Annotated in this window: 92 protein-coding genes, 2 tRNA genes and 1 pseudogene (1 of these 95 running past the window's edge); 68 read left to right on the forward strand and 27 right to left on the reverse strand. The window is 62.1% G+C overall.

Annotated features, from left to right (window positions below; all coding sequences use genetic code 11):
• The first annotated feature begins 965 nt into the window (after positions 1-965).
• Complete coding sequence (gene tmk, locus EK16_RS02225) at positions 966-1694, forward strand: dTMP kinase (RefSeq protein WP_038034330.1); 729 nt, start codon at positions 966-968, stop codon at positions 1692-1694.
• 27 nt (positions 1695-1721) lie between these two features.
• Positions 1722-2780 (forward strand): DNA polymerase III subunit delta', encoded by a 1059-nt coding sequence (locus EK16_RS02230; protein ID WP_038034331.1) that lies wholly within the window; start codon positions 1722-1724, stop codon positions 2778-2780.
• 793 nt (positions 2781-3573) lie between these two features.
• On the opposite strand, the gene EK16_RS02235 is transcribed toward EK16_RS02230, so the two are convergent.
• Complete coding sequence (locus tag EK16_RS02235; RefSeq protein WP_231573579.1) at positions 3574-4083, reverse strand: phosphate-starvation-inducible protein PsiE; 510 nt, start codon at positions 4081-4083, stop codon at positions 3574-3576.
• Between the two features lie 438 nt (positions 4084-4521).
• Here EK16_RS02235 and EK16_RS02240 point away from each other — a divergent pair.
• The 22 genes and pseudogenes from EK16_RS02240 (at position 4522) to EK16_RS12120 (ending at position 25301) form a co-directional block, all read left to right on the forward strand.
• A tRNA-Asp gene (locus EK16_RS02240) sits at positions 4522-4598 on the forward strand.
• A gap of 615 nt (positions 4599-5213) precedes the next feature.
• Positions 5214-5474 (forward strand): hypothetical protein, encoded by a 261-nt coding sequence (locus EK16_RS12115; RefSeq protein WP_156098435.1) that lies wholly within the window; start codon positions 5214-5216, stop codon positions 5472-5474.
• A 162-nt stretch (positions 5475-5636) separates the two neighbouring features.
• Positions 5637-6002 carry an NADH-quinone oxidoreductase subunit A gene (locus EK16_RS02245; protein ID WP_038034333.1) on the forward strand — a complete coding sequence of 122 codons (366 nt, stop codon included), beginning with the start codon at positions 5637-5639 and terminating at the stop codon, positions 6000-6002.
• Entirely contained in the window at positions 5993-6571 is a 579-nt protein-coding gene (locus tag EK16_RS02250) for a NuoB/complex I 20 kDa subunit family protein (protein WP_038034335.1), read from the forward strand. The genes EK16_RS02245 and EK16_RS02250 overlap by 10 nt, the downstream gene beginning before the upstream one ends.
• A 128-nt stretch (positions 6572-6699) precedes the next feature.
• A complete protein-coding gene (locus EK16_RS02255) occupies positions 6700-7386 on the forward strand; it encodes an NADH-quinone oxidoreductase subunit C (RefSeq protein WP_231573570.1) in 687 nt (228 codons plus the stop codon).
• A gap of 53 nt (positions 7387-7439) precedes the next feature.
• Positions 7440-8636, forward strand: coding sequence for an NADH-quinone oxidoreductase subunit D (locus EK16_RS02260; RefSeq protein WP_038034337.1), 1197 nt, complete (start codon positions 7440-7442; stop codon positions 8634-8636).
• 125 nt (positions 8637-8761) lie between these two features.
• Positions 8762-9199 (forward strand): endonuclease domain-containing protein, encoded by a 438-nt coding sequence (locus EK16_RS02265; RefSeq protein ID WP_038034494.1) that lies wholly within the window; start codon positions 8762-8764, stop codon positions 9197-9199.
• The gene (locus tag EK16_RS02270) at positions 9196-10425 is read left to right on the forward strand and encodes an NADH-quinone oxidoreductase subunit E (protein ID WP_038034338.1); all 1230 of its coding nucleotides are present in this window, start codon (positions 9196-9198) and stop codon (positions 10423-10425) included. The genes EK16_RS02265 and EK16_RS02270 overlap by 4 nt, the downstream gene beginning before the upstream one ends.
• Positions 10426-10490: 65 nt before the next feature.
• Complete coding sequence (locus EK16_RS02275) at positions 10491-10724, forward strand: hypothetical protein (protein WP_038034496.1); 234 nt, start codon at positions 10491-10493, stop codon at positions 10722-10724.
• 4 nt (positions 10725-10728) lie between these two features.
• Entirely contained in the window at positions 10729-12048 is a 1320-nt protein-coding gene (nuoF, locus tag EK16_RS02280) for an NADH-quinone oxidoreductase subunit NuoF (RefSeq protein ID WP_038034340.1), read from the forward strand.
• Between the two features lie 138 nt (positions 12049-12186).
• Positions 12187-14247, forward strand: a pseudogene (gene nuoG / locus EK16_RS02285) (NADH-quinone oxidoreductase subunit NuoG); the annotation flags it as partial.
• A 103-nt stretch (positions 14248-14350) separates the two neighbouring features.
• On the forward strand, positions 14351-15397 hold the full coding sequence (gene nuoH / locus EK16_RS02290; protein WP_051928803.1) for an NADH-quinone oxidoreductase subunit NuoH: 1047 nt from the start codon (positions 14351-14353) through the stop codon (positions 15395-15397).
• Positions 15398-15412: 15 nt separating this feature from the next.
• Positions 15413-15700, forward strand: a complete 288-nt coding sequence (locus EK16_RS02295; protein WP_038034343.1) for a hypothetical protein — start codon at positions 15413-15415, stop codon at positions 15698-15700.
• Positions 15701-15740: 40 nt separating this feature from the next.
• Positions 15741-16229, forward strand: a complete 489-nt coding sequence (nuoI, locus tag EK16_RS02300; RefSeq protein ID WP_038034344.1) for an NADH-quinone oxidoreductase subunit NuoI — start codon at positions 15741-15743, stop codon at positions 16227-16229.
• Positions 16230-16302: 73 nt separating this feature from the next.
• Entirely contained in the window at positions 16303-16914 is a 612-nt protein-coding gene (locus tag EK16_RS02305; RefSeq protein WP_038034346.1) for an NADH-quinone oxidoreductase subunit J, read from the forward strand.
• Between the two features lie 98 nt (positions 16915-17012).
• Complete coding sequence (gene nuoK / locus EK16_RS02310; protein ID WP_038034347.1) at positions 17013-17321, forward strand: NADH-quinone oxidoreductase subunit NuoK; 309 nt, start codon at positions 17013-17015, stop codon at positions 17319-17321.
• A 5-nt stretch (positions 17322-17326) separates the two neighbouring features.
• Complete coding sequence (gene nuoL / locus EK16_RS02315; protein WP_369793069.1) at positions 17327-19345, forward strand: NADH-quinone oxidoreductase subunit L; 2019 nt, start codon at positions 17327-17329, stop codon at positions 19343-19345.
• Positions 19346-19349: 4 nt separating this feature from the next.
• A complete protein-coding gene (locus tag EK16_RS02320) occupies positions 19350-20864 on the forward strand; it encodes an NADH-quinone oxidoreductase subunit M (protein ID WP_038034348.1) in 1515 nt (504 codons plus the stop codon).
• A 22-nt stretch (positions 20865-20886) separates the two neighbouring features.
• On the forward strand, positions 20887-22323 hold the full coding sequence (gene nuoN / locus EK16_RS02325; RefSeq protein WP_038034349.1) for an NADH-quinone oxidoreductase subunit NuoN: 1437 nt from the start codon (positions 20887-20889) through the stop codon (positions 22321-22323).
• 28 nt (positions 22324-22351) lie between these two features.
• Positions 22352-23152 (forward strand): biotin--[acetyl-CoA-carboxylase] ligase, encoded by an 801-nt coding sequence (locus EK16_RS02330; RefSeq protein ID WP_038034350.1) that lies wholly within the window; start codon positions 22352-22354, stop codon positions 23150-23152.
• A gap of 134 nt (positions 23153-23286) precedes the next feature.
• Positions 23287-24984, forward strand: a complete 1698-nt coding sequence (locus tag EK16_RS02335; RefSeq protein WP_051928804.1) for a ribonuclease J — start codon at positions 23287-23289, stop codon at positions 24982-24984.
• Between the two features lie 155 nt (positions 24985-25139).
• Positions 25140-25301: a hypothetical protein gene (locus EK16_RS12120; RefSeq protein ID WP_156098437.1), complete on the forward strand. Its 162-nt coding sequence runs from the start codon at positions 25140-25142 to the stop codon at positions 25299-25301.
• 176 nt (positions 25302-25477) lie between these two features.
• On the opposite strand, the gene EK16_RS02340 is transcribed toward EK16_RS12120, so the two are convergent.
• The 4 genes from EK16_RS02340 to EK16_RS02355 all read right to left on the reverse strand — a co-directional run bounded on the left by EK16_RS02340 (position 25478) and on the right by EK16_RS02355 (position 30435).
• On the reverse strand, positions 25478-25795 hold the full coding sequence (locus tag EK16_RS02340; RefSeq protein WP_081910178.1) for a type II toxin-antitoxin system HicB family antitoxin: 318 nt from the start codon (positions 25793-25795) through the stop codon (positions 25478-25480).
• A 28-nt stretch (positions 25796-25823) separates the two neighbouring features.
• The gene (purB, locus tag EK16_RS02345) at positions 25824-27131 is read right to left on the reverse strand and encodes an adenylosuccinate lyase (RefSeq protein ID WP_038034354.1); all 1308 of its coding nucleotides are present in this window, start codon (positions 27129-27131) and stop codon (positions 25824-25826) included.
• A gap of 179 nt (positions 27132-27310) precedes the next feature.
• Positions 27311-28567 carry a cation:proton antiporter gene (locus tag EK16_RS02350; protein ID WP_051928805.1) on the reverse strand — a complete coding sequence of 419 codons (1257 nt, stop codon included), beginning with the start codon at positions 28565-28567 and terminating at the stop codon, positions 27311-27313.
• Positions 28568-28965: 398 nt separating this feature from the next.
• Entirely contained in the window at positions 28966-30435 is a 1470-nt protein-coding gene (locus EK16_RS02355; protein ID WP_304413563.1) for an NAD-dependent succinate-semialdehyde dehydrogenase, read from the reverse strand.
• A 224-nt stretch (positions 30436-30659) separates the two neighbouring features.
• On the opposite strand from EK16_RS02355, the gene gph reads away from it, so the two are divergent.
• The gene (gph, locus tag EK16_RS02360) at positions 30660-31343 is read left to right on the forward strand and encodes a phosphoglycolate phosphatase (protein ID WP_038034356.1); all 684 of its coding nucleotides are present in this window, start codon (positions 30660-30662) and stop codon (positions 31341-31343) included.
• Positions 31344-31467: 124 nt separating this feature from the next.
• Here the strand turns inward: gph and EK16_RS02365 are convergent, their stop codons facing one another.
• Both EK16_RS02365 and EK16_RS02370 read right to left on the reverse strand, forming a co-directional pair.
• A complete protein-coding gene (locus tag EK16_RS02365) occupies positions 31468-32520 on the reverse strand; it encodes a hypothetical protein (RefSeq protein ID WP_038034357.1) in 1053 nt (350 codons plus the stop codon).
• Between the two features lie 277 nt (positions 32521-32797).
• Complete coding sequence (locus EK16_RS02370; RefSeq protein WP_038034512.1) at positions 32798-33859, reverse strand: HpcH/HpaI aldolase/citrate lyase family protein; 1062 nt, start codon at positions 33857-33859, stop codon at positions 32798-32800.
• A 345-nt stretch (positions 33860-34204) separates the two neighbouring features.
• Here EK16_RS02370 and EK16_RS02375 point away from each other — a divergent pair.
• Positions 34205-34281: transfer RNA gene (locus tag EK16_RS02375), tRNA-Arg, on the forward strand.
• An 86-nt stretch (positions 34282-34367) separates the two neighbouring features.
• On the opposite strand, the gene EK16_RS02380 is transcribed toward EK16_RS02375, so the two are convergent.
• Positions 34368-34976, reverse strand: a complete 609-nt coding sequence (locus EK16_RS02380; protein ID WP_051928806.1) for an LOG family protein — start codon at positions 34974-34976, stop codon at positions 34368-34370.
• 247 nt (positions 34977-35223) lie between these two features.
• Here EK16_RS02380 and EK16_RS12125 point away from each other — a divergent pair, with 247 nt between their 5' ends.
• From EK16_RS12125 to EK16_RS02420, 8 genes are all read left to right on the forward strand, one after another.
• Positions 35224-36975, forward strand: coding sequence for a LysM peptidoglycan-binding domain-containing protein (locus tag EK16_RS12125; protein ID WP_231573572.1), 1752 nt, complete (start codon positions 35224-35226; stop codon positions 36973-36975).
• A 373-nt stretch (positions 36976-37348) separates the two neighbouring features.
• On the forward strand, positions 37349-37627 hold the full coding sequence (locus EK16_RS02390; RefSeq protein ID WP_038034361.1) for an HU family DNA-binding protein: 279 nt from the start codon (positions 37349-37351) through the stop codon (positions 37625-37627).
• A 385-nt stretch (positions 37628-38012) separates the two neighbouring features.
• On the forward strand, positions 38013-40415 hold the full coding sequence (locus EK16_RS02395; RefSeq protein ID WP_197059581.1) for a sensor histidine kinase NtrY-like: 2403 nt from the start codon (positions 38013-38015) through the stop codon (positions 40413-40415).
• Between the two features lie 4 nt (positions 40416-40419).
• Positions 40420-41784 carry a nitrogen assimilation response regulator NtrX gene (locus EK16_RS02400; protein ID WP_038034363.1) on the forward strand — a complete coding sequence of 455 codons (1365 nt, stop codon included), beginning with the start codon at positions 40420-40422 and terminating at the stop codon, positions 41782-41784.
• Between the two features lie 266 nt (positions 41785-42050).
• Complete coding sequence (speD, locus tag EK16_RS02405; RefSeq protein ID WP_038034366.1) at positions 42051-42530, forward strand: adenosylmethionine decarboxylase; 480 nt, start codon at positions 42051-42053, stop codon at positions 42528-42530.
• The gene (speE, locus tag EK16_RS02410) at positions 42527-43456 is read left to right on the forward strand and encodes a polyamine aminopropyltransferase (RefSeq protein ID WP_081910179.1); all 930 of its coding nucleotides are present in this window, start codon (positions 42527-42529) and stop codon (positions 43454-43456) included. The genes speD and speE overlap by 4 nt, the downstream gene beginning before the upstream one ends.
• A gap of 418 nt (positions 43457-43874) precedes the next feature.
• Entirely contained in the window at positions 43875-45602 is a 1728-nt protein-coding gene (ilvD, locus tag EK16_RS02415) for a dihydroxy-acid dehydratase (protein ID WP_038034368.1), read from the forward strand.
• A gap of 16 nt (positions 45603-45618) precedes the next feature.
• On the forward strand, positions 45619-46635 hold the full coding sequence (locus EK16_RS02420; RefSeq protein WP_038034369.1) for a tetratricopeptide repeat protein: 1017 nt from the start codon (positions 45619-45621) through the stop codon (positions 46633-46635).
• A gap of 45 nt (positions 46636-46680) precedes the next feature.
• On the opposite strand, the gene EK16_RS02425 is transcribed toward EK16_RS02420, so the two are convergent.
• Complete coding sequence (locus tag EK16_RS02425) at positions 46681-47520, reverse strand: 3-keto-5-aminohexanoate cleavage protein (RefSeq protein WP_197059582.1); 840 nt, start codon at positions 47518-47520, stop codon at positions 46681-46683.
• A 257-nt stretch (positions 47521-47777) separates the two neighbouring features.
• Between EK16_RS02425 and trkA the strand changes: the two genes are divergently transcribed.
• A complete protein-coding gene (trkA, locus tag EK16_RS02430; RefSeq protein WP_038034372.1) occupies positions 47778-49154 on the forward strand; it encodes a Trk system potassium transporter TrkA in 1377 nt (458 codons plus the stop codon).
• Between the two features lie 82 nt (positions 49155-49236).
• On the opposite strand, the gene mazG is transcribed toward trkA, so the two are convergent.
• Complete coding sequence (gene mazG, locus EK16_RS02435; RefSeq protein WP_038034518.1) at positions 49237-50088, reverse strand: nucleoside triphosphate pyrophosphohydrolase; 852 nt, start codon at positions 50086-50088, stop codon at positions 49237-49239.
• A gap of 221 nt (positions 50089-50309) precedes the next feature.
• Here mazG and EK16_RS02440 point away from each other — a divergent pair, with 221 nt between their 5' ends.
• The 4 genes from EK16_RS02440 to EK16_RS02455 are packed head-to-tail and all read left to right on the forward strand — an operon-like array spanning position 50310 to position 55978.
• Entirely contained in the window at positions 50310-50672 is a 363-nt protein-coding gene (locus EK16_RS02440) for a DUF805 domain-containing protein (RefSeq protein WP_038034374.1), read from the forward strand.
• A 37-nt stretch (positions 50673-50709) separates the two neighbouring features.
• A complete protein-coding gene (locus tag EK16_RS02445) occupies positions 50710-52821 on the forward strand; it encodes a capsular polysaccharide biosynthesis protein (protein WP_081910182.1) in 2112 nt (703 codons plus the stop codon).
• Between the two features lie 29 nt (positions 52822-52850).
• Positions 52851-54542 carry a type I secretion system permease/ATPase gene (locus EK16_RS02450; protein WP_051928809.1) on the forward strand — a complete coding sequence of 564 codons (1692 nt, stop codon included), beginning with the start codon at positions 52851-52853 and terminating at the stop codon, positions 54540-54542.
• Positions 54539-55978 (forward strand): HlyD family type I secretion periplasmic adaptor subunit, encoded by a 1440-nt coding sequence (locus EK16_RS02455; RefSeq protein WP_081910184.1) that lies wholly within the window; start codon positions 54539-54541, stop codon positions 55976-55978. Before EK16_RS02450 ends, EK16_RS02455 begins: the two co-directional genes overlap by 4 nt.
• A gap of 109 nt (positions 55979-56087) precedes the next feature.
• On the opposite strand, the gene EK16_RS02460 is transcribed toward EK16_RS02455, so the two are convergent.
• Both EK16_RS02460 and nhaA read right to left on the reverse strand, forming a co-directional pair.
• Positions 56088-57053: a calcium/sodium antiporter gene (locus tag EK16_RS02460; protein WP_038034376.1), complete on the reverse strand. Its 966-nt coding sequence runs from the start codon at positions 57051-57053 to the stop codon at positions 56088-56090.
• Entirely contained in the window at positions 57050-58249 is a 1200-nt protein-coding gene (nhaA, locus tag EK16_RS02465) for a Na+/H+ antiporter NhaA (protein WP_255353315.1), read from the reverse strand. The genes EK16_RS02460 and nhaA overlap by 4 nt, the downstream gene beginning before the upstream one ends.
• Before the next feature lie 276 nt (positions 58250-58525).
• On the opposite strand from nhaA, the gene EK16_RS02470 reads away from it, so the two are divergent.
• Positions 58526-58834 (forward strand): hypothetical protein, encoded by a 309-nt coding sequence (locus EK16_RS02470; RefSeq protein ID WP_231573574.1) that lies wholly within the window; start codon positions 58526-58528, stop codon positions 58832-58834.
• On the opposite strand, the gene rimO is transcribed toward EK16_RS02470, so the two are convergent.
• A complete protein-coding gene (rimO, locus tag EK16_RS02475; protein WP_038034380.1) occupies positions 58791-60137 on the reverse strand; it encodes a 30S ribosomal protein S12 methylthiotransferase RimO in 1347 nt (448 codons plus the stop codon). The genes EK16_RS02470 and rimO overlap by 44 nt on opposite strands.
• Before the next feature lie 210 nt (positions 60138-60347).
• Between rimO and accC the strand changes: the two genes are divergently transcribed.
• A complete protein-coding gene (gene accC / locus EK16_RS02480) occupies positions 60348-62393 on the forward strand; it encodes an acetyl-CoA carboxylase biotin carboxylase subunit (RefSeq protein ID WP_038034382.1) in 2046 nt (681 codons plus the stop codon).
• 123 nt (positions 62394-62516) lie between these two features.
• The gene (locus EK16_RS02485) at positions 62517-62813 is read left to right on the forward strand and encodes an acylphosphatase (RefSeq protein ID WP_038034383.1); all 297 of its coding nucleotides are present in this window, start codon (positions 62517-62519) and stop codon (positions 62811-62813) included.
• A gap of 317 nt (positions 62814-63130) precedes the next feature.
• On the opposite strand, the gene EK16_RS02490 is transcribed toward EK16_RS02485, so the two are convergent.
• On the reverse strand, positions 63131-63481 hold the full coding sequence (locus EK16_RS02490; protein WP_156098439.1) for a hypothetical protein: 351 nt from the start codon (positions 63479-63481) through the stop codon (positions 63131-63133).
• A gap of 284 nt (positions 63482-63765) precedes the next feature.
• Between EK16_RS02490 and recJ the strand changes: the two genes are divergently transcribed.
• On the forward strand, positions 63766-65583 hold the full coding sequence (recJ, locus tag EK16_RS02495) for a single-stranded-DNA-specific exonuclease RecJ (protein WP_051928812.1): 1818 nt from the start codon (positions 63766-63768) through the stop codon (positions 65581-65583).
• A gap of 135 nt (positions 65584-65718) precedes the next feature.
• Here recJ and EK16_RS12130 read toward each other — a convergent pair whose 3' ends face one another.
• A complete protein-coding gene (locus EK16_RS12130; RefSeq protein WP_156098440.1) occupies positions 65719-66249 on the reverse strand; it encodes a hypothetical protein in 531 nt (176 codons plus the stop codon).
• Positions 66250-66483: 234 nt separating this feature from the next.
• Complete coding sequence (locus EK16_RS02500) at positions 66484-68850, reverse strand: Rne/Rng family ribonuclease (protein WP_051928813.1); 2367 nt, start codon at positions 68848-68850, stop codon at positions 66484-66486.
• Positions 68851-69706: 856 nt separating this feature from the next.
• Between EK16_RS02500 and EK16_RS11295 the strand changes: the two genes are divergently transcribed.
• The gene (locus EK16_RS11295) at positions 69707-71224 is read left to right on the forward strand and encodes an N-acetylmuramoyl-L-alanine amidase (protein WP_051928814.1); all 1518 of its coding nucleotides are present in this window, start codon (positions 69707-69709) and stop codon (positions 71222-71224) included.
• 65 nt (positions 71225-71289) lie between these two features.
• Here the strand turns inward: EK16_RS11295 and hisI are convergent, their stop codons facing one another.
• Positions 71290-71745 carry a phosphoribosyl-AMP cyclohydrolase gene (gene hisI / locus EK16_RS02515; RefSeq protein WP_038034389.1) on the reverse strand — a complete coding sequence of 152 codons (456 nt, stop codon included), beginning with the start codon at positions 71743-71745 and terminating at the stop codon, positions 71290-71292.
• A 254-nt stretch (positions 71746-71999) separates the two neighbouring features.
• Between hisI and secG the strand changes: the two genes are divergently transcribed.
• From secG to EK16_RS02530, 3 genes are all read left to right on the forward strand, one after another.
• Positions 72000-72368, forward strand: coding sequence for a preprotein translocase subunit SecG (gene secG, locus EK16_RS02520; protein ID WP_038034531.1), 369 nt, complete (start codon positions 72000-72002; stop codon positions 72366-72368).
• Positions 72369-72698: 330 nt separating this feature from the next.
• Positions 72699-74327 (forward strand): CTP synthase, encoded by a 1629-nt coding sequence (locus EK16_RS02525; RefSeq protein WP_038034390.1) that lies wholly within the window; start codon positions 72699-72701, stop codon positions 74325-74327.
• A gap of 256 nt (positions 74328-74583) precedes the next feature.
• A complete protein-coding gene (locus EK16_RS02530; protein WP_081910186.1) occupies positions 74584-77271 on the forward strand; it encodes a DUF3772 domain-containing protein in 2688 nt (895 codons plus the stop codon).
• Between the two features lie 47 nt (positions 77272-77318).
• On the opposite strand, the gene EK16_RS02535 is transcribed toward EK16_RS02530, so the two are convergent.
• Together EK16_RS02535 and EK16_RS02540 are read right to left on the reverse strand one after the other, a co-directional pair.
• The gene (locus EK16_RS02535; protein ID WP_081910187.1) at positions 77319-78101 is read right to left on the reverse strand and encodes a DUF1638 domain-containing protein; all 783 of its coding nucleotides are present in this window, start codon (positions 78099-78101) and stop codon (positions 77319-77321) included.
• Between the two features lie 47 nt (positions 78102-78148).
• Complete coding sequence (locus tag EK16_RS02540) at positions 78149-78856, reverse strand: corrinoid protein (protein ID WP_038034393.1); 708 nt, start codon at positions 78854-78856, stop codon at positions 78149-78151.
• Positions 78857-78985: 129 nt separating this feature from the next.
• Here EK16_RS02540 and EK16_RS02545 point away from each other — a divergent pair, with 129 nt between their 5' ends.
• Positions 78986-79378, forward strand: a complete 393-nt coding sequence (locus tag EK16_RS02545) for a hypothetical protein (protein ID WP_038034396.1) — start codon at positions 78986-78988, stop codon at positions 79376-79378.
• Between the two features lie 27 nt (positions 79379-79405).
• Here EK16_RS02545 and EK16_RS02550 read toward each other — a convergent pair whose 3' ends face one another.
• Positions 79406-81211: a hypothetical protein gene (locus EK16_RS02550; RefSeq protein WP_156098441.1), complete on the reverse strand. Its 1806-nt coding sequence runs from the start codon at positions 81209-81211 to the stop codon at positions 79406-79408.
• Between the two features lie 316 nt (positions 81212-81527).
• Here EK16_RS02550 and EK16_RS02555 point away from each other — a divergent pair, with 316 nt between their 5' ends.
• The 4 genes from EK16_RS02555 (at position 81528) to EK16_RS02570 (ending at position 85746) form a co-directional block, all read left to right on the forward strand.
• Positions 81528-82169, forward strand: coding sequence for a CvpA family protein (locus EK16_RS02555; protein ID WP_038034399.1), 642 nt, complete (start codon positions 81528-81530; stop codon positions 82167-82169).
• Positions 82170-82254: 85 nt separating this feature from the next.
• On the forward strand, positions 82255-83721 hold the full coding sequence (purF, locus tag EK16_RS02560; protein WP_038034400.1) for an amidophosphoribosyltransferase: 1467 nt from the start codon (positions 82255-82257) through the stop codon (positions 83719-83721).
• A gap of 275 nt (positions 83722-83996) precedes the next feature.
• Positions 83997-84737: an SDR family NAD(P)-dependent oxidoreductase gene (locus EK16_RS02565; protein ID WP_038034401.1), complete on the forward strand. Its 741-nt coding sequence runs from the start codon at positions 83997-83999 to the stop codon at positions 84735-84737.
• A 139-nt stretch (positions 84738-84876) separates the two neighbouring features.
• The gene (locus tag EK16_RS02570; RefSeq protein ID WP_038034402.1) at positions 84877-85746 is read left to right on the forward strand and encodes a beta-keto acid cleavage family enzyme; all 870 of its coding nucleotides are present in this window, start codon (positions 84877-84879) and stop codon (positions 85744-85746) included.
• Positions 85747-86062: 316 nt separating this feature from the next.
• Here the strand turns inward: EK16_RS02570 and EK16_RS02575 are convergent, their stop codons facing one another.
• The 3 genes from EK16_RS02575 to metC all read right to left on the reverse strand — a co-directional run bounded on the left by EK16_RS02575 (position 86063) and on the right by metC (position 88289).
• Entirely contained in the window at positions 86063-86320 is a 258-nt protein-coding gene (locus EK16_RS02575) for a zinc-finger domain-containing protein (RefSeq protein ID WP_038034404.1), read from the reverse strand.
• Positions 86321-86432: 112 nt separating this feature from the next.
• Complete coding sequence (locus EK16_RS02580) at positions 86433-86960, reverse strand: CreA family protein (RefSeq protein WP_231573575.1); 528 nt, start codon at positions 86958-86960, stop codon at positions 86433-86435.
• Positions 86961-87065: 105 nt separating this feature from the next.
• The gene (gene metC / locus EK16_RS02585; RefSeq protein ID WP_081910188.1) at positions 87066-88289 is read right to left on the reverse strand and encodes a cystathionine beta-lyase; all 1224 of its coding nucleotides are present in this window, start codon (positions 88287-88289) and stop codon (positions 87066-87068) included.
• 496 nt (positions 88290-88785) lie between these two features.
• On the opposite strand from metC, the gene EK16_RS02590 reads away from it, so the two are divergent.
• From EK16_RS02590 to EK16_RS02605, 4 genes are all read left to right on the forward strand, one after another.
• A complete protein-coding gene (locus EK16_RS02590; RefSeq protein WP_038034407.1) occupies positions 88786-89805 on the forward strand; it encodes an amino acid ABC transporter substrate-binding protein in 1020 nt (339 codons plus the stop codon).
• Positions 89806-90555: 750 nt separating this feature from the next.
• On the forward strand, positions 90556-91734 hold the full coding sequence (locus tag EK16_RS02595) for an amino acid ABC transporter permease (protein ID WP_369793071.1): 1179 nt from the start codon (positions 90556-90558) through the stop codon (positions 91732-91734).
• A gap of 3 nt (positions 91735-91737) precedes the next feature.
• Positions 91738-92892: an amino acid ABC transporter permease gene (locus tag EK16_RS02600; RefSeq protein WP_038034410.1), complete on the forward strand. Its 1155-nt coding sequence runs from the start codon at positions 91738-91740 to the stop codon at positions 92890-92892.
• A 17-nt stretch (positions 92893-92909) separates the two neighbouring features.
• Positions 92910-93686, forward strand: a complete 777-nt coding sequence (locus tag EK16_RS02605; RefSeq protein ID WP_038034412.1) for an amino acid ABC transporter ATP-binding protein — start codon at positions 92910-92912, stop codon at positions 93684-93686.
• A 52-nt stretch (positions 93687-93738) separates the two neighbouring features.
• Here the strand turns inward: EK16_RS02605 and trmFO are convergent, their stop codons facing one another.
• Entirely contained in the window at positions 93739-95148 is a 1410-nt protein-coding gene (gene trmFO / locus EK16_RS02610) for a methylenetetrahydrofolate--tRNA-(uracil(54)-C(5))-methyltransferase (FADH(2)-oxidizing) TrmFO (RefSeq protein WP_038034415.1), read from the reverse strand.
• Between the two features lie 135 nt (positions 95149-95283).
• Here trmFO and EK16_RS02615 point away from each other — a divergent pair, with 135 nt between their 5' ends.
• A complete protein-coding gene (locus EK16_RS02615) occupies positions 95284-95730 on the forward strand; it encodes a lysozyme inhibitor LprI family protein (RefSeq protein ID WP_156098442.1) in 447 nt (148 codons plus the stop codon).
• A gap of 74 nt (positions 95731-95804) precedes the next feature.
• Here EK16_RS02615 and EK16_RS11300 read toward each other — a convergent pair whose 3' ends face one another.
• Both EK16_RS11300 and EK16_RS02625 read right to left on the reverse strand, forming a co-directional pair.
• A complete protein-coding gene (locus EK16_RS11300; protein WP_197059583.1) occupies positions 95805-97967 on the reverse strand; it encodes a D-alanyl-D-alanine carboxypeptidase in 2163 nt (720 codons plus the stop codon).
• A 168-nt stretch (positions 97968-98135) separates the two neighbouring features.
• The gene (locus EK16_RS02625; RefSeq protein ID WP_156098443.1) at positions 98136-98303 is read right to left on the reverse strand and encodes a hypothetical protein; all 168 of its coding nucleotides are present in this window, start codon (positions 98301-98303) and stop codon (positions 98136-98138) included.
• Positions 98304-98889: 586 nt separating this feature from the next.
• On the opposite strand from EK16_RS02625, the gene clpS reads away from it, so the two are divergent.
• From clpS to EK16_RS02685, 11 genes are all read left to right on the forward strand, one after another.
• A complete protein-coding gene (clpS, locus tag EK16_RS02630; protein ID WP_038034421.1) occupies positions 98890-99207 on the forward strand; it encodes an ATP-dependent Clp protease adapter ClpS in 318 nt (105 codons plus the stop codon).
• Between the two features lie 9 nt (positions 99208-99216).
• Complete coding sequence (gene clpA, locus EK16_RS02635; RefSeq protein WP_038034425.1) at positions 99217-101646, forward strand: ATP-dependent Clp protease ATP-binding subunit ClpA; 2430 nt, start codon at positions 99217-99219, stop codon at positions 101644-101646.
• 727 nt (positions 101647-102373) lie between these two features.
• Positions 102374-103951: a methionine--tRNA ligase gene (gene metG / locus EK16_RS02640; RefSeq protein WP_038034554.1), complete on the forward strand. Its 1578-nt coding sequence runs from the start codon at positions 102374-102376 to the stop codon at positions 103949-103951.
• On the forward strand, positions 103948-104805 hold the full coding sequence (locus tag EK16_RS02645; protein WP_051928817.1) for a TatD family hydrolase: 858 nt from the start codon (positions 103948-103950) through the stop codon (positions 104803-104805). The genes metG and EK16_RS02645 overlap by 4 nt, the downstream gene beginning before the upstream one ends.
• A 63-nt stretch (positions 104806-104868) precedes the next feature.
• Positions 104869-105846, forward strand: coding sequence for an MBL fold metallo-hydrolase (locus EK16_RS02650; RefSeq protein WP_038034426.1), 978 nt, complete (start codon positions 104869-104871; stop codon positions 105844-105846).
• A gap of 140 nt (positions 105847-105986) precedes the next feature.
• Positions 105987-106706 (forward strand): sulfite exporter TauE/SafE family protein, encoded by a 720-nt coding sequence (locus EK16_RS02655; protein ID WP_038034558.1) that lies wholly within the window; start codon positions 105987-105989, stop codon positions 106704-106706.
• Positions 106707-107191: 485 nt separating this feature from the next.
• On the forward strand, positions 107192-107800 hold the full coding sequence (locus EK16_RS02665) for a class I SAM-dependent methyltransferase (protein ID WP_038034433.1): 609 nt from the start codon (positions 107192-107194) through the stop codon (positions 107798-107800).
• Positions 107801-107996: 196 nt separating this feature from the next.
• The gene (locus EK16_RS02670) at positions 107997-108851 is read left to right on the forward strand and encodes a posphoenolpyruvate synthetase regulatory kinase/phosphorylase PpsR (RefSeq protein WP_051928832.1); all 855 of its coding nucleotides are present in this window, start codon (positions 107997-107999) and stop codon (positions 108849-108851) included.
• A gap of 24 nt (positions 108852-108875) precedes the next feature.
• The gene (gene ppsA, locus EK16_RS02675) at positions 108876-111254 is read left to right on the forward strand and encodes a phosphoenolpyruvate synthase (protein ID WP_038034437.1); all 2379 of its coding nucleotides are present in this window, start codon (positions 108876-108878) and stop codon (positions 111252-111254) included.
• Positions 111255-111379: 125 nt separating this feature from the next.
• Positions 111380-112231 carry a KaiC domain-containing protein gene (locus tag EK16_RS02680; RefSeq protein ID WP_051928818.1) on the forward strand — a complete coding sequence of 284 codons (852 nt, stop codon included), beginning with the start codon at positions 111380-111382 and terminating at the stop codon, positions 112229-112231.
• Positions 112228-112884: a hypothetical protein gene (locus tag EK16_RS02685; protein ID WP_038034443.1), complete on the forward strand. Its 657-nt coding sequence runs from the start codon at positions 112228-112230 to the stop codon at positions 112882-112884. The genes EK16_RS02680 and EK16_RS02685 overlap by 4 nt, the downstream gene beginning before the upstream one ends.
• A 749-nt stretch (positions 112885-113633) precedes the next feature.
• Here the strand turns inward: EK16_RS02685 and glmS are convergent.
• Positions 113634-115343, reverse strand: the 3' portion of a protein-coding gene (gene glmS, locus EK16_RS02690; protein WP_038034446.1) for a glutamine--fructose-6-phosphate transaminase (isomerizing). It continues 114 nt past the right edge of the window; the window shows 1710 of its 1824 coding nt (coding positions 115-1824); its start codon lies beyond the right edge, outside the window; the stop codon is at positions 113634-113636.

Consider the following 115343-nt stretch of genomic DNA (forward strand, 5'->3'; position numbering starts at 1 on the left):
AGGCCCACGGCCACCGACGGCCTCTTCGATGTCTGCTTCGGCAGCGTCAAGATCACCGAAATCGACCTGCGAACGGGCAAAACGCGCTCTTGAGGGCGACGGACGCCGCTCCTGTGGTGACTTTTTGCGCCTCCCTTCGAGTTTGCAAGGACACGCCAATGGCGAAGTCTTCGCCATTGGCGTCTCTCAAAGCATTCTTTCACAGGCCCTTGCCTGTCAAGGACGGCCCTAAAGGGCCGCCGCGCAAGCGGTTTCATCCTTGACAGGCAAGGCCCTGTGAAACACCCCCCTCTCGCTCTCCATCACCGGTCCACCCGGACCTTGAACCCACCCCGCCTTTGCGCCCTATAATGTGTCAACCATGTCTCCGAACAGGTGTAAACCATGTCTCCGGGCTGAACAACAAGGCCGGCAATGACGTTTTGTTGTGGAAATTCAATGGGTTGTAACTATCTCTTTCCTTGTTGCAAGGCAGGAGATTGCCGTGTTTCATCTCGTTCTCCTCACCGCGTCACAGCCGGGCTTGTCCCGGCTGTCCAGGGGCGGATAAGCAGGAAAGGTGCATACTCTTCACCTCCCCCTGATAGGGGGAGGTCGGCCCCGCCAGGGGCCGGGTGGGGGTCGGGCCATACGCGCATGAAGGCATTGCCCTATCTTGCAGGTTTCCTACTGCCGAAAGGATATTTCATATCCTTCCAGAACAATTCGGCGGGTTTTTAACCCCCGCCTAAACGTTTAAGGAACGGGATAAAATCCCCTCCTGGCGATTTAGCAACGGCCGCCACTCCAGTTTGCTTTACACCGGAGGTGATATGCCCCTTGTCCGCCCGGGTGATTTTTGCGTTTGTGGCCTTGTTTTTTCTCAGGTACAGGCGGCAAAGTGCGCAAGGTGTGTGGTTTCGGCAATAGGGGCTTGTGTTGTCATCCGGCCGGGTGTTGGTTGGGATTGAGAGCGGATTTCGGGCATGGCGGGCGAAGGATCGGGCTTTTTCATCACCTTCGAGGGCGGGGAGGGCAGCGGCAAGAGCACGCAGGCCCGCCTGCTCAAGGATCTCCTGGAAGAATCGGGCCTGTCCGTGCTCCTCACCCGGGAGCCGGGCGGCACCGACATGGCCGAGCGCATCCGCGCGCTGCTCGTACGCGGCGATCCTGATGCGCTGTCTTCCACCGCCGAGGCCCTGCTCAATTACGCCGCCCGCGATGATCACCTGCGCCGGCGCATCCGCCCGGCCTTGCGGCAGGGCAGGGTGGTGATCTCCGATCGCTTCATGGATTCCACACGCGCCTATCAGGTGCTTGCCGGCGACTGTCCGGCGCGCCTTGTCGATGCGCTGGAGCGCGACGTGGTGGGCGAGACCGTGCCCGATCTCACCTTCATCATGGACATCGATCCCGAAATGGGTCTCACCCGGGCCGGCAGGCGCCTGGCGCAAGATGCCACCAACAACAAAAAGCAGCCTGCGGCACAGGCAGACGCGGCCTTAAGCCATGATTCCGGAAGCGAGGACCGCTTCGAGCGTTTCGGGCTTGCCTTTCACAAGCGCCTGCGGGAGGCTTATCTGACGATCGCCCGCGCCCAGCCGCAACGCTGTGTGGTGATCGATGCCAGCCGGCCGCCTGAACAGGTGGCGGCGGAGATCGCCCGCATCACCACCGCGCGTTTGCGCAAGGCCGGCCTGTTGCCCGGCGCCTGAACCGGGGATGTGACAAGGAGCCCGTCCATGGCCCGTGCCGCTCAGGAAAAGACGGCTGTGCCGGATATTCCGCATCCTGCCGAGATGACCGTTCTTGTCGGTCATTTGAAGGCGGAGGCGCGCATGCTGTCCGCCCTGCGTTCCGGCCGGCTGCATCATGCCTGGCTGTTGAGCGGCCCGGAGGGTATCGGCAAGGCCACGCTCGCCTGGCGCTTCGCCCGCTATCTGCTCGCCCATGGCGATGCGCCGCCGCCGGAGGACGGCGATCTGCAGCTTGATCCCGCCCATCCCGTTTTTCGCCGGGTGGCCGCCCGTGCGCATCCGGATCTTGTCTCTGTGGAGCGCATCATCGATGAAAAGACCGGCCGGCCGAAACGCGCCATCGGCGTGGATGAAGCGCGCCGCATCCTGCATTTTCTCACCCTGACCCCGGCCGAAGGCGGCTGGCGGGTGGTGATTGTGGATCCCGTTGACGATCTCAATCTCGCCGCCGCCAACGCCCTGCTCAAGACGCTGGAGGAGCCGCCGCAGCGCACGCTCTTTCTGCTCATCTCCCATGCGCCGGGGCGGCTCCTTCCCACCATCCGCTCCCGCTGTCTGCATCTGCCCCTGCGCCCGCTTACGCCTGCCCAGGTGCGCGAGACGCTGGCGCTTCTCGATGTAACGGAACGGACTGATGCTGAGGTGCTGGAGGAGGCCATTGCCCATTGCCAGGGCGCGCCGGGGCTGGCCCTGAAACTGGTTACATCCAGCGCCGGGCGCCTGTTCTCCCGGCTGCGAGCGACGCTTGATGCGGGCGGAGTCCCTGACCGGGCTGAAACGACGGCCATCGTGCAGGAGCTGGCTGCCGCCCGTGATCCGCACGCGCTGGCGCTGTTTGTGGATCTGCTGCGGTCCTGGCTGCAGGAGCGGGCGCGAGAGGCCGCGCTGCACGGGAACGCACAGACTGCCCAGCGCCTGGCCCGGGCCGAGGCCGAAATCGCGCATCTCCTGACCCGGGCCGAGAGCCTCAATCTCGACACCGGCCTTGTGCTCACCGCCATTTTTCAGGACTTAACCCGGGCCCTGCAGGCCAGCCCTGCATGATCACGGCATTCATTTTTCACGATGCGTGACATGAGTTTTATTATTTGGATTGTGAGAATATGTTTATGTTTCTGCCTGTTTGCCGTGGACATGCAACATTTCCTGATAAACCGGATGAGCACAACACATAGTATCGTCATACCGGCGAAAGCCGGTATGTCAGCCCATAATCGCCTGCGTTTGTGACTCGAGACCCCGGCTTTCGTCCACGCCTGGCCAAGTAAATTCAGGAAGCATGCTGTTGACGCCAAATCGACCAAGGAAAAAAGACTCTCCATGAGTTAGGAGTTGGTTGTTTAACTAATTGATAAACCACAAAAAAACGTCATTGCCGGACTTGTTCCGGCAATCCAGGGCCAGGGATGAGGCGGTTTTGGTGGGCGATAGTGCTCACCAGCAGGCTTGATCTGAGCCGTATGCTTTTTGATGGGAGGTCCCTTTTGAAGGACAGAGCCTGGAAGAAGCGTTCCTGCCTGCCATAACCGCATGATTAAACCGCCCCTGGATGCCCGGGACAAGTGTTCAGCCCGGGCATGACGTAACTTCTTGAAAATCCAGATAAAAATAACACACTCCGAGTTTGGGCGATGGTGGGAGAATGCCTTGGTAAAAGCATCTATGGTGCATGTGAGTGATTACACTCTTAATAACGAGAATTATTCGCAGCGCATAGAGTAATTTATTTGGACACCACTGGGCTTTCGCCGGGGTGATGCGGAAGATGGCACTGCTGTGTCGTGTAGTATGATCCTGACGTCGTACCCAGCCCTGTGCTGTGCAGGATGATAGGCGTTCATTCACTGTCTTCCGGGCGCGGGCGCCGGGCGGAGAAGCGACCGGTGCGCAACTGGGACTGATAGTCACTCGGCGGTGAGGGGAAGCGCGAGGAACCATAACGCAGAAGCAGCAGTGCCACGGCGAGCACGAGGGCGGCGCCGGCGATCCACATCAGCTGCTGCGCATCGCCGCCTTTGCCAGCTTCCAGCTTGCCCACCTCGCCGATGAGCAGCCGCGTCAGCGCCGTGATCGCCACATAAACGAGGAAGCGCACAGGCATGCGGCTGGTGCGGAAATAGATGCCGACCATGGCGCCCACCTCGAGATAGATGAATAAAAGCAGCAGATCGCCCACCGAAACATGGCCGACCTCGATAAGGCGCACGAATTCGGCAAGTGTGGCCCAGACCGTGACCGCGCCGATGGCGAAAAGCGCCGCATAATGAAACAGATCGACAAGGAGATTGCCCAGGGGATCGATGAAACGGGCAATGCTGCGATCGATGCGCTGAAAGACGAATGGAATCTGCACCGGCACCTCATCGGGTGCCGATATCTGATTCTCTTTGCGTTCGCCGGCACGTGCGGGGGCTGTGGCGCCTGTGCGGCCTCCTTTCGCCTCACGCCCCGGCTGCGATCCCTCTTTGCGCGGTGAACTCTCTCTTGGCGCCATGGCGCCCCCCGAATTTCGCATCATCTCCCCGCCTAATCGGGCGGAGGGAGCAGACTCGTTTCCCCTTCCATCATGCAGAAAAGCGTCCTTGCAGAAAAGGGTGAATTCGCGCCCGCAACACCTGCCGGACAAAGACTGCCCCCCTCCCTTCAGCACTCCTGAGACGCTTTCCATGCAAAGGCCAACAAAAGCGCTTGACTTGCCCCGCCACAGCGCTTAAACGACAGCTCGTCACCAACACGGCGCCGGAACCGGGATTGCGGTGTCCGTGAACCACATCACAAGGCTCAAGCGGGCGTAGTTCAGTTGGTTAGAACGCCGGCCTGTCACGCCGGAGGTCGCGGGTTCGAGTCCCGTCGCTCGCGCCATTCCCTTTTCCTTAGCCTTTCCCGCCATTTCGTCCTGTCAGCCGTTGATTCCTCCTCCTTCACAGGGCAGCCATACCTGCGACCGCACATGTCTTTCCAAGAAAATTCATGAAACGTGCTGTTGACGCCAAATCGACCGAGGAAAAAAGACTTTCCATGAGCTAGGGGTTTGTTATTTAACTTGTTGATAAACCACAAGAAAACGTCATTGTCGGGCCTAGCCTGTCCCGGGCTTGAACCGGGATCCCGGCAATCCAGGGCCAAGGATGAGGCGGGTCTGGTAGGCGATGGTGCTCACCAGCAGGCTTGATCTGAGCCGTATGGATATAAAATGCCGGAACGGGATTTTATCCCGTTCCGGAACGTTTTGGCGGGGTATGTTACCCCGCCATCTGTGCCTAAAGGCGGGGTTGGAAACCCCGCCGAAACGTTCCAGAAGGATGTACAACATCCTTCCGGCGGTAAGCTTTCCAGCCCGGAAGAACCGTTCCTGATAGCCATCACCGCCTGCGTAAACCACCCCTGGATGCCCGGGACACGCCCAGGCATGACGTAACTTGTTGATAATTCAGATAAAAAACCTACTCCAAGTTTGGATGATGGTGGGAGAGTGCCTTGGTAAAAGCATCTATGCTGCATGTAAGTGCTTACATTCTTGATAACGTAAATCATTCGCAGCGCATGGGTAATTTATTTGGACACCAATGTACAACCGCAGGTGACATTCCTGCGCGCATGATCGCAGGCGTGTTCATGTTTCTGAAAGCACGTGAGAATTTCCCCAGGCCCGCGCATCCGTCTTTGGTGGTAGGCCCCAAGGCAGGGGCTTTTCGGAATGAAAAAATCTTGATCCTGATCAAAATTGCCGCACCGTGAAGTTGGTGAAATCGCTTGCGGCGGCGCCTGCGTTCGGCTACCAAATCCGGGCCGGCCAGGCTTTGTGTGCAAGGCGCCGCTGTGAGTCGCCATGATCGTCTCTGATCATGGCCGGCGCCGGGTTCAAGGAGGGGGCGTGGCCGGCCAGAGGGGAGCGGGAGCATGAGGGAGCTGCTGATCCAGTATCTGCCGGTGATCATCTTCATCGGCATTGCCGCGGTCATCGGGCTGGCGCTGCTCGTTTCGGCCATGGTTCTGGCCGTGCGCCGCCCGGACCGGGAGAAGAATTCCGCCTACGAATGCGGGTTTGATCCCTTCGATGATGCGCGCATGCGCTTCGATGTGCGCTTCTATCTCGTGTCCATCCTCTTCATCATCTTCGATCTTGAGGTGGCCTTTCTCTTTCCCTGGTCGATCACGCTGAAGGAGAATGGTCTGTTCGGCTTCTGGTCGATGATGGTGTTCCTGGGCGTGCTCACCATCGGCTTCATCTATGAATGGCGGAAGGGGGCGCTGGAATGGGATTGATCTCGGGCGGCAAACCGCTGATCGTCGATCCGGCCACGGCGGCCGCGGAAGCGGCGGCGACCGTGACGGAGGCGCATCGCGAGAGCATGGCCGGCATCAACGATGCCCTGGCCGACAAGGGCTTCATCACCACCACCACCGACGACATCATCAACTGGGCCCGCACCGGCTCGCTGATGTGGATGACCTTCGGGCTGGCCTGCTGCGCGGTGGAAATGATGCAGGCCTCCATGCCGCGCTATGATCTGGAGCGCTTCGGCTTCGCCCCGCGCGCCAGCCCCCGCCAGTCCGACGTCATCATCGTTGCCGGCACACTGACCAACAAGATGGCGCCGGCCATTCGCAAGGTCTATGACCAGATGCCGGAGCCGCGCTGGGTCATTTCCATGGGCTCCTGCGCCAATGGCGGCGGCTATTATCACTATTCCTATTCCGTGGTGCGCGGCTGCGATCGGGTGCTGCCGGTGGACATCTACGTGCCGGGCTGTCCGCCGACGGCGGAGGCGCTGGTTTACGGCGTGCTGCTTCTGCAGCGCAAGATCCGCCGCACCGGCACCATCGAGCGCTGAAGAGGAGATAGGGCGCGTCATAAAAGAGCAATGTCATAAGGCCGCCGCGGGCGGATATGAACGATGAGGAAACGGTCCGGGAAAGAGGCCGGAAAGGATCACGGTAAACGAGGGAGCGGGACGGGGTCATGAACAGCAAGCCGGCAGAGAGCGTCGATGCGGCCGATCTCGCCGTCATGGCCGATCATGTGCAGGCCCATCTCGGGGATGCCGTATCCGAGGTGAAGGTGGTTCATGGCCAGCTGCAGATCGTCACCGACAAGGATCACATCCTCGAAGTTCTGCGCTTTCTGCGGGATGATGCCAACTGCCGCTTCGTCTGCTTCACCGACATCTGCGGCGTGGACTGGCCGGAGCGGGAGAAGCGCTTCGAGGTCGTCTATCACCTGCTCTCGCCCTATCGCAACGCGCGCGTGCGCATCAAGGTGCCGGTGGCCGAGGGGGAATCGGTACCTTCCTGCATCGAGATCTTCCCCGGCGCGGACTGGTATGAGCGCGAGGTCTGGGACATGTATGGCGTCTTTTTCTCAGGCCATCCCGATCTCAGGCGAATCCTCACCGACTATGGCTTTCAGGGCCATCCCCTGCGCAAGGACTTTCCGGTCACCGGTTTTGTCGAGGTGCGCTACGACGAGGACAAGAAGCGCGTGGTCTATGAGCCTGTGAACCTGCAGCAGGCCTGGCGCGCTTTCGACAATCTTTCGCCGTGGCGGGGCGAACCGTGGCAGCCGCGGCAGGAGGAGGTCCTGCCCGGGGATGAGAAGGCGCAAGGGCAGGGGGATCAGGGGGCTGAAGCGCCCGGCAAGGATGCCTGAAACGAGACGGTGAGGCAGCGGGAGTTTCTCTCAAGGATTCGGGTGACAGGGCCATGGCCGAGACCGACGTCAGCGTACGCAATTTCACCATCAACTTCGGCCCGCAGCATCCGGCGGCCCATGGCGTTCTGCGCCTGGTGCTGGAGCTCAACGGCGAGGTGGTGGAGCGTGCCGATCCCCATATCGGGCTTTTGCATCGCGGCACGGAGAAGCTGATCGAGACCAAGACCTGGCATCAGGCGGTGCCCTATTTTGACCGGCTCGATTATGTGGCGCCGATGAATCAGGAGCACGCCTTCGTCCTCGCCGCCGAGAAGCTGCTTGGCATTGAGGTGCCCTATCGCGCCCAGGTCATCCGCGTGCTCTATTCCGAGATTGGCCGGCTGCTCAATCACCTGCTCAATGTCACCACCCAGGCCATGGACGTGGGCGCGCTCACCCCGCCGCTGTGGGGCTTTGAGGAGCGCGAGAAGCTGATGATCTTCTATGAGCGCGCCTCCGGTGCCCGCATGCATGCGGCCTATTTCCGCATCGGCGGCGTGCATCAGGATCTGCCGCCCGATCTCATCGACGACATCGGGGAATTCTGCGAGACCCATCCCAAGGTCCTGCAGGACATCGAGGGCCTGCTGACCGACAACCGCATTTTCAAGCAGCGCAATGTCGATATCGGCAAGGTGACGCTGGAGGAGGCCTTCGCCCGCGGCTTTTCCGGCGTGATGGTGCGCGGCTGCGGCGCGCCGTGGGATCTGCGCCGAGCGCAGCCCTATGAGTGCTACTCCGACCTCGATTTCAAGGTGGCCGTGGGCAAGAACGGCGACTGTTACGATCGCTATCTCGTGCGCATGGAGGAGATGTATCAGTCCGTGCACATCATGAAGCAGTGCGTGGAGATCCTCTCCTCCGCTAAGGGGCAGGGCGAGGTGCTTGTTGGCGATAGGCGCATCGCGCCGCCGCGGCGGGCGGAGATGAAAACCTCCATGGAGGCTCTCATTGAGCACTTCAAGCTGGTTACCGAGGGGCTGAAGGTGCCGGAGGGCGAGGTCTACGCCGCAGTGGAAGCGCCCAAGGGCGAATTTGGCGTCTATCTCGTCTCCGACGGGTCCAACCGTCCCTACCGCTGCAAGATCAGGGCGCCGGGCTTTGCCCATCTGGCGGCGCTGGATTTCCTCTCCCGGGGGCACATGCTGGCCGATGTTTCGGCCATCATCGGCTCCATCGACATCGTGTTCGGGGAGATCGACCGATGATCCGGCATGACCAGGAATATGTTGAACCGCGCCTTGGAAGATGCGGATCCTCCCCCTGGCAGGGGGAGGTCGGCGCGAAGCGCCGGGAGGGGGTCGGGCCCAGAACTCGGCGGCGCGGGAGCAATGTGCGGTTGGCGCGTTATCTGCGGCGCGAAATGACGAAAGCCGAGATGCGTCTCTGGCATTTCCTGAGGCGAAAGAGACTTCTGGGTCTTAAGTTCCGCCGCCAACATCCCTTTGGGCCTTATGTTCTGGATTTCTATTGTCCGGAGCTTGCCCTTGCCATCGAAGTGGATGGTTCTCAGCATGGAAAGATGCGCGGCCGGAAGCATGATCAAGAACGGGATGCCTATTTGGCAAGGCATGGCGTGATGGTTCTACGGTATTGGACTGCTGATGTGCTGCGGGATGTGGACGGGGTTGTGAACGACATCTGTGCGAAAATTCAACTTCTTCTAAATCGCCCGACCCCCTCCCTGACCCTCCCCCTACCAGGGGGAGGGAAGGGGGCGCGCATGGCATCGGGCAGGCTTCTTTCCACAGAGGGGAGGGCCGGGTCATGAGTTTTCGCAGGCTTCATCCCGAGCAGCCCGAGAGCTTCGCATTCACGCCGGAGAATCTGGCCTGGGCGAAGGAGGTGATCGCGCGCTATCCCGAAGGGCGTCAGGCTTCCGCCGTCATTCCGCTGCTTACCCGTGCGCAGGAGCAGAACGGCGGCTGGGTGACGGAGCCGATGATCCGCTATATCGCGGACATGCTGAAGATGCGCCCCATCCGCGTGCTGGAGATCGCCACCTTCTACACGCAGTTTCAGCTTCAGCCCGTTGGCCGCAAGGCGCACATCTGGGTCTGCGGCACCACACCCTGCCGCCTGCGCGGCGCGGAGGAGCTGATCAAGGTCTGCAAGCGGCGCATCGCCGAAAAGGCGCACACGCTCTCCGAGGACGGCGACTTTTCCTGGGAGGAGGTGGAATGCCTCGGCGCCTGCACCAACGCGCCCATGATCCAGATCGGCGAAAGGGTCTATGAGGATCTCACGCCGGAGCGCTTCGAGGAGATCCTCGATGAGATCGCCGCCGGGCGCTGGCCGGAGCCTGGGCCGCAGAACGGGCGCACGTCCTCTGAACCGCTGGGCGGACCAACGACGCTGACGGATGATTCCCTGTTCAACAAGGGATCGGACGCCGAGGCCTTAATCGCTGCCCGCAAGAGCAGTGCGGCGAAACATGCAGCCACGGCGCCGGAAACGCCGGCACACGCGCAAGACGAAACAGCCAGCGCAAAGAAAACCGAAGAAAAGGAGAGGGCCGCGGCCGAAACGGCAAAAGAAACTGCCAAGGAGCAGGCTGAGGCGAGCGCTCTTGCACAAGGTGAGGCGAAAGAGGCGAAAGAGGCAACAGAAAGCCCTGGCGCGGAAACGCCGAAAGATACCGCTCTGCAAGGCGCGGCCGCTCTTGCGGATCTGGCAGAAGCCCGCACGCCAAGCGAAGAGGAAGTGGAGGCCGCTAAAGCCACCCCGCCGCAGCTTTATGAGGCGCCGCCTGCGCAGGTTGATGATCTCAAGCTCATTTCCGGTGTCGGGCCAAAGCTTGAGAAGCTGCTCAACGATCTTGGCATCTACACCTTCGCCCAGATCGCCAGCTGGGGGCCGGGCGAGATCAAGTGGGTGGATGATCACCTCAAGTTCAAGGGCCGCATCGTGCGGGACAAGTGGGTGGAACAGGCCGCGGCACTCGCCGCCGGCGGCGAGGAGGAATACATCCGCCGCTTTGGCAAGAAACCGCGCTGAAGCGTTCAGGCATCCCGGCGCAACGCATAAGGCGCGCGGGGATGAGAGGGCCGGAGGAAGCCACAATGGCCGAGATAACGAACGAATTGATTTACGAAGTGCTTAAAAGCATGCAAGCGCGGCTCGGCAATATTGAGCAGAGTCAGAAGGAGATGACCACACGCATCTCTGCCCTGCAAACGCACATGCTGGCGGTGGAAAAGGACGTGGCCAACCTTTACGAAGCGCTTGCTGCGTTGGATACGCGCATCGAACGCATCGAAAAGCGCCTGGATATCGTGGGCGAACCGGAGCTGTGAGCCGATGCTGAGTGACAAGGATCGCATCTTCACCAACCTCTACGGCCTGCACGACTGGCGCCTGGCCGGCGCCTTGAAGCGCGGCGTCTATGACGGGGTGAAGGGCTTCATCGAGAAGGGCCGCGACTGGATCATCGAGGAGGTGAAGGCCTCAGGCCTGCGCGGTCGTGGCGGTGCCGGCTTTCCCACCGGGCTGAAATGGTCCTTCATGCCCAAGGAGGTGGGCGAGCGCCCGCATTATCTCGTGGTCAACGCCGACGAATCCGAGCCCGGCACCTGCAAGGACCGCGAAATCCTGCGCCATGATCCCCATCGCCTCATCGAGGGCATGATCCTCGCCGGCCGCGCCATGCTCGCCCACACGGCCTTCATCTACTTCCGCGGCGAGTTCATCCATGAGCGCAAGGTTTTCGAGGCGGCGGTTGAGGAAGCCTATGAGGCCGGCATCCTGGGGCGGGACACCATCTTCGGCTGGGATTTCGACATCATCGTCCATCATGGCGCCGGTGCCTACATCTGTGGTGAGGAAACGGCGCTGATCGAATCCATCGAGGGCAAGAAGGGCCAGCCGCGGCTGAAGCCGCCGTTTCCGGCCAACGCCGGCCTTTATGGCTGTCCCACCACGGTCAACAACGTGGAATCCATCGCCTCCGTCGGCGAGATCCTGCGCCGTGGCGGCAGCTGGTTTGCCAGCCTAGGCAAGCCCAACAACACCGGCACCAAGCTCTTCTGCATCTCCGGCCATGTGGAAAAGCCCTGCGTGGTGGAAGAGGAGATGGGCATCACCTTCCGTGAGCTCATCGAGACCCACGCCGGCGGCATCCGCGGCGGCTGGGACAATCTCAAGGCGGTCATTCCCGGCGGATCGTCTGTGCGCTGCGTGCCGGCGGAGCAGATCATCGACTGCCCCATGACCTTCGATGATCTCGCCAAGCTCGGCTCTGGCCTGGGCACCGCCGGCATCATCGTCATGGACAAGTCCACCGACATCATCCGCGCCATCGCCCGGCTTGCCTATTTCTACAAGCACGAATCCTGCGGCCAGTGCACACCCTGCCGCGAAGGCACGGGCTGGATGTGGCGCATGCTGGAGCGCATGGCCGAAGGCCGGGCGGAAAAGCGCGAGATCGACCTTCTCTTCGAGGTGTCCAAGGAGATCGAGGGCCATACCATCTGTGCGCTGGGCGATGCGGCGGCCTGGCCGGTGCAGGGGCTGATCAATCACTTCCGCGATGAGATCGAGGCCCGCATCGATGAATACACGGCGCGGGCGGATGCGGAGGGCTCGATGGTGAAGGAGATGGAGAAGGCGGCGGCGGGCTGAACGCTTCGCCACCCCGGCGAAAGCCTTAGGTCTCGTGCCGCGGACTCATGAGGGTGTGGTGCGAGATTCCGGCTTTCGCCGGAATGACGGGAAAGCGGAAACGGCGGCTTGAGGAACAAACGACAGGGATAGGGCGACATGCCGAAGATCGTCATAGACGGGCAGGAAATCGAGGTGCCGGACGGAACCACCGTCCTGCAGGCCTGCGAAATGGCCGGCAAGGAGATTCCGCGCTTCTGTTATCACGAGCGCCTTTCCGTGGCCGGCAACTGCCGCATGTGCCTGGTGGAGGTTTCGGGCATCCCCAAGCCCATGGCCTCCTGCGCCCTTTCAGTCAACGATCTCAGGCCCGGCCCCAATGGCGAGCCGCCGCAGGTGTTCACGGACTCGGAAGTCACCCGCAAGGCGCGGCAGGGGGTGATGGAGTTTCTTCTCATCAATCACCCGCTGGATTGTCCCATCTGCGATCAGGGTGGCGAGTGCGACCTGCAGGATCAGGCCATGGGCTATGGCCGCGGCGTTTCGCGCTTTCGCGAGCCCAAGCGCGCGGTGGAAAACCGCTATATCAGCCCCCTGATCAAGACGGTGATGACCCGCTGCATCAAATGCACCCGCTGCGTGCGCTTCATCGCCGATGTTGCGGGCTTGGGAGATCTCGGCGCCATCGGCCGCGGTGAGGATGTGGAGATTTCCACCTATCTCGATGCCGCACTGGATACCGAGCTGGCCGGCAATATCGTCGATCTCTGCCCCGTGGGCGCGCTCACCAACGCAACCTATGCCTTCCGCGCCCGCCCCTGGGAGCTGACCAAGACCGAAACCATCGACGCCATGGATGCCATGGGCTGCAACATCCGGGTGGACGCCAAGTTCGACCGGCTCATGCGCATCCTGCCGCGCCTGCATGAGGACATCAACGAGGAGTGGATTTCCGACAAGACCCGCCATGTCTGGGACGGCCTGCAAAAACGCCGTCTTGATACGCCCTGGGTGCGGGAAAACGGCCGGCTGCGCCCGGCCAGCTGGGAGGAGGCCTTTGATCGTATTGCCGAGGCCTTCCCGAAGGACGCGCCGGACAAGGCGGCCGCCATCGCCGGCGGTCTTGCCGCCGCGGAAGAGGCCTTTGCGCTTAAGCGGCTGATGCAGGCCCTGGGCGTGGCTTCCGTGGATTGCCGCCCGCCGCATGTGCCCCTGGGCACTGCCGGCGGCCGGGCGGGCTGGCTGTTCAACGCCACCATCGCCGGCATCGATCAGGCCGATGCCATCCTGTTCATCGGCACCAATCCGCGGTATGACGCCGCGGTGCTGAACACGCGGATTCATCGCGCCTGGTTTGATCGTGACGTGCCTGTCGCCCTGCTGGGAGAGAAGCCGGATCTCTTCTATGACTTCAATTGGTTGGGTGATAATCCTCAAGTATTGCTTGAGCTTGCGGAAGGCCGTCATGCCTTCGCCGAGGTTCTGCGCAAGGCCGAGCGGCCGCTCATCATCCTTGGCATGGGCGCGCTTAAGCGGCCGGATGCTGCCACCCTCTGGTCGGCGGCTGCGCGCCTTGCTCAATCCGTTGAGGCGGTGAAGGAGGGCTGGAACGGCTTTTCCGTCCTGCATGTGGAGGCAGGGCTGGTGGGCGCGCTGGAGGTGGGCTGCCTGCCGGATGACGGCGGGCGTGACACGGCCGCCATCCTTGATGCGGCGGAACAGGAGGAGCTCTCCTTCGTCTGGCTCTTGCATGCCGATGAGCTCGACATGACGCGCCTTGCCAGGCCTTTCGTCGTCTATCAGGGCAGCCATGGCGATGCCGGCGCGCAGATTGCCGATGTCATCCTGCCCGGCGCCACCTATGTGGAGAAGGATGTCACCTTCGTGAACATGGAAGGCCGCCCGCAAATGACGAGCCGGGCGATCCTGCCGCCGGGCGAGGCGCGGGAGGACTGGGCGATCTTACGCAAGGCGGCCGACGTGCTGGGCGTTGATGTCGGCTTTGACAGCCTTGAGGCATTGCGCAAGGCCATGTACGAAACGGCACCTCATCTGGCGGCCATCGATTCCATCACGCCGGCCGATCCTGCGGGGATCGGGGAGATCGCCCGGCTGGGCGGCGCAATTGACGAGGCGCCGCTGAAGGCGCCGATCGCCGATTTCTGGCTGACCAATCCGATCGCGCGCGCGTCTGACATCATGCAGCGGATGAGCGCGCTGCGTAAGGACCGCGCAAACGCGGGCGATGCGCCCGACGGCGGCAACGGCGGTAATGGCGGCACGGCGGCGGAGACGACAGGCAGGGAAGCGGCGGAGTAGGGCGATGCAGACGAGCCTTTGGGATACGCTCTGGTGGCTGTTCATCATCGCGTTGAAGAGCGCGGTGCTCCTGGTCATTCTGCTCGTGGCCCTGGCCTTTCTCATCTATGTGGACCGCAAGGTCTGGGCCGCGGTGCAGATGCGGCGCGGGCCGAACGTGGTCGGCCCCTTCGGCCTGCTGCAATCCTTCGCCGACCTTCTCAAGTTCGTGCTGAAGGAGGTCGTCATTCCCGATGCCACCAACAAGGGCGTCTACATCATTGCGCCGCTGGTGGTTTCTGTGCTGGCGCTTGCCGCCTGGGCGGTGGTGCCGGTGGCGGACGGCTGGGCCATCGGTGATATCAACGTCGGCATCCTCTACATCTTCGCCCTGTCCTCGCTGACGGTTTACGGCGTGATCATGGGCGGCTGGGCCTCCAACTCCAAATATCCCTTCATGGCCGCCCTGCGTTCCGCCGCGCAGATGGTCTCCTATGAGGTCTCCATCGGCTTTGTCATCGTCACCGTGCTCATGGTGGCGGGATCGCTCAATCTCTCCGAGATCGTGCGCGCCCAGACGGCGGGGCTTGGCACCTGGCTCGGCCTGCCCAGCTCCTTCCTCGACTGGTACTGGCTGCCGCTGTTTCCCATGTTCATCATCTTCTTCATCTCCGCCCTGGCGGAGACCAACCGCCCGCCCTTCGACATGGTGGAGGCGGAATCGGAGCTGGTGGCCGGGCACATGGTGGAATATTCCTCCACGCCCTATCTGCTGTTCATGCTGGGCGAATACGTGGCCATCACCCTGATGTGCGCGCTGACCACCACGCTGTTTCTCGGCGGCTGGCTGCCGATCATCGACGTGCCGCCCTTCAACTGGATTCCGGGCGTGATCTGGTTCACGCTCAAGGCGCTGTTCGTCTTCTTCTTCTTCGCGCTGGTGAAGGCCTTCGTGCCGCGCTATCGCTACGATCAGCTCATGCGTCTGGGCTGGAAGGTGTTCCTGCCCATCTCCCTGTTCTACGTGGCGGCGGTGGCCGGCGTGCTCGTTGCGTTCGATCTGGCGCCGTGACGGGGGAGGGCGTGCATGAACGATATCGTCGCCATAATCGATCAGCCGCTGGACAAGTGGAATTTGATCGGTGCCCTGTTTCTGCTGCTGGTGGGGGTGATCAACATGATCGCGGGCAATCATGCGCTGAACAGAAGTATTGCCGAGCGGCGCAAGGCCGGGGCGTCGGAAGAGGAGCTTGCGGCCATGCAGGAGCGGATGGGCCTTGTCAGGAAGATTTTGGTGGTGGGAAATTACGTCGTTTTCCCGTTGGCGGGATTCTTCCTGTTTGGCCCGGTGTTCAGGCAGACGTTCGGTCAATAAGGGCGGAAAGGCTGGGACGGATTGAAGAGGGCGCAAAGGCATGCGGATCGGCCAGGCAATAAAGTCGCTCTTCCTCATCGAGTTCGTGAAGGCGGTGGCGCTGTCCATGCGCTACTTCTTCGCGCCGAAGGCGACGATCAACTATCCCTTCGAGAAGGGATACCTCTCGCCGCGTTTCCGGGGCGAGCATGCCTTGCGGCGTTATCCCAACGGCGAGGAGCGCTGCATTGCCTGCAAGCTGTGCGAGGCCACCTGTCCGGCCCAGGCCATTCACATTGAGGCCGGCCCGCGCCGCGCCGACGGCTCGCGCCGCACCACCCGCTATGACATCGACATGACCAAGTGCATCTACTGCGGTTTCTGTCAGGAGGCCTGCCCGGTGGAGGCCATAGTCGAGGGGCCGAATTTCGAATTCGCCACGGAAACCCGCGAGGAGCTCTTCTATACCAAGGAGAGGCTGCTTGCGAACGGCGACCGCTGGGAGCGGGAGATCGCCGCCAACATCCGCGCCGATGCGCCATGGCGCTGACAGGCTGCGGAGAGGGAGATGGGGCTGTGATGAAGCGTGTGATGAGAAGTCCTGCGGGCTTGAGGGAGGAGAGATGATCGCCACCGTGTTCTTCTACATGTTTGCGGTGTTTCTGCTGGGCTCGGCGCTGCTGGTCATCACCGTGCGCAACCCCGTGCATGCGGTGCTGTTCCTCATTCTCGCCTTCTTCAATGCCGCCGGTCTCTTCCTCATCGCGGGGGCGGAATTCCTCGCCATGAACCTCATCATCGTCTATGTCGGCGCGGTCATGGTCCTGTTCCTGTTCATTGTCATGACGCTTGATGTGGACTTTGCCGAGCTGCGCGCCGGCATGGCCGAATATCTGCCCGTGGGGCTGTTCGTGGGCCTTGTTCTGGTGGTGGAGCTGATCATGGTCTTCTCCGCTTGGGCCCTGGCGCCGGAGGCGATGAAGCTGCGCATGGCGCCCATGCCGAAGGATGTGACCAACACCGAGGCCTTGGGGCGCGTCATCTACACCGATTATGTCCTCTACTTCCAGCTGGCGGGCGTCATCCTGCTAGTGGCCATGATCGGCGCCATCGTGCTCTCGCTGCATCACAGAAAGGATGTGCGGCGCCAGAACATCGCCGATCAGGTCTCGCGCCGGCGCAACGAGCAGGTGGCGCTTGTCGATGTTGAACCCGGCCAGGGGCTGGAGAGCTGAAGGAAAGGTTGCAAGAGGGGAAGGACGGGCCGTTTCCGGCCTCGCAAAACAGGCGGATGCCAGAGGCGGCCTAAAACGGATGGAAAGGGTCTTGGACCATGGCGGTCGGACTGGAGCATTACCTGGCGGTGGCGGCGATCCTGTTCACCATCGGCGTGTTCGGGATCTTCCTGAACCGCAAGAACGTCATCGTCATTCTCATGTCCATCGAGCTCATGCTGCTTGCGGTGAACATCAACCTGGTGGCCTTCTCCGCGCGCCTTGGCGATCTCATGGGGCAGGTGCTGGCGCTGCTCGTGCTCACCGTCGCCGCAGCGGAGGCGGCCATCGGTCTTGCCATTCTCGTGATCTACTACCGCAATCGCGGCACCATCGCGGTTGACGAGATCAACAAGCTGAAGGGCTAGGAACAGTGGATACGATCTTCTTAGCGATCGTCTTTTTGCCGCTCATCGGCGCCATGCTGGCCGGGCTGTTCGGCACGGCCGTGTTCCGCTATGCCGGATCGGCGCCGCCGCAGATCGCCGTGCACGAGGACGATGACGACGGCCACGGGCACCATCACGCCTATGACGGCCCGCGCTGGCCGATGATGCTCACCACGGGCATTCTCGTCTTCGTAGCGCTGCTGTCCTGGTATGCCTTCTTCGACGTCACCGCCGGCAATGTCTACAAGGTGACGGTGGCGGAATGGGTGCGCTCCGGCAAGCTCGTTGCCACCTGGGCACTGCGCATCGACACCCTCTCGGCGGTGATGCTGGTGGTGGTCACCACCGTCTCCGCGCTCGTGCACATCTACTCCCTGGGCTACATGGCCCATGATCCGCATCAGCCGCGCTTCTTTGCCTATCTGTCGCTGTTCACCTTCGCCATGCTCATGCTGGTGACCAGCGACAACCTCCTGCAGATGTTCTTCGGCTGGGAGGGCGTGGGCCTGGCCTCCTATCTGCTCATCGGCTTCTGGTATACCCGGCCGTCGGCCAATGCCGCCGCGATCAAGGCCTTCGTCGTCAACCGCGTGGGCGATTTCGGTTTTGCGCTCGGCATCTTTGCCACCTTCGCCCTTTTCGGCAGCATCGAGTTCGACACCCTTTTCGCCGCCGCGCCGGAGATGGCGGGCAAGACGGTGCCCTTCCTCTCCTGGCAGGTGGATGCGCTCACCTTAATCTGCCTGCTGCTGTTCATGGGCGCCATGGGCAAGTCCGCCCAGTTCCTGCTGCACACCTGGTTGCCCGACGCCATGGAGGGCCCGACACCGGTCTCCGCCCTCATTCACGCCGCCACCATGGTCACCGCCGGTGTCTTCCTCGTCACCCGCATGTCGCCGTTTTATGAACTGGCGCCGCTGGCGCAGCAGGCGGTGGTCTTCATCGGCGCGGTGACAGCCTTCTTCGCCGCCACCGTCGGCCTGGTGCAGAACGATATCAAGCGCGTGATCGCCTATTCCACCTGCTCGCAGCTTGGCTACATGTTCGCCGCGCTCGGCGTCGGCGCCTATGGCGCGGGCATGTTCCATCTCTTCACCCACGCCTATTTCAAGGCGCTGCTCTTCCTCGGCGCCGGCTCGGTGATCCATGCCATGAGCGACGAGCAGGACATCTGGCGCATGGGCGGGCTCTTCCCCTATCTCAAGAAGACCTGGGCGATGATGCTCATCGGCACCCTGGCGCTGACCGGCTTTCCGCTCACCGCCGGCTACTTCTCCAAGGATGCCATCATCGAGGCGGCCTTTGCCGCGCACACGCCCATGGGCACCTTTGCCTTCTGGCTGCTGGTCATCGCCGCCTTCTTCACCGCCTTCTACTCCTGGCGGCTGATGTTCGTGGTCTTTCATGGCAAGTCCCGCGCCTCGCGCGAGACACTGGCGCGGGTGCATGACAGCCCGCCGGTGATGCTGGTGCCGCTGTATGTGCTGGCGGCGGGCGCGCTGTTTGCCGGCTGGCTGTTCAAGGATGCCTTCATTGGCGAAAAGGCCGCCGAGTTCTGGGGCAAGGCCATCTATCTTGCCGCGGACAACGATGTGATGGAGGCCATGCATCATGTGCCCGGCTGGGTGAAGGCCGCGCCTTTCGTGATGATGGTCGGCGGGCTTGCGCTGGCTTTCCTCTTCTACATCGTTGCGCCGTCGCTGCCGGAGGCGCTGGCCCGTGCTTTCAGGCCCGTCTATCTGTTCCTGCTCAACAAGTGGTACTTCGACGAGCTTTATGACCGCATCTTCGTGCGTCCGGCCTTTGCCATCGGCCGCTTCCTGTGGCGCAAGGTGGATCAGAAGACCATCGACGGCCTCGGGCCGGACGGTGTCTCCGCCCGCGTGCTCGATGTCTCGACCTGGGCCTCGCGGATGCAGTCCGGCTACGTCTATCATTACGCCTTTGCCATGCTCCTCGGCGTGGCCGGGCTGGTGACCTATCTCATGGTGAGGGGAGGGTGAAGCGATGTCCGAGTGGCCGATCCTTTCCGCCATCGTCTTTCTGCCGCTGATCGGGGCGCTGTTCATTCTCGCCATTCGCGGCGAGGACGAAATCGCCCTGCGCAACATCCGCTGGACGGCGCTGTTCACCACCGTCTTCACCTTAATCCTCGCCCTCATTCTCTGGAGCGGCTTCGACCCCGCCGCGCCGGGCTTTCAGTTCGAGGAGAAGTACGCCTGGTTCGGCCTGATGAGCTATCACATGGGGGTGGACGGGCTTGGGCTGCCTTTCGTGCTGCTCACCGCCTTTCTCATGCCCGGCGTGATCATCGCCTCCTGGCATGTGAACCGGCGGGTGAAGGAATACATGATCGCCTTCCTCGTCCTCGAAACCCTGATGCTCGGCGTCTTCGTTTCGCTGGATCTCGTGCTCTTCTACATCTTCTTCGAGGGCGGGCTGATCCCCATGTTCCTCATCATCGGCGTCTGGGGCGGGCCGCGGCGCATCTACGCCACCTTCAAGTTCTTCCTCTATACGCTTGCCGGATCGGTGCTGATGCTGATCGCCATGATCGCCATCTATGTGCACACCGGCACCACTGACATCGCCGAGATTCTGGCCAAGCCCTCCACCATTCCCGCCTCCTTGCAATACTGGCTGTGGCTGGCCTTCTTCGCGTCCTTCGCTGTGAAGATGCCCATGTGGCCGGTGCACACCTGGCTGCCGGATGCGCACGTGGAGGCGCCCACGGCCGGGTCCGTGGTGCTGGCCGCCATCCTGCTCAAGATGGGCGGCTATGGCTTCTTGCGCTTCTCATTGCCCATGTTCCCGGTGGCCAGCGAGTTCTTCGCACCGCTTGTCTTCGTCCTTTCGGTGATCGCCATAGTCTACACCTCGCTTGTGGCGCTGGTGCAGGAGGACATCAAGAAGCTGATCGCCTATTCCTCCGTGGCCCATATGGGATACGTGACCATGGGCATTTTCGCCATGAACAAGCAGGGGTTGGACGGCGCCATGTTCCAGATGATCTCGCACGGGCTGGTCTCCGGCGCCTTGTTCCTGTGCGTGGGCGTCATCTATGACCGCATGCACACCCGCGAGATCGCCGCTTACGGCGGGTTGGTCAACCGCATGCCCATGTATGCCTTCATCTTCATGCTCTTCACCATGGCCAATGTGGGCCTGCCCGGCACCACCGGCTTCATCGGCGAGTTTCTCTCGCTCACCGGCGCCTATCTTGCCAATACCTGGGTGGCCCTTTTCGCCACCACCGGCGTGATCCTTTCCGCGGCCTATGCCTTGTGGCTCTATCGCAACGTTGTTTTCGGCCCGCTGGAAAAGGAGAAGCTGAAGAGCATCACCGACATGACCTGGCGCGAGGCCGCGGTGCTGCTGCCGCTTGCTTTGCTGACCGTCTGGTTCGGCGTGCAGCCCGGCATTGTGACCGAGATGTTCAATTCCTCCGTGAATGCCCTGCTGACGCAGGTGCAGGCGGGCCTGGATGCGGCCGCCGCCGTGCAGCAGGCCGCCGTGCAGTGATCGGGAGAGGGGAGACGCAAGGATGAGTCATCTGGACTTCACGGCAGCCCGGCCGGAGATCGCTCTGGCGCTGATGGCCATGGCGCTGTTGCTGTTCGGCGTCTTTCGCAAATCCCGCGTGGTCGATGCCGTCAATACCTTGGCGCTCATGGCCCTGGCGGCCACGGCCCTGCTTGTGCTGTTCGTGCCCGGCAGCGACCGCATCATCGCCTTTGGCGGCACTTTCATCGTCGATGCCATGGCGCGGGTGATGAAAATCCTCGTCATTTTCGCCGCCGGCATCGCGCTGGTCATGTCCGTGCATTACATGAAGTGGGAGCGCATGGAGCGCTTTGAATATGCCGTTCTCATGCTGCTCTCTGTGCTCGGCATGATGGTGATGATTTCCTCCGGCGGGCTCATCACCCTCTATCTCGGTCTGGAGCTGCAATCGCTCTCCCTTTATGTGCTTGCGGCCATGCACAGGGAATCGGCGCGCTCTGCGGAAGCGGGCCTGAAATATTTCGTTCTTGGTGCGCTGGCTTCCGGCCTGTTCCTTTATGGTGTGTCGCTGGTCTATGGCTTTGCCGGCACCACCACCTTCGCCGGGCTCACCCAGGCCCTGAAAAGCGGCATTTCCATCGGCCTGATCGCGGGGCTCGTGTTCATCCTTGCCGCGCTCGCCTTCAAGATCTCGGCCGTGCCCTTTCATATGTGGACGCCTGATGTCTACGAGGGCGCGCCCACGCCCGTGACCGCCTATTTCGCCGCCGCGCCCAAGCTTGCGGCCATTGCCGTGTTCGTCCGCGTGCTCTATGAGGCCTTTCCACATGCCGAGGAGGCCTGGCGGCAGGTGATCGTCTTCATGGCCATTGCCTCCATGCTGCTTGGCGCCTTTGCCGGCGTGGTGCAAAGCAATATCAAGCGCCTGCTTGCCTATTCCTCCATCGGCCATATGGGCTTTGTCCTCGTTGGCCTTGCCGCCGGCGGGCAGGAGGGCCTGCGCGGGGTGATGATCTATCTCATCATCTATCTGGTCATGACCCTGGGTGTTTTCGCCGCCGTGATCGGCATGCGCCGGGATGGCCGCCCGGTGGAGGAGATCGAGGACTTTGCCGGTCTGGCCCGCACCAACATGGGGCTGGCCTTCGCCATTGGCGCGCTGATGTTCTCGCTGGCCGGCATTCCCTGGCTTGCCGGGTTCTTCGCCAAGTATTTCGTGCTGCTCTCTGCGGTGAAGACAGGGCTTGTGGCTCTTGCCATCATCGGCGTGCTCGCTTCCGTTGTCTCCGCCTTCTATTATCTGCGCGTGGTCAAGGTGATGTTCTTTGACGAGCCGAAGGAGCCGGTGGATCCCGCCCCCTTTGAGCTGAAGCTGATCACGGCGCTTTCGGTCATCTTCGTGCTCTTCTATGTGGTCTGGCCTGGCCCGGTCACGGCGCTGGCGCAGGCGGCCATCCGGCCTTTCATCGTGCCGTGAGTGCGAGGGGGGCTTTTGCGCAAGGGTCATGGGCACCGCCGGGCTTGCCACAGCGCCTTTGATCGTTCTTGACGCCGTGGATTCCACTCAGGCGGAAGCGCGCCGCCGCCTGCAGGCCAGGGAGAGCGGCGCCTGCTGGCTGCTCGCCCGCCGGCAGACGGCCGGGCGCGGCCGCAAGGGCCGGCAGTGGATCTCGCCCCCTGGCAATCTGCACCTGTCCCTGCTCTTGCCTCTTGATGAGAGCGGGCAGGGGGATGCTCTGATCACGCAGGCCTTTTTGCCGCAGCTGTCCTTCGTTGCCGCTTTGGCGGCGCACAAGGCCCTGTGTGCCGCGGCCATGCGTCATGGCCTGCCGCAGCTTCAGGGGCTGCTCGCCCTGAAGTGGCCCAATGACGTGCTGCTGGCCGAACGCAAGCTGGGCGGCATCCTGCTGGAGGCGGAAACGGCTTCTGCCCATCATCCCCCCGCGGTGATCATCGGCTGGGGGGTGAACCTGGCTCAGGCGCCGGATGAGAAAGCCGTGCGCTGGCCGGCCGCTTCCTTGCAGGACGCCGGCCTTGCCCTGACGCCGGAAGCCTTGGCCCGCGGCATCGCCGATGCCTTTGCCCGCTGGTTCGATATCTGGCGCACGCGTGGCTTTGCGCTCGTGCGCGAGGCCTGGCAGGCCCGCGCCTGGGGCATGGGGCGCACGGTGCGTTTTGCCACGGAGCAGGCGATTGTCCACGGCCGCATGGAAGGGCTGGATGAAGACGGCGCCCTTCTGCTGCGCACCGATGAGGGCACAAGCATGCGTTTTCACGCCGGGGAGATCCTGCATCCCGGATTCTGATCCCGAAAAACCCCGGTACGGCTCCTCAAGGAGGAAAAACGCACGCGCCCTTGAAACCCTCTGCCAGAGAGGGCAAAAGGGCAGGCGGGTTCCGGGCGGCGCATGAGCCGGGGCAGGGGGCAGGATGAGACATCATGGCATCGTCACAACGACACGACATCGCGCATGACGGCGGAGATCTCGTGCTGCTGCCGCTGGGCGGCACGGGCGAGATCGGCATGAATCTCTATCTCTATGGCTATGGCCATGGTGATCGCCGCGAATGGATCATGGTGGACTGCGGCGTGATGTTCGGGGATGAGACCACCCCCGGCGTGGAGGTCATCGTTCCGGACATCCGCTTCATCGAGGAGCGTAAGGAAGATCTCCTCGGCATCTTCATCACCCACGCGCATGAGGATCACATCGGCGCCATTCCCTGGATCGCCCATCGGCTGGATGTGCCCGTTTATGCCACGAAGTTCGCCCTGCTTCTCATGGAGCACCGGCTGGAGGAAACCGGCTGGGCGGGGGATGTGGAGCTCATCGAGGTCAAGCCGGGCAGCCGCATCCGCGCCGGGCAGTTCGAGGTGGAATATGTGCCCGTCACCCATTCGCTGCCGGAGCCCAATGCCCTGGCCATCCGCACGCCGGCTGGCACCGTGGTGCATACCGGTGATTTCAAGGTCGATGAGCATCCGGTCATTCCGCCGCGCTTTTCCTTCGAGCGCCTGCGCGCCATCGGCGATGAGGGCGTGGAAGCGCTGATCTGTGATTCCACCAACGCCGGCAAGGAAGGGCGGAGCCCCTCCGAGACCGATGTGGCGAAAAGCCTGGAGGAGATCATCGCTCAGGCGCCCGGGCGTGTGGCGGTCACCACCTTTTCCTCCCATGTCGCGCGCATCAAGGTGGTGGCCGAGGCCGCGCGCCGGCACGGGCGCGATGTCGTGGTGGCCGGTTATGCCATGCGCCGCGTGATTGAGGCGGCGCAGAAATGCGGCCTGCTGGATGAGGGCCTGCAGTTTCTCGATGAAGAGGCCTTCGGCTTTCTGCCGCCGGAAAAGGTCGTTCTGCTCTGCACCGGCTCTCAGGGCGAGCCGCGCGCGGCGCTTTCCCGCATAGCCGATGACATCCATCCCCGCATCGCGCTTGAGAAGGGCGATATCGTCATTTTCTCTTCCTTCACCATTCCCGGCAACGAGAAGGCGGTGATCGGCGTGATGAACCGGCTGGCCCTGCTCGGGGTGGAAGTCATCGCCAACACACCGGAGCGGCTGGTGCACGCCTCCGGCCATCCGCGCCGCGAGGAACTGGCGATCATGTACGATCTGGTGCGGCCCAAGCGCTTAATCCCCATGCATGGCGAACCCTGGCACATGATGATGCATGCGGAATTCGCCCGCGCCCGCGGCATTCCGGAAGTGGCGCAGATGCTGGACGGGCAGATGCTGCGTATCGCCCCGGGACCGGCCGAGATTGTCGGCGAGGCCGTTTCTGGCCGTCAGTTCGTGGACGGACGGCTTCTTGTGCCCGGCGAGAAGGGGCCGGTGCAGAAACGGCGGCGGCTGTCTTTCGTGGGTATCGTCGTGGTCTCCGTGGCGCTGGATGGCAAGGGCAACATCCGCGGGCCGGCCCAGATTGTGGTTGAGGGCCTGCCGGAAAAAACCGCCGATGGCCAGCTCATGGAGGACGTGCTGCTCGATGCCGCCGATGAGGCGCTGGAGAACATGGGGCGCGCCCGCAGGCGCAATGACGAGATGGTCATCGAAACCCTGCGCATCGCCGTGCGCCGCGCCGCCGTGGCCGAATGGGGCAAGAAGCCGGTCGTGCACATCCTCGTGCAGCGGGTATGACCTCTCGCCCATGGCCCCGCTGCCCTTCGGCTTTTTTTTTTTTTAGCGAAGGGCATCATGTGCATATGACGGATCTATAATGGATCAGAGCGCTTTTTGACAGCGCACATGCCGCAGCGGTATTTTCAAGACCGGAACAGCCAGGGAGGAAGACCATGAAAAAACCGGAAGAGAACGGGAAGGAGAAAAGGAGCAGGGAAGAGGAAGAGCTTGAAAGGGCCCGCATCGAGCGCTGGACATCCTCGCCGCCTGCGGATGTGGTCAAGCATTTTGTCGAAGGCATCAAGAGCGGCAAGATCAAGATCGAGCGCAATTGATAGGCTGTTTTGGCACACAAGGGCGCCACTAACATCCCATCATGATGGAGGAATCAGGGCATCACGCATGACAATAGGAAGCGCCGGGCCCTTGTGCGCCATCACGCCGCGTGTTCAGCAACGAAGCGTGCCATCCATTCAATAAAGGCCTTGCGGGTCATGCCACGACGCTTCGCCTATGCATCGATAAAGGCGAGCACACCTTCGTCCAATGTAAGATTGGCGCGCCGCGCCTTGCCGGTAAGCTTCAATAGCGGCACGCTGGTGATGGCAAGGGCGCCTTCAGGCAGGCGGACCTTTTCCAGCGGTGTCGGCTCCGGCAATGCGCCGTTCATTTCCACGGCCGCATCCGCCAAAGCGTCCACGGCGTTGGACAAGGTCTCTTCCACGGTTTCGCCCATGGCAACAACGCCAGGCAGGTCCGGAAAAGTCACGCCATAAGCGCCCGCTTCCCCGTCCAAAACAGCGGGATAGCGTCGACAAAGGACAGCCATTTCTCAGCCCCCGGTAAAGACAAGCCTCTCATACCTCCCCGAACACGCGCTTGAAGATCGTGTCCACGTGCTTGGTGTGATAGGAGAGGTCGAAGAGGCTTTCCAGCTGCGCGTCCGTGAGATACTTCCGCACATCCTCGTCCTGTTTCAGGAGATCGAGGAAGTTGCCCTTGCCCTCCCAAACCGGCATGGCGTTGCGCTGCACCACGCGATAGGCCTCCTCGCGGCTCATGCCGGCCTGCGTCAGCGCCAGCAGCACCCGCTGCGAATGAATGAGCCCGCCCAGCAGGTTGAGGTTCTTCTTCATGCGCTCGGGATAGACCACCAGCTTCTCGATGACGCCTGCCAGACGGCGCAGCGCGAAATCCAAATGCACCGTGGTGTCGGGCCCGATGCCGCGCTCAACGGAAGAATGCGAGATATCCCGCTCATGCCACAGCGCCACGTTCTCCAGCGCCGGAATCACGCTCATGCGCACAAGGCGCGCAAGGCCTGTCAGGTTTTCGGTCAGGATGGGATTGCGCTTGTGCGGCATGGCGGAAGAGCCCTTCTGCCCGGGCGAGAAATATTCCTCCGCCTCCAGCACCTCCGTGCGCTGCAAATGCCGGATTTCCACCGCCAGCCGCTCAATGGAGGAGGCGATGACCGCCAGCGTGGCAAAGAACATGGCGTGCCGGTCGCGCGGGATCACCTGGGTGGAGATGGGCTCCGGCTTAAGCCCCAGCTTCTTCGCCACGTATTCCTCCACATAAGGGTCGATGTTGGCAAAGGTGCCCACCGCGCCGGAAATGGCGCAGGTGGCCACCTGATCGCGCGCAAACTGCAGCCGCTCCTTCGCCCGGGAGAATTCGGCATAGAAGGTGGCAAGCTTCAGGCCGAAGGTGGTGGGCTCGGCATGAATGCCATGGCTGCGGCCGATGCAGACGGTGTCCTTGTGCTCAAAGGCGCGTTTCTTCAAGGCTGCCAGCACCAGGTCGAGATCGTCCAGAAGGATATCCGCAGCGCGGGTGAGCTGCACGTTAAAGCAGGTGTCCAGAACATCCGAGGAGGTCATGCCCTGATGCACGAAGCGCGCTTCTGGCCCCACGATCTCGGCGAGATGGGTGAGAAAGGCAATGACGTCGTGCTTCACCTCGCGCTCGATTTCCTCGATGCGCTGAACATCAAACTGCGCCTTTGAGCCCTTCTCCCAGATGACCCTGGCCGCCTCTTTCGGAATGACGCCCAGCTCCGCCTGGGCTTCCGCCGCATAGGCCTCAATCTCGAACCAGATGCGAAACTTTGTCTCCTGCGACCAGATATCGGCCATTTCGGCCCGGGTATAGCGCGGTATCATGGATGACCCTCGTTTCAGGATGTTTTGCCGTCATGCCCGGATTCACCCGGTCAGGGCGAACAGGGCGCGGGCATGAGTGTTTTGCGTAACCTCAAGGCGGGGCTTAGCAAAGGTGCCGTTGCCCCGCAATGGAAGGCATGCGGCCAGGTGAAAAGAGACGCCGGGAATGTGGAAAGGCTTCAGCCATCTCCGTCATGGCCATGATGGGCATGCGCATGCGGGCTGCGGGCATGGATCGCATCAGAAAAGCGGGCATAGAAGCCTTTCAGGATCAGGGGGGAGAGCAGGGTGGTGAAGGCCACCACCAGCAGGATCGCGGCATAGGTTTCATCGCTCAGCATGCCGCTGGTTCGCCCCAGTTCGGCAAAGACAAGGCCCACCTCACCGCGCGGGATCATGGCAATGCCCACCGCGGTGCGCGAGGCCAGCGGCAGGGAAAGCACAATAAGCCCGCCCAGAAGCTTGCCCAGCACCGCCACAATCAGCAAGCCGCCTGTGAGCAGCCAGATGGTGGAGGAATGCCAGTCAACGGCATGCAGATTGAGCGATAAGCCGACGGTGACGAAGAAAATGGGCGTGAACAGGCGGATGATCGGCTCCATCTGATGCTCGATGCGGCGCGCCAGGTTCTCATCGGTGCGCAGGGAGAGGCCAAAGGGCAGAAAGAAGCGCCGGGACAGCGCAAGCCCCGCGGCAAACCCGCCCAGCATCTCCGGCGCGCCGACCTCCTTGGCCAGCCAGGCAAACAGCAGCACCAGCGAGACCATGGCGGTGGGAATGAGCCCGGGAAGCTCGGTTGAATGATCGAGGCGGCCAATGACAAGGGCCATGAACTTGGCCGCAATCGGCGCGATCAGGAAGAAGACGAGAATGAAGGCGCCAACCTTGCTGGCATTGTTGAGGCTGACAACACCGGCGGTGGCGAATTCATAGAGCAGGGCAAGCAGGATGACGCCGAAAATGTCATCAAGCACGGCCGCGCCCAGCACGATCTGTCCCTCGCGGGTATTCTGCACGTGAATGTCTCGCATCACCCGCACGGTGATGCCGATGCTGGTGGCCGTGAGCGCACCGCCGACAAAGAGGGATTCCAGGGTGCCCAGCGCAAAGACATGGCGGGTCAGCCCATAGCCGAAAACGAAGGGCAGCACGAACCCGGCGATGGCAACGATGGCCGAACGCCAGCCGGCCCGCGCCAGCTTCTGCACATCCACATCCAGCCCCACCTCGAAAAGAAGCAGGATGATTCCGATTTCCGCAAGCAGGCGCAGGGCCTCAACCGGCTCGATCCAGCCAAACAGGGACGGACCCAGAATGACCCCGGCAAGAAGCTCGCCAAGAACGGCGGGAATGCGCAGGCGTGTGGCCACTTCCGCAAACAGGCGGGCAAAGAGCAGGATCAGCAGCAGCGCGAGCAGGAATTGATGCGTGTCCATGAACGATGCCGTTGATGCGATTGCGGAATGATGAAGCTGTCTTTCGACAGACTACGCACATCCGCCGCCAAGGCAACGGCGAATGCCGGTTTTTACCCTTCGATCACACTACACGACACATATATCGTCATACCGGCGAAAGCCGGTATCTCAGGCCACAAACGCATGAGTTTGCGGCACAAGACCCCGGCTTTCGCCGGGGTGACGAGAAAGATGGCAACGGTGTGTCGTGTAGTGTGCCCTTCGATACCGAAAACAGAAGGAAAGGCTTTATGAAACACACAAAGGCGGGATGCGACCATCCCGCCCGCAAGGAGTCTTCATCGTGTCTTGATGCGCAAGGCCGCACACGATTGCAACATTCCGAAAGGATGTGCGTATGAACTGCGGTTTTGCGCTTACACACCGCCGACGAGCACGTATTTCAGCTCGGTGAATTCCTCCACGCCGTGGCGGGAGCCTTCCCGGCCCAGTCCGGATTCCTTCACCCCGCCAAAGGGGGCGACTTCGGTTGAGATAATCCCCTTGTTCACGCCGACGATACCGTATTCCAGCCCTTCCGAAACCCGCCAGATCCGTCCCAGATCGCGGGCATAGAAATAGGCGGCCAGGCCATAGCGGGTATCGTTGGCCAGGCGAATCGCCTCCTCCTCGGTGGAGAATCGATAAAGCGGTGCCACCGGGCCGAAGATCTCCTCGTTGGTTACCCGCATCTCCGAGGACACATCACACAGGATGGTGGGCTCATAGAAGGTACCGCCCAGAGCATGGCGCTTGCCGCCAGTGAGCACGCGCGCGCCCTTGGCCTTGGCGTCCGCCACCAGCTCCTCCACCTTTTTCAGTGCCGCCTCGTTGATCAGCGGTCCGGTGGTCACGCCCTCTTCCGTGCCCACCCCCACTTTCAGCCGGCGCACCCGTTCCGCCAGCTTTTCGGCAAAGGCGTCATAGACGGAATCCTGCACAAGGATGCGGTTAGCACACACGCAGGTCTGCCCGGCGTTGCGATATTTCGAGGCCAGGGCGCCGTCCGCCGCCGCATCGAGATCGGCATCGTCAAAGACGATGAACGGCGCATTGCCGCCCAGCTCCAGCCCCACCTTCTTCACCGTGCCCGCGCACTGCTGCATCAGAAGCTTGCCCACTTCGGTGGAGCCGGTGAAGGTGAGCATGCGCACCTTTTCCGAACCGGTGAATATCCGGCCGATCTCCTCGGCCCGGCCGGTGACCACGTTGAACACGCCCTTTGGAATGCCGGCGCGATCGGCAAGCTCGGCCAGCGCCAGGGCCGAAAGGGGCGTTTCCGCCGCCGGCTTGATCACGATGGTGCAGCCGGCTGCCAGGGCCGGGCCGGCCTTGCGCGTGATCATGGCGTTGGGAAAGTTCCAGGGCGTGATGGCGGCGACCACACCCACCGGCTGGCGCAGCACCATGATGCGCGCATCCGGAAACGGCGAGGGAATGATCTCGCCATAGAGCCGCTTGGCCTCTTCCGCCGCCCATTCAACGAAGGCGGCGCCATAGGTTACCTCGCCGCGTGCCTCCGCCAGCGGCTTGCCCTGTTCGCGGGTCATGATCAGGGCGAGATCATCGGCATGCTCGATGATCAGCTCATACCACCAGCGCAAGATGCGCGAACGCTCCTTGGCCGTCTTGGCCGCCCAGGCCTTCTGGGCCGCTTCCGCGGCATCGATGGCGGCAGAGACGGCATCGGCATCAAGCACCGGCACCGCGGCGATCTCCTCGCCCGTGGCCGGATCATGCACCGCCATGCGTTCCGATGCGGAGACCCAGGCGCCATCGATATAACAATCCTCCTTCAGCAGGGTGGGGTCGTTCAGCATCTCGCGCAGCGGCATGTCCTTGGTCATGGCGGCTTTCCTCACATCCCTGTGGCCTGTTGAATATCGTGCCCGATCCCTATCATGATCCGCCGGCTGGCACCACTGGCGAATGGCAGCATGGCCTTTATGAGTCTTGTCTCGGCAGCGGGCACATCCGGGGCCGCCTTGCTGGCGCTTGATGAGGGGCGGTGTTGGGATAATTTGCGGGGTGGGACAAGGAAAGGCCCGGCGCAGACTGAAAGGGCAGGGAGATGACCTTCACCATCGTTTTCGACCTTGACGGCACGCTCGTTGATACCGCACCCGATCTTGTGGCGGTGACCAATGCGATGCTGGCGGAGATGAACCTGCCGCCGCTTGATCTCGAAACGGGCCGGGTGCATGCGGGCCGGGGCGCGCGGGCGCTGCTGAGCGCCGGCATGCAGGCGGCGGGCCATCCCTTGCCGGACGAATCCGGCTGGCCTGAACTAATCGCCGCTTTCATCGCCCGCTATCAGGCCCGCATTGCGGACCATTCGCGCCCCTTTCCCGGCGTGGAGGAATTCCTGCCCCTGGCGCGGGCGCAGGGGTTCCGGCTGGCCGTATGCACCAACAAGAAGGCGCATCTCGCCGAGGCGCTGCTTGCCGCCCTGTCCTTGCGGGATCATTTCGATGCCGTCGTCGGCGGTGATACGACCGGAAAAGGCAAGCCCGATCCCGCGCCGCTGCATCATGCCCTGAAACAATGCGCCTCTTTGCCGCACCGCGCCGTGCTTATCGGCGATTCCATGGCCGATGTTCTGGCGGCGCGTGCTGCGGGCGTGCCCTCCATTCTCGCCACCTGGGGCTATCTGGACCGGCCCGCTCCCGCTTTCGGGGCGGATTTTACCATCGACAGCCTCGATGACGCCCTGCCGCTGCTTGCCGAACTCTCCGCCGGCGCGGCTCTTGCCTGAGAGAGATGTTCAGGAGCGAATATTTATACCAGTGTGTGAAGAAGTTTCTGTAAGTTACTGATAAAGCGAAAAAGCCGGACCATTGGTCCGGCCTTTCCCCTTCATGGGACAGGCACGCCTTCCTTCAGCGCCGCACAGGCAGAGGTATGATCCGCAGGGTGACGGTTGCGCGCAATCCATCACCGGCGATGGTCTCGACAATGCGTCCGCCGCGCTGCCACTGCCGGGGCGGCAGTGTGATGCGCAGCCGGGCAATATCATTGCGGCCGGACATCTCGCCGAAATCCTCCGCCGGGCAACGGCCGCTTCCCGTCGCCTCCTGCGCGGCGCGGAAGAGATCGCCGGCCTCGCCGGGCAGGCGCGCGCCGAAATCCAGAAGCGTGTCGGCATCACAGTCCATGGCGCGCACGGCGATATGGAGAGGATCGCCGGGGCGCAAGCCGCGCACGATCATGCTCTCGCCCACGCGGATGCGCTGGCCGTCCCGCACCTTGGCAATACCCCGCCGCGGCCAGCGCAAGGTGCGGGTGGTGCGATAGCGCCCGTCGGCGCGCGCCGCGGTGGTCACGATCCATTCACCGGGCGAGATGCGATCGCCATCGCGCCGGATGTGAATGCGCTCAAGGACGATACGCACGGCCCGCGGCGGAAACGGCGGCGTTTCCTCCCAGCCTGGGCGACCACCGCCGCCGAAGGGATCGCCAACCACGGAGCCCGCCGGCACGCGCAGCGCCGCCTCATAAATCCCGCGCCCGACACGCCGGGCGAGGAAACGGAAGGTGCGCCGGCGTTCATCGCGGCGCAAAAGCCTGTTCGCCGCCGGATTGCCGGGAATGAAAAAGCGGCTGCGGCCGCGGGCATGTTCGAAGACGGGCGTGCCGTCATAGCGCAGGCGGAACACAACACGCCCGCGCGGGGTCACCTCGCCGCGCCGGCGCATGCCCCGATCGAGCCAGACGCATTCGCCTGCGCGCGGCGCGGCGGCAATGGCGCCGGGGCGGGCAACTATGGTCATCATCCCCGGCCGCACGGTGATTTTCTCAACCGCGCCTTTGCACACCACGGGCCAGTAGGTGGCGGCCTGCACCGTTTCGGACAGGGCGGAAAGGCTCAATGCGCCAACAACGGCGCCAAAGGCAAGGGCGGAAAAGGCAGAAGAGCGGCAAGAGAGGGACATGGGCATTCTCCTTGGCTTCGCAAAAAGGCTTCCCTTGAGCTCGTTTTTCAAAAAGCGCTTCCAAAAGCCCGAGGGCCTGTTTTCGGGAAAGGGAAGCGCCCTGACCGGCACCGACAATGGCGCAGTGCGCCTGAAACGCCTCTGAATTGGCCATTCATCCCCCATTCAGGATGTCGGGGTGGTTGGAGACAAAGACTCCCGCAAATGCCCATGTGAAAAAAACAAAGGCCGCCTCAGGTTAAGGCGGCCCCTGGAATACCGTTGAAGTCAGAATGGTTCAGGCGTCTTCCTCCAGTCCGTAAAGCGCCTTTTTCTCCGGCTCCTTTTCAACAACCAGGCGCGCAAGATCGACCAGCACCTTCGCCTGTTTCCAGGTGGCATCGTCCTGCATCTTGCCATCCACCATCACCGCACCGGTGCCGTCCGGCATGGCCTTCAGAATCTTCAGGGCAAAGCGCACCTCTTCCGGATCCGGCGAGAAGACACGCCGGGCGATGTCGATCTGCGAGGGATGCAGCGTCCAGGCGCCGACGCAACCCAGCAGGAAGGCGTTGCGGAACTGGACTTCGCAGGCCTCCGGATCGGAAAAATCGCCGAAGGGGCCATAAAAGGGGCTGATGCCCGCCGCACGGCAGGCATCCACCATGCGCGCGATGGTGTAATGCCACAGATCCTGCTGCGCGCTGGCCCGCGGTGCCTGCGGATTGTCCGGATCGGGATCGGCGATAACGCGATACCCGGGATGTCCGCCGCCTACCCGGGTGGTCTTCATGCCACGGGAGGCGGCAAGGTCCGCCGGGCCCAGGCTGATGCCATGCATGCGCGGCGAGGCGGTGGCGATTTCCTCCACATTGCTCACACCGAGCGGCGTTTCGAGAATGGCATGGATCATCACCGGCTTATCGATACCGTGCCTGGCCTCGAGCTGCGCAAGCAGCCGGTCGAGATAATGGATATCCCAGGCGCCCTCCACCTTGGGCAGCATGATCACATCCAGTTTCTTGCCGCAGCCGGCCATGATCTCCATGACATCATCCAGAACCCACGGGCTGTTGAGCGCATTGATGCGCACCCACAGCCCCGTGTTGCCGAAGTCATTGTCCTGCGCCATGCGAATGAAGCCTTCGCGCGCCGCCTCCTTGGCATCGGCGGGAATGGCATCCTCGAGATTGCCCAGAATGACATCCACCTTGCCGATCAGCTGCGGCACCTTGGCGCGCACCTTCTCCACATGAGGCGGAATGAAATGAATCATCCGCTCAAGCCGCACCGGCGGCTGGCGATAGGGCTGCGGCGCCCCCGCGGCGAGGGGGGCATAGAAATGAGCTGGCGGGCGCATGGCTGGCCTGTCCTCTTTCTTTTGCTGACGTCTCACCATGGCGCGAAGACTTTGGGAAAAGGGCTCATGAGCCTTCGCGCCAGACCATGGCATAGTGCGTGTGGTGAAATATTGAGAGGCGGGCAGGGCGGCGCCGTCAACCGCCCCAAAAGGCGAAAAAGAAAGGATTACGGATCAGGATCAAGAAGGCTTGCCGTCGCTCCGGTCAGGCCAACGCTTGCACGCGCGCGCGCACTGGTCTATGCACGAAAGGGCGCCCGCGCCTTTGCAGGATGCCTTGCCGCCTGCTTGAAAGCGCGATCAGAATATGCGGCAAGCCAAAATTTAAGACGCAGCAGAAAGCGGGGTCCCGTAGCTCAGTTGGATAGAGCACCGGATTCCTAATCCGGGGGTCGCAGGTTCGAATCCTGCCGGGATCACCATTCTTTCATCACCCCCCATACCGGGCCTAAAAATCCGGCACGCAGCCAGCCAGGCCGCGCATCACGCCCTCATCGGCAGGAAAAGCTCAGAAGCGGCGCACCAGTTCATCCGGGGTCCATGTCGGCTGCCGCCTGATCTTCAGGCGCTTCTCGAACATGGGGATCACCTGATCGATGCGGGTGACGGCATCAAAACGCACCTCCTGCGAGGACTTGAAAAAGCCCTGGTCGCGCATGTGGCCGATGAGTTCGATCAGCGGATCCCAATATCCATTGATGTTGGCAAGGATAATGGGCTTGACGTGCTGGCCGAGCTGGGCCCAGGTGGAGACCTCCACCAGCTCTTCCAGTGTGCCGATGCCGCCGGGCAGGGCGCAGAACCCATCCGCCTTCTCGAACATGGTCATCTTGCGTTCGTGCATGTTGGCGGTCACCACCAGCTCGTTCACCCCCTCCAGCATGATCTCCTTGCGAATGAGAAACTCGGGGATGACGCCGGTGACATATCCACCATGCTCAAGACAGGCGCGTGCCACCTCGCCCATGAGGCCAAGCGATCCGCCGCCATAGACAAGCCCGATGCCGGCTTCTGCCAGCTGCCGGCCAAGCTTTCGCGCCGCTTCGGCATAGGCGGGATCATTGCCGGGCGAGGAGCCGCAATAGACGCACAAGCTTTTTTTCGGCCGCGTGCTCATGGGCGTCTCCAATGACACTGGGTTAAAGGGGTTACAAGCGCCATTCCCCGAAGGAGAAGGGCGCAATTCAAGGTGAGACGAGTTGCAAAAATTCCGGCATGGTGTCAAACAGGAAAGAAAAGACCGGGGGCTATAAAGGCGTTGACCTTGAGGTGACGGGCCGGGCATCCACCCGCGGAAGGGATGCTTATGGCCAAGTTGGACTTGCGTGCCGCGTTACACAAACCAGAAAAAACAAGGCGCCGTCATGAACAAACCGCTTGTCTGGATCCTGTCCCTGGTCTTTCTCATCCTCGGCATTCTTGCGGCCTATTTCGGCTATCAGGCCTACAGGCAGGGAAAACCCGCCGCCGTGACGGCGCTGATGCGCGAAGGCCCTGCCAAGGGCGAAAAGGCGACACAGGCCAAAGCCACCGCTGAAAGGAAAGGCGCAGAAGGGCAGGAAGAGAAGAAGGCCTCCGCCGCTTCCGCATCCAGGCCAGCCGGCGAGGCAAAGAATATAACCGCCGGTGAAAAGGGCGCAGAAGAAAAGACGGCAGCGCAGACGAAAGCATCCGCACCGGAACCGGGAAAGAAAACGCAGGAAACGGCCGAGGCCCAGACAGGCGAAGGCAAATCGGATAAACAGGCGGGTGCTGAACAGGCAGCCGGGGAATCGAAGCCTGCGCCGGCCTTCGATATCGTGCGCGTGGAGGAGGACGGTTCCGCCGTTGTGGCCGGCCGGGCCACGCCGGGCTCCTTTGTGGAAATCCTCCTTGATGGCAAGGTTCTCGGCCGCGTCACCGCCAATGAACGCGGTGAATGGGTCTTCGTGCCCGACACACCGCTGCCGGAAGGCGCCCACCAGCTGATGATCCGTGCCTATGCCGACAAGACAGGAAAGGAACAGGCCTTCTATTCACGCCAGAGCGTGGCCCTGACGGTGAAACGGGGTGAGAAGCCGCTCATTGTTCTTTCCGAGCCCTCCGCGCCTTCGCGCGTGTTGCAAAAGCCTGTGCGCATGGCCGAAGCCGGTCCTGAAGCTGCCGGAACCAAGCGTGAGCAAAAAGCGGCAGAGCCGGTCACCTCATCCGAAAACGCAGAAGAAACGGCCGGCACGAAGGAAAAGTCTGGCACGCCTCAAGGAGCCGGCACGTCCGAATCGGAAGCGAAAGCCGGGCAAGGCAGCCAGGTGGCAGAAACGCCAAAGGCCAAAAAGAACAAGGCCATGCCGCTGGCTCTTGATGTTGTGGATTATGACGAGAAGGGCGCCATTTTCTTCACCGGCCGCGCCCGGCCCGGTGCCTTGCTGCGGCTTTATGTGGACAACCGACATCTCGGCGATGCCCGCGCTGATTCGGAAGGGCGCTGGACCTGGCACGGCAGCACGCGCATCAGCCCCGGTGTGCACACGTTGCGCGTGGATCATATCGATGAGAACGCCAGGGTGATTTCCCGCATCGAGCTGCCGTTCATGCGGGCGAAGCCTGAAACCATTCTGGCCATGCGCGAAAAGGCAAAGGCTTCCGAACAGGGCACGGCGAAAAAGACTCCGGAAGAGGGGATGGCCAATACCGCCAAGCCATCGGATGAAAAAGCGTCCGGCGTGGGCAAAAGCGGCAGCGAAGAGACACATTTGAGCGATCAGCAGCTTGCCGAGGCGGCGGCGCGCGAAGCTGAAGCTGAAGCTGAAGCTGAAGCGACAGAAGCGGCCATGCCCGCTGCAAAGGCCACCGGCCAGGATCAGGCCAGCACCCCTGCGGTGCAGAAAGAGAAGAGCATGCGTGTGACCCGCGCCGGACAGGCGGAAAGGGTCGAGGGTGCGCCACAGGTTTTCATCGGCAAGGTGGTGATCCAGCCGGGAGACAATCTCTGGAACATCGCGCGGGCCATCTATGGCCGCGGCATCCGCTATACGGTCATTTACGAGGCCAACAAGGATCAGATTCGCGATCCGGACCTCATCTACCCCGGTCAGGTGTTCACAACGCCGCATCCGGATACCGTCAATGGCCGGTGAGTCGGCGATGCTCTTCTTCCATATTGTGAGAGAAAAAGCCGCATCCCGGGATTGCGCCCGAACCGGGCAGGTACAAGGCCATGATGCAACCACAGTTTGGCCACGATCTGTGCAAAATCATGAAAATTGAACAGGACAGGCCGGTTGAGACTTGCCAAGTGCGTCAAGCATTGGCATGGCAAAAGGTGTGAGTGCATGGGGGCTTTTGATTCGCCTGGCAGAGGCGGAAGGAAAGGCATTTGAAAGGCCGCCTCCTCTGGCCAGGGAAGAGCACATGCGTACACGGCATCACGTTTGAGGAATATGGAAAAGACCGTTCCTGCATCTTTCCGGAGCAGGGCCGGTCCGTTGCCATGACAAGGGAAAGAGAAATATGAACAAGCAGGAATTGATCGCCAAGGTGGCCGAGAAGGCCGGCCTGACCAAGACCCAGGCGGCCGCAGCGCTGGATGCGGCCATGGAGAGCGTCATGGAGGCGCTTAAAGCGGGTGATGAAGTGCGTCTGGTCGGTTTCGGCACCTTCATGGTCAGCCATCGGGCTGCCCGCAAGCAGAAGATTCCGGGCACGGGCGAAGTGCGCGAGATTCCGGCCATGAACGTGCCGCGCTTCAAGCCCGGCAAGGCCCTGAAGGACGCCGTCAACAAGAAGTAAGGTTCTCCAACAGGCTGCACGATGTGCTCGCGTATCCGCCCGACACATCGGTGTATGTCAGGGTGATGGTGTGAGTTTCACCGTGTTTTCGTGGCTTGAAAGGCCGCGAGCTTGCCAGCGTTGCGCCGTGAAGCATCGTGCAGCGAGGCGTTTTTGACAGGCTCTAGACACCAAGGCCGCCTTTTCAGGAAGGCGGCCTTTTCGTTTGATTGCATGGCGCATCTGTCGCACTTTTGCCACAGGCGTGTTGAATTTTTGCAACATGCGTTTAGAACGGTTGCCGGAGGCCACACCCTTGCCGGCATGAACTGGAAACAGGCGGATTTAAGAACGCATGAGCGAGCACGGCGACGGGGCCATAACAGAGCACAGGGATGAGCCCGGCATGAGTGCATCCAGGCCGGAACACGCCCGCGGCGAGCGTGCGCATTCCCGGGCCATTTCGCCCGGAACGCCGCCCGGCGGCCGGGGGGTGAAGGCCCAGCCATCCTATGACGCCGAGCGGGTCTATCGCCCGCAGACGGGGCCGATCGGGCTTCTTCTCGTTTTGCTCGCCGTCATTTCCGGTCTTGTCACCTACACCATCCTGACCGGGCTTACGCCCATCAAGCCCACCCGCACGGTGGTAACCACGCTTCTGTGGTTCAACGCCGCTCTTGTGCTGGCCATGGCCTCGCTCATCGGCTGGCAGGTATTCCGTCTGGTCATGGCCAAGCGCCGCGGGCAGGCGGGCGCCGGGCTGCACGGGCGCGTGGTGGCGCTGCTGTCTCTTTTCGCCGCCATACCCGCGGTCATTGTTGCCGTCTTCGCGTCCGTTACGCTCAATCGCGGCCTGGATGCCTGGTTCTCCCAGCGCATGCAGGATATCGTCGATCGTTCCGTGGCCGTGGCCCAGACCTATATTCAGGAACAGGCCGATCTCGCCCGGCTCGATGCCGCCGGCATTGCCGCCGACATCGAACACAACCGCGGCCTGTATGACAGTGACCGCATGCAGTTCATCCGGCGGGTGACGACTCTGGCCTCCCTGCGGGGCGTGCCGGCCATTTTCATATTCGATCGCAGCCTGCGTCAGTTCGATGTTGCCGCCCGCAAGCGCGCCGACATCTTCTTCCGCCCGCCGCCGCCGGATGCCCTGAACGTTGCGGACAAAGGGCGCATTGTCGTCATGGGGCCGGGGCCGGGAGACAATTTCATCCGTGCGCTTAAGAAACTGGAGGGCTATCCCGGCCGTTATCTCTACATCTACCGTCCGGTGAAGGAGGAGGTCCTGCGCCAGCTCGCCAAGGCGCGGGCAGAACGGGCCGAATACTATGCGCTGAAGTCCCAGCGCGTGGATCTGCAGATCACCTTTGCCCTCATGTATGCGGGCGTGACCTTCATTTTCCTGATGGCGGCGGTCTGGTTCGGCCTGTGGTTCGCCGACCGCCTCGTGCAGCCGGTTGTCGGGCTCATCCGCGCCGCCCGCCAGGTGGCGCGCGGCAATTTTGACGTGGAAGTCCCCGCAAGCCGCGGCACCGGCGACATTGGCACGCTCATTCGCGTCTTCAACCAGATGACGCGCCAGCTCAAGTCGCAACGTGAAGAACTGCTGGCCGCCTATCACAAGCTCGATGAACGCCGCCGCTTCACCGAGGCGGTTCTGAAGGGCGCTTCCGCCGGTGTTCTCGGGCTGGACCGGCACGGGCGCATCACGCTGGCCAACCGTTCCGCCCAGGAGCTGCTTGGCCTGCGTGAGAAGGATCTGGTTGGCCGTGCCTTAGGCGAGGTGCTGCCCGAATTTGTTCCCGTCTTCGAGACCGCGCGCAAAAAGCGTTCCGGCTTCGCCGAGGATCAGGTGAACCGCAGCGTGGAAAGCACCACACGCACCTTCGTTGTGCGGGTGACCACGGAAAAGGGTGAGCGCGACGTTTTCGGCTATGTGCTCACCTTCGATGACATCACCGATCTTCTTGCCGCGCAGCGCAATGCCGCCTGGGCCGATGTCGCCCGCCGCATCGCCCATGAGATCAAGAACCCGCTCACGCCGATTCAGCTTTCCGCGGAGCGTCTGAAGCGGCGTTATGCAAAGGAAATCACCTCGCGCCCCGATATCTTCACCCAGTGCACCGACACCATCATCCGCCAGGTGGAGGACATCGGCCGCATGGTGGACGAGTTCTCCTCCTTCGCCCGCATGCCCTCCGCACGGCCGGAGCCGGACGATCTGGTGCGCGTGGTCAAGGAGGCGCTGCTGCTGCAGCGGGTGAGCAGCGAGGACATCACCTTCGAGATGGACCTGCCGGATGAACCGCTCGTCTTTGCTTTCGACCGGCGCCTGATCACCCAGGCCATCACCAATCTGGTCAAGAACGCTAAGGAATCCATCGAGGCGCGGCTGGAGGAGAAGCCCGAACCGCCCGGGCGCATTCGCGTGTCCGTGTTTGAACGGGACGGTGCGGCCGTGATCGAAGTGACGGACAATGGCCGCGGCCTGCCGAAGGAAAATCGCGAACGCCTCACCGAGCCCTACATGACCACCCGCGAGAAAGGCACAGGCCTGGGCCTGGCCATTGTCCAGCGCATCATGGAGGAGCACGGCGGCCGCCTGATTCTGGACGATGCGCCGGACGGACAGGGGGCGCAGGTGAGCCTGGTTCTGCCCTTGAAACGGGAAACGCCCGCCGAAGGAGAGGGGCGCGAGACGAAACGGAAGACGGCGGCCTTAAGCCACGGGGAAAAGGACAAGGACGGCATGAACGCCGCTTCGGAAAACACCATCAACACAAACGGCGAGGGAAGGCCATAAGCCCATGAGTGCAGACATTCTCATCGTCGATGATGAAGCCGACATCCGGGAGCTGATCGGCGGCATTCTTGAGGACGAGGGATACGAGCCGCGGCTTGCGCATGACAGCACCTCGGCGCTGGAAGCCATCGCCGAGCGCCGCCCCGCGCTGGTGGTGCTCGACATCTGGCTTCAGGGCTCTCCCATGGACGGGCTTGAGCTTCTTGAGGTCATCAAAGCCCAGCATCCGGATCTGCCTGTGGTCATCATCTCCGGCCACGGCAATATCGAGACTGCCGTCGCCGCCATCAAGAAGGGCGCCTATGACTATATCGAGAAGCCGTTCAAGGCCTCGCGTCTCGTGCTCGTGGTCAATCGCGCGCTGGAAGCCTCGCGTCTGCGCCGCGAGAACGTGGAGCTGAAGACCCGCACCGGTGCGGCGGTGACCATGATCGGCGAATCGCCCGCCATGCGTCGGCTCAAGCAGGAGCTGAAAAAAATCGCGCCCACCAATTCCCGCGTTCTCATCTCCGGCCCCATGGGCGCCGGCAAGGAGCTGGCCGCCAGGCAGCTGCATGAGTGGTCACAGCGCGCCGATGGCCCCTTCGTGGTGCTGCAGGCGGCCACCCTGGCACCGGAACGCATGGAGGAGGCGCTCTTTGGCACCGAGGGCGATGGCAATGGTCAGGGCCGCATCGTCGGCAAGCTGGAGGAGGCGCATGGCGGCACGCTGTTTATCGATGAAGTCGCCGACATGCCGCTGGAGACGCAGGGCAAGGTTCTGCGCGTGCTTGTGGATCAGACCTTCACCCGCGTGGGCGGAAACCGTCCGGTGAAGGTGGATGTGCGCATCGTCTCGTCCACCGCCCGCGATCTGGAGGCCCTGATTGCCGATGGCCGCTTCCGCTCCGATCTCTATCATCGTCTGGCGGTGGTGCCCATTCGCGTGCCCTCTCTCGCCGAACGGCGCGAGGACATCCCGCTTTTGGCCGAATATTTCATCGAACAGCATTCGCGTGCCTCCGGGCGGGCGCCCAAGCGCCTTTCCGAAGACGCCATGGCCACGTTGCAGGCGCGCGACTGGCCGGGCAATGTCCGCCAATTGCGCAATTACATCGAGCGGCTGATGATCCTGTGCGCCGACGGGCCGGATGTGATCACCGCCGAGATGCTGCCCAAGGATTCCGCCCCCACGGAGGATGATCCGGACGGCTTCGATCTGGAGCGGGTCGTGGCCCTGCCGCTGAGGGAAGCACGCGAGGCCTTTGAGCGCGCCTATCTCAAGGCCCAGCTCACCCGCTTCAATGGCAACATCTCGCGCACGGCCCAGGCCATCGGCATGGAGCGTTCCGCCCTGCATCGCAAGCTCAAGAGCCTGGGGCTGGGCTAAGAAGCTCTTGATCTTTTTGCCGAAGGCCGATCAGTGCGGAAGAAAATGTCTCGCCCGGAAATTTGGGGCTTGCAAGCATAAGCGCGCTTTGTATATATGATGCGCCGCACCGCTCAATGGCGCGGCGTTTTGGGCCGGCGTGAGATCGCCGGCTTCTTTCGTGAGGCGGCTCCCAGGGCATCCTTTCAAGGAGAGGCGATCTCTGAAGAAGGGCACGTTGGGGGGGCGTCTCGGGGTTTGCATCTGCTGGTTGGGGAGGACTTCCGATGGAAGACCGGGGCCTCTTCCAATTGGGGATGGACCTGTCTGCAGGCACCACCCAAACGGAAGAACACGTGCTTGCCTCCGTGGCGCACGAGACCACGGAGAAGAAGGATCACTTCATTCGCAAAAACGGCAAGGTCTATGCCGGCACCCACCTCATCATCGAGGTGATCGGCGGCGAGGGCCTGAACGACGAGGAGCGCATCCGCCAGGCCTTTCTTGACAGTATCAGGGCCTGCGGCGCCACCCTGCTGCACATCCACACCCACAAGTTCACCCCCCAGGGCGTTTCGGGCGTGGCGGTGCTCGCCGAATCCCATATTTCCGTGCACACATGGCCGGAAGCGGGCTATGGCGCCTTTGATGTCTTCATGTGCGGCGAGGCCGATCCCTGGAAGGCCGTGCCCATCCTGAAGGAGGCCTTCAAGGCCCGTGATGTGCGCGTCACCGAAATTCTGCGTGGGGAGGGCATTGTCGAATGACGGACAAGGAACTGGATCCCGCCCTGCAGAAGATCGTGGCGGCGCAGGCCACTGGCGAGGATGAGGAGGACATCGAGATCCCCGGCTGGTGGGTGGAGCGTCTTCACGCCGGCTATCGCCAGATGCTGAAGATCGACAAGCTCCTTTATGACTCGAAGACGAAGGAGCAGCGCATCCGCGTCTTCGAAAACCCCACCTTCGGCCGGGTGCTCACGCTCGATGACATCCTGCAGACCACGGAGCGGGACGAGTTCATCTATCATGAGATGATGGCGCACGTGCCCATGCTTGCCCATGGCGCGGCCCACTCCGTGCTCATCATCGGCGGGGGTGATGGCGGCGTGCTGCGCGAGGTGGTGAAATACCGGGCCGTGGGCCGCATCGTGCAGGTGGAGATCGATGCCGAGGTCATCGAGTTCTCCAAGACCTACCTGCCGATGATCTCCGACGGCGCCTTCGATGATCCCCGCTACGAGCTCGTGGTGGCCGATGGCGCCCGGTATGTGGCGGAGGCCGAGGAGACCTTCGATGTCATCATCGTCGATTCCACCGATCCGGTGGGGCCCGGCGTGGTGCTGTTCTCCGAGGAATTCTACCGCAACTGCAAGGCGCGGCTGGCGGAGGGCGGCGTCATCGTCACCCAGAACGGCGTGCCCTTCACCCAGGCCGATGAGCTGGTGCACACCATGAGCGTGTTCCGCAAGCTTTTTGTGGATCATACCTGCTACACCGCCTGCGTGCCGGGCTATGCCGGCGGAGCACTCGCCATCGGCTGGGGCACCAACGACACGGAGCTGCGGGCGGTTCCGCTTGAGGTGCTCAAGCGCCGCTATGAGGCGGAAAAGCTGAAAACCCGCTACTACACGCCGGAGGTGCACAAGGCCGCCTTCGCCCTGCCCAAGTATATCAAGGATCTCATCCCTTGAACGGCGCGCCCGTTTTTAGAGATGTGGTCGGATACAACCAAGGGAAGAAAAAGGTTTGCGGGCTGTGGCATATATGCCACAGCCCCATGTTTTTGGTTTGGCCGGAATCGATCCGTCACTTTCCTTCCCATTTCCGCCCTAATATGAACATTGCCGTTTCCGGAAGAATGGCATGTCGTGAGGCTGCGCTGATGTGTGCCGGGCGGAAAGGCGTTTTGCGATGTTCCGCCGCGGCGGTGTGGTGTTTTCTCTCTTGCAGAAAGGTGCACAGCGCATAAAAGCACGCACGAATGAGAGCGCACCATGCGCACGAAAACGGGCTGAAAGCATCAGGATCCGACGGCCGGAAAACGGGGCAGGGGGGACCTTCCGGCGTTCGGGCGCCTTCGGGCAGGAAACGGCAACGGGGTGAGAGGTCATGGACGCCAAGGTGAAGATCGACAAGAGCAGACTGCCTTCCAGACATGTCACGGAAGGGCCGGAGCGGGCGCCGCACCGTTCCTATCTCTATGCCATGGGGCTGACCGATGAGGAGGTGCACCAGCCGCTCGTCGGTGTGGCCACCTGCTGGAACGAGGCGGCCCCGTGCAACATCTCGCTCATGCGCCAGGCGCAGGCGGTGAAGCAGGGTGTGGCCGCCACCGGCGGCACGCCGCGCGAGTTCACCACCATTACCGTCACCGACGGCATCGCCATGGGCCATGAGGGCATGAAGTCCTCTCTGGTCTCGCGCGAGGTCATTGCCGACTCGGTGGAGCTGACCATGCGCGGGCACTGCTACGACGCGCTGGTGGGCCTGGCCGGCTGCGACAAGTCCCTGCCCGGCATGATGATGGCCATGTGCCGGCTCAACGTGCCCAGCGTGTTCATCTACGGCGGCTCTATCCTGCCCGGCGTCTTTCGCGGCAAGCCGGTAACGGTACAGGACGTGTTCGAGGCCGTGGGCAAGTATTCCGTCGGCGCCATGTCGGCGGAGGACTTAAACGAGCTGGAGCACGTGGCCTGTCCTTCCGCCGGTTCCTGCGGCGCGCAGTTCACGGCCAACACCATGGCCACGGTGGCCGAGGCCATTGGTCTGGCGCTGCCCTATTCCTGCGGTGCGCCCGCGCCCTACGAGATGCGCGACCAGCTCTGCTATGCCGCCGGCGAGGCGGTGATGCACCTGCTGGCGGACAATATCCGCCCGCGGGATATCGTCACCCGCGAGGCGCTGGAGAACGCGGCGGCCGTGGTGGCGGCTTCCGGCGGCTCCACCAACGCGGCGCTGCACCTGCCGGCGATTGCGCATGAGTGCGGCATCGACTTCGACATCTTCGACGTCGGCCGCATCTTCGAGCGCACGCCCTACATCGCCGACCTCAAGCCCGGCGGCAAATACGTGGCCAAGGACATGTTCGAGGCCGGCGGCATTCCGCTGCTGATGAAGACGCTGCTGGAGGAGGGCTATCTCCACGGCGACTGCCTCACCGTGACCGGCCGCACCATTGCGGAGAACCTGGCCAAGGTGCGCTGGAATGACGAGCAGGACGTGGTGCGCCCGGCGTCCGATCCCATCTCGCCCACCGGCGGCGTGAAGGTCTTGCGCGGCAACCTGGCGCCGGACGGCGCCATCGTGAAGGTGGCGGGCATGAGCCATCTGAAGTTCCGTGGGCCCGCGCGCTGCTTCGACACCGAGGAGGAGTGCTTCGAAGCCGTCACCAACCGCCGTTACAACGAGGGCGACGTGCTGGTGATCCGCTATGAGGGCCCTAAAGGTGGCCCCGGCATGCGCGAGATGCTGGCCACCACCGCGGCGCTTTACGGCCAGGGCATGGGCGACAAGGTGGCGCTGATCACCGACGGGCGCTTCTCCGGCGCCACGCGTGGTTTCTGCGTCGGCCATGTCTCGCCGGAGGCGGCGGTGGGCGGCCCCATCGGGCTCATTCGGGATGGCGACATCATCACGCTCGATGCCGTGGCCGGCACCATCGAGGTGGAGCTCTCCGACGAGGAGCTTGAGCGCCGCCGCAAGGAGTGGAAGCCGCGTGAGGAAAACTTCGGTTCCGGTGCGCTGTGGAAATACGCGCAGCTTGTGGGCTCGGCCCGCTATGGCGCGGTCACCCATCCCGGAGCCAAGGCGGAGAAACGGCAATATGCGGATATCTGATCACAGGCAGGGGGGCATGCCTGTGCGGCGCAAGGCGTTCGCGCGCTGCGGCGGGGCTGTGCGTCTGCCCCGCCGTGCGCGGGCGAAGGGGCTGGCCAAATGGCCGGTTCGCTCTGTCTTGGCCTGTGCGGTTCTTGCTCTGAGCCTGGGCGTGGGGCCATCGCCCTTTGGTGATTGGGATGCGGCCCTTGCCGGAGATGCGCTTGATCAGCTGCCGATCAAGCAGTTTCACTCCTACGAACCGGCGGCACGCAGCAAGCGACAGGCCACGGCCGCCGGCATCCTTGAGGATTTGCGCAAGGGCCGCAAGGCCTGGCGCAAGGGGCGTTTTGCCAAGGCCCGCAAGGCCTTTGAGCGCGCCGCCCGCAAGGGCAGCATCGAGGCGGCCTGGTATCTCGGCCATATCTATCGGCTCGGGCGCGGGGCCAGGAAGAACGACGAGAAGGCCTTCCGTTACTATCGCACCGTGGCGCTGGCCTATGATGCCGATGAGACCAGCCGCATGCGCCTGATGATGACGGTGGATGCCCTTGTGCGTGTTGCCGATTATTATCGCACCGGCATCGGCCCCAAGAAAAAGCGCCGGGATCCCCGCCGTGCCTACCGGCTCTATACCATCGCCGCCGGACATGGCCATCCGGCCGCGTTCTATGGCCTTGGCCTTCTCGCCCTGAAAGGCGAGGGCATGCGCAAGCGGCCGCGCCGGGCCATCGCCTGGCTGGTCAAGGCCGCCCGCCTGGATCATCGCCCGGCCGCCATGCAGCTGGGCGATATCGCCGCCCGCGGTCTGAAGGGCTATGTGAAGCGCGATCCGGTGGCGGCGCTGTCCTGGTATATCATCGCCGCCCGCGGTCTTGCGGAAAAGGACAATCCCGCCCTTTTCAAGCGTATCAAGGCGATCCGCAAGAACCTGAAGGAGGAGGACCAGAAACGGGCCCTTGCTCTCGCCAAAGGGTTTCGCTCCCTGAATGCCGTGCCGGCGGCCGCACCCGTGGCCCGGGCGGTGCCTGCGGCGGCTGCCCAGCCCAAGTGATCTGGCCTTCAGGAAAAATTACGCGAATTCAACTTATTGCCCGGATTACTTGAAGGACTCCTTCAAGAAAGCCTTCGCCTCTTTTGCCGGCACGGGCCGCCCGCCGGTCTGCCGGATGATGTCGCAGGCGGCAAGAACGGGCTCTTGCGGATGCGCCGCCCTTGTGCCATCCGGCAGCACGCGATTGCAGGCAAGGCCGGTATGCACATGCCCGCCCTCCAGCAGGCAGCGGAAGATGACCGCGGCCTCATCCGCGCCATGGGTGCAGGCCGCCCATGTGACCGGCTGATGATCCAGCGCGGCCAGGAAGCGCTCAAGCGCGCTTGCGGTGTCCGTGTTCTCATGGCCGCTGTCGGCCCCCAGCTCAAAAAGCAGGTGCGGCCTTGAGAAGGTGACCACATCAAACACGCGCAGCCGCACGAAACGGGCGACATCAGACGGCGTGCGCATGATGAAGCGCGGCATCACCTCCATGACCTTCAGCCAGCGGAAGAAACCTTTCAGCCGCGAAAAGCCCTCATCGCTCTCATCGGAGAAAATGTCGCGGAAGATCAGATCCACCCCCTGCGGCCTGATGGCGCGCACTGCGTCAAAGCGCGTCTGCATGCCCACCGGCCCCAGAAATTCCGTGGAGAGAAAAACCGGCGGCGCCCCCTCCGGCAAGGTCTCGCCCAGCGCGGAAAAGAGCTTTCGCACGTTTTCGATCCGCTCCTTAATGGGCTGTTCGCCCGGGGCAATCGGCAGGGTGACGATGCTTGCGCCGGCCTCAGCCAGTGTCATGATCGTATCGGCCAGAGCGCGCACATGCGCATCATCAGGCGGCGCATCTGCAGAAACGGCGTTTTTCTCAAGCGTGGCGGAGAGCAGAATGTCGCGACTGGACATGGCATTCATTCCGTAATCTCACGGGTGCGCCAAGGCGCAGCAAGGGGCAGCATTTCGTTCATGCGGGATTGGCCGGACTGCGCTGTCTTGTCAAGCGGGCCTGCCGGCATGCGGCCTCTTGTCAGCGTTCGCCATATGGCGCACAGTGCGCGGCGACGTGTGATCCGTTCAGGCATTGCGGGCGTAAGGATCAGCAGGGCCTGTCAGGGGCAGGGGCCGGGATAGCGTGCACGGTTGGCAGGGAGAGGATCGGGGAGATGAAGATCATCATCTGCGGCGCCGGTCAGGTGGGGCGGGGCATTGCCGAACGCCTGGCGGCGGAGGGCAATGATGTCACGGTCATCGACACGCAGCCCGATCTGGTGCGCAGCATCTCCGACGATCTCGACGTGCAGGGCATCGTCGGCCATGGCGCGCATCCTGATGTGCTGGAACGCGCCGGAGCCGATGAGGCAGAGATGATCATCGCGGTCACCTATACCGATGAGGTGAACATGGTGGCCTGCGAAGTGGCCAACGCCCTGTTTTCCATCCCCACCAAGATTGCGCGCGTGCGGCATCAGTCCTATCTGGAGCCGCGCTTTTCCAATCTCTTTTCGCGCGAGAACACGGCGATCGACGTGGTCATTTCACCGGAAATCGCCGTGGGCGAGATGGTCTTGCGGCGCCTTTCCCTGCCGGGCGCGCAGGAGGCCATCCATTTTGCCCGCGAGAAGGTGGTGGCGCTTGGCATGATGCTGGGCGAGGACTGCCCGCTTCTCGATACACCCTTGTCACAGCTCGCTGACCTCTTTCCCGATCTTAAGGCCGTGGTTGTGGGCCTGTTGCGCAATGGCGAGGTGATCATTCCGCACACCACCGATCAGATGGAGGCGGGGGATTTCATCTTCGTCATTGCCGATGCCAATTCGGCCCAGCGCGTGCTGGCCCTGTTCGGGCATGATGAACCGCCGGCGCGGGACGTGATCATCGCTGGCGGCGGCAATATTGGCCTTTATGTGGCGCGCAAGCTGGAGAAACGCGATGCGCAGGCCCATGTGCGCATTATCGAAAGCAACAGGGCGCGTGCGGAGGCCATTGCCGATTCGCTGGAACGCGCCATTGTCCTGCATGGCTCGGCGCTGGATACGGAAATCCTGCGTGAGGCAGATGTGGAGCGTGCCGATGTTTTCATCGCGCTGACCAATGACGACAAGGTCAACCTGCTTTCCGCCCTGCTAGCCCGTCAGGAGGGGGCCGCGCATACCATGAGCCTGATCGCCACCCTGCAGGCCCTGCCGCTGGCCGGCCCCTTGCAGGTGGATTCCTGGATCGACCCGCGGGCGGTGACCGTTTCGGAAATTCTGCGCCATGTACGCCGCGGCCGCATCAGCGGCATCTATCCCGTCTTTGACGGCAAGGCCGAGATCGTGGAAGCCGCCGCGCTGGAGACCTCGCCCATCGTTGGCCGCAAGCTGCGCGAGGCGGACATTCCGGAAGGGGTGCGCATTGGTGCGGTGGTGCGCGGCGAGGATGTGATCATGGCCACCGGCGATCTGGAAATCCGCCCCGGTGATCGGGTGGTACTCTTCGCCCGCGCCGACATGGCCGAGGAAATCCAGCGCATGTTCCGGGTCTCGCCGGAGTTCTTCTGAAAGGCCTGCGCTTTTTTGAGTTGCAAAGAGCCTGTCACCGATGCCTTGTGACTGGAGTCCTTGCGAAGGCGGAGCAGGGGGATCAGCTTTCGCGCTCTTCGCCCTTGGCCTGTTCCCACAGGCGGTCACGCGCTTCATCCGTGAGCTCGGAAAGCTGCCGGCCTTCCTGACGCGCCAGGCGTTCCACAGCGCGCATGCGCGCGGCGAACTTGTCGTTGGCGCGGCGCAGGGCGGTCTCGGCATCCACGTTCAGGTGCCGGGCGAGATTGACTACGGTGAAGAGAAGATCGCCGATTTCCTCTTCGACCTCTTTTTGCGCGCCCTTTTCATGAGCCGAAGCCAGCTCGCGGGCCTCTTCCGCCACCTTTTCAGCCACGCCTGAAACATCCGGCCAGTCATAGCCAGCGCGCGCGGCCCGTTTCTGCAGTTTCTGCGCCCGCATCAGCGCCGGCAGGGCAAGCGCCACGTCATCGACCAGAAAGGGCGCGCCCTCCTCCTTTGCGTTATCCTCCGCTTGCGCTTCGGCAGGCTCCGTCATTGCCTGCATGCCGGCCTTGCGTGCGCGTTCCTTTTCTTTGGCCTGTTCCCAGAAATCGGCTTTCACCCGGCCGCGCTCCTCCGGCGCGCCGAAAACATGGGGGTGGCGAAACAGCATTTTGCGCACGATGGCTTCCACCACGTCGGGAAAGGCGAAATATCCGGCCTCTTCCGCCATGCGCGCATGAAACACCACCTGCAGCAACAAATCGCCCAGCTCTTCCTTCAACTCCTCCATGTCGCCGCGGGCGATGGCATCGGAAACCTCATAGGCCTCCTCGATGGTATAGGGTGCGATCGTCTCGAAGGTCTGCTCAACATCCCAGGGGCAGCCATGTTCGGGATCGCGCAAGGTGCGCATGAGTGCAAGCAGGGTCTCGATCTGCTTCGGATCCATGCGCAACACATCTTCCGCCGGAGAAGAAAAGCCCGAAGGTTCAGCACGAGATGCGCCGGGCTGCTCCTGTTTTTCCTGCGCCGGTTTGCGTTCTTGATGGTTGTCATTCATGGCAGGGCCCTGCGCCGCATGATAGGATGCGTTTCACTTTTCACACGAATGGCTCCGGTTTGACGGGGGAAAGGCGAAAGGTCAACCATTCCGGAGCGGGAGTTGGGATCATGCGGTGTTTTTTCAAGGCGGTGGCGGCCTATGCCGATTTTGAAGGGCGCGCAACACGCCGGGAATTCTGGCTGTTCTTTCTCATCTGGGCGATTCTGGGCGGCATCGCCGTCTGGGTGGACTTACGCCTTGGCATCTATGCCATCAACTTCCGCAACGGCATCGGCATTTTCTCCATCACCTGGCTGGTGGCGCTGATGCTGCCCTGGCTGGCGGTGAGCGTGCGCCGGCTGCATGATACGGGCCGCAGCGGCTGGTGGGTGTTGTCCTTTCCTCTCCTGCCGCTTTATCTGTACCTGATGGCGCTGCCGGGCGAGGAGGCACCGAACCGTTTTGGTCGCCCCGAACCGCCCTGGTGCTGAAAGCGGTTGAAGGAACGGGGGCTTATGCGCCGCATTCATGCTTGATGACATTGAAATTCTCTACATCCCGGCGCTCTCAACAGGATTGGTGCGCCAGCGCCGCTTTCTTTCCCGGATATTGTCACGGCCGGTGAAAGTCCTGCCGCCGGGTGCGCGCTGTCCTGCTAACGCCGCCTGGATCGGCTGGGGACGACGCAGGAGCGGCGAGCGGGCAAGGCGCCTGGCATTCCGGGACGGCACCCGGATGCTTTTGCTGGAGGACGGCTTTTTGCGTTCGGTTGGCCTTGGTGTGCGGGGGGCGCCGGCATGGTCCCTGATTATGGATGGGCAGGGTGTGCATTACGACGCCACCGCACCTTCCGATCTGGAAGCCAGCATCGAGCGGGGAGACTTTTCTGAACAGGAACGTCTTGCGGCCCGCCATGTCATCAGGGTTCTGCGTGAAGAGGGCTTAAGCAAATACAACGACGGTCTGCCGCCACCGCCGGATGCTTTCGAAGGAAAAGCAAGGCGCGTGCTGGTAGTGGATCAGACAGCGGGTGATCTCTCCCTTGTTTATGGCGGCGTGGATCAGGAGACCTTCGCGGCGATGCTTGATGCCGCGCTGGAAGAGAACCCCGAATCCGAAATCTGGGTGAAAACCCACCCTGACGTGCTTGCCGGAAAACGGCAGGGATGCCTGCCCAGGCGGGATCATCCGCGTCTGCGCCGGATTGCTGACAACTGGCATCCGCATGACCTGCTAGCGCATTTCGACAAGGTTTACGTAGCAACCTCGCTTATGGGGTTTGATGCGCTGATCCGTGGTCGTGAAGTGCATTGCTTCGGCATGCCTTTCTATGCCGGCTGGGGGCTGACGGTTGATCGACAGACCTGCTCGCGCCGCACACACAGGGCAACCCTGGAGGAGGTAGTGGCTGCCGCCTTCGTGCGTCACATGCGCTATCTAAATCCGCGCAACAATCAGGCCGGCACTTTTGATGATGTGGCCCGCTATCTTGCCCGGGAAAGGCAGCGCCTGCGCCAATGGCAGGAGGCGGGGGAAAAGCCCTTTTCCGGCCGGGTGTTCGCCTTTGGCTTTCAACGGTGGAAACGCGCCATGGTCCGCCCCTTTTTCGGCGCTGGCGCTCAGGTGCATTTCGTCACTACGCCCAAGGCCGCACAGCGCCTGGGGATTTCGGCACGGGATCGCATCGCCGTCTGGGGCATGCGCGATCCCGCAGGGCTGCGTGAACTGGCCAGGGAGCACACTCTTTCCATCGTGCGCGTGGAGGATGGCTTTTTGCGATCCGTCGGTTTGGGCTCGGATTTCATTCCCCCCTGGTCCCTGTTGTTCGATCCCGTGGGCATCTATTTCGATGCCGCAGGAAGCAACATCATCGAACACTGCCTTCTGAAGGCGGCGCCGCTGCCCGATGATGTGGTGAAACGCGCCCGGAATTTGCGCGAGAAAATTATCGAAGCGGGATTGAGCAAATACAATTTTCCAAAGCCCCCGCGCGCATTCACCCCGCCAGCCGAGGCGGCGGGCAAGCGCATCGTTCTCGTTCCCGGACAGGTGGAAAGCGATGCCGCCGTGCTCCTGGGCGGCGGTGAGGTGCGCACCAATCTCGAGCTGTTGCGGCGCGTGCGCGCCCTGGAGCCCGAGGCCTTCATCATCTACAAGCCCCATCCCGAAATCCTGGCCGGAAACCGCAAGGGCAGGGGGCATGTGCGGCAGGCGCAGGCCTGGTGTGATCACATCGAAAGAGACGCCGATCTGACCCAGTTGCTCAATGAAGTGGATGCCGTGCACGTCATCACGTCCCTGGCCGGATTTGATGCGCTGCTGCGCGGCCGGGAGGTGCACTGTCACGGCATGCCCTTTTACGCCGGCTGGGGATTGACCATCGATCATCAGCCCATCACCCGTCCGCGCCGTCCCTGCACGCTGGATGAGCTCGTGGCCGCCGCCCTCATCATGGCGCCGGTCTATGCCGATCCGTGCCGGGGAATTCTTCTTTCCCCGGATGATGTGGTTGAAACATTCACGAAAAGGTTGCGCGCGCATGATCAAGTGATTTACATGAACCATGCCCGCATGGCGCGCAGGATATGGCATTATCTCCTCTCCTGGCTGACCGGCGGGCGCGTTGGGCGTTGTCGATAACGGATTTTGGCCGTTGCTGCGGGGGCGGAATGGATAAAACGGCGCAGGAGATCCTGAAAAGGCCCTTTCTCCAGTTTCCCGGAATTCTCGCCTTTGTCGGATTGGCCAGTGTGGGCCTCAACCTGCTCATGCTCACAGGCCCTTTTTTCATGCTGCAGGTTTACGACCGGGTGTTGCCGAGCCACAGCCGCGATACGCTCTACGCCCTTCTTGTTCTCGTTATTGTGCTCTATGCGGCCCTGGGGCTGCTGGACATGGCACGGGCCCGCATCCTTTCGCGCATGTCTACACGCATGTCCCTGAAAATGCGTGATACGATCCAGAATGCGGTTTTGCGTGCGGCGCTCATTCGGGGCGAGCCGGTCATGGAACCGATGCGGAACTTTTCCGTCATGACCGCGTTTATGGGCGGGCCCGCTTTGGCCGTTCTGTTCGATGTGCCGATGATGGTGATTTATCTCTCCGTCATTTACCTGCTGCATCCGAACATGTTTCTGCTTGCCCTTTCAGGTGCAGTCCTTCTCTTCGGTCTCGCCGTTCTCAACCATGTCCTGTCTGCCACCCTGCAACAGAAAGCCGCCAATGCTTCGGCCACGTCCAACCGCATTTTGTCCTCCATCATGCAGGCGGCGGAAACCGTTATCGGTCTTGGCATGCGAGGCCCTGTCCTTTCCAGGTTGGGAGAGATACAGGACAGGGCCCTGTGGTGGGAGACCCGCGCCCGTGAGCGGATCGCAAGCATGGCTGCACTTACCCGGGCCGTCAGACTCCTTTTGCAATCGGCCATGCTGGCGCTTGGCGCCTGGAATGTTCTCAATGGCGAGATGACCGGCGGCATGATGATCATGGGCACCATTCTTCTCGGGCGCACATTGCAGCCAGTGGAACAGGCCATAACCCAATGGCGGGCCTACCAGCGCTATCGCATTTCTCGCGATCGTCTTGTGGGATTTCTTGAGCATCAGGAGGACCACAGGCCGCAATCGCAGGAAATGAGGCCGGAAAACGCGCCCCGCGGACATATCAGCGTCGAGGATCTCGTCATTGCTCCGCCGGGCGTGCGAAAGCCTCTTTTGCGTGGCGTGCGCTTTGAGCTGGAACCGGGGCACATCCTCTGGGTCACCGGAGCAAACGGCAGCGGCAAGACCATGCTGGCGCGCAGCCTGTGCGGACTGTTGCCGCCGCTTGCCGGCCGCATCCTGCTCGATGGCGCCGATATTGATGCCTGGCCAGAACGGGAAAGAGCACGCCTGATCGGGTATTTGCCTCAGGACATCCATTTGCTGGAAGGTACGGTGGCCGAAAACATCGCGCGGTTTGATCCCGCAGCCCGCGAGGAGGACGTGATTGCAGCCGCCCAAAGGGCCGGCGTGCATGAGGCCATCAAGCGCAATGGCGGATATGACCGCCCCGTGGGACCGGATGGGAAATGGCTGTCGGGTGGCATGCGGCAGCGGGTGGCACTTGCCCGCACCTTTTATGGTGATCCCGTTCTCGCCATTCTCGACGAACCGTTCACCGCTCTCGACCCGGCCGGCCGCAAGGCGCTCACGCAAGCGCTGCGAGCACTCAAGGAGCAGGGGAAAGCCCTCATCGTCATTGATCACATGCCCATGATCGAACGCATTGCCGATTTCCGCCTCCTGCTTGAGGACGGCCATGCCCGCTTGCAGACTGCCAGTCGCAAGGCGACACCTACTGGCTTGGGACCACTTTCATGATGTTTCTGCCGGACAGAAGTCGGAGTGACCGCAGCGGTCTGCGTCTGAAGGCCCGCTGGCGCCTCGTGCGCAGAAGGCTGGACCGCTTTGCCGCCTTCAAACGCTTCATGGAATGGAAGAACCAACGGCGGGCCGGGGATCCAAAAGCTTTGTCGCCCATTTCCGGAGAGTTCATCATTGCGGTGGTTTTTGGCCTCGTTTTCGTCGTTGGCGGGGCCTGGGCCTTTCTGGCGGAGATAGAAGGAGCCGTGATCGCTTCCGGCGCGGTCAGCCCCGAGAGTGGTATCAAAACGGTGCAGCATCCCGAAGGCGGAATTGTTGCAGAAATACGCGTGCGCGAAGGCGATCGCGTCCAGGCCGGTCAGGTCCTGATGGTGCTCAAGGCCGATGAGTTGCGGGCCAATCTCGCCATGGTCGAGACCCAGTATTTCGCGACATTGGCGGAAATTGCCCGTCTGGAAGCCGAACGGGACGGCAGAACGCGGCTTCGTTTCCCCCAGGAACTGATCAGGGCGGCCGTCACCAATGCCTCGGCACGCAATGCGATGGAAACCCAGCGGCGCCTTTTTGAAAGCAGGCGGAAACTGAACGTTACCCAGAAAAAGGTGCTGGAGCAGCAGATCAATGCGCTGGAGAAGCAGTTGGAGGGCCTGAAGGCCGAATTGGAAGGAAAGAAACGACAAGCCGCGCTCATTCGCGAGGAAATCAATACCGTTTCCCGGCTTCTTGCCAAGGGACAGGCGCTGAAGCCCCGTCTCCTTGCCCTGCAGCGCACGGCGGCTGCCCTGAAGGGAGACATGGGACGCAATCTCGGTGAACAGGCCAAGACGCGTGAATACATAGCCCAGATACGTCAGCAGATCGTCTCCATCGACCGGGATTTTCTCGCGGGTGTTCTCGATCGCCTGGCGGAGTTGCAGCAGCAGGAAAGTCTCCTTCGGGAAAAGCGCATTGATCTTGCACGCAAGCTGGAGCTGACGCGCATGCGGGCTCCGGCAGATGGCAGGGTTTTGGAAATCACCATGAAGACCATCGGCGGTGTCATTGGCCCGCGGGAGCCGGTCATCCGCATCGTGCCCCTGAAAGAGGCCCTCATCATCCAGGCCAAGGTGCAGCCGACAGACATCGACGAGCTGCGTCCTGATCAGCTGGCGCGTGTGGTTTTTTCGGCCTTTGAGGCGCGCACAACCCCCACTCTGAACGGAACCGTGCGCACGATATCACCCGCCCCCCTCATCGACGAGGCGGATAGTCAGCCTTATTATCGGGTGGACGTGGAGGTCCCCGCCGCCGAGCTTGGCAAGCTGCCCAAGGGCGCGAAACTCGTGCCCGGCATGCCGGCGGAAGTCTTCATCACCACACGCCCGCGCACGCCCATGGATATCATCCTGAAGCCGCTCAAAGATTCCATGAGACGGGCCATGCGCTCCGACTAAACGGGCCTGCCGGGGCATGATGCCCCGTTACACGCCCAAAAACTATCCGCTGCATGTTCGCGCGTGAAGAATTCACCGCGGATGCTGCCGCACGCAAAATTGAAAGCATTCAACCCACAATCAGGGAACGCACGCCCATGTAAGCGCCGTAGAGGGCCACGAGCAGCAGGGCGCGGTTGCGGGTGAGCCCTTTGGAGGAGTGAAAGAACAGGATCATCAGGATCGTGGCCAGCAGCACCATGCCCGCATCCAGCCGGGCCATGACCTGCGGCACCGGCAGGCCGGCTATGCCTGCTGCCGCGCCGCCCACGCCCAGAATGTTGATGATGTTGCTGCCCACCACGTTGCCATAGGCCACGTCGGAATGGCCATGCCGCGCCGCCACCAGGGAGCTGGCCAGCTCCGGCGAGGATGTGCCGAGGGCAACGAGGGTCAGGCCGATCACGCCCTTGGAGACGCCGAAATAATCGGCCACCTGGCTTGCTCCGCGCAGGAACAGATCACCGCCGTAGACAAGCAGCCCAAGCCCGATGAACACCGCCACCAGGGCGATCAGGGGATGTTCCATCCAGGCCGGCACAGAGGCCTCCTCGGCAATGTCTTCCTCCAGCGCCGCAAGCAGGCGTGTTTCCCTTCTGGTGCGGACGAATTCCCAGGTCATGTAGGCGGCCAGCCCCGCGAGCATGAGCAGGCCGAAGAAACGATTGATGTGTCCATAAAGGCCGAGAAGGAAGAAAACGAGCGCCGTGGCCATGAGCAGCAGGCCATCGGGCAAGAGCGCACGCGGCTGATGATGCATCGGCCTGACCAGGGCCGTCAGCCCTAAAACCAGCAGGATGTTGGCCGTATTGCTGCCGAGGATGTTGCCGACGGCGATCTCCGGATGATGAAAGAGCACGGCCTCCACCGAAACCACCATCTCCGGCATGGAGGTGGCGACTCCGACGATGAGAATGCCCACAACAAGGGTGGACAGCCCCAGCCAGCGCCCGAGCGAAACCGCCCCGCGCACCATGGCCTCGCCCCCGAACAGCAACAGGACAAGCCCGGCTATGATGTTCACGATGGTCATCATGTTTGGCAGCCTTGGCCCGATTCAGTGGCGGGTGCAAGCCTGAGCACGAGATAACCCACAACGCCGGAGAGTAAGGAGCCGATAATCACACCGAAGCGTACACCTGCGGCATGTTCCGGCTCGGCAAAGGAGAGCATGCCGATGAACAAACTCATGGTGAAGCCGATGCCGGTGAGCACCGCAACGCCATAAATGTGCAGCCAGCCGGCCGCTTCCGGCCGCCGGGCCAGGCCGGTCTTGACCGCAAGGAAGACCATGGAGAACACGCCGATCTGCTTGCCCAGGAAAAGCCCGAGCAGAATGGCCAGCGGCAGAGGATCGAGCAGCGCCTGCATGCTGAAACCGGACAAGGGCACACCGGCATTGGCAAAGGCGAACAGGGGCATGACGAAATAGGCCACATAAGGATGCAGCGCATGCTCCAGCCGCTTGAGCATGCTGGTGCCATCCGGATTGCGCATCGGAATTGTCAGCGCCAGCACCACACCGGCCAGTGTGGCGTGAATGCCTGATTTCAAGACCGACACCCACAGGATCACGCCAACGATGATATAGGGCGCAAGCCGGGCAATACGCAGGCGATTGAAAAGAATGAGCACAAGAATCGCCGCCGAGGCCGCGACCATGGGGGTGAAGGTGAGCGTATCGGTGTAGAAGGCGGCGATGATGATAATGGCGCCCAAGTCGTCCAGAATGGCAAGGGTGAGCAGGAAGATCTTCAAAGAGGAAGGCACGCGCCGGCCCAGCAGCGAAAAGACGCCAAGCGCAAAGGCAATGTCGGTCGCGGTGGGAATGGCCCATCCCTTGGCCAGGGTGGCATCCACTCCGGCAATCGCCAGATAGACGAGGGCGGGCACGGCAATGCCGCCCGCAGCGGCCAGCGCCGGCAGCAGAACCTGATCGCGCGAGGCCAGCTGTCCTTCCATGAACTCCCGCTTCAGCTCCAGCCCCACCAACAGGAAGAAAATGGCCATCAGCCCGTCGTTGATCCACAAAAGCAGCGGCTTTTTCAGGCCGACGGATCCCAGCTGGATGATCAGGGGCGTGTCAAGAAAGCGGTCATAGAGCGAGGACAGCGGCGAATTGCTGAAAACAATAGCAAGCAGCGCCGCAAGCAGCAGCAGGCCGGCCGAGAAGGCTTCGTGCCGCATGAAGCGCTGCAGCGCATTCTGGGGCGCCGGGGCGGTGTTGGCCACGGGATGATGCTCCCTGTGATATGCTTGTGTCAGGTCCTGACGGCTTCGTGAATGAAGGCCTTGCGGCTATTCCACCCAAGGGGATTTCAGCCTCGCCGCTTGCTGCTGGCAATAGTCATTCGTTTTTCATCCCGCAAGTTACAGCTCGTTCATCGATGCGCGCTATGATCAGGGCGTGCCGCATGAAACCCGTAAAGATTGAATACAATTGAACCGGTTTTCTCCACCGGGTGTCAGGAGGTTTCTGGCACCATGCCGGCATGGGAGGAGAAGACCATGTCGTACCGGATCAAGAGTTTGCTGGACATGATCGGACATCATCCGCGCCGTCTGTTTTCCGTCAGTTTTGCCGGCACGGTCATTGTTTTGCTGGCGCTGCAGGGACCAGCCCATCAGATGGACCTCAATGAGGCCGAACAGATCGCCTATGGTCCGCAGTTGCCGGCACACCTGCAAGCCCAGGCCCAAAGCCCCCTGAAGGATCTGCCCACGCGTGCGGATGTCTTCGCCGCCATGGAGCGGCCCGATCCCATGGCGCTGCTCACGCCGGTTCCGCTTCCAGATCGTAATCGTGCGTCTCGGTGATACGCACCCGCATGAATTCGCCGATGCGCGCATCCGGCACAAGATGACGGGGGATCCAGGTCTCGCCATCCACCTCCGGCGCATCCCATGGCGTGCGGGCGATGATGAGATCCTCCCCCTCGTCGATCTCATCCACGATCACCTCCGTCATGCGCCCTTTCAGGCGGGCAAGGCGCTGTGCGGAAATCTCCCTTTGCAGGCGCATCAAGGCATCACGCCGGCGCTGGCGTTCCTCCTGCGGCACCATGCCCGGCAAATCGTTGGCCGCCGCGCCTTTCACGTTCTCATAGGCGAAACAGCCCACACGATCGAGGGCCGCTTCCTTCAGCCAGTCAAGCAGAAAGCGGAAATCCTCTTCCGTCTCTCCGGGAAAGCCGACGATGAAGGTGGAGCGAATGGCAATCTCCGGGCAGATCGTCCGCCAGTGTTCGATGCGGCGCAGCATCTTTTCCTGATTGGCGGGCCGGCGCATGGCTTTCAGCACCGATGGCGCTGCATGCTGCAGGGGCACGTCGAGATAGGGCAGGATCAGCCCTTCCGCCATCAGCTCCACCAGCGCATCCACATGCGGGTAGGGGTAGAGATAATGCAGCCTGATCCAGATGCCCAGCTCGCCCAAGGCCCGGGCCAGATCGGTGATATGCGCGCGCAAGGTCTTCTCGCGCCAGGTCTCCCGCTCATGGCGCAGATCCAGCCCATAGGCGGCGGTATCCTGCGAAATGATGAGAAGCTCGCGCACGCCGGCGCGCACGAGAGCTTCCGCCTCGCGCATGATCTCGGAGGGTTTTCGCGACACAAGCGGCCCGCGCAAATGGGGAATGATGCAGAACGTGCAGGAATTGGAGCAGCCTTCCGAAATCTTCAGATAGGCATAATGGCGCGGGGTCAGATGAAAGCCCGCTTCCGAAACGAGATCCATGCGCGGATCATGCGGGCGGGGCAGGGCCTCATGAACCGCCGCCATGACCGATTCATAGGACTGCGGCCCGGTCACGGCGAGAACTCGCGGGTGAACCTTCAGGATTTCCTCCGGATCGCGGCCCATGCAGCCGGTGACGATGACCCGGCCGTTTTCGGCAAGCGCCTCGCCGATGGCCTGCAAGGATTCCGCCCGCGCCGAATCCAGAAAGCCGCAGGTGTTGACGATCACGAGATCGGCGCCGGCATAATCGCCAACGATGTCATAGCCTTCCGCTTTCAGGCGCGTGATGATCCGCTCCGAATCCACCAGCGCCTTCGGACAGCCCAGCGAGACGATGCCCACCTTCGGAATGTCTTTTGGGGATCCTGCCTGTTCTGCCATGTTGCTCATGGGCCTTTTGCTTTCACTTGTATGGCGATTTGCGGGGGGTGAGGGGATCTTTCGCCTTTTGCAGTGTTTACGCCCGCAAGACGGGCTGGCTACAGTTGCGCGAGCCTGCGGCTGCCCAAGGCTGCCGCTTTTGGCAGGCCCGGCATCGTCTGCCCGTTGAGAAGCAAGATCACACTCGTTACCGGAATGCAAGGCAGGACCATGACCGCACGCAAGGCCCCTTTCGCGAAAATCCTCATCGCCAACCGCGGCGAGATCGCCTGCCGCATCATGCGCACGGCCAGGCGCCTCGGCATTGCCACTGTTGCGGTCTATTCCGAGGCCGACCGCAACGCCCTGCATGTGGACATGGCTGACGAGGCCGTTTGCATCGGCCCGGCTCCGGCGGCGGAATCCTATCTGCGTATTGATCGCATCATTCAGGCCGCACAACAGACCGGGGCGGAGGCGATCCATCCCGGCTATGGTTTTCTCTCCGAAAACCCGGCCTTTGTTGAGGCCTGCGAAGAGGCGGGCATCGTCTTCATCGGCCCCAACACCAGGGCCATTGCGCTGATGGGCGACAAGATCACCTCCAAGCGCGTGGCGCAGGAGGCGGGGGTATCCATCGTGCCCGGGCATGTGGGGGAGATCGAGGATGCGGAAACGGCGGTACGCATCGCTGAGGAAATCGGCTATCCGGTGATGATCAAGGCTTCCGCCGGCGGCGGCGGCAAGGGCATGCGCATTGCCTGGTCCGCCGATGAGGTGCGCGAGGGCTTTGCCTCCGCCCGCTCCGAGGCCCGCTCCTCTTTCGGGGATGAGCGCATCTTCATCGAGAAATTCATCGACAATCCCCGCCATGTCGAAATCCAGATCCTGGCGGACAAGCACGGCAACGTCATATACCTCGGCGAGCGCGAGTGCTCCATCCAGCGGCGCAATCAGAAGGTCATCGAGGAAGCGCCGTCCCCTCTGCTTGATGAGGAAACGCGCAAGGCCATGGGCGAGCAGGCCGTGCGCCTGGCCAAGGCTGTCGGCTATGATTCTGCCGGCACCGTGGAATTTGTCGCCGGGCAGGATCGCTCCTTCTATTTTCTGGAGATGAACACCCGCCTGCAGGTGGAGCATCCGGTCACCGAGCTGATCACCGGTCTTGACCTCGTGGAGCTGATGATCCGCATCGCCGCCGGCGAGCCGCTGCCCCTTGCGCAGGAGGATGTGCGCTTGAACGGCTGGGCCATTGAAAGCCGCATCTATGCCGAGGATCCCTATCGCAACTTCCTGCCCTCCACCGGCCGCCTGAAACGGTTCATCCCGCCCGCGGAAGAGCAGGCGCCCAAGCGCGTGGTGCGCGTGGATACCGGCGTGCGCGAAGGCGATGAGATTTCCATGTTCTACGATCCGATGATCGCCAAGCTCATCACTTGGGGGCCGGATCGCGACAGCGCCATTGCCGCGCAGATTGATGCGCTCGATGCCTTTCATGTCGATGGCATTCGCACCAATGTCGCCTTTCTCTCCGCCGTGCTGCGTCATGAACGGTTTCGCAAGGGGGCCCTGTCCACCTCCTTCATCGCCGATGAATTCCCGGACGGATTTTCCGGCGCGGAAGAGACGGAAGACGTGCGCGAGACCCTCATTGCCGTCGCCGTCAGTGCCGATCACATGGACAACATGCGCCGCAGCCGCATCAGCGGCCGCATCGATGGTGCCGGCAATGCCTTTGATGTGCATCGCGTCGTCGTTTCGGAAGCGGATGACATGGCCGTGCCCGTGACCATTCTCGAAAGTGAGGATGGGCGTTTGCGCCTGCGCATCGGGGAAGAAGGCAGCGAACGGGAGATCACCGTCAGCCATCGCTGGCATCCGGGCCTGCCCATCTGGGAAGGGCGGGTGAATGACCGCGCCGTGCATGTTCAGATCCGGCGCGTGGGCAATGACTGGCACCTCTTGCATCATGGCGTGGAGAAAATCCTGCGGGTCTACAGCCGCCGCGAGGCGGAGCTTGCCCGCTTCATGCCGAAGAAGGAGCCGCCCGATACCTCGCGTCAGCTCATCTGCCCCATGCCCGGCCGTGTCATCTCCGTTGCGGTGGAGCCGGGGCGCACGGTGAAGGCCGGCGAGCCCTTGTGCGTGATCGAGGCGATGAAGATGGAAAATATCCTGCGGGCGGAGCGTGATGTCATCGTGCAGGTGGTGCACATTGCGCAAGGCGATGCCGTCTCCGTCGATCAGGTGCTCATGGAGTTCGAGCCCGTTTCCTGAACCTGCCTGTTCCGTTCAGGCCTAGGGGGAAAAACACGCTCTCGCATGCCTGATCGCGTCTTTTGTTTGGCGCTTTGGTTTGCGCTATCCTTGTCCGCGTCAGTCAGGGGCGAGGGCACGATCATGACGGAAAACGCAAGAACGATATGCCTGCATGCCCGCATTCGCGGCCGTGTGCAGGGGGTCTGGTATCGGGCCTGGATGGAGAAGGCGGCCCAGTCTCTTGATGTGTCAGGTTGGGTGCGCAACCGCCGTGATGGTTCGGTGGAGGCGCTCTTATGCGGCCGAGAGGATGCCGTGCGCCGCTTAATCGAACTTGCCCATGATGGCCCGCCGGCTGCGCGCGTTGAGAGTATCGATGTTGAGGAGGTGGCGGATCCTCCCGGCATGAGCGGCTTTGAAATCCGCCCGACGGTGTAACACCAGGTTGCGTAAATCACTGGCCGATGAAACCGCCCCGCGTCCCCGCCCAAGCCCCTTGTCTTTCATAATTTGGGGGTTGGGCGGGGGCGCGGGGCGGTGGGTGGTTCATTACGCAGGTTGGCATAAGAAGCGGATCTTGAAAAAAGCGGCATCCCGCGAACCGGGGAGGGGAGAGGTGTTCGCGGGATGCCAAGGGGTGCGGGCCTTGTCTGCTTCAAGGCGGGAGGGGAACCGCCTTTCGGTTGCTGGGGGGACGGCACATCAGGCAGCAAGGCCCGCACTTTTTGGGCTTGGGGCAGGGGAAAGAGGAAACGCTACCACACACGCACGCGACGACACACTCTCTTGCGCACAACTTTTCGCTTCCAGCGATGCCCGTTCCACCAGCGGATCACCTTGCGTTTCCGCCAGCAGCGGGTGCGCCAGCGCGGACGATGATAGCGGCGCGGCGTGACATAATATGTGTTGTAGATCACCGGACGCGGCACGTAATAATAGTAAGGGTAGTAATAGGGGCCGCCCCAGTAGACAGGGCCGGGCACACCCACACCGATGTGAATGTGCACATGCGTCTTGGCCTGCGCCGGCGTGGTCGCGGTGGTAACGGCGCCGCCCACGGTGATGACCGCTGCGGCAAAGAGGGGAGCCAGACGTTTCATCCACATGGTGCCAACCTCCCGGTTCTCCGGGGGCTTTCTGCCCCGGCCGCGCCGGCAAAAGGCGCGGTTTTTTGTCCCTTCGCCGGTCGTTTTACCCTCTGGTGGCTGAACGCTGTCTGATACCCGCATTCATCTGCCGTTCATCTTGCTCACAAGGAGCGGATTGCGCCCTTGTGCCCGCGCATCGAATCGCCCACAGATCATGACGTCTGCTCATGAGGTCTTGTGTGCGCAGGCTGGCGCAGGCAAGGCCGCGACGCCAAGCGAACGTGAGGGGAGGGAGCCCGCCCATGACCCTGTTGCCGGAGAATGACAGGCCCCGCGCCGAAAAGGCCTTTCTGGGCGTTGAGCGCTCCGTCTCCGGCCGCATCTGGCTGGCGCGCCCCTGCGATTCGCGTCAGGCGCTCGCCATTGCCCAGACACATGACCTGCCGGACATCCTCGGGCGGGTGCTTGCCGCCCGTGGCGTGTTGATCGATGAGGTGCCGGATTATCTCAATCCCACCCTGCGCCGCCTCATTCCGCCGCCGGCCCTGGTGCGGGATCTCGAAAAGGGGGCTGAGCGCCTCGCCCGCGCCGTTCGTGAGGGCGAGGATGTGGGCGTCATCGGCGATTATGACGTGGACGGCACCAGCGCCACGGCCATGCTCGTTGAGTTTTTGCAGACTGCCGGCATAAACCCGCGCGTGCACATTCCCCATCGAATCGAGGAGGGCTATGGCCCTTCAAAGGCGGCGGTGGATGCCTTCGCCGAAACCGGTGTGCGGCTTCTGCTCACGCTCGACTGCGGCGCCATGGCCCATGACGTTCTCGCCCATGCCGCCGCGCGCGGGCTTGAGACCATCGTTGTCGATCATCATCAGATGGGCACGGCCTTGCCGCCGGCCCATGCCGTGATCAACCCCAACCGGGCGGATGATGACTCGGGCCTGGGCCATCTCTGCGCCGCCGGGCTCACCTTTCTGCTGGTGGCGCTCACCGCCCGCCTGCTGGAGAAAGAGGGGCACTGGCAGACACTGGGCCGCATGGCGCCCGACCCGCTGCAATGGCTTGATCTGGTGGCGCTGGCCACGGTGTGCGACGTGGTGCCCTTGAAAGGGCTCAATCGCGCCTATGTCCGGCAGGGGCTGCGGGTGATGGCCAAGCGCGCGCGCAAGGGGCTCGCGGCTCTGGCTGACTGCGCCCGCCTGCAGCATGCGCCGGATGTGCATGCGCTCGGTTTCGTGCTCGGCCCGCGCATCAATGCCGCCGGGCGCATCGGCCATGCCCATCTCGCCCTGCAGCTGCTCACCACCCGCCGCCAGGATGAAGCCCAATCCCTGAGTTTTCAGCTGGAACGCCTCAACCGCGAACGCCAGGAGCTGGAAGCGGCCATCGTGGAAGAGGCCGTCATTCAGGCCGAAAAGAGCCTGTCCGAAAGCGGGCGGCGCCATCCGCTCGTCGTTGCGGGTGCGGACTGGCATCCCGGCGTCATCGGCCTTGTCGCCGCCCGGCTGAAGGAGCGTTTCGCCCTGCCGGCGGTGGCCTTCAGCATCGATGATCAGGGGCAGGCCACCGGTTCGGCCCGTTCCGTTGAGGGGGTGGATATCGGCCGGGCCGTTGCCTCGGCCGTTGCCGAAGGCATTCTGGAGCGGGGCGGCGGGCATGCCATGGCGGCCGGCATGGCCTGTGCGGCCGAACGCATTGCGGATTTCCGTGCCTTTCTCGATCAGGCCCTGTCCGCGGATCTGGCGCAATTGCCGGAACAGCCGCCGCTGTTTGTGGACGGTGCCCTCACCGCCGGGGCCGCATCCGCCGATCTCGTACGGCTTCTGGATTCTGCCGGGCCCTATGGCGCCGGCAATCCCCGCCCGGTGTTCGTGCTGCCGGCGCATCGGGTGGAATGGACGGATGTGGTCGGCGAGCGGCACGTGCGCTGCACCTTGCGCGCCGCAGACGGCACGCGGCTGAAAGCCATCGCCTTTCGCGCCGTGGGCACGCCGCTTGGCGATGCCTTGCTCAACGCCGATCACAGGCCGATGCATGTGGCCGGGCGTCTGGCGCTGGACGGCTGGAACGGCGCCAACGCCGCCCAGCTGCTGATCACCGATGCCGCCCCTGTTGGCTAAAAGTTAAAATTCAACAAGCTACTCCGCGTCATCACTAAACATACAATTTATTTGGATAGTTTAATCGGGGGCATTCGTCATTGAGAGATATAAAAACCCAAAGAAAAGAGATTTTTTGATTTTTAAAAATCCTCTTTAGTTTTCTCTATAACGTTGCAATATTTGGCGAAACAATTCTATGCCATAACGCAAATCAATACTAAATCCAAAAATTCCCGGCCTTAACTCAAACATTCTCATTATGCCTTCTGCTTCGATATTATAATAAGCTTGTCGTGCAACCTTAAATAAATCAACGCTTTCATCAAAAGCAGATTCAGAAATTCTTTCTAATATATCTCGAATCTGATTTATATTTTTATAATTTGTATGTCTTCCGAAATGCAAAATAAACCATGGATGTTTCTGTGGGTCAAATTCATTGAAATCAACGTTGATCATCAAAATGGCTGGAGTATTTCTAAGTTCTTCTCTTTGATTTCTTGTCCAATTTTTTTCCAAAATATGTGTTTTAACTTCGTCAATATCTCCTATAAACGGGCGCACAACAGCCCCTTTATCACGTAATCTCCTAGCAAATCTTTCTAATTCCAGATCAAGTTGGTGCGCAAATTGTGTTTGAGATTCTATATAATCTTCATATAAAAGAAAAAAAAGATAGCGCATTTTTCCGCGCGTAACTCCAATATAACTATGTGTAATCCACATATCCCCCTCCAATTTTTATTTCTGCAAGTTTTATACCTTCATAATGAATGAAATGCAAGGATGAGTAAATAATCATTAAAACGATCCGGAACGGGAAACAATCCCGTTCCGGCAGATGTCGTTAATCCCGTTTCTCAAGTATTTCTCACAACGCCTTGATTCAATGGCGTATGAGTTGGGCCGACCGCGATCTCACTCCGCGGCGCGGGCAACGGCCTGCGCCGGCGAGCGCGAACGGCGGCGGCCGCCGCGGCGCCGGCCGCCCCGCCGTCCCCGGCGTGAGCGGGCGGGCTTCTCCTTGCGCTTCACAAGCAGAACGGTGTCGCCCAGATCGACGACCTCGAAGGGCGAGCCGGCCTTGCGCCGCCCGTTGCGCCGGCTGCGGCCATTGCCGTTGCGCACTTTCTGCGCTGACTGCGCTGAGGATTCCGCTGCCGTCTGCGATTCTGGGGCTGCGGTTTCAGCAGTGGCCTGCTGCATCTGCACCGAGGCCTGAGCGCCGGCCGTGGCGGCGGTCTCTGCCGCTTCCGGGGCCGCATCACTCAAGCCTTCGCCGCCCCGGCGCCGCACGATCAGCACCATGGACCCGATATCCACGATCTTGAACGGCGAGGTGCCCTTGTCATCGGGATCATCGCCCATGGCCGCCTGCAGCTGCTTCAGCCGGGCCTGCGCCCGCTCGCGTGCCTTGCGGCCGCCGCGCTTGCCCCGGCGCCGGCGCTTGCGCTTGCGCGGCTCCTTCTGTGCGCTTTCCGCCTCCGCCTCTGTGGCCGTTTCCGTTTCCTGTTCCGCAGCCTCCGCGCTTTCTTCAAGGGTCTGCTGCATCACGGTATCGATGCGCACCGTCTGCGTCTGCGCCGCGGAGCGCTGACGGGCGGGCGTGAGGGTCTGGCTGCCCGGCACCAGCTCGAAGGCAGCCGGCGCGATATCGCGATCAGGCTCGATATAGATGGACACGCCGTATTGATGCTCCAGCCCCGTGAGGTGATCGCGCTTCTGATTGAGGATGTAGAAGGCGACATCCGGGCTGCATTTCACGATCAGCGCCGGATGGGTGTTGGTGGTCAGCGCCTCCTCGATGCCGCGCAGAACCGACAGGGCGGAAGAGGAAACGGAGCGGATCAGCCCGGTGCCGAAACAGTGCGGGCAGGGGCGGGTGGCGTTTTCCAGCATGCCCTGACGCAGCCTCTGGCGCGACATTTCCAGCAGGCCGAAATGCGAGATCCGCCCCACCTGGATGCGGGCACGATCGTTTTTGAGGGCCTCCTTCAGCCGCCGCTCCACCGCGCGGTTGTTCTTCTTCTCCTCCATGTCGATGAAATCGATGACGATCAGCCCGGCCAGATCCCGCAGCCTGAGCTGCCGCGCGATTTCCTCCGCCGCCTCGAGGTTGGTCTTCAGCGCCGTGTCCTCGATGGAATGCTCCTTTGTGGACTTGCCGGAGTTGATGTCGATGGACACGAGCGCCTCCGTCTGGTTGATCACCAGATAGCCGCCCGAGGGCAGCGGCGCGATGGGGGAGAAGAGCTGATCGAGCTGTTGATCCACCTTGTAGCGGGAGAACAGCGGCACCGGCTCCTTGTAAAGCTTCACGTTGCGGGCGTGCGAGGGCATCATCATCTTCATGAAGGCCCGCGCCTCGCGATAGGCCTCCTCGCCCTCGACCAGGATCTCGGACACGTCCTTGGAATAGAGATCGCGGATCGCCCGCTTGATCAGGTTGCCTTCCTCATAGATCAGCGCCGGCGCGGTGGATTTCAGCGTCAGCTCGCGGATGTTCTCCCAAAGCCGCAGCAGATAGTCGAAATCGCGCTTGATCTCGGCCTTGGTGCGCTGGGCGCCGGCGGTACGGATGATCAGGCCCATGCCCTCCGGCACCGCAATCTCCTGCGCGATTTTCTTGAGCCGCTTGCGGTCCTTGGGATCGGTGATCTTGCGCGAAATGCCGCCGCCGCGGGCGGTATTGGGCATGAGCACGCAATAGCGCCCGGCAAGGGAAAGATAGGTGGTCAATGCCGCGCCCTTGTTGCCGCGCTCCTCCTTGACCACCTGCACCAGCATCACCTGCCGGCGCTTGATCACCTCCTGGATCTTGTACTGCCGCTGGCGCTTGCGCGGCCGCCGCTGCGGCACCTCTTCCAGAGCATCCTCCGCGCCCACGGCGTCCACGGCCTCTTCGCCGTTCTCAGCGGCACCTTCCGCAGCCGGGCTTGCCTCACCGTTTTCGTCCTCCTCCGCGGCGTGCGCATCCTCCTCTTCCTCGCGCAGGAGCGCCTCGCGGTCGGCAACCGGAATCTGATAATAGTCGGGATGAATTTCGCTGAAGGCGAGAAACCCGTGCCGGTTGCCGCCATAGTCCACGAAAGCGGCCTGCAGGGAAGGTTCGACGCGGGTGACCTTGGCGAGGTAGATGTTTCCTTTCAGCTGCTTGCGGGTTGCCGATTCGTAGTCGAACTCCTCGATCTTGTCATCCTTGACCACCACCACCCGGGTCTCCTCCGGGTGCGAGGCGTCGATGAGCATCTTGCGGTTCTTCTCGGTCTTCTGTGTTCTGGCCATGATGGCTAATCCCCGCACGCGGCCCGCATGCGCGCGCCATTCTGCCGGTCTCCGGGTGGGGATGGCGGCTGCGCTTGCGGGGGGCGTGCTCAATTTCCGTGAGGCGGGCCGGGCCAAGACGCACTTCCTCACTGCCGTCGGCAAAAAGTGCCGAAGGCGGGCAGCCCGGCGCCATGATGGCGAATCCGGCTGTCATTGTCGGGGAAGAGTGCATGGCAACGAGCCCGTCATCCTGTTTGCTACGTGGTTGTCCGTTTCAGAGCTTTTGCATTCCCGGTTTTTCGCCTGCCGCAGCGGCCGAAAGAGCGGCGCCGCAGACATGGCGAACATTGTCCTTGCCTCTTCGGAAGGCGCCGTTGCCGGGCCTTCCGCCCAAATCCCGCGACCGTCGGCAGAAAGGGGTGCGTCATAGAAGAAAACGCCCGGAGAACCGGCCGCGGGCGAATCCTGCCAAATCCGTGTCCGGAAACATGAAATCCGGACCCCTTGGTGGAATTTGTCCGCATCCTCTTTCTATGCCCTTCCGCCGGCACATGCAAGGACATGAAGGCGCGGCTTTCGCCCATTGACGGCGGTAAGGCGCGCTCAAGGTCGCTTTGCTTGCGGGTTTCCTGCGGCAAGGGATGGTTAACCGCACCGCCATAGAATGCCTAAAGGCGGGCCTGCTTTAAGCCGTTTGTGCAAGACGCCATGCGGCAGATGGCCGATCTTTGGGCGAATCGCTCAACAGAGAGGCGGGAGAAAGCGGGCCTGACAGGGAGTGCGGGAGCCGTCGTGCATGGTTTCGGACGTGCAAGGATCGTGTGCGCGCAAGCGGACGCTTCATCGTGTCCGTCCGGTAAAATGCCGGGCGGGCATGCTCGGGCTGTCTGTTCTGACGCTTCTGCTCCTATTCCTGCTTGATCTCGCAGGGCCTTTCCTTGACGCGCAGGCGGCAAGGGCGGGATCGCTTGCCGTGCCCGTGGCCAGCCACGCCCGCATTCGCGGCGATTCCACCGCCACCCGCTTTGAGGCCGATCTCACCTTTGCCATTCCCTTCAATGTCTATGTGAAAAAGGACCCCTACCGGGTCTTCATCGATCTGCCGGCGGTGGATTTTCGCTTCGGCTCCGGCGCCGGGCGCAAGGGGCGCGGGCTGATCCGCGCCTTTCGCTACGGGCGTATGGGAGAGGATCGCGCCCGCATCGTGCTGGATGTGGACGGGCCGGTGCTCATTCGCAGATCCTACGTTCATCACGCCAGGGATGGCCTGCCTGCGCGCATGGGCGTGGAGCTGATCCGCACCGATGCCAAAACCTTCGCCGCGCTTTTGCGGAACAGCGAGACAGGCCGCGCCCCCCAGCCAAAGCATGGCGCGGGGCAGGGGGACGACGCCCTGGAAAAGGAGCGCCAGCAGGTGGCGGCGGCCTATCGGCACCTCATCGAACAGGCCCTGAAGGACGAGGGCCTCAACCCCACTGGAAGGCCAAATCCGGCGCTCGATCCGCTTCTGGAAAATGATCCGCTCAGCCTCGATGCCGCTGAGGTGCGCACCGGCGAATCCACAAAAAAGGCTGAAACGCGCAAGACGGCACAAGAGAGACGGGATAAGGCAACAGCAAAGCGGGCGCTTACGAATGGCCGCGGCGGAAAGGAGGTCGGCCCCTCATCCGCCGGACGCAGGAAGGCCTTGTCAAACCGGCGGCCGCTCATCGTCATCGACCCCGGTCATGGCGGCAAGGATCCGGGCGCCATTGGCTGGAAGAATGTGCGGGAGAAGGACCTCGTGCTCGCCTTCGCCCGTGATCTTGCCCGGGCCCTGAAGCGTTCGGGGCGTTTTCGCGTTTTGCTCACCCGCTCCGGCGATAGCTTTCTCACCCTGCGTCAGCGTGTGGATTTCGCCCGCCGCCATGGCGCACAGCTGTTCATCTCCATTCATGCCGACAAGTTCCGCTCAGGAGCGGCGCGCGGCCTTGCCGTCTATACACTTTCCGAAGAGGCGTCCGATGAAGAGGCCGCGGAACTGGCCCGCAGCGAAAACGCCGCCGACATTATCGATGGCGTTGATCTCGGTGCGGAAGAGGAGGCGGTGAAGGACATTCTCATCGATCTTGCCATGCGCGAGACCAAGAATCGCTCCATTCACTTCGCCCGCACGCTCACCCGCAGCCTGAAAGGCGCGGTGAAGTTGCGCACCCGGCCCATTCGCTCCGCCGATTTCCGCGTTCTGCGCAATCCGGATGTGCCGGCGGTTCTTATTGAGCTTGGCTATGTCTCCAACCCCCGGGATGTGCGCAACATGCAATCGCCCGCCTGGCGCCGGCGGGCGGCGGCGGCCATGGCCCGTGCCGTAAAGCGCCATATCGAAACGCAGGTGGCGCTGGAACATCGCTGAAAAGGGCAGGGCGAAAGAACACCCTATGAAACAACTCCTGTCAGGCCTTGCTGCCCTGGCTCAGCTCAGCCGCCATAGACGTCCTTGGGATCGAACAGTCGCTCCGCTTCCACCGGCTCAAGGGTAGCGGCCCCTTCCGCGTTCCTGACAATGCGGCGATAAAAGCAGCTTTTGCGCCCGGTGTGACAGGCCGCACCGCGGCCCTGTGGCGTCACTTTCAGCCAGATGACATCCTGATCACAATCAGTGCGCGCTTCCACAAGCTTCAGCGTTTCGCCGGAACTTTCCCCCTTGCGCCAGAGCTTGCCGCGGGAGCGGGAATAGAAGGTGGCCAGCCCATCACTGAGCGTTTTTTCAAGCGCCTCGGCATTCATCCAGGCGAACATCAGCACAGCGCCCGTGTCCGCATCGGTGACGATGGCCGGGATGAGCCCCTTGTCATCAAAACGGGGCAGGAAGGTATCGCCTTCCTCGATCTGTGCCTTGTCAGCTTCCTTGCGCTCTGCGAAGATCCTGCTCATGATCCCTATCCGTTCTTTAGCTTTGTGATGCGCAATTCCTTGATAGGCCGGCCTTGAAGGGCGGCCTTCTGTTTCGTTGACTTCGGTAGAGGGCAAAAAGCGCTCAATCAAGCGGCAATTCTGAACACATAAGCGGGACAGGGGCGGCAATTGCCTGTTGTCGCCTCTGCCGGAACCGGCTAAAGAGAGCGGCAGGATCCACCCGGCCGCCGGAAATGTCATGGCGCGCCGGCGCTATTCTCGTGGAGAGGATCATGATCACGGTCATCCTGGTGATTCATCTCATCATCACCATCGCGCTTATCGGCGTCATTCTCCTGCAGCGCTCCGAAGGCGGCGCCTTAGGGATTGGCGGCTCCTCGCCCGGTTCCCTGTTCACCGCGCGTGGCGCGGCCAACGCGCTCACCCGCACCACCGCCGTGCTGGCCACTGCCTTTTTCATCACCTCCATCCTGCTCACCATGCTCACGGTGCGCGCGGAGAAGCCGAAATCCATATTCGACGAAACCGGCACGCCGGCACAGAACGGCTCGGTGCTGCCCAATCTGCCCAAGAAACCGGCGCAGCCTCAGGCGCCGGCCAGCCCGAAGCCGGCAACGCCGCAGGTGCCCGTGGAGCAGTGATCGGAAAGGGGCGCTTGCCGCAGCACGATCATGTTACGGGTTATGCGTGATCAAAAATGAACAAGGGGCGGAAGGAAAAGCTTCCGCCCTTTTGCCATGAAGGCCGGCGCATTTGCCTTAACGAGCAGAGGAAAATGACTCGGGCGGTGGAAAAGCCATGCTCCTCTCTTTGCGCGGCGCACAAGCCGGAGTAACCAGAAACGAAGGATCGGGATCGTTCAGGGATTCGTGATCTTTCAGGGCACCGGCGTTGAGCACCAGGACCATCCAGTTCTCAGGGCCGGAACAGGGCAGGGCAATCACACAAGAAAACAGGCTAAAGCGAGGGCCATGGCGCGCTATATCTTCATCACCGGCGGTGTGGTCTCCTCTTTAGGCAAGGGGATTGCGTCCGCGGCACTGGGGGCCTTGCTGCAGGCGCGGGGCTATTCGGTGCGCCTGCGCAAGCTGGATCCCTATCTCAATGTGGATCCGGGCACCATGAGCCCCTATCAGCATGGTGAGGTCTTCGTCACCGACGACGGGGCGGAAACCGACCTCGACCTTGGCCATTACGAGCGCTTCACCGGCCGCTCTGCGGTGCGGGATGACAACATCACCACCGGGCGCATCTATCAGCAGATCATCGCCAAGGAGCGCCGCGGCGATTATCTGGGCGCCACGGTTCAGGTGATTCCGCATGTGACCGACGAGATCAAGCAGTTCATCCTCTCCGGCAACGAGGATTATGATTTCGTGCTCTGCGAGATCGGCGGCACGGTGGGCGATATCGAGGCGCTGCCCTTCTTCGAGGCCATCCGCCAGCTCGGCAATGAGCTGCCGCGCGGCACCACCGCTTATATGCACCTGACATTGGTGCCCTATATTCCCGCCGCCGGCGAGCTGAAGACCAAGCCCACGCAGCATTCGGTGAAGGAGCTGCGCAGCATCGGCATTCAGCCGGATGTGCTGCTCTGCCGGGCCGATCGCCCGATACCGGAAAACGAGCGGAAAAAGATCGCCCTGTTCTGCAACGTGCGCCCTTCTGCCGTCATTCAGGCGCTGGATGTCTCCTCCATCTATGACGTGCCCATGGCCTATCACGCCGAGGGGCTGGATCGGGAAATCCTTGCCGCCTTTGGCATCGAGGGCGCGCCGAAACCCGATCTCTCCCGCTGGAAGGAAATCTCGGAGCGCATCCACAATCCGGAAGGCGAGGTCACCATCGCCATCGTCGGCAAATACACAGGGCTTAAGGATGCCTACAAGTCTCTGATCGAGGCGCTCACCCATGGCGGCATCGCCAATCGCGTGCGTGTGAACCTCAAATGGATTGAATCGGAGATCTTCGAGCGTGAGGATCCCGCCCCCTGGCTGGAAGATGTGGACGGCATTCTCGTGCCCGGCGGCTTTGGCGAGCGCGGCGCGGAAGGCAAGATCCTCGCCGCCCGCTTTGCGCGCGAACGCGGCGTGCCGTATTTCGGCATCTGTTTTGGCATGCAGATGGCTGTGATCGAGGCCGCGCGCAATCTCGCCGGCCTGAAGAATGCCTGTTCAACGGAGTTCGGTGCGTGCGCCGAGCCGGTTGTCGGCCTCATGACCGAGTGGATGAAGGAGGGCGAGCTGCAGAAACGCTCCGCCGATGGCGATCTGGGCGGCACTATGCGGCTTGGCGCCTATCCGGCCGTGCTCAAGCCCGGCTCGAAGGTGGCGTCCATCTATGGCACCACCGAAATTTCCGAGCGTCACCGGCATCGCTATGAGGTGAACACGGCCTACCGTGAGGTGCTGGAAAAGGCGGGGCTTGTCTTCTCGGGCATGTCGCCGGACGGGCTGTTGCCGGAAATCGTGGAGATCCCCGATCATCCCTGGTTCATCGGCGTGCAGTTCCATCCCGAACTGAAATCGCGGCCCTTTGATCCGCACCCGCTCTTTGCCTCCTTCATCGCCGCCGCGATCGAACAAAGTCGGCTTGTGTAAGGCACTTTTCAGGGGCTGGCGCGCAGAATTTTATGAGGACACGCCCTAAGCCTTCAGTGCATTCTTTCCGCACCGGTTCGTGCATGAAAGACGGCTCCGGTCATGATCCTGCCCGAAAGACGGGGCAGGGCTTGCCCCGCCGGGCAGGGCCCGACAAGATGCCAGTCAAGGTGAATGAGAAGCGAATCGCGCCCTTGAAAACACTTGCCGGCGCGATGCTGACGGGGCAAAGGAGCGAAAGGCGCAAGAAATCCCCATGAGGCCGAAAACGGTGCGGATATCCTTCAAGACACGTGCTGCTGCGCCCTTGGTGTCGTTTCTGACGGCGCTCATTCTCTCCATTGCGCTGTTTTCGCCTCTTGCCCATGCGCAAGGCCCGGCCGCCGCCCCTGTCCTGAAAAAAGACGGCGGTACGGTTTCGCCTGCTGCGTCTGCGGCAGCGCCAGATCCGGCCGCATCCTCGTCCCAACAGGCGGCACCTGTGCAGCCAAAGCCGGCGCCGGTGATGAAGCTCGATCCCGGCATCAGCGGCCTGGTCGATGAGGCGAAAGCCGCCGCCGGGCGGGCGGAGCGGCTGGCGAAGGATGTGGAGAAGGTGCTGGCCGACGTGCGCATGAAGGTCAAGCGCCCGGACATGGACATCGCCGCATTGGCCGATGTGCGCAAGAAGCTGGATGCCGAGCGCATCAAGCTGCTTGAGGGGCGCAAGATCATCGAGGATCCGCTCACCCGCGTGCGCCAGCAGCTGGCCACCCTGGGCGAGCCGCCAAAGGACGGCAAGGAGGATCCGGCCATCGCCGCCCGTCGTCAGGCTCTGCAGGCGGTGTTCGACAGGCTCGTTGCCGCCGACAAGAAGCTCGAGCTGATGCTGGTGGAAATCGGCCAGCTTTCGGAACAGGCGGCAGATAGGCAAAGAAGGCTCTTCTTCTCCCGCATCTTCGAGCCCTCGCGCAGCATATTCAATCCACTGCTGTGGTATGAGGGGCTGGCCACATTTCCCGATCTCGCCCTGCGCTTCAAAAGCCTGGTTGTTTCCTGGATAAATCAGAGCGGCAGGAGCAATTTGCCCCTGCTTGTGGTTCTTGGTGTTTTCTTTGCCGCGCTCGGGTTGCTCATCGCAGTCTGGCGCCGCTGGCGTGCCGCAAGGCCCGATGAGCATCTGGATGATTTCAGGCGCTTGTGGCGCGCGGTGCGCATTGCGCTTCTGACGGCCGCCATTGTTCTGCTGGCGCTGATGGTGACCAATCTTGCCCTTTATACGCTGGGCAGTGCCTCGCCGCGCTTCATGCGCCTTTTGGATGCCATCAGCTCCGGGCTGCTCTTTGCCGTCAGCGTGACGGCTCTGGCCCGCGGCATCTTCCGTCCCGGCGCGCCGCGCCTCAGGCTGGTCAACATCGCCGATGCCGGCGCCCGCGATGCCTATCGGCTTTCGGCCGCCATCGCCTTCCTGCAGGGCCTTTATGTGGTGGTGGACAGCCTGGCGGAAATCCTCTTCCTGCCGGTTTCCTTCTCCGTGTTCTGGAGTGCGGCCATCTCCATGATGCAGATGATCCTCATCGCCTGGCTGCTCATCCGCCTGCGGCAGGCTGCACCGATGACGCCGCAGGAGCGGGAAGAGGACGAATCGGCCAGCATGCCGGCCGCAACCGGCGAGCAGACGCGGTTTTTCTTCGGCTGGGCGCGACATGCCGCGCTGCTGATCTGGCTGGCGCTGGTGATCGCGGCTTTTGCACTGATGCTGGGCTATGTGGCCTTCGCCCGCTTCCTGATCGGGCAGACCGTGGTCAGCGCCGCGCTGATCGTTGCGCTCTATCTGTTGCATCATCTCGCCGATGCCGCGGTGCGCAACGCCCTGGACGCCCGCACCTATACCGGCATTTTCCTGCGCCGCACCCTGGGCATTCCGGAGCGGGTGATCAAACAATTGGGCGTTCTCTTCTCCACGCTGGTGGACATTGGCATTGTGTTCGTCGGCCTGCCGCTCGTGCTCATGCAATGGGCGGTGAACTGGGTGGACCTGACCAGCTGGATGCAGGTCGCCTTCTTCGGGTTCAAGGTCGGCAATATCGTCATTGAGCCCGCCTCCATCCTGCTCGGCGTTCTCGTCCTGATCATCGGGCTCATTCTTACCCGCCTTTTGGTGCTGTGGCTGGACCGGCGCGTGCTTTCCCGCCTCGATATGGATGACGGCATCCGCCATTCCCTGGTCACCACCGCCAAGTACACCCTCAACATTGCCAGCGTGCTGGTGGCGCTCTCCGTGGCGGGCGTGAACTTCTCCTCTCTCGCCATTATCGGCGGTGCCCTGGGCGTGGGTATCGGTTTTGGCCTTCAGTCCATCGTCAACAATTTCGTTTCCGGCCTCATCCTGCTGGCCGAGCGGCCGATCAAGGTGGGCGACTGGATCAAGGTCTCCGGCGGCGAGGGGGTGGTGCGCAAGATCCGCGTGCGTTCCACGGAGATCGAGACCTTCGATCGCTGTTCCATCATCGTGCCCAATTCCTCGCTGATTTCCGAGCCGGTGTCCAACTGGTATCATTCCTCGCGCATGGGGCGGCTGCGGCTGGCCATTGGCGTGTCCTACGATGCCGATCCGGACGAGGTGGCCAAGATCCTGCTGCGCTGCGCCAATGCCCATCCGCGCGCGCTGGCCAACCCCAAGGCCTTCGTACTGTTCACCGGTTTCGGAGAAAGCTCCCTGGATTTCGAACTGCGTGTCTATATTGACGATGCCGGCTATCTGGCCTCCACCGCCTCTGACCTGCGCTTTGCCATTTTCCGTGCGCTCAAGCAGGCCGGCATCGAAATTCCCTTCCCGCAGCGGGATCTGCATCTGCGTTCGCTGCCGCCGGAGATGTTCGATCGCGGCGAGCTGCCGCCAACGCCAGAGGAGATTACCTCCGCCGGAAAAGGAGAAGGGGCGACCGATACCAAAACGGCCTGACGGGTTGCCGGTTCAGCAGAAAAGACCGGTAAAAGTCCGAAGGAGGATCACTCCTCGGCTTTTGATGATGTCTCGCCTGCAAACCTTTCAATGGCCGTGGCCAGATCACCATGGCCGACATAGCGCCGTTCATAGGCGAGATTGAGAAAGCGCGCCGCTTCTTGCGCCTTCCGTTCCAGGGCCGGATCATCGTCTTGTGCGAGGTGCACGAGCGTGTCGTAATTGCCGAAGCAGGTCTCGATCAGTTCGGGATGGGTGTCCAACTTCAAGCCCTTCACGATCAGGCTGTCGAAATGCCGTACCAGATAGTCGGTGAGAAAATAGCTGCGTGCATCCCTCTCCAGATGGCGCATGAAATTTTCAACGCCCGTATAGAAGGCATAACAGTGCGGCCCTGGCAGTCGGGAAATGCCGCCTTCCTCGCCGAGAACCGCATCGAGCGCGCCGCCCGTGCCGCAATCGCCATAGGCCACGAAAATGCGGGCATAGCCTTCCTCTTTGGCCTGGCGGATGCGCGCGCGCACCCCTTCCGGAATGCGCTGCGGCGTGTTGTGCCATTCCGCCGGCAGGCAGTGCAGGTCGATATGATCGCGATGCTGCCGGATCAGAAAAAGGATGTCCCGCGCCAGCGCCCCGCAGGCGATGATCAGGCTGCGCCCGCTCTTTGCGCCTTTTTCCAAGGCCTTGGATGATCCGGCCTGCTTGGCCAGGGCCTTTCCCGTTCCCGGCGCGTGCGCTCGGTGACGGGCCGCAGCTCGCCGCTGTTCACGCAGGGCGGAAGGCCCGGCGTGGCGACGCCGTCTTTTGCGGGGTGCCGGTTCATTGGTCATGGTGGCTCATTCAACAGGACAGGGAAAGGCGACGCCAGAGCGCGGGTTCATGCCGAGGCCCGGCGATTGTGCCGCCGCTGCATGAAGGCCTTGGCCGTCTGCACCGCTTCCGCCGCATCCTTGCAATAGGCATCCGCGCCGATGGCCTTGCCGAAATCGGCATTCAACGGCGCACCGCCGACGAGCACGACCACATCATCCCGCAGGCCTTCTTCCGCAAGCGCCTCGATCACCGTCTTCATGTAGGGCATGGTCGTGGTCAGCAGCGCCGACATGCCGAGAATGTCCGGCTTGTGCTCCTTCACCGCGGTGATGAACTGATCGGCGTCGACATTGATGCCGAGATTGATGACATCGAAGCCCGCGCCCTCCATCATCATGGCGACGATGTTCTTGCCGATGTCGTGAATGTCGCCCTTCACCGTGCCGATAACCATTGTGCCGATGCGCTCCGCCCCGGTTTCCGCCAGCAGCGGCCGCAACACATCCATCGCCGCCTTCATGGCATTGGCGGACAGCAGCACCTCCGGCACGAAGAGGATGCCATCGCCAAAATCCTTGCCGACGATGTCCATGCCGCCGACGAGGGCCTTGGTCATGATGTCATAGGGCTTCCAGCCGCGCTCCAGCAAGATCTCCACGCCTTCCACCACCTCGTCCTTGAGGCCGTCGTAGAGATCGTCCTGGATCTGCTCGACGAGTTCGTCATCATCGAGCTCGCGCAGGTCAAGATCGTCCTCTTCCGCGTCGCTCATCGGTCCTCTTCGAATGAAAGTGATTTGCGCCAAGTGCCGCCACTATACAGGCTTTGCCCGCACATGTCACAATGTCATGCGCCCTTGGGCGCTTCCGGCAGACAAAAAGCTCAGTAAAAAGGCCATATCATGAGCCCGGACATCCAAAACCTCGCCAGGGATCTGGCCCGGCGCCTCGCCTATGTCCATGTGGTCAAGAGCGATGGTGTCATCGTCGGCACCAGCGTTCTCTATCCGGACGGAAGCCGTGTTACGCTTTATCTTTCGGCCGACCGTCCGGGGCTTGTTTTCGTGTCCGATTTCGAGGGCGGCCGCCGGCGCGCACGCATGGAAGGCCGCGAGGCGCTTTTCGATGCCGCCATCCGCCGCTGGCCGTTCGATCCTCCGTTCAGCATCGAGGGGGATTCCATCTATGTGCGCGTGCCTGTTGAACGGCTGGAAGAGGCCGCGCTTGCCATCGCCAATGCCTCCGCCCTGGCCCTGCGCGAGGCGCTCGCCACCACGAAAAGCAACCCGGAGTGACTGCCGGCATCCCAAACGCATGCCTGATCAGGGCGCGGGCGTGTAGGGCAATGGCCGCGCCCTGTAGGCGCCCAGATAGGCAGCGGGCACAAGCTCCAGCGGCAGATGCATCGTCCGCAAGGTGAAGGTGCGCCCCTGCGGATCCCGCCGGGAGAGGGCGTCCAGGGTCTTGCGCACCTTCTCCACACGGCGGCTGAACACAGGCGCGATCCTTTCCGTCGTCACCCGGTCATAGCGCCAGCGCCCGCCCTCCTTGCGGAAGAAGCGCGGCAGGCACACACCGTTTTCTCGTGCGCCCGCGTGGGGATAGACGGCAATGGCATGATCGCCGTTCATGCGGATTTCCGGCTGGCCGCAGGCGGTCAGCATGCTCCATTCGCGTTCCATGGCCACAAGGGACGGAAAACGGCCATGAAAAGCTTTGCGGGAGTCTTCTGTATAAATGGGCAGAAGTGGCGACTTGTCCTTCGCCTGCATGGCGAGGCGATAGGCATCCAGCGTCTTTGCCGGATCCTCGGCATCCGCCCCGATCTCGAATCGCCAGATGTTCTCCTTTCTGGCGATTTCCTTCTGATGCTGCTCCAGCAGCGCGATCTTGGACGCCGTATCCGCATTGGCATAGAACAGTCGATAGGCGGAAATTGACAGCGCCAGACAACCGAGCGCCACAAGCCCCCAGCGCACATGCCGCGGCGGGGTGAGGCGCTTGAGGAATGCGCGCACTGACCGCACCACCTCCTGCAGCGGCTTGTCATGCTGCTCTGTTTCGGGAGGCACGTTATCGGTGTCGGCCCTTTTTCTCTCGCCGCCTCTTTCTGGATCGAGCGCATACAGGCGTGATGTGCCAAACAGCGGCCGTCCCCGCCCGCGGATTTCGCTGAGCAAACCATGCTGCACCTGCACCGGATGCAGATGAACGCCGAGCGAGCCGGCATCCAGCCAGATGCGTTCCAGCGCCCGGCGCATCGCCTGCCGCAATTCTTCCACGCGCGCAGGCACATCCTCCGCACCGATCAGTGCCCGCGGCCGCACTTCCACGATGACATCCCAGTGCGGCCACTCCGGGAGAAGGTCGCAGCGGCGCCCGATGATCCAGGCCTCGCGGATATCCTCCTGCCAGTCACGCAGACATGCGCGCATGCGCTCCATGATGCGCTCTGTCGGAAAGGTGTCAGACTGAAGGCTTTCCTCCTGCGGCGGGCGGCTGCGCTCCTCCAAGGCCGCCTCCGAAAGGCGCAGCGTGCGCATCAGAAACATGCGAAACTGCGGCGTATCGTGCGCACCGCCGTTTTCCTTCAGCCATTTCAGAACGCTGCGCGCTGCGAGGTTCAAAAGGCGCTTGTCCTCCGTCGCCGCATCGAGAATGTCGATGACCGCCCGCGTTTCACCCGTGAGCAGACGCGCCCGCGCCGAGGCCAGCCGCCGCGCCGGTGCATCGAAAGGGGCTTCTGCCGGCAGGCTTTCCCAGCAGCGGGCGAGGGTTTCAACGGGCCCATCATCGTTCAGGACAACCTGCGCCTTAAGAGAAGAGAGCACGCCCTCAAGCGTTTCGCCCGCCCTGGTGATGAAAGCGGCGAGGGCATCGGAAAGGGCTTGGGAGGTTCCTCCCTCCGGCTTGACCGCCTCGTATTCCGGAAAAGGGGCGTTGTCCTGCGGCAGGCTGCGGCCTCCATGCAAGACGGAAGGAGCCAGTGCCCGCGGGGCATGAAAAGAGGGCGTGGCCACACCCGAACGAAGAGAGGGGCTGCCCACAGACATGGTCGCCACGGAACGCCGGCCGAAAGGCCGCTGGCCTGCGGCAGAAGAAGCCACCTGGGTGGTTGCGACGGACATAAGCGTTTCCCTTCAACATGACGCAACTCACGATAGTGGAATTCTGGCAGCATGCCGTTGCGGTATGGTGAACAAATATGGTTGGCAGCCTCTTGCCATGGCGTCGCATTATGGGTCAGGCGAGAGGGGGCACCGGCGCATGGCCGCGGGAAAGCGCCGCTTTTTGAGGCCAGGCAATCTCCGGGTGACGCGGATCTGTGGAAAAGCCTTTTTCTTTCCCCATTGCCGGGAGTATAAAGTGCGCAACATTGCGTAAACGGGGCCGGCGGGCTCCGGCTCGTTTGAGAACGCGCACGCCGTCTTGCGAGGAGGATAGATGCCCTTTCAGCTGCTGGACGTGGCCCTGATCGCCATCATGCTCATCTCGGCCCTGTTCGCCGTCATGCGCGGCTTCACCCGCGAAGTGCTCTCGCTTGCCGCCTGGGTGATTGCGGCGCTCGCCGCCTGGTGGGCTATCAACACACAGGAGCTTGTCGACATCGCCCGCTCCTATATCGCGCAGGAAAAGGTTGCCGTGCTGGCCACCGCCGGTGCCGTTTTTCTCATTGTCCTTATCATCATGTCCATCATTTCCGTGCGCATTGGCGATCTCGTGCTCGATTCCGCCGTCGGCGCCGTCGACCGCACCCTGGGCCTGCTCTATGGCCTGGTGCGGGGCTTGCTTCTCGTGGTCGTCGCCTACATGTTCTATGTATGGCTTATCCCGGTGGACAAGCAGGAGGACTGGGTCACCAAGGCGCGCACCTTGCCCCTGATCCGGGCAACGGCGGAGTTCGTCAATGGCTTCCTGCCGCCCGATATCGGCAAGGTCATCGGCGACAAGCTGGCGCTGCAGGCGGCGTTGACCGAAAATGCGGGCAAGGGAGACAAGGGCGGCCCGGCCTATGACAGGAGCGACAAGACGCGTCTGGACAGTCTCATCGAAAGTCAGCAAAACAGGGTTCCCGGCTCGCAATAGCGGGTTTGAGCCTCGCCATGGACAGAAAACGGGATCGGCGGGGCAGGGGCGTCAAACGGGCATCGAGGCGACGGCGACAAGAACCATGAACGGCGAGCATATCTTCGACCTGGATGCGGACAGGCTCCGGGAGGAATGTGGCGTTTTCGGCGTCTGGGGGCATGCGGACGCCGCCGCGCTCACCGCGCTTGGCCTGCATGCACTGCAGCACCGCGGGCAGGAGGCGGCCGGCATCTGCACCTATGACGGCACCCAGTTCAATCTCGAGCGCCGCCTTGGCCTCGTCGGCGATCACTTCACGCGCGAAAAGGTGATCGCGCGGCTGAAAGGCTCTGCCGCCATCGGCCATGTGCGCTATTCCACCGCCGGCGGCACGGTGCTGCGCAACGTTCAGCCCTTTTTCGCCGAGCTCGCCACCGGCGGCTTTGCCATCGCGCATAATGGCAACCTCACCAATGGCCTCTCCTTACGCAAGGAACTGATCCAGTCCGGCGCCATTTTCCAGTCCACGACGGATACGGAAGTCATTCTCCATCTCGTCGCCCGCTCGCCGCACCGGCGGCTGATCGAACGCTTCACAGACGCCCTGCGTCAGGTGGAAGGGGGCTATGCCCTCGTGGCGCTCACCCAGCGCAAGCTCATCGGCGCGCGCGATCCCCTCGGCATCCGCCCGCTCATCCTCGGGCGGCTGGGGCAGAGCTGGATCCTCGCATCCGAAACCTGCGCGCTGGACATCATCGGCGCCGAATTCGAGCGCGAAATCGAGAATGGCGAGATCGTCGTCATCGACGATGCCGGTGTGCACTCCTATCATCCCTTCCCGAAAAAGCCGGAGCGCCCCTGCATTTTTGAATATATCTACTTCGCCCGGCCGGACAGCATCGTGCACGGCCGCTCCGTATACGAAGTGCGCAAGGACATGGGCCGCATCCTCGCTCAGGAAGCGCCGGCTGAAGCCGATGTTGTGGTGCCGGTGCCCGATTCCGGTGTGCCGGCCGCCCTGGGCTATGCGCAAGAATCCGGCCTGCCCTTCGAGCTTGGCATCATCCGCAATCACTATGTAGGTCGCACCTTCATCGAACCGACCCAGAAGATCCGGGCGCTGGGCGTGAAGCTGAAGCACAACGCCAACCGGGCAGTGCTTTCCGGCCGGCGTGTGGTGCTGATTGACGATTCCATCGTTCGCGGCACCACCTCGAAGAAGATTGTGCAGATGGTGCGCGAGGCTGGGGCGAAGGAAGTGCACATGCGCATCGCCTCACCCCCCATCACCCATCCCGATTATTACGGCATCGACACACCGGATCGAAAGGCGCTTCTGGCGGCCACGCACACGCTTGAGGAAATGCGCGACTACATCGGCGCGGATTCGCTCGCCTTCCTTTCCGTGGACGGCATCTATCGTGCCATCGGTTATGAAGGCCGGGATGACGCCTGCCCGCAGTTCACCGATCACTGCTTCACCGGCGATTATCCCACGCCGCTTGTGGACGTGGAAGGCGGCCAGTCCGACCCCAAGCAACTGCCCCTCCTCGCCGATGCCGAGAACTGAGTGGATGTCAAAAGGGCTTAAAACCAAACATCAGAAACGCTGAAACAGCGTTCAGGCCACGTTCTTTCAGGAGCTCATGGCCCTTTCGCGCAAGGTGGACAATGCCCCCGCTTTGCGGCATGAAGGCGGGGCAGGGGGCGCGGAGGAAGGCTGACCGGCTTCAAGCCCCGGCCGCTTTCATGCAAGGCCGCCTCCTGCCGCAAGTCTTGCGGAAAAAAGTGCATGGTCATCATGGGGGCCGCCTTGAGGCCCCGCAAGTTTCCGGGTGAGCTTCCATGACGGAGAACAAGCCGCTTGCTGGACGACTGGCGCTGATCACCGGCGCATCACGGGGCATCGGCCGCGCCATGGCCATGGAGCTGGCCAAAGCCGGTGCGCACATCATCGCCGTTGCCCGCACCACCGGCGCGCTGGAGGAGCTGGACGATGCCATCCGGCAGGAAACCGGCGAAAACGCCACCCTGGTGCCGCTGGATGTCACTGATGGTCCGGGCATCGACCGGCTGGGCGGCGCCATTTACGAGCGCTGGGGGCGGCTGGACATCTTCTTCGGCAATGCCGGCATCCTGGGTCCGCTTTCGCCCCTGGGACACATTGAGCCCGAGACCTGGGAGAAGGTCATCAACGTCAATCTCAATGCCAACTGGCGCTTCATCCGCTCGCTTGATCCGCTGCTGAAAAGATCGGATGCCGCGCGTGTCGTTTTCGTCACGTCCCGCGCCGGGCACAGATGCAAGGCCTACTGGGGCGGCTATGCCGTGACCAAGGCGGCGCTTGAGTGTCTGGCCCGCATCTATGCCAACGAGTGCGCCAATACGAATATCCGCGTCAATCTGCTCAATCCCGGACCGATCCGCACCCAGATGCGGGCGGCGGCCTATCCCGGCGAGGATCCCGAAACCCTGCCCACGCCGGAAGAGCTGGCGGTCGCATCCCTGCCGCTGTTCCTGCCCGAAATGCAGGAGAATGGAGCCACCTTTGACTTCATCGAAGGCCGCCTTGAGCGCAGCGCCTGAAGGTCTGGCGATTTGAGATACCCCCGTCTTGCAGCTCCTGAGCCCTCCAGAACAGCGCGTGCAGAGGGCCAGGAACAGACACGGCATTCATTGTCCCGCTTCGTGTTGATCACACCTTGAAGAACAGGGAGGTTCGGCAATGACCCGCCGCGATGTTCTGATCATGGTTGCGCCCAACGGCGCCCGCCGCGGCAAGGAGGATCATCCCGCCATTCCCTTAACGGCAGAGGAACTCGCTGAAGAGGCGCTTGCCTGCGCCCGCGCCGGGGCCGCGGCCATGCATGTGCATGTGCGTGATGACAAAGGCGCTCACAGCCTCGATGCGGAGCGCTATCGCCATACACTGAAAGCCATCAGCCATGCGCTGGCCGATGCCGGCGCCGATCTCGTGTTGCAGATCACGACGGAGGCCGTGGGCCGCTATCAGGCGGAAGAGCAGATCGCCTGCGTGCGCAAGGTCTTGCCGGAGGCCGTCTCCCTGTCCTTGCGCGAACTGGTGCCTGATGATGAGGAAAAGAGCCTCAATCAGGCCCGTGGCTTCTTTCGCTGGCTGAAGGTGATGAACATCGTGCCCCAGTTCATTCTTTATGATGCGAAAGAGGTTGCGCGTTTCATCACGCTCTGGCGGGGCGAGAAGGGCGAGGCGGGCAGCGGGATCATTCCGTTTCGCCGCCCGTTTCTGCTGTTCGTGCTTGGGCGCTATGACGGAGAACCGGCACGGGCGGACATGCTCGATGATTTCATCAGTGCCCTGGGCGAGCATGTGAACGATGTGGAGTGGATGGTCTGCGCCTTTGGCCCTGCGGAGGCGGAAGTGGCGCTGCAGGCGGCCGAAAGGGGCGGGCATGTGCGCATCGGCTTTGAAAACAATTTGCAGCTTCCCGACGGAACACAGGCACAATCCAATGCCGCCCTTGTTCAGGCCACGGCCGACCGTTTGAAGGCGGAAGGCTTCACGCCCATGCCGGCGGAAAAGACGCGGCAGCTTATGCGCGCCTGTGTGCGCTGAACCTCTCAAAGTCGCCGGTGATAAGAAGCCCTTAACCGTACAAATCGATTCAAATTTTCATCAAATGCATCATCCGCTACCATCAGTCGCGAAGAGGGGGGCGCTTGATGGTGGATCGACGGGCGGCAAGGGCACCTTGGGTGGGCGATATGTGAGCCCTTGCGCCGCTTGGGGGAAGGAGCCACTCGGAAACATCAAGCGCCGAAAGCGAGCGGCGCCGCATTCCAAAGGCGGGTGCGGCGCCGTTTCCTTTTTATGGCTAAAGCAACTGGCTTTCAGCGAATCGGGCTGAAAATTCGTGCTTCCTTTAAGGGAATCACGCCTTCTCATGCGCCAGGGCGGGCTGCCAGCGCGCTTCGGCCGGCTCGCAGGCGTCTTCGGCCAGGTCGGGATCGAGGCGATAGGTGGTGGAACAATAGGGACACTGCACCATGCCCTCCGCCGGTATTTCCAGATAGATGTGGGGATGATCCATCGGCGGTGTCGCCCCGATGCAGCCGAAATGCCGCGCACCGATGCGAATTTCCTTCACGCCCATGTCGTTGTGAAAGAGCGGAACCGTTTCCCTGGCCATGAGTCCGCCTGTGCTCCCTGTTCTAGGCTGCCATCTGACAGATGGCGGTTAGCACATTCTGCCATAAACCGAAAGGGCAGGGCCGGATGCGCATGGCCGAGAAAAGCGGGGATCATTTCTCCAGAAAATCCGCACATCTCGGCGCGGGCGTATCACCCCAGGGCTGGATGGGCACGGTGGAGATGGAGTTTTTCGGGCTGCCCTCGATGAGCTTGTCGGAATAGGTGAGATAGACAAGCACATTGCGCTTCACGTCACAGCCGCGCACCAGATGCAGCTTCTTGAACAGGAAGGAGCGGCGCTGCTCATAGAAGGTCTCACCTTGAGCGAACTTGGCCTTGAAGCGGATCGGCCCCACCTGCCGGCAGGCCAGGGAGACTTCCGAGCGCTCCTCGGCCAGCCCCGCCCAGCCTTTCCAGCCACCCACCGTCGGCAGGGCGAAGTGACAGGCCACGCCCTCCACCTTGGGATCATCAATGCCATAAACTCGGATATAGGCATCCGGCGAGAGCAGGCGAAAGACCGTGCGTTTCTTGAAAATGAAATCAGGTTCCGCCTCTCCTGCCCAGACGGACGTCAGCAGGCCCGCAAAAGCTGTGCTGAAAAGCAGAACCATCCCCGCCCGCTTTTTGCAACGCATCGGCACACCTCTTCTCCTTTTCGCCTTTCACACGCATGAATCGAAACCCCGCGGAGCAATGCGCATGCAAACAGGCATTGAGTCAAGCAATCCTCTTACAGCGCCTCAGGCCTCTTTCAGACGCCGCAGGCCGGCGTCGAGGTCAGCAATGAGGTCGTCCGGGTCCTCAAGGCCGATATGCAGCCTCAGAAGCGGGCCCGTTTCCCGCCAGGGGTGTGCCGTGCGCAAGCGCGGGCTGGCCGGATCGAACCGCAGAATCAGGCTCTCATAGCCACCCCAGGAGGCGCCGATGCCAAACAGTTCCAGACCATCGACAAAGGCATGCAGCGCCTCTTCGCTCACAGGCTTCAGAATGATGGAGAACAGTCCGGAAGAGCCTGAAAAGTCGCGCTGAAAGACCTCATGACCCGGCGCATCAGGCAGGGCAGGGTGCAGAACGCGCGCCACCGCCTCCTGCCCGCGCAGCCATTCGGCCACCTTCAGCGCATTTTCCTGATGGCGGCTTAAGCGCACCTCCAGTGTTCTCAAACCCCGCAAGGTCAGCCAGACGTCATCCGGCCCCGTGGACAGGCCAAGATCCCTGTGTGTTTCCGCAATGCGCTCGGCTGCCTCGCCCCTGGCGAGCACCGCACCGATGAGAACATCAGAATGCCCTGCCTGATATTTCGTCGCCGCCTGAATGGAGACATCCACGCCCACCGCGAAGGGATCGAAGAACCATCCCGCCGACCAGGTATTGTCCATGGCCGTGAACAGGCCATGCTTTCGGGCGAATTCAACAAGCGCCGGAACGTCCTGCACCTCCATGGTGTAGGAAGCCGGCGATTCGAGATAGAGAAGGCGCGTCTCAGGCCGGATCAGCGCCTCCAGGGCATTCGGGTCCGCCATGGGATCGAAATAGGTGTGCGCAATGCCGAAGCGCTTCATCGTGCGCGCCAGAAAGCGCCGGGTCGGCCCGTAGACACCATCGCTGATCAGCACGTGATCACCGGCGGAAAGCAAAGCGAGAAAGGGCAGGGTCACGGCCGAAAGGCCCGAGGGCACAATCACGCAGACATCGCCCCTTTCAATCTCCAGAAGGGCATTTTTGAGCGCATCGAACGTGGGCGATTGATGCAGGCCGTACGTGTAGTCCATCGCGCCGCTTTCATAGGCGGAAAGCGAATCGGCCAGAACCGTGGAGCCCCGATAGACCGGCGGATTGACAAAGCCATGCGCGCTCAAATCCCGGCCGGCGTGCACAAGCCGGGTTGTGCGTGCGCGGCTCTTGCCCTTGTCGCCTGACGGCGGTGTGGGAGACTGGCTGCTTTGCTCGCGCGAGGATGACATGAGGGATCTCCTTCCTGACGTTTTGCCTTCAGGGTGTCGCAAGCCGGCCGGCAGCCGGACGCGCTTTCAGAATGAACCATGCCGAGCGGCCACTGCAGGGTCCACCACGATATGGCAGGGCTTTCCGCGATGCGAGGTGGTAAAGAGCATAAACCTCTTTATCAAAACTCTTGACGCATGCCGCGTTTTGCGTTCCGATAAGCCCTGCGGGCGCGCTTGTGCCTCAATGACGTCCGCCCCGTTCGGTCCGTCCGGGCCGGCGGGATAACGACAAGCAATCATCGGCAACGCATCGAGCCAGGGAGCGGTCGTCACGCGGTTCCTCGACCAGCAAAACCACCGGGCAAGCGGAACGTGCACGAAAGCGGTTTCGTGTCTTCCGCACAAGGGTTCTGCATGTCGGCTTCTCCCGTATCCGGCCTGAATTGATTGATTTGGGCAGCACCTCGTGCAGCAGTCGTCAGAGCATTGGAAACAGAGGAAAGAGGAAGAACCGATGAAACGCACTCTTCTCGGGATCGCACTTGGCGCGGCCGTATCCGTGGCCGCCATCGCATCGGCCACTGCCGGCACCCTTCAGGACGTGAAGGCCAAGGGTTTCGTGCAGTGCGGCGTCTCCCAGGGCCTGCCCGGCTTCTCTAACCCGGACGAGAAGGGCAACTGGAAGGGCCTGGACGTTGATCTCTGCCGCGCCATTGCCGCCGCCGTCTTCGGCGATGCCAGCAAGGTGAAGTTCACGCCGCTGTCGGCCAAGGAGCGCTTCACCGCCTTGCAGTCCGGCGAGGTGGACGTGCTTTCCCGCAACACCACCTGGACCATGCAGCGTGATACCGCCCTCGGCCTGAACTTCGCCGGCGTCAACTATTACGACGGCCAGGGCTTCATGGTGCGCAAGTCCCTCGGCGTGACCTCGGCCATGCAGCTCAATGGCGCCGCGGTGTGCACCAACACCGGCACCACCACCGAGCTGAACCTGGCGGACTTCTTCCGCTCCCACAAGATGCAGTACGAAGTGGTGGCCTTCGAGAAGGCCGACGAGGTGGTCAAGGCCTACGACGAGGGCCGCTGCGACGTGTACACCACCGACCGTTCGGGCCTGGCCGCGCAGCGCCTGAAGCTGAAGAATCCGGATGAGCACATCATCCTGCCCGAAACCATTTCCAAGGAGCCGCTGGGCCCGGTGGTGCGTCAGGGCGATGATCAGTGGTTCGACCTGGTGAAGTGGACGCTGTTCGCCATGATCAATGCCGAGGAGCTGGGCGTGACCAGCAAGAACGTGGACGAGATGAAGAAGTCCAACAACCCGGCGATCAAGCGCCTGCTCGGCATTGAGGGCAAGTTCGGCGAGAACATCGGCGTCTCCAACGACTGGGCCTACAACATCATCAAGCAGGTGGGCAATTACGGCGAGTCCTACGACCGCAACGTGGGGCCGAAGACGCCGCTCGGCCTTTCCCGTGGCCTGAACGCCCTGTGGAACAAGGGCGGCATCATGTATGCCCCGCCGATCCGCTGATCGCGGCGCTTGACGGGATCAGGCATCACACCCGGTCCGGCCCGCCGTCATCCAGGGATGGCGGCGGCCGGGCCGGGGCCGTTGCCGCATCTCATCCGCCCGGTCCTGCTGAGGGGACAATCCGCTTCGGCATCGTTTGAGTGCACGATCAGGCTTTCATGCTTTCGGGCCTGGTTTTGAAGTCGGTCTGTCCGCCTTAAGGTGCGTTAAAGAAGCACAAGCCCTTTCTGCCCATGCAGACCCGGATGCGGTGACACCGGGATTAAGGCAGCGCAGTCTGGCGGATCTGCCCCGGCATCTTGCAGATGCGGGCAGGCGAGGGCGAAGGCGGGCATGACACAGCCCCGAGCCCAGCCGGGCGGATGACAGGCGGCACAAGGCAGGCCCTGATCCCATTGTCGAAGCGTGCGGCACCACACACATCAGGGAGCGTGAGACACGATGTCCGTCGCCACGCCGGCTGTCCGCGAAAACGGGGCGCGATCGCTGCGTCTCGGGCTCGTCCTTTTCTTCACCGCGCTGTCCTACGCCATTTTCTACTGGGCGGCGTCCCGTTTCTATTATGGCAATGCCACCGGCCTGCTTGCCGATCTCGGCAGCTACATCGGCAATATCGCCGCCGCTTTGGTTGATTTCCGCAAAGGGGTGCTTGGCTGGATCGGCGGCATTCTCGTTGCTCTGGCCAATTTCGCGCCCTTTTTCGCTCTTGTTTACATCATCGGCGTGGGCCTGCGCATTCTCAACTGGCTGCTGCTGGAGCATCCGCGGCCGGCATCGCCCAATCCGCTGACCGACAGGCACTTCCGCAACATTTTCTTTGAATTGTTGATGTTCACGGCCCTGGCGGTCTTCGTCTGGTGGATCGTGGGCAATACCGTCACCAACCTTCAGGAACGCAAGATCGCCTCCGGCTTCGATTTCCTTTCCGCCACCGCCGGCTTTGGCATCAACCAGGTCCTGTTCATCGACTACACCGAATCCTCAAGCTACGGCACGGCCTTTCTCGTCGGCCTCATCAACACGCTCGTTCTCTCCTTCATCGGCATCGTGCTGGCCACGATCCTCGGGTTCATCGTCGGCATCATGCGCCTGTCCAAGAACTGGGTGATCGCCAAGCTTGCCGCCGGTTATGTGGAGATCTTCCGCAACATCCCGCTGCTTCTGCAGATTTTCGCCTGGTACAACGTGGCGCTGAAACCCCTGCCGCATCCGCGTCAGTCCATCGTCCTGTTTGATTCCATCTATCTGAACAACCGCGGCATCTATTCCCCCAAGCCCATCTTCGAGGACGGCTGGGGCTTTGTTGTCGCCGCCTTCTTCAGTGGCATTATCGCCAGCATCGCCATAGCGCGCTGGGCCAAGAAACGGCAAATGGAGACCGGTCAGCCGTTTCCGGTCTTTCTCACCAGCCTCGGGCTGATTTTGGGTCTGCCGCTGATCGTCTTCTTCCTCACGGGGATGCCGGTGCATTTCGATTATCCGCACCTGCGCGGCTTCAACTTCCAGGGCGGCATGCGCGTGATCCCGGAGTTCACGGCCATGCTCATGGCCCTGACCATCTACACCGCCACCTTCATCGCCGAGATCGTGCGCGCCGGCATTCTTGCCGTGCCCCACGGCCAGACCGAGGCGGCCCTGGCCTTGGGCCTGACCCGCGGTCAGATGCTGCGCCTGGTCATCATTCCGCAGGCGCTCAGGGTGATCATCCCGCCGCTGACCTCGCAGTATCTCAATCTGACCAAGAACAGCTCGCTGGCCGTGGCCATCGCCTATCCCGATCTCGTCGCCGTTGGCGGCATCATCCTCAATCAGAGCGGCCAGGCGGTGGAGATCATCGCCCTGTGGATGCTGGTCTATCTCTCGATCAGCCTGGCCACATCGGCCTTCATGAACTGGTACAACGCCAAGATGAAACTGGTGGAGCGCTAAGCCATGACGGACACCGTCAAGGAGCACAAGCGCAGCTTCTATCGCACCGAGATGCTGCCGCCCAAGCCACCGCCCCCGGCCAGCACCGGCGTGCTCGGCTGGATGCGCGAGAATCTCTTCTCCAGCTGGTGGCACACGATCCTCACCTTCGTGGGACTCTACATCATCTGGCTGATCGTGAGCTTTCTTGTGCAATTCGCCATCATCGATGCCGTCTGGAGCGGTCAGGACCGCACAGCCTGCCTTGCCGATGGCGGACGGGAAATTGGCGCCTGCTGGGCCTTCATCCGCGTCTGGCACAACAAGTACATGTTCGGCTTTTATCCAGAGGATCAGCAGTGGCGGGTGCTTGTGGTCTATGCCATTGGCGCGGTGCTCCTCGCCTTCCTGCTCATTCCCAGGGCGCCGGGCAAGCGGCTGGTCATGCTGCTGCTTTTCGTGATCTATCCGGTGCTGGCCTACATATTGCTCTACGGCATGTCGTCGCTGGGGCTGCCCGTCATCGAGACGACGCGCTGGGGCGGGCTGATGCTCACTCTGGTTATCGCCGCCGTCGGCATCGTCATCTCGTTGCCGCTTGGCATCCTTTTCGCCCTGGGCCGCCGCTCGCAGATGCCGGTCATCCGGTTCATCTCCATCATCTTCATCGAGTTCTGGCGCGGCGTGCCGCTGATCACCGTGCTGTTCATGTCCTCGGTGATGCTGCCGCTGTTCCTGCCGGAGGGGGTGACGCTTGACAAGGTGATCCGTCCGCTCGTGGGTGTGGCGCTGTTTGCCTCCGCCTACATGGCGGAAGTGGTGCGCGGCGGCCTGCAGGCCATTCCCAAGGGGCAGTATGAGGGCGCACAGGCCCTGGGGCTCACCTACTGGCAGATGATGCTGCTCATCATCCTGCCGCAGGCGCTGAAGATGGTGATCCCGGGCATCGTCAACACCTTCATCGGCCTGTTCAAGGACACCTCGCTTGTGTCCATCATCGGCCTGTTTGACCTGCTCGGAATTGCGCAGGCATCGCTGGCAGACGCCAAGTGGGCCACACCGGTGACCGCGCCAACGGTCTATCTCTATCTGGCTTTGGTCTACTGGGTGTTCTGCTTCGGCATGTCCCGCTATTCCATCTTCATGGAGAACTACCTGCACACCGGTCACAAGCGCTGAAAAAGGGTTTTTCGACGATGAGCATCGAGGCGCAAGAGAAGAAGGGCATGTCCGTCTCCGACGAGGTCGTCGTGGAGATGATCGACGTCAACAAGTGGTATGGCGACTTTCATGTCCTGCGCGACATCAACCTGACGGTCTACCGCGGCGAACGCATCGTCATCTGCGGGCCGTCCGGCTCCGGCAAGTCCACGCTCATTCGCTGCATCAACCGGCTGGAGGAGCATCAGGCCGGCAAGATCATCGTGCTCGGCACGGAGCTCACCGAGGACATCAAGAAGATCGAGGAAATCCGCCGCGAGGTGGGCATGGTCTTTCAGCACTTCAACCTGTTTCCGCATCTGACCGTGCTGGAAAACTGTACGCTCGCGCCCATCTGGGTGAAGCGCATGCCCAAGAAGGAGGCGGAGGAGATCGCCATGCATTTCCTGGAGAAGGTGCGCATCCCCGATCAGGCGCACAAGTATCCGGGCCAGCTCTCCGGCGGTCAGCAGCAGCGCGTGGCCATCGCCCGTTCCTTGTGCATGAACCCGCAGGTCATGCTTTTCGATGAGCCGACCTCCGCACTCGATCCGGAGATGATCAAGGAAGTGCTCGACGTGATGGTCGATCTCGCCGAATCCGGCATGACCATGCTGGTGGTCACGCACGAGATGGGCTTTGCCCGTCAGGTGGCCAACCGCGTCATTTTCATGGATCAGGGCCAGATCGTGGAGCAGAACGAGCCGGAGGAATTCTTCACCAATCCGAAGAGCGATCGCACCAAGCTCTTCCTCTCCCAGATCCTGCACTGACACCCGGGGCGAGCCAGAATTCCCTCTCCGGCCGCCGGTTGGGGAAGGCCGGTCAGGACTGCGTAGGGAAAATCGCGTCCTGCCGGGCAAGCCAGGCCTCAAAATCGGCAAGCGCCCGCTTTGCCAGGGCCTGTCGGCGCGCGCGGCTGCGCTCCTTGCCCTTCAGGCGGCGGCCCGTCTCGTCATGCGTGGGCGCGGCGATATCGGGGAACAGGCCGAAGTTGATGTTCATGGGCTGAAAACTGCCCGCATCCGTGGCCAGATGCCCGCCGGTGATGTGATGGATCAGGGCGCCATGCGCCGTGGTTTCCGGCGGCGGCGGCACATCTGCCCCCAGGATGTCGGCCGCGGCCAGCCGCCCGGCGATCAGCCCGCAGGCCGCACTTTCCACATAGCCCTCAACGCCGGTCATCTGTCCGGCAAAGCGCAGGCGCGGCTCCACCTTCAGCCGCAGGCGCGCATCCAGCAGCTTCGGGCTGTTGAGAAAGGTGTTGCGATGCAGCCCGCCGAGACGGGCAAAGCGCGCATTCTCAAGCCCCGGAATCATGCGGAAGATGCGCTGCTGCTCGCCGTATTTCAGCTTGGTCTGAAACCCGACCATGTTGTAAAGCGTGCCCAGCGCATTGTCCTGCCTAAGCTGCACCACAGCCCACGGCCGCTTGCCCGTGCGCGGATTAGTGAGTCCCACAGGCTTCATCGGGCCATGACGCAAGGTGTCCAGCCCCCGTTCGGCCATGACCTCGATGGGCAGGCAGCCGTCGAAATAGGGCGTGTTCTTCTCCCACGCGCGAAATCCCGTCTTCTCCGCTTCCAGCAGCGCCTGCACGAAACGCTCGTAGGTTTCGCGATCAAGCGGGCAGTTGATGTAATCGGCCGTGCCCTTGTCATAGCGCGACTGGCGCCAGCACACGCTCATGTCGATGGAATCCGCATAGACAATGGGCGCGATGGCATCGAAAAAGGCCAGCGATTCCTCGCCTGTGCGCTGCCGGATGGCTTCGGCCAGGGCATCGGAGGTCAAAGGCCCGGTGGCGATGATTACATGCCGCCAGTCTTCAGGCGGCCAGTCCGCCACCTCCTCGCGCACCACGGTGATCAACGGATGGGCGGCCAGCCGCTCGCTCACCGCGCGGGAGAAACCCTCACGGTCCACCGCCAGCGCCCCGCCGGCGGGAAGCCGGTTCGCATCCGCCGCCTGCATGATCAGCGAGCCGGCCCGGCGCATCTCCTCATGCAACAGGCCAACGGCATTGTTGAGCGCATCATCGGAGCGAAAGGAATTGGAACAGACAAGCTCCGCCAGCCAGCCGGTCTTGTGCGCCGGGGTTTCCTTTTCCGGCCGCATTTCGTGCAGAATCACGGGCACACCGGCCCTTGCCGCCTGCCAGGCCGCCTCCGACCCGGCCAGGCCGCCGCCGATGATGTGCAGGGTTTCCGCCGTTTTTGCCATTTCCATGCTCATGGTGCCGCAGGAGATAGGCGCCTGTGCGGACAATGGCAAGCGTTCAGTCGCCATTCAGCTGCCGTGTTCGATACTTTCCGCCGAAGAATGAAGAATGCCTCCGCCATGTAAAAATGAGGGGAGGGCGAAATGATCATGCGCAGAACATCTCTCATGGCCCTGCTTGCTGCCATGCTGCTCGTTTTTACCATTGTACCGGGACGTGCGATCGGGCCGGAATGGCATGCCAGGACCCCAAGCTTTGACTGCGCAAAGGCCACCCGGCCCGATGAGAAGGCGATTTGCAGCAATGATCTGCTTGCCGAGCTCGATACGATGATCGCCACACTCTATGCCATGCTGTGGCATTACATCGAGAATTACGACAACGCCATGGGCGTGCTCTCCCGCCTGCGTGACAGCCAGCGCGACTTTCTGAAACGGCGCGCCGCCTGTGGCGCCGACATCCGCTGCATTGAACGGGTGCAGCGCAAGCGCATCGACGCGCTGCTCGATGATTACAAGCGCGGCACCACCGCTCCCATCATCGCCCCCCTCAATAACGAGACTTCAGAGAAGCCCGCGGCGGCACCGCACAAATAGCGCGCGCTTTTAAGGTCTAGGGCAGGGAGGGGCAGCGTCCCCTGAGACGCGCAATATGAAACAGAGCTGCAAGGTCAGGACTGACCCGCCCCGGGTGCTAAGGCGAAGCAGGGGATGCGCCGCTTCTTCAAAGCGCGGCAGGCCCTGTACGCACCGCGGCGATCAAAGCCGGAAAAGCGCGCGCGATAATAAACGGTGCCATTGCGCTCAAAAACCATGGTGAAGGCCGGCTTGCCACGCAGAAGCCGCCGCGCGGCCTTGCGCGCCTGTTCCAGACGTTTTTTCGCCCCGTCCTTGGCCGGAAAGGCACCGAGCTGAATGTTCCAGCTCTTCAAATGGCGCGCCAGCTTTTCCTGCTGGATGGCCTTCTCGGCCATTGAAGCACTCGGCGCTTCAGCCTTCTTTTCGGATCTTTCAGCTTTCTCGGTCTTGGCAGCCTCAGCCATTGCAGACTCACTCTCCGAAGAGGCTTTTGCCGAACCGGGTGCTGCCACGGCCTGCTTCTCCTCTGTTTCAGCCTCCTTGTGAGAAACAGGCATGCGCACCGGTGCCACCACCATCTCGCGCCGGCTTCTGTCCACCTTGATCACGCGCGCAGGCGCCGGCGGCACGAAAGCCGCATTCGGATCAAGGCTGGCCACCTTCCGCTCCGTCCGGGCAGGAGGCACATCCGCCTCTTCCTCCTGCCCGTGCATGGCAGCCTGCGCATGAGAATCGGAAACCTCATCCGAACCGTTCTCATCCTCACCCTGTTCAGGAGCCGGCTGCGGGCGCACCTGCATGGCAATGGCCCCGGTCACCTTGGCCGGTTCAGAATCGGATGCGGTCGATTCCGATTCAGCGTTGGTCTCTGCCGCCTGAGCCTGCTCACGATCCGCATCCGGCGCGCCATGTGCGCCCGTGTCCGAATTGTCCCGAACGGCAGCGGTTTTTGCCTCGCCATCCTCCGCCCGCTTGATCTTCTGGGCTTCAGGACGCACTGCCACGAACAGGGCGCCGGCGCTTTCAACCTTCGGCGCTTCCGTGATCACAGGCTTGCCCTCGGTGCCGGACGGCTTTTCAGCAAGCACGGTCTTGCGCGTTGCGGGCGCCTGTGCCGTCTTTTCCGTATCATTATCCCGGCGGGCCAGACGCACAATGGACTGAGGCCGGCTGCGCGGAAGCGGCGGCCGCATGACCGCCTTGACCTCTGATGTTTCATCCCCGGCGGCAAGGGCGCGCTGGGCCAGCCTGGCCAGCTGGCCGCTGGGCAGGGCAGGGCGGCGCGCCGGTTTCACCGGTGCCTTGCGCACGGGTTTCTTTGCCGAAGCGACCCTGGTTGTGCGCGTTGCTCGATTGAGCGCCGCCACCTGCGTGCGCGAAAGGCCCGGCGGGATGCCGGCCACAGCGGCAATACGGGTGCCGCGGACAAGATCGCGCCGGCGGATTGTGCGCTCCAAAAGCCGCGCCATATAGGCGTTACGCATGCGCGAAGAGGGCGCGCCCAGCACCACCGCCACCACGCGCTTGCCATTGCGGCGCACCGTGGCGGCGAGGTTGTATCCGGCCGCCCGCGTATAGCCGGTCTTCAGCCCGTCCATGCCGCGCACCCGCCACAGCAGGCGGTTGTGATTGCGGTACGTGCGGCCACGGAAGGAAAAATACTTCAGTGCAAAATAGCGCTTGTAAAGGCGCGGGAAATCCCGCTGGATGCGCAAGGCCAGCGTGGCGAGATCCCGCGCGGTGGACACATTCGGCGGATAGGGCAGGCCGGACGCGTTGCGAAAGGTGGTGCGCGTCATGCCCATGGCGCGGGCCGTTGCCGTCATCCGCCGCGCAAAGGCACGCTCCGAACCGGCAATGGCTTCCGCCACCGCCGCCGCCACATCATTGGCCGACTTGGTCACCAGCGCGCGAATGGCCTGATCCACCGTGATCGTCTGCCCCGGCTTCAGCCACAGCTTGGACGGCTGCATGGAAGCGGCATGACGCGAAATGCGAATCCGCGAGTGAAGCGAAAGCCTTCCCGCCCGGATCTCGCGGAACAGCATGTAAATCGTCATCACCTTGGTGACGGATGCGGGAATGCGCGGCGAATCGGCATTGCGCGCAAACAGAACCCGGCCGCTTCTTGCATCAACAGCGATGGCGGCAAAACCCTGCCGCGCATGCGCAGCCTGTGTCAGCAGGAGATGAAGGGAAAGAACGAGAGATAAAAGGATAATCCAAAGAGCGTTCACATGCCGCACAGAACGCATGAAACGCCCGCAGGACACATCGCCTCTCCCGAAACGCCGAAGAAGCCGCACGCTCATCACTCCCGCTCACTCACCATCACACAAACGCCGCAAAGGCACTTACGCTTCCGTTTTCGCCCGCCTTATGCCTGATGCCTCATGCCTCATGCCTGTTGCCTGATGCCCAGATCACGGCTGGCGCTGCCGTCTGGGCAGGCGCAGCATCATCCACACACTGACAAGAAGCATCGCCACGCTCACGCCAATCATGATGCCGGGCGCAAGCCCCTGCGCAGACAGCGCCTGCACCAGGCTGGACATGGGCAGGACGAAATCCTGTTGGGTCACGGATGCCATGAAGGGGCCTCCCGCCATTCTTGCACTCATGCCCATGCCGCCGTTTTCACCACTGGCCCGTCCTCATACAGGCGGACATCGGTGGCATTGTCGGCTGCATGGTAACCTTCTTTTCACCTGCAGGATGCGCTCATGTGCTTGCCAAAGCGTTAAAACGACGATGCAAGGGCATGCATGCACCTCTTGCAGAAATTGCAATGCTCTATTGGCTGCAATCACACGTCATGGTCGCACCCATGAGCGCATATCGCGCGGACCCGGCTGCGGAATGAGCCCCTTTCCGGTGCGCAGCATTCTGTGTATGGCATTGAGGACGCGGCCTTTTTGCTTCTGGTCGGAAACAACACTTTTGTCATTTGCTCATCCGCGCGTGATCCGATAGATTCCCCGTTGATGCGGTGCTAGTGTGTCGCTTGCGCTTCAAGGATGGCACCGCCAGGCCGGGCATGCATGCCCGCATGAAGAGTGCTGGGGCTTGCGGTGCGGTTACCGTGTCAACACATGAGGGTTTGGCGGGTTTTGCGCCCGGCGAAATCGGTTGTAAGATGATATTCGAGAGCATGACGGGAGACGGCCAGCGAAAGCCATGAGCAACGCGCCAGATCGCAAGACGGACACAGGGCTTAAGGAGAAGACCCGCCCCAAGGTGGAAAAACCGCGGCTTTACAAGGTCCTCCTGCTCAATGACGATTACACGCCCATGGATTTCGTGGTGCACGTTCTGCAGCGGTTCTTCAACAAGGGGCGGGAAGAGGCCACGCGGATCATGCTCACCGTGCATTACAAGGGGGTCGGGGTCTGCGGCGTCTATCCGCGGGAGGTCGCAGAAACGAAGGTCAATCAGGTGATGGATCTGGCCCGGCGCCACGAACATCCCCTGCAGTGTATCATGGAAAGGGAGTAGGCCCCGCAAATGCCGACGTTTTCGCGCTCACTGGAGCAGGCCCTGCACAGGGCACTGGCCATCGCCAACGAATACCGGCACGAGTATGCCACGCTGGAGCATCTGCTGCTGTCGCTGATCGACGATGTGGATGCCTCCGCCGTCATGCGCGCCTGCAACGTCGATCTTGATGTGCTGCGCCGGCAGCTGGAGAGCTATCTGGAGAACGAGCTGGCCAGCCTCGTGACCGACTCCGGCGATGATGCCCGCCCGACAACGGCCTTCCAGCGGGTGATTCAGCGCGCGGTCATCCATGTGCAGACGTCCGGTCGCGAGGAAGTGACCGGCGCCAATGTGCTCGTTGCCATCTTTGCCGAGCGTGAAAGCCACGCGGCCTATTTCCTGCAGGAACAGGACATGACGCGCTACGATGCCGTGAACTACATCTCCCACGGCATCGCCAAGCGTCCCGGTGCCTCGCGCTCGCGGCCCGTTTTGGGCGTGGATCGCGATGAGGACGACATCGCCGGCCTTTCGCGCATGTCCTCGGCCTATGACGATGACGACGAGGGCGAGGATGAGGGCCTTGATCTTGACGACAACGATGATGCGGACGGCGACAAGCCCAAGACGGAGGCGCTGGATGCCTACTGCATCAACCTGAACCAGAAGGCGAAGGACGGCAAGATCGATCCCCTCATCGGCCGCGAGCAGGAGGTGCGGCGCACCATTCAGGTGCTCTGCCGCCGGCAGAAGAACAACCCGCTGCTTGTGGGTGATCCCGGCGTGGGCAAGACGGCCATCGCCGAGGGCCTGGCCAAGCGCATTGTCGATGGGCAGGTGCCCGATGTGCTGAAGGACTGCACCATCTTCCAGCTCGACATGGGCGTGCTGCTGGCCGGCACCCGCTATCGCGGCGATTTCGAGGAGCGCATCAAGGCCGTCATCAAGGAGATCGAGAACTATCCGGGCGCCATTCTCTTCATCGACGAGATCCACACCGTTATCGGCGCCGGCGCCACCTCCGGCGGCGCCATGGATGCGTCCAACCTGCTCAAGCCCGCGCTGGCTTCGGGCAGCCTGCGCTGCATCGGCTCCACCACCTACAAGGAATACCGCCAGCACTTCGAGAAGGACCGCGCCCTGGTGCGGCGTTTCCAGAAGATCGACATCAACGAGCCGTCCATCGCCGACACCATCAAGATCCTGAAGGGCTTGAAGCCTTATTTCGAGGAGCATCACAAGGTGCGCTACACCAACGAGGCCATCCGCACCGCGGTGGAGCTCTCGGCCCGCTACATGTCGGACCGCAAGCTGCCGGACAAGGCCATTGACGTCATCGACGAAACCGGCGCCTCGCAGATGCTCCTTCCGGAATCCAAGCGCAAGACCACCATCGGCGTGAAGGACATCGAGGCCACCGTGGCCGCCATGGCCCGCATCCCGCCGAAATCGGTCTCGCGCGATGACGCGCGCATCCTCAAGAACCTGGCCGATGAGCTCAAGCGTGTCGTATTCGGTCAGGATCAGGCCATCGAGGCCCTAAGCTCCGCCATCAAGTTGGCGCGCGCAGGCTTACGCGAACCGGAAAAGCCCATCGGCTGCTATCTCTTCTCCGGCCCCACCGGCGTGGGCAAGACAGAGGTGGCCCGTCAGCTCGCCCAGCTGCTCGGGGTGGAGCTCATCCGCTTTGACATGTCGGAATACATGGAGCGGCATTCGGTCTCGCGGCTGATCGGCGCACCGCCCGGCTATGTCGGCTTCGATCAGGGCGGCCTGCTCACCGATGCCATCGACCAGCATCCGCATGCGGTGCTGTTGCTGGACGAGATCGAAAAGGCCCATCCCGATCTCTTCAACATCCTGCTGCAGGTGATGGATCACGGCAAGCTCACCGACAACAACGGCAAGACGGTGGATTTCCGCAACGTGATCCTGATCATGACCACCAACGCCGGTGCGGCCGATCTGGCCAAGCAGGCCTTCGGCTTCACCCGCTCCAAGCGCGAGGGCGACGACGAGGAGGCCATCCGCCGCCTCTTCACGCCGGAGTTCCGCAACCGGCTCGATGCCATCATACCTTTTGCGCATCTCACGCCGGAGATCGTGCGCCAGATCGTGCAGAAGTTCGTCCTGCAGCTGGAGGCGCAGCTGGCCGAGCGGCAGGTCAACATCGAGCTGTCGGACAAGGCGGCCGACTGGCTGGCGCGCGAGGGCTATGATCAGCAAATGGGCGCCCGTCCGCTCGCCCGCGTCATTCAGGAGCATATCAAGAAGCCGCTTGCGGAAGAGGTGCTCTTCGGGCGCCTGGTCAAGGGCGGCACCGTGCGCATCGATCTCAAGACCGACCGCAAGACCGGCGCGGAGAAGCTCACTTTCACCTATCTCTCACGCGAACAGGAAAAGGCGCGCCCCAGGGGCCGCAAGCCACGCAAAAAGCCCAAGCCCGCCAAGGCCTGATCATGCATACCTGATCATACGACAAGACGCATACCGTCATACCGGCGAAAGCCCAGTCGTGTCCAAGAAAATTCAGGAAGCGTGCTGTTGACGCCAAATCGACCGAGGAAAAAAAGACTTTCCATGAGTTAGGGATTGATTGTTTAACTCATTGATAAATCACAAGAAAACGTCATTACCGGGCCTTGTCCCGGCAATCCAGGGCCAGGGATGAGGCGTTTTTGGTGGGCGATGGTGCTCACCAGCAGGCTTGATCTGAACCGTATGGATATAAAATGCCGGAACGGGATTTTATCCCGTTCCGGAACATTTTGGCGGGGTATATTACCCCGCCACCCATGCTATAGGCGGGGTAGAAAACCCCGCCGAAACGTTCCGGAAGGATGTACAACATCCTTCCGGCGGTAGACCTAAGGCTTTTGCCGGGCTGACAATAAAGATGGCAATGGTGTGTCGTGTAGCGTGGACAAAACCGATGCCCTAGGCCATGCCGGAAGGACGCGCGCGTCCTTCCGGCTTTTTTCGTTTAAGGACAAGACCGGCCCATGAAGCGCAAACTGGTGCCGACGGGGCTTGAAATGACCCGGATGTGGGGGCACAACCGTCTGGCAGAAAAGACTCCCTTGCCGCCGTGGCGTTCTAGCAGCTGCCCCAATCAGCAGCTGGCCTCATGGTCGCGGCAGGGCAGGGCAGCAATGTGACCGGTTTGATCAGCAGCAGGGCCGCCATGAACACGCAAGCGAAGGGTGAAAAACCGAAATTCTACATCACCACCGCCATTTCCTATCCCAATGGCGATCCGCACATCGGCCATGCCTACGAGGCGCTGGCAACGGATGCGCTGGCGCGCTTCAAGCGGCTGGATGGCCATGATGTCTTTTTCCTCACCGGCACGGACGAACATGGCCAGAAAATCCAGCAGACGGCGGCGAAACACGGCATGACGCCGCGCGAGTTCGTGGACATGATGGCGCCGAAGTTCATGAAGATGGTCGAGGCGCTCAACTGTTCCAACGATGATTTCATCCGCACCACCGAAGAGCGGCACATCCGCTCCGTGCAGGAGCTGTGGCGGCGCATGGCGGCCAACGGCGACATCTATCTTGGCAAATACGCCGGATGGTATTCCGTGCGTGATGAGGCCTATTACGCCGAGGACGAGCTGATCGAGGGCGAAAACGGCCAGAAACTGGCGCCCACGGGCACGGAAGTGCAGTGGATGGAGGAGGAAAGCTATTTCTTCCGCCTTTCCGCCTATCAGGACAAGCTTCTGGACTACTACGAGAAGAACCCGGACTTCATCGGCCCGCCGGAGCGGCGCAACGAGGTGATATCCTTCGTCAAATCGGGGCTTCAGGATCTCTCCATCTCCCGCACCACCTTCGACTGGGGCATTCCGGTGCCGGATGCGCCGGGGCATGTGATGTATGTGTGGGTGGATGCGCTGACCAACTATCTTTCCGGCGTGGGCTTTCCGGATGAGAGCAATCCGCGCTGGAAATACTGGCCGGCCGACCTGCACGTGATCGGCAAGGACATCATCCGCTTCCATGCCGTCTACTGGCCGGCGTTCCTGATGAGCGCGGGCGTTGAACTGCCCAGAAGGGTCTATGGCCACGGCTTTCTGTTCAACCGCGGCCAGAAGATGTCGAAATCCATCGGCAATGTGGTCAGCCCCTTCGACCTCATCGAGGAATACGGCGTCGATAGCGTGCGTTATTTCTTCCTGCGCGAGGTGCCCTTCGGGCAGGACGGTAACTATTCGCACGAGGCCATTGTCAACCGCATCAACGCCGATCTTGCCAACGATCTCGGCAACCTGGCGCAGCGCTCCCTGTCGATGATTTACAAGTATTGTGACGGCGCCATCCCGGAACCTGGAGAATTCACCAAGGAAGACAAGGCATTATTGGATCAGGTTGACAACCTGCTTGAAGAAGTGCGCGCCCATCACGAGGTGCAGGCCCTGCACAAGGCGCTGGATGCCATCTTCCGCGCCGTGGGTGAGGCCAACCGCTATTTCGCATCACAGGAGCCCTGGGCCTTGCGCAAGACCGATCCGGAGCGGATGAAGACAGTGCTCTATGTGACGGCGGAAGTGGTGCGCCAGTTCGGCATTCTCATTCAGCCCTACATGCCGGCATCGGGGGCGAGCATGCTCAATCTCGTCGGCGCCGGAGAGAATGAGCGTGATTTCGCCGCGCTGGGTGAGGTGGGCAGGCTGCCGCCGGGACGGAAAATCGAAAAACCCACGCCGGTGTTCCCGCGCTATGTGGAGAAAGACGAGCAGGGCAAGCAGGCATGAGCGGAAAGAAGAAAAAGCGCGACCTGCCGCCCATCGCGCCGGTGGGGGCGCCGTTTGTCGATTCGCATTGCCATCTCACATACGGCACCCTGGGCAAGGACGTTGAGGCCGTTGTGCAGCGCGCGCACGAAGTGGGCGTGGCCGGCATGCTCACCATTTCCACCAAGCTGGAGACTTTCCCCGAAGTGCTGGCCATGGCCGAGCGTTTCCCCGGCGTGTGGGCCAGCGTGGGCACGCATCCGCACCATGCGGAAAGTGAAAAGGACGTGGTGAGTGCGGCGAAGCTTGTGGATCTGGCCGCGCATCCGAAGGTAATCGCCATCGGTGAGGCGGGGCTGGACTATTTCTATGACCGCAGCCCGCGGGATATTCAGCAGGCGGTGTTTCGAGAACACATCGCGGCTGCGCGCGAAACCGGCCTGCCGCTGGTCATCCACACCCGTGAGGCGGAAGAGGACACGGCGGCCATCCTGGAGGAGGAAACGGCCAGGGGGCCCTTTCCGTTCGTCATGCACTGCTTCTCCTCAGCCCCGTGGCTGGCGGAGAAGGCGCTGGAGCTTGGCGGTTATGTTTCGTTTTCCGGCATCGTGACCTTCAAGAAAGGCGAATCTGTGCGCGAGGCGGCGACACGGACGCCCTTGGAGCGCATGCTGGTGGAGACAGACGCGCCGTTTCTGGCGCCGGAGCCCTATCGCGGGCGGGTGTGCGAGCCGGCGCATGCGGCGGTGACCCTCCGCTATCTCGCCGATCTGAAGGGCGTTTCCGCGGAAGACCTGGCGCGCATCACCTCTGAAAACTTCTTCAGGCTGTTTGCCAGGGCCGAGCCGCCGGCGGCCTTCCGTAAGGCGGCATAGAGACAAAAGGGCAGGGCAAGGCGCATAAAGGGCGAGAGGCAAGGCGCAAAAGACAGGGCTGGCATGGGCGATATTTTCCGCTTCACCATTCTTGGCTGTTCTTCTTCCGGCGGTGTGCCGCGCATCGGCAACGACTGGGGGGTGTGCGATCCTGCCGAGCCGAAAAACCGCCGCCGCCGCTGTTCGCTGCTCGTGCGCCGCATCCGTGAAACCGGACCGGATCAGACCGCAGAGCGCCAACAGAAGGCAGACCAGCCCATCGCCGAGGATGGCGCCCATCACGGTCCGAACGGACCGGCGGCGGGAGAAAGGCCGCCATCACTGCCGCCCGGCATGCCGCCGCCCAAGATCGACGATCCGCAACGGGAGAGGGAAACCCGCGTGCTTATCGACACGTCTCCGGACTTGCGCGAACAGTTGCTCAGCGCCGGTGTGGGCGTGCTGGATGCGGTGCTCTATACCCATGAGCATGCCGATCACATCCATGGCATCGATGATCTGCGCGGGGTCTATTTCAACCGCGGGCGCCGGCGCGTGCCCTGCTATGCCAATGACCGCACCGCCAACATCCTCGTCAACCGCTTTGGCTATTGTTTTTACACGCCGCCCGGCTCTGCCTATCCGCCCATCGCCGAGCTCAACCGCATCGAGGAATTCGTGCCCGTCACCATCGATGGCGCCGGCGGCGCAATCACGGCCCTGCCCATCGACCTGGAACACGGACACTTCCATTCCTTTGGTTTCATTATTAATGGCGTGGCCTATACGCCCGATCTCAACGGCATTCCTGAGGCCACCATCCCGCATCTGCAGGGGCTGAAGGTGTGGATCGTCGATGCCCTCCGCCCGGGGCCAAAGCCGCATCCCACGCATTTCATCCTGGAAGAGACCCTGCAGTGGATTGAGCGCCTCAAGCCCGAACGCGCCATCCTCACCAATCTCCACACCCTCATGGACTATCGCACACTAAAGGAGACCTTGCCGGAGGGGGTGGAGCCGGCCTATGACGGCCTCACCATCGACCTGCCCGTTCTCTCCTGATCCGGGCAGGGCAGGGCAAAGGCTTAGGGCGCGAAGAAGAGAAGCGCTGTGCTGCCGTCGCACCGGTTTTTTTTTCAGGAAAACGGAGCGGAATGCGCCATTTTTAAGCCTTTTTGAGCCGATCATCGGGGATGTCCGCCATGCTGGAAACGCTCACCGTTCTGTTGCTTGGCTTTCTCATCGGCATGCGCCATGCCCTGGAGAGCGATCATCTCGCCGCCGTCGCCACCATGGCCACGCAGGCTGAGACCGTGCGCCAGACCATGAAGCTGGGCATGACCTGGGGCGTGGGTCATACGCTCACGCTTTTCCTGCTGGGCTCCGTTGTCCTGTTCATGGACGGCATCGTGCCGGAGCGTTTCGCCAGCGGCCTTGAGCTCATCGTCGGCGTCATGCTCGTCATCCTCGGGCTGGACGTGATCCGGCGCATGCGCAAACGCCGCGTGCACTTTCATGTTCACGAGCATGAAGACGGCATCCGCCATTTTCACGCCCATGCCCATGACGGCACCATGCCGCACGATCGCGATCCCCATCACCATGTGCATGTTTCCGGGCTGACCTGGCGCGCCCTCATTGTCGGCATGGTGCATGGCGCCGCCGGCACCGCCGCGCTGGTGCTGCTGACCCTGCAGACCATTCACAACGTGCCGCTGGGCCTGCTCTATATCCTCGTGTTCGGCCTGGGCTCGGTGCTCGGCATGGGGATTGTATCCGTCATCATCAGCCTGCCGCTTCTCGCCACCGCCAATCGCGGCCTGACGCGCTATCATACCGCCCTGCAGCTTGGCATCGGTCTTCTCACCTTCGCCTATGGCCTCGTCATCATCTGGCAACTGGCCCCGGACGTTTTCGGCTAAAAGGGCAGGGTAAGCCCTCACCCCACACGCCACGATAATGATCGTCATACGGGCGAAAGCCCAGTGGTATCCAACTAAATTAGTCTATGCCTTGTGAATGATTTTCACCATTAAAAGTGTAAGCACGAATGCCGGAACGGGATTTTATCCCGTTCCGGAACGTTTTGGCGGGGTATATTACCCCGCCAATCCATACCTTGGGCGGGGTTGTAAACCCCGCCGAAATGTTCCGGAAGGATGTACAACATCCTTCCGGCGGTAAAATCCATTTTAAACTCTTGCCCTACACGCCACGACACCCCCGTCGCCATACTGGCGAAAGCCGGTATCGCAAGCCGTTTACCATCGCCGGAAGCTTCTTGCCTTCCATCTACCTTAAGCGTGCTTGCCTTTTCGCCTGTCTCTGTCATCATGATTGCCGCTCACTTTCTGTGCGGGCGCCTGTGTTGAGATGACCGATGATGACTGGTGATCCCGGAGTGATCATGACGGACAGGGAGCGCTTCTTTCCCGCCACATCCATGCCCGATGAGGACTGGTGGCGCATGCTCTGGGCCGAGCCGCAGCATGTGCTGAAGCGCCTGGGGCTTCAAAAAGGCATGCAGGCGGTGGATCTCTGTTGCGGCTATGGCTGGTTCACTCTGCCCATGGCCCAGGTTCTGGGCGCGGGCAGGGTTACGGCCATAGACATCGAACCGGCCATGATTGCCGCGGCCCAAAAGCGCCTGCAGGCCCTGAACGCACCTGCCGTGAACTGGATCACCGGCTGCGCTCAGGAGCTGGACAAGGCCCTGCCGCCGCAGTCGCAGGATTTCGTCTTCATCGCCAACACCTTCCACGGCGTGCCCGAGAAAGAGGCGCTCACCCGTGTTGTGCACCGGGTGCTTAAACCCCGTGGCCTTTTTGTCATCGTCAACTGGCACGCGCATCCCCGGGAACAGACCTGCGTCCTCGGCCGCCCGCGCGGGCCCGCCACGGAATTGCGCATGCCGCCCGCAGCTGTGTGCGCGATCGTGGAAAAGGCGGGCTTTGCCCTTCAGAAACAGGTGGAGCTGCCACCCTATCATTATGGCCTTGTCTTTTCCCGCCAGTAACGTAAGGGGCCGTTCTGCGCCGTGCCGGAACATCAAATGTTCATGCCATACACGCCAAAAGGCGAAGACGAAGACGGTTGCCAAAGCCGCGATCTGGCGCAATAAACCTTGGCGAGCGATCCTTCTGGCCGGGGTGTTCTCTCCTGCGTACAATCCCACAACAGGCACGGCGATGTTCATTGCGGAGCGAGCCGTCATGGCCGGTGAGCCGAAAAGACAGGTGTTTTTCATTTCCGACGGAACGGGTCTCACCGCCTCGTCCTACGGCAAGAGCCTGCTTGCCCAGTTTCGCGACATCGCCTTCGAGACCAAGACCATCCCCTTCGTCGATACAATCGAACGCGCGCACAAGGCGGCGGAGCGCATCCGGGAAACCCAGACAAAAACCGGCACGCGCCCCATCGTTTTCAGCACCCTGGTGAAGGAGGACATCCAGCGCGTGATCGAGGAGACCGGGGCTTTCGTCATTGATCTGTTCAACGCCTTCATCGGCCCGCTGGAAAAGGAGCTTGGCGCCAAATCCGCCCATACCTTGGGCCATTCGCGCGATGTCTTCGGCGATGAGCGTTATCAGCGGCGCATCGAGGCCATCGAATTTGCGCTGAGCCATGATGATGGCGTGCGGGTGCGCGACTATGACCGGGCCGAGATCATTGTCATCGGTGTTTCCCGCTGCGGCAAGACACCGACTTCGCTCTATCTGGCCATGAATTTCTCGCTGAAGGCGTGCAACTATCCGCTCACCGGCGAGGAGCTGGAACGCGAAACCTTGCCCGCGCCCCTCGCGCCCTGGCGGGAGAAGCTGATTGGCCTGACCATTGATCCCAAGGCTCTTTCCGAAATCAGGATGAAGCGCCGGCCGAGCCCGGAATATGCCTCGCTGGCCGCCTGTCGGCGCGAGGTGCGGGCGGCGGAGCGCATTTTCCAGCACAATCGCATTCCGGTGTTCGACAGCACCGCCACCTCCATCGAGGAACTGGCGGGCAATATCCTGAAACATTACCGGCGCACACATGGCAATGGTAACGGTCTTGGCAACGGCAGCGCATGACCTGGCACATCGGAGGATGAGACCATGACGAACGGGCAGGCGGCACTGGTGCGCAGGCTGGATGAAGTGGGCATGGACGACGTGGCCGAGGTGGGCGGCAAGAACGCCTCGCTTGGTGAAATGCTGCGGCATCTCACCAAGGCCGGCGTGCGCGTGCCCGGCGGGTTCGCCACCACGGCCCATGCCTATCGGCTGTTTTTGAAGGAAAGCGGGCTGGACGAGAAGATCGCCCGGCGCCTTGAGAACCTCGATGTGCATGATATCGCCGCCCTGCGCGCCGCCGGCAGCGATATCCGCGGCTGGATCATGCAAGCGCCTTTCCCGCCGGCGCTGGATAAGGCCATCGAACAGGCCTGGCGGGCCATCCCGGATGCCGATTCCGCCAGCTGGGCGGTGCGCTCCTCTGCCACGGCCGAGGATCTGCCCGAGGCGTCCTTCGCCGGTCAGCAGGAAACGCTGTTGAACGTGCGCGGCCTTGAAAACGTGAAAAAGGCCATTCACGAGGTCTTCGCCTCGCTGTTCAACGATCGCGCCATTTCCTACCGCGTGGACAAGGGCTTCTCGCACATGGACGTGGCCCTCTCCGCTGGCGTGCAGCGCATGGTGCGCTCCGATCTCGCCTCAAGTGGCGTGCTGTTCACCATCGATACCGAAAGCGGCTTTAAGGACGTGGTGTTCATCACCGGCAGTTATGGCCTGGGCGAGATGGTGGTGCAGGGCGCGGTGGGCCCGGATGAGTTCTATGTCTGGAAGCACGGCCTTGAAGAGGGCAGGCCGGCGATCTTGCGGCGCACGCTGGGGGCGAAGGAAGAAAAGATGGTCTTCGCCGAGGACGGCGAGGAGCGCGTGCGCATCGTGCCCACCAGCGAGGAGGAGCGCCGGCACTTCTGCCTGAGTGATGAGGAGGTGATGGAGCTGGCGCGCCTGGGGCTTGCCATCGAGAAGCACTATGGCCGGCCCATGGACGTGGAATGGGCCAAGGACGGCATCGACGGGCAGCTTTACATCGTGCAGGCGCGGCCGGAGACGGTGCAGAGCCGCAAGAAGGTGGTGGAGAAATTCCGCCTGAAGGAGAAGGGCAGGGTGCTGGCCTCCGGTCGTGCCGTGGGCAGCCGCATTGGCGTGGGGCGGGCGAAGCTGCTCAACAGCCCCGATGAGATGGAGGCCTTCGAGGACGGGGATGTCCTCATCACCGACATGACCGATCCCGACTGGGAGCCGATCATGAAGCGCGCGGCCGCCATCGTCACCAATCGCGGCGGCCGCACCTGCCATGCCGCCATCATCGCGCGCGAGCTGGGCATTCCGGCGGTGGTCGGCTGTGGCGATGCCACCGAGACGGTGCCGGACGGCATTGATGTCACTGTCTCCTGCGCCGAGGGCGAGGAGGGATTCGTCTATGAAGGCCGGCTCGCCTTCGAGCACGAAGTGCATGAGCTGGAGAAAATGCCGGAAATTCCGGTCAAGATCATGATGAATGTCGGCAACCCTGACCGCGCCTTCGATTTCGCCCAGCTGCCCAATGAGGGGGTGGGGCTTGCACGCCTTGAATTCATCATCAACCAGATGATCGGCATTCATCCCAAGGCGCTTCTGGAGCTTGAAACGCTGGATGAGAAGACGCGTGCCGAAATCGAAGCGCGCATTGCCCCCTATGGCGACCCGGTGGACTTCTTCGTCAAGCGCCTGGCGGAAGGGGTCTCCACCATCGCCGCGGCCTTCTGGCCCAAGCCGGTGATCGTGCGCATGTCCGACTTCAAGTCGAACGAATACGCCAATCTCCTGGGCGGCCAGCAGTTCGAGCCGGAAGAGGAAAACCCGATGATCGGTTTTCGCGGCGCCAGCCGCTATATCTCGGCGTTCTTCCGGCCCTGCTTCGATCTTGAGTGCCGCGCCATGCGCTATGTGCGCGAGGAGATGGCCCTGTCCAACGTCAAGCTGATGATCCCCTTCGTGCGCACCTTGAAGGAAGCCACGAAAGTACTTGAAATCCTGAAGGAAAACGGCCTTGACCGCGGCAAGAACGGGCTGGACGTCATCATGATGTGCGAGCTGCCGTCCAATGCCGTGCTCGCGGATGAGTTCCTGAAGCACTTCGATGGCTTCTCCATCGGCTCCAATGACATGACGCAGCTCACCCTGGGGCTTGATCGCGATTCCGGCCTGGTGGCGGATGCCTTCGATGAGCGCGACCCGGCGGTGCTGAAAATGCTGGACATGGCCATTTCCGCCTGCCGCCGCGCCAACAAGTATGTGGGCATCTGCGGCCAGGGCCCGTCGGATCATCCCGATTTCGCCGTATGGCTGATGCAGGCCGGCATCGAGAGCATCTCGCTCAATCCGGACACGGTGGTGGAGACCTGGCTCAATCTCGCCGCCCAATCCGCGAACTCGGGAGATTGAGGCCGCACCGGCCCATCTCTTTCCGTAAGGGGCCCTGTGGCTTCCCTTGGCATGGGCGCTTTGCTGCCTATATGCCTTCTTGAAGGGGCATATTCAGGCGAAAAAGCGCACAAAGGCGGCCGGGCATGAGCGTTATTCGGGAAGCCATATCACGGGCCGGACAATCAGGGCACGGTTTGCGGCTTGAGGGCGTGCCCACGGGCGTGGCGGGCCTGGATGCGCTTTTCTATCGGGTCGAATTCAGCGAGGACGGCCCCCGGACATGCCCCTTGGGCGGGTTTCCGCGGGGAGCTGCGGTTCATGTCACCGGCATTTCCGATACGGGAAAAAGCCTCCTGGCAGAGCAATTCTGCCTGGCACAGGCCCAAAGAGGCGAGGGCGTTGTCTTCGTGACCGTGGAAAGCCCCGCGGCATTCGTGGACATGGCACTGCAGCAGCGGCGGCTGGCCATGGGGATTGATAAAGACGCGATGCAGAACATCGTCATCGTCGATGCGGCAATGCATGACGCCGTGCGCGAAGATCTGCCAACATTTCTTGCCACGGCAAAAGCGGCCCTTGAGGAAGTCAAGGCCCGGCACCTGGTCATCGATTCCCTGACCGGGCTGTATGAGGCCCGTGAGATGCAGGCGCGGTCCATTGTGCGCCGGATATACCAGTTCGTGAAGGAAAATGGCCTGACGGCCGTGCTGACGTCCCAGAAGCGCTCCGGACATGAGGAGCTTTCGGCGGAAGCTGCCGGTGGCTTTGCCGTCAGCCACATTCTGGACGTGACCCTGGTGCTGGCGAAGAAGATTGTGCTCTCCGCTGCCCAGTCGCGCCTCTGGCATGCACCGATCGGAGAAATGGTGCGATTCCTTCGCATCGACGGATCACGCCTGTGCGGACACGATACCCGCACCCATTTTCTCACGATCACCCGGGAAGGCCTGTTGCAAGTCGGCCCATCCATAGCGGCAGAAGGATCGGGACAATGAGGGAGATGCAACCCGTCAGCGGTGATGAGAGCCTGGAGGCCCTTGTGCTCCGGGTCTTTCTCAAGACCATTGATCTTGTCGGCGGCCCGCGCACGCTCGCGGAGCGGCGGCATCTGACATGGGCCAATTCGCTGATGAGCGCATCCTATATCATCGTGCTGCATGAGGAGGCGCTGAAATCAGTGAACGAAATCGCCGCCTTTCTGGGGCTTTCGCGCGCGACCGTGCAGAACGTGCTGCATGCCAATCCCGACCTGGCGCTGGCGAAGGTTCAGGACATCGCAGAAGAGGAAAAGGACATTCATGTTCATATCGCGGGCGGTCTGGCGAAACAGGCCTACAGGCTTGTGCGGCAAGGGCTGGAAGAGCCAAGGGTTCTGCGCTTCTTCATGGAATCCTTTGCCGAACTTCTCGGCATTGACTGGGCCAGCCAGGTGCTCAAGGCGATCAGGGGGCTGGAATTTCCTCTCAGCGATCCGGCCGTTCTCGCTGAACGCCTGAAAGGCGTGAAACTGAACGGCCATGATGCGGAAGACATCACGCCGCACCTGAAATATCCCATCGACACACCATCAGACTTGCTGCGCCAGCTCAGGCAGTGGCTGGAAAATCAGCAGCAGGATGCGCACGCCGGGGAAACGGAAGCAACGTGAGATGCCCCACCGTCCCATATAAAAATTTTCCATAATATATCTTATACGATTGATGGATATGTGTAGCTGCCACAAGAACGCCTCTTGGCCTGTCAGGCGACAGCTCCCCTATCACCTGCACGGGGTTTTGTTAGACCACACACATTGCCGCCTTTCTGAAAGCCATGGGTCTCAAACTCATTCATGCATTTGTGGCCTGAGATACCGTCTTCCGCCCCTTGGTATCCAATTTAAATTGCTTTGTGTGTGTGAATGATTTTCGCTACGAAGAGCGTGATTGATTACATGCTACGCAGATGCGTTTATCTAGGCAGTCTTACCCCTTTGCCCCAAACTTGAGAGGTTGTTATTTTTTATTGAGTATCAAGTACTTACGTCATGCCCGGGCGTGTCCCGGGCATCCAGGGGCGGTTTACGCATACAGGAGTGGCAGGCAGGAACGCTTCTTTCGGGCTCTGTCCTTGAAAGGGACCTCCCAATCAAAAAGCATACGGCCCAGATCAAGCCTGCTGGTGAGCACCACCGCCCACCAAAAACGCCTCATTCCTGGCCCTGGATTGCCGGGACAAGGCCCGGCAATGACGTTTTCTTTTGTTTTTCAATGAGTTAAGAAACTAGCCCCTAACTTACGGAAAGTCTTTTTTCTCGATCGATTTGACGGCAATATCATACTTCCTGAATTTCCTCGGACACCAATGAGCTTCCGCCGGTATGACGGTGTAGCTGTGACGCAATACAGGACGGTTTTGTCATTCCACCGTGACCGACTTGGCGAGGTTGCGCGGCTGATCCACGTCCGTGCCGAGGAAGACGGCGGCGTGATAGGCCAGAAGCTGCACAGGGATGGCATAGAGGATCGGCGAGACGAAGGGATCGGCTGCCGGCACCGCGATGGTCTCGAAGGCCTCTGCGCCATGGGCCCGGGCTCCTTCTTCGTCCGTGATCAGCACGATGCGGGCGCCGCGCGCCGCCACCTCCTGCATGTTGGAGACAGTCTTGTCAAACAGCTTGTCCCGCGGGGCGATGACCACCACCGGCACATTCTCGTCAATGAGCGCGATGGGCCCGTGCTTGAGCTCGCCGGCGGCATAGCCCTCGGCGTGAATATAGGAGATCTCCTTCAGCTTCAGCGCCCCTTCCAGCGCGATGGGATAGTTGATGCCACGGCCGAGATAGAGGATGTCGCGCGCATGGGCGATCTTCTGGGCCACGGTATCGATATGCGCATCCTGCTTGAGAGCGGTCACCACCAGCCGCGGCACCTCGCTTAAAGTTTTCACCAGGCGCTTTTCTTCATCCGCATCCATACAGCCGCGCATGCGTGCCAGATGAATGGCGAAGGCGGCCAGAACCGCGAGCTGGCAGGTAAAGGCCTTGGTGGAGGCCACGCCGATCTCCGGCCCGGCATAGGTGCGCAGGATCACGTCGCTTTCCCGCGCGATGGTGGATTCCGGCACGTTGACGACAGCGGCCACCACCTGCCCCTTCTCCTTGCAGTAACGCAGGGCCGCCAGCGTGTCCGCCGTCTCGCCCGATTGCGAAATGACTAGGGAAAGCCCCCCTTCCTTCAGCGGCGCCTCGCGATAGCGGAACTCCGAGGCCACATCCACCTCCACCGGCAGCCGCGCCAAACGCTCAATCCAGTATTTCGCCACCATGCCCGCATAGTGGGCGGTGCCGCAGGCGGTGATGGTGATGCGATCGATGGCGGAAAGATCAACGGGCATATCGGGCAGCGTCACCCTGCCCTCGTGAAAATTCACGTATTCGGCCAGCGTATGCCCGATCACGTCCGGCTGCTCGGCGATCTCCTTGGCCATGAAATGCCTGTGGCCGCCCTTGTCCACCAGAAGGGCCGAGGCCTGGGTGAAGCTTAAAGGGCGCACCACCTGCCGCCCCGCTTCGTCGAAGACATCGAGGCGGTCGCGCCGCACCACGGCCATGTCGCCGTCCTCGAGATAGGTCACCCGCGAGGTGAACGGGGCCAGCGCAATGGCATCCGAGCCTAAGAACATCTCACCGTCGCCATGGCCGATGGCAAGCGGCGAGCCGCGCCGCGCCGCAATCAGCAGATCATCCTCGCCCTCGAACATGATGACGAAGGCAAACGCGCCTTCCAGCATCTTCAGAACGCTGCGCACCGCCTCCTGTGGCGCCTCACCCGCCTTCAGGCGCTGATCGATGAGATGGGCGACGATCTCCGTATCCGTATCGCTCTTTACCGTCACACCGGCTTCTTCCAGCTGCGCCTTCAGCACCTGGAAATTCTCGATGATGCCGTTGTGCACGATGGCCACGGATCCGGCGATGTGCGGATGCGCATTCTCCTCCGTTGGCGCGCCATGCGTGGCCCAGCGGGTGTGCCCGATGCCGATTGTGGCCTGGCTGGGGGTTTCCTGAATGCGCGCAAGCAGGTTGTTGAGCTTGCCCGCGGCGCGCAGCCTCTTGAAACGCCCCTC

Origin of the sequence: Thermopetrobacter sp. TC1 (assembly GCF_000746275.1) — a bacterium.
Classification (GTDB): domain Bacteria; phylum Pseudomonadota; class Alphaproteobacteria; order Rhizobiales; family Aestuariivirgaceae; genus Thermopetrobacter.

Excerpts from the sequence above, each read along its gene's own strand:
- tmk (WP_038034330.1), top strand. The coding sequence starts at position 966 with ATGGCGGGCGAAGGATCGGGCTTTTTCATCACCTTCGAGGGCGGGGAG.
- EK16_RS02230 (WP_038034331.1), top strand. The coding sequence starts at position 1,722 with ATGGCCCGTGCCGCTCAGGAAAAGACGGCTGTGCCGGATATTCCGCAT.
- EK16_RS02245 (WP_038034333.1), top strand. The coding sequence starts at position 5,637 with ATGAGGGAGCTGCTGATCCAGTATCTGCCGGTGATCATCTTCATCGGC.
- EK16_RS02250 (WP_038034335.1), top strand. The coding sequence starts at position 5,993 with ATGGGATTGATCTCGGGCGGCAAACCGCTGATCGTCGATCCGGCCACG.
- EK16_RS02255 (WP_231573570.1), top strand. The coding sequence starts at position 6,700 with ATGAACAGCAAGCCGGCAGAGAGCGTCGATGCGGCCGATCTCGCCGTC.
- EK16_RS02260 (WP_038034337.1), top strand. The coding sequence starts at position 7,440 with ATGGCCGAGACCGACGTCAGCGTACGCAATTTCACCATCAACTTCGGC.
- EK16_RS02270 (WP_038034338.1), top strand. The coding sequence starts at position 9,196 with ATGAGTTTTCGCAGGCTTCATCCCGAGCAGCCCGAGAGCTTCGCATTC.
- EK16_RS02275 (WP_038034496.1), top strand. The coding sequence starts at position 10,491 with ATGGCCGAGATAACGAACGAATTGATTTACGAAGTGCTTAAAAGCATG.
- nuoF (WP_038034340.1), top strand. The coding sequence starts at position 10,729 with ATGCTGAGTGACAAGGATCGCATCTTCACCAACCTCTACGGCCTGCAC.
- nuoH (WP_051928803.1), top strand. The coding sequence starts at position 14,351 with ATGCAGACGAGCCTTTGGGATACGCTCTGGTGGCTGTTCATCATCGCG.
- EK16_RS02295 (WP_038034343.1), top strand. The coding sequence starts at position 15,413 with ATGAACGATATCGTCGCCATAATCGATCAGCCGCTGGACAAGTGGAAT.
- nuoI (WP_038034344.1), top strand. The coding sequence starts at position 15,741 with ATGCGGATCGGCCAGGCAATAAAGTCGCTCTTCCTCATCGAGTTCGTG.
- EK16_RS02305 (WP_038034346.1), top strand. The coding sequence starts at position 16,303 with ATGATCGCCACCGTGTTCTTCTACATGTTTGCGGTGTTTCTGCTGGGC.
- nuoK (WP_038034347.1), top strand. The coding sequence starts at position 17,013 with ATGGCGGTCGGACTGGAGCATTACCTGGCGGTGGCGGCGATCCTGTTC.
- EK16_RS02320 (WP_038034348.1), top strand. The coding sequence starts at position 19,350 with ATGTCCGAGTGGCCGATCCTTTCCGCCATCGTCTTTCTGCCGCTGATC.
- nuoN (WP_038034349.1), top strand. The coding sequence starts at position 20,887 with ATGAGTCATCTGGACTTCACGGCAGCCCGGCCGGAGATCGCTCTGGCG.
- EK16_RS02330 (WP_038034350.1), top strand. The coding sequence starts at position 22,352 with ATGGGCACCGCCGGGCTTGCCACAGCGCCTTTGATCGTTCTTGACGCC.
- EK16_RS02335 (WP_051928804.1), top strand. The coding sequence starts at position 23,287 with ATGGCATCGTCACAACGACACGACATCGCGCATGACGGCGGAGATCTC.
- EK16_RS12120 (WP_156098437.1), top strand. The coding sequence starts at position 25,140 with ATGAAAAAACCGGAAGAGAACGGGAAGGAGAAAAGGAGCAGGGAAGAG.
- EK16_RS02340 (WP_081910178.1), bottom strand. The coding sequence starts at position 25,795 with ATGGCTGTCCTTTGTCGACGCTATCCCGCTGTTTTGGACGGGGAAGCG.
- purB (WP_038034354.1), bottom strand. The coding sequence starts at position 27,131 with ATGATACCGCGCTATACCCGGGCCGAAATGGCCGATATCTGGTCGCAG.
- EK16_RS02350 (WP_051928805.1), bottom strand. The coding sequence starts at position 28,567 with ATGGACACGCATCAATTCCTGCTCGCGCTGCTGCTGATCCTGCTCTTT.
- EK16_RS02355 (WP_304413563.1), bottom strand. The coding sequence starts at position 30,435 with ATGACCAAGGACATGCCGCTGCGCGAGATGCTGAACGACCCCACCCTG.
- gph (WP_038034356.1), top strand. The coding sequence starts at position 30,660 with ATGACCTTCACCATCGTTTTCGACCTTGACGGCACGCTCGTTGATACC.
- EK16_RS02365 (WP_038034357.1), bottom strand. The coding sequence starts at position 32,520 with ATGTCCCTCTCTTGCCGCTCTTCTGCCTTTTCCGCCCTTGCCTTTGGC.
- EK16_RS02370 (WP_038034512.1), bottom strand. The coding sequence starts at position 33,859 with ATGCGCCCGCCAGCTCATTTCTATGCCCCCCTCGCCGCGGGGGCGCCG.
- EK16_RS02380 (WP_051928806.1), bottom strand. The coding sequence starts at position 34,976 with ATGAGCACGCGGCCGAAAAAAAGCTTGTGCGTCTATTGCGGCTCCTCG.
- EK16_RS12125 (WP_231573572.1), top strand. The coding sequence starts at position 35,224 with ATGAACAAACCGCTTGTCTGGATCCTGTCCCTGGTCTTTCTCATCCTC.
- EK16_RS02390 (WP_038034361.1), top strand. The coding sequence starts at position 37,349 with ATGAACAAGCAGGAATTGATCGCCAAGGTGGCCGAGAAGGCCGGCCTG.
- EK16_RS02395 (WP_197059581.1), top strand. The coding sequence starts at position 38,013 with ATGAGTGCATCCAGGCCGGAACACGCCCGCGGCGAGCGTGCGCATTCC.
- EK16_RS02400 (WP_038034363.1), top strand. The coding sequence starts at position 40,420 with ATGAGTGCAGACATTCTCATCGTCGATGATGAAGCCGACATCCGGGAG.
- speD (WP_038034366.1), top strand. The coding sequence starts at position 42,051 with ATGGAAGACCGGGGCCTCTTCCAATTGGGGATGGACCTGTCTGCAGGC.
- speE (WP_081910179.1), top strand. The coding sequence starts at position 42,527 with ATGACGGACAAGGAACTGGATCCCGCCCTGCAGAAGATCGTGGCGGCG.
- ilvD (WP_038034368.1), top strand. The coding sequence starts at position 43,875 with ATGGACGCCAAGGTGAAGATCGACAAGAGCAGACTGCCTTCCAGACAT.
- EK16_RS02420 (WP_038034369.1), top strand. The coding sequence starts at position 45,619 with ATGCCTGTGCGGCGCAAGGCGTTCGCGCGCTGCGGCGGGGCTGTGCGT.
- EK16_RS02425 (WP_197059582.1), bottom strand. The coding sequence starts at position 47,520 with ATGTCCAGTCGCGACATTCTGCTCTCCGCCACGCTTGAGAAAAACGCC.
- trkA (WP_038034372.1), top strand. The coding sequence starts at position 47,778 with ATGAAGATCATCATCTGCGGCGCCGGTCAGGTGGGGCGGGGCATTGCC.
- mazG (WP_038034518.1), bottom strand. The coding sequence starts at position 50,088 with ATGGATCCGAAGCAGATCGAGACCCTGCTTGCACTCATGCGCACCTTG.
- EK16_RS02440 (WP_038034374.1), top strand. The coding sequence starts at position 50,310 with ATGCGGTGTTTTTTCAAGGCGGTGGCGGCCTATGCCGATTTTGAAGGG.
- EK16_RS02445 (WP_081910182.1), top strand. The coding sequence starts at position 50,710 with ATGCTTGATGACATTGAAATTCTCTACATCCCGGCGCTCTCAACAGGA.
- EK16_RS02450 (WP_051928809.1), top strand. The coding sequence starts at position 52,851 with ATGGATAAAACGGCGCAGGAGATCCTGAAAAGGCCCTTTCTCCAGTTT.
- EK16_RS02455 (WP_081910184.1), top strand. The coding sequence starts at position 54,539 with ATGATGTTTCTGCCGGACAGAAGTCGGAGTGACCGCAGCGGTCTGCGT.
- EK16_RS02460 (WP_038034376.1), bottom strand. The coding sequence starts at position 57,053 with ATGATGACCATCGTGAACATCATAGCCGGGCTTGTCCTGTTGCTGTTC.
- EK16_RS02470 (WP_231573574.1), top strand. The coding sequence starts at position 58,526 with ATGTCGTACCGGATCAAGAGTTTGCTGGACATGATCGGACATCATCCG.
- rimO (WP_038034380.1), bottom strand. The coding sequence starts at position 60,137 with ATGGCAGAACAGGCAGGATCCCCAAAAGACATTCCGAAGGTGGGCATC.
- accC (WP_038034382.1), top strand. The coding sequence starts at position 60,348 with ATGACCGCACGCAAGGCCCCTTTCGCGAAAATCCTCATCGCCAACCGC.
- EK16_RS02485 (WP_038034383.1), top strand. The coding sequence starts at position 62,517 with ATGACGGAAAACGCAAGAACGATATGCCTGCATGCCCGCATTCGCGGC.
- EK16_RS02490 (WP_156098439.1), bottom strand. The coding sequence starts at position 63,481 with ATGTGGATGAAACGTCTGGCTCCCCTCTTTGCCGCAGCGGTCATCACC.
- recJ (WP_051928812.1), top strand. The coding sequence starts at position 63,766 with ATGACCCTGTTGCCGGAGAATGACAGGCCCCGCGCCGAAAAGGCCTTT.
- EK16_RS12130 (WP_156098440.1), bottom strand. The coding sequence starts at position 66,249 with ATGCGCTATCTTTTTTTTCTTTTATATGAAGATTATATAGAATCTCAA.
- EK16_RS02500 (WP_051928813.1), bottom strand. The coding sequence starts at position 68,850 with ATGGCCAGAACACAGAAGACCGAGAAGAACCGCAAGATGCTCATCGAC.
- EK16_RS11295 (WP_051928814.1), top strand. The coding sequence starts at position 69,707 with ATGCTCGGGCTGTCTGTTCTGACGCTTCTGCTCCTATTCCTGCTTGAT.
- hisI (WP_038034389.1), bottom strand. The coding sequence starts at position 71,745 with ATGAGCAGGATCTTCGCAGAGCGCAAGGAAGCTGACAAGGCACAGATC.
- secG (WP_038034531.1), top strand. The coding sequence starts at position 72,000 with ATGATCACGGTCATCCTGGTGATTCATCTCATCATCACCATCGCGCTT.
- EK16_RS02525 (WP_038034390.1), top strand. The coding sequence starts at position 72,699 with ATGGCGCGCTATATCTTCATCACCGGCGGTGTGGTCTCCTCTTTAGGC.
- EK16_RS02530 (WP_081910186.1), top strand. The coding sequence starts at position 74,584 with ATGAGGCCGAAAACGGTGCGGATATCCTTCAAGACACGTGCTGCTGCG.
- EK16_RS02535 (WP_081910187.1), bottom strand. The coding sequence starts at position 78,101 with ATGACCAATGAACCGGCACCCCGCAAAAGACGGCGTCGCCACGCCGGG.
- EK16_RS02540 (WP_038034393.1), bottom strand. The coding sequence starts at position 78,856 with ATGAGCGACGCGGAAGAGGACGATCTTGACCTGCGCGAGCTCGATGAT.
- EK16_RS02545 (WP_038034396.1), top strand. The coding sequence starts at position 78,986 with ATGAGCCCGGACATCCAAAACCTCGCCAGGGATCTGGCCCGGCGCCTC.
- EK16_RS02550 (WP_156098441.1), bottom strand. The coding sequence starts at position 81,211 with ATGTCCGTCGCAACCACCCAGGTGGCTTCTTCTGCCGCAGGCCAGCGG.
- EK16_RS02555 (WP_038034399.1), top strand. The coding sequence starts at position 81,528 with ATGCCCTTTCAGCTGCTGGACGTGGCCCTGATCGCCATCATGCTCATC.
- purF (WP_038034400.1), top strand. The coding sequence starts at position 82,255 with ATGAACGGCGAGCATATCTTCGACCTGGATGCGGACAGGCTCCGGGAG.
- EK16_RS02565 (WP_038034401.1), top strand. The coding sequence starts at position 83,997 with ATGACGGAGAACAAGCCGCTTGCTGGACGACTGGCGCTGATCACCGGC.
- EK16_RS02570 (WP_038034402.1), top strand. The coding sequence starts at position 84,877 with ATGACCCGCCGCGATGTTCTGATCATGGTTGCGCCCAACGGCGCCCGC.
- EK16_RS02575 (WP_038034404.1), bottom strand. The coding sequence starts at position 86,320 with ATGGCCAGGGAAACGGTTCCGCTCTTTCACAACGACATGGGCGTGAAG.
- EK16_RS02580 (WP_231573575.1), bottom strand. The coding sequence starts at position 86,960 with ATGCGTTGCAAAAAGCGGGCGGGGATGGTTCTGCTTTTCAGCACAGCT.
- metC (WP_081910188.1), bottom strand. The coding sequence starts at position 88,289 with ATGTCATCCTCGCGCGAGCAAAGCAGCCAGTCTCCCACACCGCCGTCA.
- EK16_RS02590 (WP_038034407.1), top strand. The coding sequence starts at position 88,786 with ATGAAACGCACTCTTCTCGGGATCGCACTTGGCGCGGCCGTATCCGTG.
- EK16_RS02600 (WP_038034410.1), top strand. The coding sequence starts at position 91,738 with ATGACGGACACCGTCAAGGAGCACAAGCGCAGCTTCTATCGCACCGAG.
- EK16_RS02605 (WP_038034412.1), top strand. The coding sequence starts at position 92,910 with ATGAGCATCGAGGCGCAAGAGAAGAAGGGCATGTCCGTCTCCGACGAG.
- trmFO (WP_038034415.1), bottom strand. The coding sequence starts at position 95,148 with ATGAGCATGGAAATGGCAAAAACGGCGGAAACCCTGCACATCATCGGC.
- EK16_RS02615 (WP_156098442.1), top strand. The coding sequence starts at position 95,284 with ATGCGCAGAACATCTCTCATGGCCCTGCTTGCTGCCATGCTGCTCGTT.
- EK16_RS11300 (WP_197059583.1), bottom strand. The coding sequence starts at position 97,967 with ATGCGTTCTGTGCGGCATGTGAACGCTCTTTGGATTATCCTTTTATCT.
- EK16_RS02625 (WP_156098443.1), bottom strand. The coding sequence starts at position 98,303 with ATGGCATCCGTGACCCAACAGGATTTCGTCCTGCCCATGTCCAGCCTG.
- clpS (WP_038034421.1), top strand. The coding sequence starts at position 98,890 with ATGAGCAACGCGCCAGATCGCAAGACGGACACAGGGCTTAAGGAGAAG.
- clpA (WP_038034425.1), top strand. The coding sequence starts at position 99,217 with ATGCCGACGTTTTCGCGCTCACTGGAGCAGGCCCTGCACAGGGCACTG.
- metG (WP_038034554.1), top strand. The coding sequence starts at position 102,374 with ATGAACACGCAAGCGAAGGGTGAAAAACCGAAATTCTACATCACCACC.
- EK16_RS02645 (WP_051928817.1), top strand. The coding sequence starts at position 103,948 with ATGAGCGGAAAGAAGAAAAAGCGCGACCTGCCGCCCATCGCGCCGGTG.
- EK16_RS02650 (WP_038034426.1), top strand. The coding sequence starts at position 104,869 with ATGGGCGATATTTTCCGCTTCACCATTCTTGGCTGTTCTTCTTCCGGC.
- EK16_RS02655 (WP_038034558.1), top strand. The coding sequence starts at position 105,987 with ATGCTGGAAACGCTCACCGTTCTGTTGCTTGGCTTTCTCATCGGCATG.
- EK16_RS02665 (WP_038034433.1), top strand. The coding sequence starts at position 107,192 with ATGACGGACAGGGAGCGCTTCTTTCCCGCCACATCCATGCCCGATGAG.
- EK16_RS02670 (WP_051928832.1), top strand. The coding sequence starts at position 107,997 with ATGGCCGGTGAGCCGAAAAGACAGGTGTTTTTCATTTCCGACGGAACG.
- ppsA (WP_038034437.1), top strand. The coding sequence starts at position 108,876 with ATGACGAACGGGCAGGCGGCACTGGTGCGCAGGCTGGATGAAGTGGGC.
- EK16_RS02680 (WP_051928818.1), top strand. The coding sequence starts at position 111,380 with ATGAGCGTTATTCGGGAAGCCATATCACGGGCCGGACAATCAGGGCAC.
- EK16_RS02685 (WP_038034443.1), top strand. The coding sequence starts at position 112,228 with ATGAGGGAGATGCAACCCGTCAGCGGTGATGAGAGCCTGGAGGCCCTT.